This window comes from Kitasatospora sp. NPDC056783 (assembly GCF_042789895.1).
In the GTDB taxonomy this organism is placed as follows: Bacteria; Actinomycetota; Actinomycetes; order Streptomycetales; family Streptomycetaceae; genus Kitasatospora.
Map to the genome: position 1 here is coordinate 1 of NZ_JBHUAF010000002.1, position 111701 is coordinate 111701.

107 protein-coding genes and 6 pseudogenes are annotated in these 111701 nt (G+C 72.8%); 56 read left to right on the plus strand and 57 right to left on the minus strand.

Annotation, left to right across the window (positions count from 1 at the left end; genetic code table 11):
- Positions 1-611 (plus strand): hypothetical protein (locus ACFRMQ_RS00635; RefSeq protein ID WP_380725334.1); only part of this gene is annotated, 611 nt, incomplete at its 5' end.
- 117 nt (positions 612-728) lie between these two features.
- Here the strand turns inward: ACFRMQ_RS00635 and ACFRMQ_RS00640 are convergent.
- Positions 729-4280, minus strand: coding sequence for a S8 family serine peptidase (locus ACFRMQ_RS00640; RefSeq protein ID WP_380725336.1), 3552 nt, complete (start codon positions 4278-4280; stop codon positions 729-731).
- A 246-nt stretch (positions 4281-4526) separates the two neighbouring features.
- On the opposite strand from ACFRMQ_RS00640, the gene ACFRMQ_RS00645 reads away from it, so the two are divergent.
- The 3 genes from ACFRMQ_RS00645 to lspA all read left to right on the plus strand — a co-directional run bounded on the left by ACFRMQ_RS00645 (position 4527) and on the right by lspA (position 6628).
- Positions 4527-5060, plus strand: a complete 534-nt coding sequence (locus ACFRMQ_RS00645; protein WP_380725338.1) for a SigE family RNA polymerase sigma factor — start codon at positions 4527-4529, stop codon at positions 5058-5060.
- The gene (locus tag ACFRMQ_RS00650) at positions 5057-5869 is read left to right on the plus strand and encodes a hypothetical protein (protein WP_380725340.1); all 813 of its coding nucleotides are present in this window, start codon (positions 5057-5059) and stop codon (positions 5867-5869) included. The genes ACFRMQ_RS00645 and ACFRMQ_RS00650 overlap by 4 nt, the downstream gene beginning before the upstream one ends.
- Before the next feature lie 228 nt (positions 5870-6097).
- On the plus strand, positions 6098-6628 hold the full coding sequence (lspA, locus tag ACFRMQ_RS00655) for a signal peptidase II (RefSeq protein ID WP_380725342.1): 531 nt from the start codon (positions 6098-6100) through the stop codon (positions 6626-6628).
- Positions 6629-6746: 118 nt separating this feature from the next.
- On the opposite strand, the gene ACFRMQ_RS00660 is transcribed toward lspA, so the two are convergent.
- The gene (locus ACFRMQ_RS00660; RefSeq protein ID WP_380725344.1) at positions 6747-7958 is read right to left on the minus strand and encodes an MFS transporter; all 1212 of its coding nucleotides are present in this window, start codon (positions 7956-7958) and stop codon (positions 6747-6749) included.
- Positions 7955-8293, minus strand: coding sequence for an ArsR/SmtB family transcription factor (locus ACFRMQ_RS00665; RefSeq protein ID WP_380725346.1), 339 nt, complete (start codon positions 8291-8293; stop codon positions 7955-7957). Before ACFRMQ_RS00665 ends, ACFRMQ_RS00660 begins: the two co-directional genes overlap by 4 nt.
- 421 nt (positions 8294-8714) lie before the next feature.
- Here ACFRMQ_RS00665 and ACFRMQ_RS00670 point away from each other — a divergent pair, with 421 nt between their 5' ends.
- Positions 8715-10505: a prolyl oligopeptidase family serine peptidase gene (locus ACFRMQ_RS00670; protein WP_380725348.1), complete on the plus strand. Its 1791-nt coding sequence runs from the start codon at positions 8715-8717 to the stop codon at positions 10503-10505.
- Here ACFRMQ_RS00670 and ACFRMQ_RS00675 read toward each other — a convergent pair.
- Positions 10483-11808: a helix-turn-helix transcriptional regulator gene (locus tag ACFRMQ_RS00675; RefSeq protein WP_380725350.1), complete on the minus strand. Its 1326-nt coding sequence runs from the start codon at positions 11806-11808 to the stop codon at positions 10483-10485. The genes ACFRMQ_RS00670 and ACFRMQ_RS00675 overlap by 23 nt on opposite strands.
- Before the next feature lie 663 nt (positions 11809-12471).
- On the opposite strand from ACFRMQ_RS00675, the gene queC reads away from it, so the two are divergent.
- The 13 genes from queC (at position 12472) to folE (ending at position 22033) form a co-directional block, all read left to right on the plus strand.
- Complete coding sequence (queC, locus tag ACFRMQ_RS00680; RefSeq protein ID WP_380725352.1) at positions 12472-13188, plus strand: 7-cyano-7-deazaguanine synthase QueC; 717 nt, start codon at positions 12472-12474, stop codon at positions 13186-13188.
- Positions 13185-13586: a 6-pyruvoyl tetrahydropterin synthase family protein gene (locus tag ACFRMQ_RS00685; protein ID WP_380725354.1), complete on the plus strand. Its 402-nt coding sequence runs from the start codon at positions 13185-13187 to the stop codon at positions 13584-13586. Before queC ends, ACFRMQ_RS00685 begins: the two co-directional genes overlap by 4 nt.
- Complete coding sequence (locus ACFRMQ_RS00690) at positions 13583-14296, plus strand: 7-carboxy-7-deazaguanine synthase QueE (RefSeq protein ID WP_380725356.1); 714 nt, start codon at positions 13583-13585, stop codon at positions 14294-14296. Before ACFRMQ_RS00685 ends, ACFRMQ_RS00690 begins: the two co-directional genes overlap by 4 nt.
- A gap of 160 nt (positions 14297-14456) precedes the next feature.
- Positions 14457-15239 (plus strand): RNA-directed DNA polymerase, encoded by a 783-nt coding sequence (locus tag ACFRMQ_RS00695; RefSeq protein WP_380725358.1) that lies wholly within the window; start codon positions 14457-14459, stop codon positions 15237-15239.
- Positions 15240-15250: 11 nt separating this feature from the next.
- The gene (locus ACFRMQ_RS00700) at positions 15251-15814 is read left to right on the plus strand and encodes a formylglycine-generating enzyme family protein (RefSeq protein ID WP_380725360.1); all 564 of its coding nucleotides are present in this window, start codon (positions 15251-15253) and stop codon (positions 15812-15814) included.
- A complete protein-coding gene (locus tag ACFRMQ_RS00705) occupies positions 15811-16254 on the plus strand; it encodes a hypothetical protein (RefSeq protein ID WP_380725362.1) in 444 nt (147 codons plus the stop codon). Before ACFRMQ_RS00700 ends, ACFRMQ_RS00705 begins: the two co-directional genes overlap by 4 nt.
- Positions 16254-17291, plus strand: a complete 1038-nt coding sequence (locus ACFRMQ_RS00710) for a glycosyltransferase family 2 protein (RefSeq protein WP_380725545.1) — start codon at positions 16254-16256, stop codon at positions 17289-17291. The genes ACFRMQ_RS00705 and ACFRMQ_RS00710 overlap by 1 nt, the downstream gene beginning before the upstream one ends.
- Positions 17288-18235 (plus strand): radical SAM protein, encoded by a 948-nt coding sequence (locus ACFRMQ_RS00715; protein ID WP_380725364.1) that lies wholly within the window; start codon positions 17288-17290, stop codon positions 18233-18235. The genes ACFRMQ_RS00710 and ACFRMQ_RS00715 overlap by 4 nt, the downstream gene beginning before the upstream one ends.
- Entirely contained in the window at positions 18232-18789 is a 558-nt protein-coding gene (locus ACFRMQ_RS00720; protein ID WP_380725366.1) for a phosphoribosyltransferase, read from the plus strand. Before ACFRMQ_RS00715 ends, ACFRMQ_RS00720 begins: the two co-directional genes overlap by 4 nt.
- Positions 18786-19919 (plus strand): glycosyltransferase family 4 protein, encoded by a 1134-nt coding sequence (locus ACFRMQ_RS00725; RefSeq protein WP_380725368.1) that lies wholly within the window; start codon positions 18786-18788, stop codon positions 19917-19919. Before ACFRMQ_RS00720 ends, ACFRMQ_RS00725 begins: the two co-directional genes overlap by 4 nt.
- Before the next feature lie 29 nt (positions 19920-19948).
- Positions 19949-20782: a 5'-3' exonuclease H3TH domain-containing protein gene (locus tag ACFRMQ_RS00730; protein WP_380725370.1), complete on the plus strand. Its 834-nt coding sequence runs from the start codon at positions 19949-19951 to the stop codon at positions 20780-20782.
- Positions 20779-21384 carry a PIG-L deacetylase family protein gene (locus ACFRMQ_RS00735; protein WP_380725372.1) on the plus strand — a complete coding sequence of 202 codons (606 nt, stop codon included), beginning with the start codon at positions 20779-20781 and terminating at the stop codon, positions 21382-21384. Before ACFRMQ_RS00730 ends, ACFRMQ_RS00735 begins: the two co-directional genes overlap by 4 nt.
- 52 nt (positions 21385-21436) lie before the next feature.
- The gene (gene folE / locus ACFRMQ_RS00740) at positions 21437-22033 is read left to right on the plus strand and encodes a GTP cyclohydrolase I (RefSeq protein WP_380725374.1); all 597 of its coding nucleotides are present in this window, start codon (positions 21437-21439) and stop codon (positions 22031-22033) included.
- Between the two features lie 189 nt (positions 22034-22222).
- Here folE and ACFRMQ_RS00745 read toward each other — a convergent pair whose 3' ends face one another.
- The 4 genes and pseudogenes from ACFRMQ_RS00745 to ACFRMQ_RS00760 form a co-directional block, all read right to left on the minus strand.
- A complete protein-coding gene (locus ACFRMQ_RS00745) occupies positions 22223-23143 on the minus strand; it encodes a transposase family protein (RefSeq protein WP_380725548.1) in 921 nt (306 codons plus the stop codon).
- Between the two features lie 254 nt (positions 23144-23397).
- A pseudogene (locus tag ACFRMQ_RS00750) lies at positions 23398-23952 on the minus strand (IS5 family transposase); the annotation flags it as partial.
- A 456-nt stretch (positions 23953-24408) separates the two neighbouring features.
- Positions 24409-25683 carry a PE-PGRS family protein gene (locus tag ACFRMQ_RS00755; protein WP_380725376.1) on the minus strand — a complete coding sequence of 425 codons (1275 nt, stop codon included), beginning with the start codon at positions 25681-25683 and terminating at the stop codon, positions 24409-24411.
- A complete protein-coding gene (locus ACFRMQ_RS00760) occupies positions 25676-27835 on the minus strand; it encodes an AAA family ATPase (RefSeq protein WP_380725378.1) in 2160 nt (719 codons plus the stop codon). The genes ACFRMQ_RS00755 and ACFRMQ_RS00760 overlap by 8 nt, the downstream gene beginning before the upstream one ends.
- Positions 27836-28090: 255 nt before the next feature.
- Here ACFRMQ_RS00760 and ACFRMQ_RS00765 point away from each other — a divergent pair, with 255 nt between their 5' ends.
- The 10 genes from ACFRMQ_RS00765 to ACFRMQ_RS00810 all read left to right on the plus strand — a co-directional run bounded on the left by ACFRMQ_RS00765 (position 28091) and on the right by ACFRMQ_RS00810 (position 39838).
- The gene (locus ACFRMQ_RS00765) at positions 28091-28711 is read left to right on the plus strand and encodes a PadR family transcriptional regulator (protein WP_380725380.1); all 621 of its coding nucleotides are present in this window, start codon (positions 28091-28093) and stop codon (positions 28709-28711) included.
- The gene (locus ACFRMQ_RS00770; RefSeq protein WP_380725382.1) at positions 28708-30471 is read left to right on the plus strand and encodes a sulfatase; all 1764 of its coding nucleotides are present in this window, start codon (positions 28708-28710) and stop codon (positions 30469-30471) included. The genes ACFRMQ_RS00765 and ACFRMQ_RS00770 overlap by 4 nt, the downstream gene beginning before the upstream one ends.
- A gap of 315 nt (positions 30472-30786) precedes the next feature.
- Complete coding sequence (locus tag ACFRMQ_RS00775) at positions 30787-32025, plus strand: MFS transporter (protein ID WP_380725384.1); 1239 nt, start codon at positions 30787-30789, stop codon at positions 32023-32025.
- A 26-nt stretch (positions 32026-32051) separates the two neighbouring features.
- Positions 32052-33074, plus strand: coding sequence for an alpha/beta hydrolase family esterase (locus ACFRMQ_RS00780; protein WP_380725386.1), 1023 nt, complete (start codon positions 32052-32054; stop codon positions 33072-33074).
- Between the two features lie 359 nt (positions 33075-33433).
- On the plus strand, positions 33434-34939 hold the full coding sequence (locus ACFRMQ_RS00785) for a flavin-containing monooxygenase (protein WP_380725388.1): 1506 nt from the start codon (positions 33434-33436) through the stop codon (positions 34937-34939).
- A 4-nt stretch (positions 34940-34943) separates the two neighbouring features.
- On the plus strand, positions 34944-35831 hold the full coding sequence (locus tag ACFRMQ_RS00790) for a class I SAM-dependent methyltransferase (RefSeq protein WP_380725390.1): 888 nt from the start codon (positions 34944-34946) through the stop codon (positions 35829-35831).
- Positions 35828-36910 carry a hypothetical protein gene (locus ACFRMQ_RS00795; RefSeq protein WP_380725392.1) on the plus strand — a complete coding sequence of 361 codons (1083 nt, stop codon included), beginning with the start codon at positions 35828-35830 and terminating at the stop codon, positions 36908-36910. Before ACFRMQ_RS00790 ends, ACFRMQ_RS00795 begins: the two co-directional genes overlap by 4 nt.
- A gap of 6 nt (positions 36911-36916) precedes the next feature.
- A complete protein-coding gene (locus ACFRMQ_RS00800) occupies positions 36917-37615 on the plus strand; it encodes a DUF6875 domain-containing protein (protein ID WP_380725394.1) in 699 nt (232 codons plus the stop codon).
- A 16-nt stretch (positions 37616-37631) separates the two neighbouring features.
- Positions 37632-38624: a hypothetical protein gene (locus tag ACFRMQ_RS00805; RefSeq protein WP_380725396.1), complete on the plus strand. Its 993-nt coding sequence runs from the start codon at positions 37632-37634 to the stop codon at positions 38622-38624.
- Positions 38624-39838 carry a macrolide family glycosyltransferase gene (locus ACFRMQ_RS00810; RefSeq protein ID WP_380725398.1) on the plus strand — a complete coding sequence of 405 codons (1215 nt, stop codon included), beginning with the start codon at positions 38624-38626 and terminating at the stop codon, positions 39836-39838. Before ACFRMQ_RS00805 ends, ACFRMQ_RS00810 begins: the two co-directional genes overlap by 1 nt.
- Before the next feature lie 179 nt (positions 39839-40017).
- Here ACFRMQ_RS00810 and ACFRMQ_RS00815 read toward each other — a convergent pair whose 3' ends face one another.
- A complete protein-coding gene (locus ACFRMQ_RS00815; protein WP_380725400.1) occupies positions 40018-41007 on the minus strand; it encodes an alpha/beta fold hydrolase in 990 nt (329 codons plus the stop codon).
- A 164-nt stretch (positions 41008-41171) separates the two neighbouring features.
- On the opposite strand from ACFRMQ_RS00815, the gene ACFRMQ_RS00820 reads away from it, so the two are divergent.
- A complete protein-coding gene (locus ACFRMQ_RS00820) occupies positions 41172-41783 on the plus strand; it encodes a helix-turn-helix domain-containing protein (protein ID WP_380725550.1) in 612 nt (203 codons plus the stop codon).
- Between the two features lie 70 nt (positions 41784-41853).
- Here the strand turns inward: ACFRMQ_RS00820 and ACFRMQ_RS00825 are convergent, their stop codons facing one another.
- Entirely contained in the window at positions 41854-42351 is a 498-nt protein-coding gene (locus ACFRMQ_RS00825; RefSeq protein WP_380725402.1) for a beta-class carbonic anhydrase, read from the minus strand.
- Between the two features lie 488 nt (positions 42352-42839).
- On the opposite strand from ACFRMQ_RS00825, the pseudogene ACFRMQ_RS00830 reads away from it, so the two are divergent.
- Positions 42840-42917 (plus strand): annotated as a pseudogene (locus ACFRMQ_RS00830) (hypothetical protein); the annotation flags it as partial.
- Positions 42918-42968: 51 nt separating this feature from the next.
- Here ACFRMQ_RS00830 and ACFRMQ_RS00835 read toward each other — a convergent pair.
- The 11 genes and pseudogenes from ACFRMQ_RS00835 to ACFRMQ_RS00885 all read right to left on the minus strand — a co-directional run.
- Positions 42969-43079 (minus strand): annotated as a pseudogene (locus ACFRMQ_RS00835) (DNA-binding response regulator); the annotation flags it as partial.
- 152 nt (positions 43080-43231) lie between these two features.
- Positions 43232-43642: a hypothetical protein gene (locus ACFRMQ_RS00840; RefSeq protein WP_380725404.1), complete on the minus strand. Its 411-nt coding sequence runs from the start codon at positions 43640-43642 to the stop codon at positions 43232-43234.
- Between the two features lie 209 nt (positions 43643-43851).
- Positions 43852-44607, minus strand: coding sequence for a S1 family peptidase (locus tag ACFRMQ_RS00845; protein WP_380725406.1), 756 nt, complete (start codon positions 44605-44607; stop codon positions 43852-43854).
- Positions 44608-44960: 353 nt separating this feature from the next.
- Positions 44961-46763: a hypothetical protein gene (locus ACFRMQ_RS00850; protein WP_380725408.1), complete on the minus strand. Its 1803-nt coding sequence runs from the start codon at positions 46761-46763 to the stop codon at positions 44961-44963.
- The gene (locus tag ACFRMQ_RS00855; protein ID WP_380725410.1) at positions 46760-47824 is read right to left on the minus strand and encodes an ATP-binding protein; all 1065 of its coding nucleotides are present in this window, start codon (positions 47822-47824) and stop codon (positions 46760-46762) included. Before ACFRMQ_RS00855 ends, ACFRMQ_RS00850 begins: the two co-directional genes overlap by 4 nt.
- Before the next feature lie 119 nt (positions 47825-47943).
- Entirely contained in the window at positions 47944-51093 is a 3150-nt protein-coding gene (locus ACFRMQ_RS00860) for a lantibiotic dehydratase (RefSeq protein ID WP_380725412.1), read from the minus strand.
- Positions 51090-52433 carry a lanthionine synthetase C family protein gene (locus tag ACFRMQ_RS00865; protein WP_380725414.1) on the minus strand — a complete coding sequence of 448 codons (1344 nt, stop codon included), beginning with the start codon at positions 52431-52433 and terminating at the stop codon, positions 51090-51092. The genes ACFRMQ_RS00860 and ACFRMQ_RS00865 overlap by 4 nt, the downstream gene beginning before the upstream one ends.
- Positions 52433-52828 carry a hypothetical protein gene (locus ACFRMQ_RS00870; protein ID WP_380725416.1) on the minus strand — a complete coding sequence of 132 codons (396 nt, stop codon included), beginning with the start codon at positions 52826-52828 and terminating at the stop codon, positions 52433-52435. Before ACFRMQ_RS00870 ends, ACFRMQ_RS00865 begins: the two co-directional genes overlap by 1 nt.
- Before the next feature lie 53 nt (positions 52829-52881).
- Positions 52882-54432 (minus strand): radical SAM protein, encoded by a 1551-nt coding sequence (locus tag ACFRMQ_RS00875; RefSeq protein ID WP_380725420.1) that lies wholly within the window; start codon positions 54430-54432, stop codon positions 52882-52884.
- 5 nt (positions 54433-54437) lie between these two features.
- Complete coding sequence (locus tag ACFRMQ_RS00880; protein WP_380725422.1) at positions 54438-54665, minus strand: hypothetical protein; 228 nt, start codon at positions 54663-54665, stop codon at positions 54438-54440.
- Positions 54666-54807: 142 nt separating this feature from the next.
- The gene (locus ACFRMQ_RS00885; RefSeq protein WP_380725424.1) at positions 54808-56100 is read right to left on the minus strand and encodes an MFS transporter; all 1293 of its coding nucleotides are present in this window, start codon (positions 56098-56100) and stop codon (positions 54808-54810) included.
- 100 nt (positions 56101-56200) lie between these two features.
- On the opposite strand from ACFRMQ_RS00885, the gene ACFRMQ_RS00890 reads away from it, so the two are divergent.
- Positions 56201-57226 (plus strand): DUF5937 family protein, encoded by a 1026-nt coding sequence (locus ACFRMQ_RS00890; protein WP_380725426.1) that lies wholly within the window; start codon positions 56201-56203, stop codon positions 57224-57226.
- A 101-nt stretch (positions 57227-57327) separates the two neighbouring features.
- Here the strand turns inward: ACFRMQ_RS00890 and ACFRMQ_RS00895 are convergent, their stop codons facing one another.
- Positions 57328-57594: a hypothetical protein gene (locus ACFRMQ_RS00895; protein WP_380725428.1), complete on the minus strand. Its 267-nt coding sequence runs from the start codon at positions 57592-57594 to the stop codon at positions 57328-57330.
- Between the two features lie 179 nt (positions 57595-57773).
- Here ACFRMQ_RS00895 and ACFRMQ_RS00900 point away from each other — a divergent pair, with 179 nt between their 5' ends.
- The gene (locus ACFRMQ_RS00900) at positions 57774-58538 is read left to right on the plus strand and encodes a maleylpyruvate isomerase family mycothiol-dependent enzyme (protein ID WP_380725431.1); all 765 of its coding nucleotides are present in this window, start codon (positions 57774-57776) and stop codon (positions 58536-58538) included.
- Between the two features lie 14 nt (positions 58539-58552).
- Here the strand turns inward: ACFRMQ_RS00900 and ACFRMQ_RS00905 are convergent.
- The 5 genes and pseudogenes from ACFRMQ_RS00905 to ACFRMQ_RS00925 all read right to left on the minus strand — a co-directional run.
- A pseudogene (locus ACFRMQ_RS00905) lies at positions 58553-58711 on the minus strand (IS5/IS1182 family transposase); the annotation flags it as partial.
- A 98-nt stretch (positions 58712-58809) separates the two neighbouring features.
- Complete coding sequence (locus ACFRMQ_RS00910; protein ID WP_380725433.1) at positions 58810-60084, minus strand: trypsin-like serine protease; 1275 nt, start codon at positions 60082-60084, stop codon at positions 58810-58812.
- A 283-nt stretch (positions 60085-60367) separates the two neighbouring features.
- Positions 60368-60544, minus strand: coding sequence for a hypothetical protein (locus tag ACFRMQ_RS00915; protein WP_380725435.1), 177 nt, complete (start codon positions 60542-60544; stop codon positions 60368-60370).
- 87 nt (positions 60545-60631) lie between these two features.
- Positions 60632-61207, minus strand: a complete 576-nt coding sequence (locus ACFRMQ_RS00920) for a hypothetical protein (RefSeq protein WP_380725437.1) — start codon at positions 61205-61207, stop codon at positions 60632-60634.
- Between the two features lie 264 nt (positions 61208-61471).
- Positions 61472-62524, minus strand: coding sequence for an alcohol dehydrogenase catalytic domain-containing protein (locus ACFRMQ_RS00925; protein ID WP_380725439.1), 1053 nt, complete (start codon positions 62522-62524; stop codon positions 61472-61474).
- Between the two features lie 319 nt (positions 62525-62843).
- On the opposite strand from ACFRMQ_RS00925, the gene ACFRMQ_RS00930 reads away from it, so the two are divergent.
- The 3 genes from ACFRMQ_RS00930 to ACFRMQ_RS00940 all read left to right on the plus strand — a co-directional run bounded on the left by ACFRMQ_RS00930 (position 62844) and on the right by ACFRMQ_RS00940 (position 65568).
- The gene (locus tag ACFRMQ_RS00930; RefSeq protein ID WP_380725441.1) at positions 62844-63857 is read left to right on the plus strand and encodes a hypothetical protein; all 1014 of its coding nucleotides are present in this window, start codon (positions 62844-62846) and stop codon (positions 63855-63857) included.
- A 221-nt stretch (positions 63858-64078) separates the two neighbouring features.
- Positions 64079-64234 (plus strand): hypothetical protein, encoded by a 156-nt coding sequence (locus ACFRMQ_RS00935; RefSeq protein WP_380725443.1) that lies wholly within the window; start codon positions 64079-64081, stop codon positions 64232-64234.
- A 14-nt stretch (positions 64235-64248) separates the two neighbouring features.
- On the plus strand, positions 64249-65568 hold the full coding sequence (locus ACFRMQ_RS00940) for a hypothetical protein (protein WP_380725445.1): 1320 nt from the start codon (positions 64249-64251) through the stop codon (positions 65566-65568).
- Between the two features lie 20 nt (positions 65569-65588).
- Here ACFRMQ_RS00940 and ACFRMQ_RS00945 read toward each other — a convergent pair whose 3' ends face one another.
- Positions 65589-66194 carry a hypothetical protein gene (locus ACFRMQ_RS00945; protein WP_380725447.1) on the minus strand — a complete coding sequence of 202 codons (606 nt, stop codon included), beginning with the start codon at positions 66192-66194 and terminating at the stop codon, positions 65589-65591.
- A gap of 398 nt (positions 66195-66592) precedes the next feature.
- Here ACFRMQ_RS00945 and ACFRMQ_RS00950 point away from each other — a divergent pair, with 398 nt between their 5' ends.
- From ACFRMQ_RS00950 to ACFRMQ_RS00975, 6 genes are all read left to right on the plus strand, one after another.
- A complete protein-coding gene (locus ACFRMQ_RS00950) occupies positions 66593-67555 on the plus strand; it encodes a hypothetical protein (protein WP_380725449.1) in 963 nt (320 codons plus the stop codon).
- A 60-nt stretch (positions 67556-67615) separates the two neighbouring features.
- Entirely contained in the window at positions 67616-68353 is a 738-nt protein-coding gene (locus ACFRMQ_RS00955; protein WP_380725451.1) for a class I SAM-dependent methyltransferase, read from the plus strand.
- A gap of 60 nt (positions 68354-68413) precedes the next feature.
- Entirely contained in the window at positions 68414-69619 is a 1206-nt protein-coding gene (locus tag ACFRMQ_RS00960; protein WP_380725453.1) for a GNAT family N-acetyltransferase, read from the plus strand.
- 42 nt (positions 69620-69661) lie between these two features.
- Positions 69662-70030 carry a hypothetical protein gene (locus tag ACFRMQ_RS00965; protein WP_380725455.1) on the plus strand — a complete coding sequence of 123 codons (369 nt, stop codon included), beginning with the start codon at positions 69662-69664 and terminating at the stop codon, positions 70028-70030.
- Positions 70027-70548 (plus strand): pyridoxamine 5'-phosphate oxidase family protein, encoded by a 522-nt coding sequence (locus tag ACFRMQ_RS00970; RefSeq protein WP_380725457.1) that lies wholly within the window; start codon positions 70027-70029, stop codon positions 70546-70548. The genes ACFRMQ_RS00965 and ACFRMQ_RS00970 overlap by 4 nt, the downstream gene beginning before the upstream one ends.
- 63 nt (positions 70549-70611) lie before the next feature.
- Positions 70612-70968: a cyclic-phosphate processing receiver domain-containing protein gene (locus tag ACFRMQ_RS00975; RefSeq protein WP_380725459.1), complete on the plus strand. Its 357-nt coding sequence runs from the start codon at positions 70612-70614 to the stop codon at positions 70966-70968.
- Positions 70969-71059: 91 nt separating this feature from the next.
- Here ACFRMQ_RS00975 and ACFRMQ_RS00980 read toward each other — a convergent pair whose 3' ends face one another.
- The 3 genes from ACFRMQ_RS00980 to ACFRMQ_RS00990 are packed head-to-tail and all read right to left on the minus strand — an operon-like array spanning position 71060 to position 74639.
- A complete protein-coding gene (locus ACFRMQ_RS00980; protein WP_380725461.1) occupies positions 71060-73426 on the minus strand; it encodes an ABC transporter permease in 2367 nt (788 codons plus the stop codon).
- On the minus strand, positions 73423-74109 hold the full coding sequence (locus tag ACFRMQ_RS00985) for an ABC transporter ATP-binding protein (RefSeq protein ID WP_380725463.1): 687 nt from the start codon (positions 74107-74109) through the stop codon (positions 73423-73425). Before ACFRMQ_RS00985 ends, ACFRMQ_RS00980 begins: the two co-directional genes overlap by 4 nt.
- Positions 74106-74639, minus strand: a complete 534-nt coding sequence (locus ACFRMQ_RS00990; protein WP_380725465.1) for a PadR family transcriptional regulator — start codon at positions 74637-74639, stop codon at positions 74106-74108. Before ACFRMQ_RS00990 ends, ACFRMQ_RS00985 begins: the two co-directional genes overlap by 4 nt.
- 301 nt (positions 74640-74940) lie before the next feature.
- On the opposite strand from ACFRMQ_RS00990, the gene ACFRMQ_RS00995 reads away from it, so the two are divergent.
- Complete coding sequence (locus ACFRMQ_RS00995) at positions 74941-76194, plus strand: hypothetical protein (protein ID WP_380725467.1); 1254 nt, start codon at positions 74941-74943, stop codon at positions 76192-76194.
- A gap of 308 nt (positions 76195-76502) precedes the next feature.
- Here the strand turns inward: ACFRMQ_RS00995 and ACFRMQ_RS01000 are convergent, their stop codons facing one another.
- Positions 76503-77063, minus strand: coding sequence for a GNAT family N-acetyltransferase (locus ACFRMQ_RS01000; RefSeq protein ID WP_380725469.1), 561 nt, complete (start codon positions 77061-77063; stop codon positions 76503-76505).
- 98 nt (positions 77064-77161) lie between these two features.
- On the opposite strand from ACFRMQ_RS01000, the gene ACFRMQ_RS01005 reads away from it, so the two are divergent.
- Positions 77162-77896 (plus strand): ArsR/SmtB family transcription factor, encoded by a 735-nt coding sequence (locus ACFRMQ_RS01005; RefSeq protein WP_380725471.1) that lies wholly within the window; start codon positions 77162-77164, stop codon positions 77894-77896.
- A gap of 216 nt (positions 77897-78112) precedes the next feature.
- Here the strand turns inward: ACFRMQ_RS01005 and ACFRMQ_RS01010 are convergent, their stop codons facing one another.
- Positions 78113-79321: a prealbumin-like fold domain-containing protein gene (locus tag ACFRMQ_RS01010; protein WP_380725473.1), complete on the minus strand. Its 1209-nt coding sequence runs from the start codon at positions 79319-79321 to the stop codon at positions 78113-78115.
- A 216-nt stretch (positions 79322-79537) separates the two neighbouring features.
- Here ACFRMQ_RS01010 and ACFRMQ_RS01015 point away from each other — a divergent pair, with 216 nt between their 5' ends.
- Positions 79538-79702 carry a hypothetical protein gene (locus ACFRMQ_RS01015; protein ID WP_380725475.1) on the plus strand — a complete coding sequence of 55 codons (165 nt, stop codon included), beginning with the start codon at positions 79538-79540 and terminating at the stop codon, positions 79700-79702.
- Positions 79703-79911: 209 nt separating this feature from the next.
- Here ACFRMQ_RS01015 and ACFRMQ_RS01020 read toward each other — a convergent pair whose 3' ends face one another.
- Both ACFRMQ_RS01020 and ACFRMQ_RS01025 read right to left on the minus strand, forming a co-directional pair.
- Positions 79912-81414, minus strand: coding sequence for a DEAD/DEAH box helicase (locus ACFRMQ_RS01020; protein WP_380725477.1), 1503 nt, complete (start codon positions 81412-81414; stop codon positions 79912-79914).
- A 371-nt stretch (positions 81415-81785) separates the two neighbouring features.
- A complete protein-coding gene (locus ACFRMQ_RS01025) occupies positions 81786-81989 on the minus strand; it encodes a cold-shock protein (RefSeq protein WP_045694210.1) in 204 nt (67 codons plus the stop codon).
- 478 nt (positions 81990-82467) lie between these two features.
- Here ACFRMQ_RS01025 and ACFRMQ_RS01030 point away from each other — a divergent pair, with 478 nt between their 5' ends.
- Positions 82468-82695 (plus strand): hypothetical protein, encoded by a 228-nt coding sequence (locus ACFRMQ_RS01030; RefSeq protein WP_380725479.1) that lies wholly within the window; start codon positions 82468-82470, stop codon positions 82693-82695.
- Positions 82696-83180: 485 nt separating this feature from the next.
- A complete protein-coding gene (locus tag ACFRMQ_RS01035) occupies positions 83181-84359 on the plus strand; it encodes a serine hydrolase domain-containing protein (RefSeq protein WP_380725552.1) in 1179 nt (392 codons plus the stop codon).
- A gap of 114 nt (positions 84360-84473) precedes the next feature.
- On the opposite strand, the gene ACFRMQ_RS01040 is transcribed toward ACFRMQ_RS01035, so the two are convergent.
- Together ACFRMQ_RS01040 and ACFRMQ_RS01045 are read right to left on the minus strand one after the other, a co-directional pair.
- On the minus strand, positions 84474-84890 hold the full coding sequence (locus tag ACFRMQ_RS01040) for a hypothetical protein (protein WP_380725481.1): 417 nt from the start codon (positions 84888-84890) through the stop codon (positions 84474-84476).
- A 174-nt stretch (positions 84891-85064) separates the two neighbouring features.
- Entirely contained in the window at positions 85065-85829 is a 765-nt protein-coding gene (locus ACFRMQ_RS01045; protein ID WP_380725483.1) for a sirohydrochlorin chelatase, read from the minus strand.
- Between the two features lie 310 nt (positions 85830-86139).
- Between ACFRMQ_RS01045 and ACFRMQ_RS01050 the strand changes: the two genes are divergently transcribed.
- Positions 86140-86544: a hypothetical protein gene (locus ACFRMQ_RS01050; RefSeq protein ID WP_380725485.1), complete on the plus strand. Its 405-nt coding sequence runs from the start codon at positions 86140-86142 to the stop codon at positions 86542-86544.
- A 95-nt stretch (positions 86545-86639) separates the two neighbouring features.
- On the opposite strand, the gene ACFRMQ_RS01055 is transcribed toward ACFRMQ_RS01050, so the two are convergent.
- Entirely contained in the window at positions 86640-87614 is a 975-nt protein-coding gene (locus ACFRMQ_RS01055; protein ID WP_380725487.1) for a hypothetical protein, read from the minus strand.
- 99 nt (positions 87615-87713) lie between these two features.
- The gene (locus ACFRMQ_RS01060) at positions 87714-88190 is read right to left on the minus strand and encodes a GNAT family N-acetyltransferase (protein ID WP_380725489.1); all 477 of its coding nucleotides are present in this window, start codon (positions 88188-88190) and stop codon (positions 87714-87716) included.
- Between the two features lie 326 nt (positions 88191-88516).
- Between ACFRMQ_RS01060 and ACFRMQ_RS01065 the strand changes: the two genes are divergently transcribed.
- From ACFRMQ_RS01065 to ACFRMQ_RS01075, 3 genes are read left to right on the plus strand one after another with little or no spacing between them, the layout of a single operon-like run.
- Positions 88517-89272: a (5-formylfuran-3-yl)methyl phosphate synthase gene (locus tag ACFRMQ_RS01065; protein WP_380725554.1), complete on the plus strand. Its 756-nt coding sequence runs from the start codon at positions 88517-88519 to the stop codon at positions 89270-89272.
- An 8-nt stretch (positions 89273-89280) separates the two neighbouring features.
- Positions 89281-90684, plus strand: a complete 1404-nt coding sequence (locus tag ACFRMQ_RS01070) for an aldehyde dehydrogenase family protein (RefSeq protein ID WP_380725491.1) — start codon at positions 89281-89283, stop codon at positions 90682-90684.
- A 29-nt stretch (positions 90685-90713) separates the two neighbouring features.
- The gene (locus tag ACFRMQ_RS01075; RefSeq protein WP_380725556.1) at positions 90714-91844 is read left to right on the plus strand and encodes an NAD(P)-dependent alcohol dehydrogenase; all 1131 of its coding nucleotides are present in this window, start codon (positions 90714-90716) and stop codon (positions 91842-91844) included.
- A gap of 34 nt (positions 91845-91878) precedes the next feature.
- On the opposite strand, the gene ACFRMQ_RS01080 is transcribed toward ACFRMQ_RS01075, so the two are convergent.
- From ACFRMQ_RS01080 to ACFRMQ_RS01150, 15 genes and pseudogenes are all read right to left on the minus strand, one after another.
- Positions 91879-92784: a class I SAM-dependent methyltransferase gene (locus ACFRMQ_RS01080; RefSeq protein ID WP_380725493.1), complete on the minus strand. Its 906-nt coding sequence runs from the start codon at positions 92782-92784 to the stop codon at positions 91879-91881.
- Positions 92785-93047: 263 nt separating this feature from the next.
- Complete coding sequence (locus ACFRMQ_RS01085) at positions 93048-93245, minus strand: hypothetical protein (RefSeq protein ID WP_380725495.1); 198 nt, start codon at positions 93243-93245, stop codon at positions 93048-93050.
- 73 nt (positions 93246-93318) lie between these two features.
- Positions 93319-93984: a recombinase family protein gene (locus ACFRMQ_RS01090; RefSeq protein ID WP_380725497.1), complete on the minus strand. Its 666-nt coding sequence runs from the start codon at positions 93982-93984 to the stop codon at positions 93319-93321.
- A 14-nt stretch (positions 93985-93998) separates the two neighbouring features.
- On the minus strand, positions 93999-94391 hold the full coding sequence (locus ACFRMQ_RS01095) for a hypothetical protein (RefSeq protein ID WP_380725499.1): 393 nt from the start codon (positions 94389-94391) through the stop codon (positions 93999-94001).
- Entirely contained in the window at positions 94388-94948 is a 561-nt protein-coding gene (locus tag ACFRMQ_RS01100; RefSeq protein WP_380725501.1) for a phosphotransferase, read from the minus strand. Before ACFRMQ_RS01100 ends, ACFRMQ_RS01095 begins: the two co-directional genes overlap by 4 nt.
- Before the next feature lie 75 nt (positions 94949-95023).
- Positions 95024-96034 (minus strand): GNAT family N-acetyltransferase, encoded by a 1011-nt coding sequence (locus ACFRMQ_RS01105; RefSeq protein WP_380725503.1) that lies wholly within the window; start codon positions 96032-96034, stop codon positions 95024-95026.
- 467 nt (positions 96035-96501) lie between these two features.
- Positions 96502-97305 (minus strand): annotated as a pseudogene (locus tag ACFRMQ_RS01110) (Tn3 family transposase); the annotation flags it as partial.
- Between the two features lie 80 nt (positions 97306-97385).
- Positions 97386-97502, minus strand: a pseudogene (locus tag ACFRMQ_RS01115) (ABC transporter); the annotation flags it as partial.
- A gap of 525 nt (positions 97503-98027) precedes the next feature.
- Positions 98028-98390: an ArsR/SmtB family transcription factor gene (locus ACFRMQ_RS01120; protein WP_380725505.1), complete on the minus strand. Its 363-nt coding sequence runs from the start codon at positions 98388-98390 to the stop codon at positions 98028-98030.
- 761 nt (positions 98391-99151) lie between these two features.
- Complete coding sequence (locus ACFRMQ_RS01125) at positions 99152-99634, minus strand: ATP-binding protein (protein WP_380725507.1); 483 nt, start codon at positions 99632-99634, stop codon at positions 99152-99154.
- A 94-nt stretch (positions 99635-99728) separates the two neighbouring features.
- The gene (locus ACFRMQ_RS01130; RefSeq protein WP_380725509.1) at positions 99729-100085 is read right to left on the minus strand and encodes an ArsR/SmtB family transcription factor; all 357 of its coding nucleotides are present in this window, start codon (positions 100083-100085) and stop codon (positions 99729-99731) included.
- 2 nt (positions 100086-100087) lie between these two features.
- Positions 100088-100279 (minus strand): hypothetical protein, encoded by a 192-nt coding sequence (locus ACFRMQ_RS01135; RefSeq protein ID WP_380725511.1) that lies wholly within the window; start codon positions 100277-100279, stop codon positions 100088-100090.
- A gap of 367 nt (positions 100280-100646) precedes the next feature.
- Positions 100647-101585, minus strand: a complete 939-nt coding sequence (locus tag ACFRMQ_RS01140) for an ABC transporter ATP-binding protein (protein WP_380725513.1) — start codon at positions 101583-101585, stop codon at positions 100647-100649.
- Between the two features lie 109 nt (positions 101586-101694).
- Positions 101695-102099 (minus strand): hypothetical protein, encoded by a 405-nt coding sequence (locus ACFRMQ_RS01145; protein ID WP_380725515.1) that lies wholly within the window; start codon positions 102097-102099, stop codon positions 101695-101697.
- Positions 102100-102204: 105 nt separating this feature from the next.
- Positions 102205-102648: an arsenate reductase ArsC gene (locus ACFRMQ_RS01150; protein WP_380725517.1), complete on the minus strand. Its 444-nt coding sequence runs from the start codon at positions 102646-102648 to the stop codon at positions 102205-102207.
- Positions 102649-103053: 405 nt separating this feature from the next.
- Between ACFRMQ_RS01150 and ACFRMQ_RS01155 the strand changes: the two genes are divergently transcribed.
- From ACFRMQ_RS01155 to ACFRMQ_RS01170, 4 genes are all read left to right on the plus strand, one after another.
- Entirely contained in the window at positions 103054-103653 is a 600-nt protein-coding gene (locus ACFRMQ_RS01155) for a class I SAM-dependent methyltransferase (RefSeq protein WP_380725519.1), read from the plus strand.
- A 198-nt stretch (positions 103654-103851) separates the two neighbouring features.
- Positions 103852-104178 carry an ArsR/SmtB family transcription factor gene (locus tag ACFRMQ_RS01160; RefSeq protein ID WP_380725521.1) on the plus strand — a complete coding sequence of 109 codons (327 nt, stop codon included), beginning with the start codon at positions 103852-103854 and terminating at the stop codon, positions 104176-104178.
- On the plus strand, positions 104175-105284 hold the full coding sequence (arsB, locus tag ACFRMQ_RS01165; RefSeq protein WP_380725523.1) for an ACR3 family arsenite efflux transporter: 1110 nt from the start codon (positions 104175-104177) through the stop codon (positions 105282-105284). Before ACFRMQ_RS01160 ends, arsB begins: the two co-directional genes overlap by 4 nt.
- 5 nt (positions 105285-105289) lie before the next feature.
- Entirely contained in the window at positions 105290-105415 is a 126-nt protein-coding gene (locus tag ACFRMQ_RS01170) for a hypothetical protein (RefSeq protein ID WP_380725525.1), read from the plus strand.
- 70 nt (positions 105416-105485) lie between these two features.
- On the opposite strand, the gene ACFRMQ_RS01175 is transcribed toward ACFRMQ_RS01170, so the two are convergent.
- Together ACFRMQ_RS01175 and ACFRMQ_RS01180 are read right to left on the minus strand one after the other, a co-directional pair.
- Positions 105486-105989: a GNAT family N-acetyltransferase gene (locus tag ACFRMQ_RS01175; RefSeq protein ID WP_380725527.1), complete on the minus strand. Its 504-nt coding sequence runs from the start codon at positions 105987-105989 to the stop codon at positions 105486-105488.
- Positions 105990-106023: 34 nt separating this feature from the next.
- A complete protein-coding gene (locus ACFRMQ_RS01180; protein ID WP_380725529.1) occupies positions 106024-106386 on the minus strand; it encodes an ArsR/SmtB family transcription factor in 363 nt (120 codons plus the stop codon).
- 178 nt (positions 106387-106564) lie between these two features.
- Between ACFRMQ_RS01180 and ACFRMQ_RS01185 the strand changes: the two genes are divergently transcribed.
- A complete protein-coding gene (locus ACFRMQ_RS01185) occupies positions 106565-107965 on the plus strand; it encodes an NAD(P)-binding domain-containing protein (RefSeq protein WP_380725531.1) in 1401 nt (466 codons plus the stop codon).
- A 156-nt stretch (positions 107966-108121) separates the two neighbouring features.
- Positions 108122-109924: an amidohydrolase gene (locus ACFRMQ_RS01190; protein ID WP_380725533.1), complete on the plus strand. Its 1803-nt coding sequence runs from the start codon at positions 108122-108124 to the stop codon at positions 109922-109924.
- A 129-nt stretch (positions 109925-110053) separates the two neighbouring features.
- Here ACFRMQ_RS01190 and ACFRMQ_RS01195 read toward each other — a convergent pair whose 3' ends face one another.
- On the minus strand, positions 110054-110791 hold the full coding sequence (locus ACFRMQ_RS01195; protein WP_380725535.1) for a peptidase inhibitor family I36 protein: 738 nt from the start codon (positions 110789-110791) through the stop codon (positions 110054-110056).
- Positions 110792-111701: the final 910 nt, after the last annotated feature.

The following is a 111701-nucleotide window of genomic DNA, read 5'->3' on the forward strand; positions in this document are numbered from 1 at the left end:
GTGCCGCACCGCCCCTGCCTACTTCGATGGGTTTGAACTTGTTCTTCACGAGTGGAAACAGTCACGATGGCGACGGAGGGAAGCCCCTTCCGGGGGAAGTCCTCAAAGGCCTCGGAAGGCCGGTCGCCGATCTCGCATCGGCTGACGAAACCTGGATGTGGAACATCGACAGGGGAGCCACCGACGGAACTCCGATGATGGTCGAGATCGCGTACACCAGGTCTTCCCTTCCGATGGCCTCGGTGGAGACCATCCGACCCGCTCCCGGGAAGGACGCACCACCACCGCGTATGCACCATGAGGCGTCTGTCGCCCGATTCGTCGCCCAGTGCCTGCGGGCGATGGGTGATCACAACGGACTGCGCATGCCACGACTCATGGAGAACGTGCTGCAGGACGTCACGGCCACGCCCGCAACGGACACCGAACTCGTCATCCAGGGTGAGCGCCTGATCGGTCGAGCGCTGACCTATCAGGGCCACACGTCCGTCATGGTGCCCGCCGGCGATGTCCTGGTCGTCTACTCTGTGGCGCCCGCCGCTGGGGGCGTACCCGAACTGAGGTGGACCACGACACCCCCGAGCGCTCGGCGCAGCCCGAGCAGCACCTGACCGCCGCATCGCCGGCAGCTGGGGCAGCCCATCGCACGCGGGCAGCCACGCGGGCGGGCTGCTCAAGACGGCACAGCACGGCGACGGCGCCGTCGCTCGCGGGCCACCGGCGGGCCGTCAGGGGGCCAGGCGGTAGGCGCGCAGCACGGTCTGCTCGACGGTGGCGCCGTCGGCGGCGTGGGCGGCGGCCTTGAGGGAGACGAAGCCGGCGGCGCCCGGCGGCGGGTCGACGGTGACGCGGTAGCCGCCGTCGGCGGGGGCTACCGGGGCGTCGTGCCAGGTGGCGCCGTCGTCGAAGGAGACCCGCACGCTCAGGTGCGCGGTGGCCGAGGCCGGAGCGCCGCTCTGGCGTTCTGCGGCGGCGAGCAGGGTGTGCTGCCGGCTCGGCACCCGGTTGTCCGGGTCGACGGGGGCGGTGAAGCGGACGGTGTCGACCGGCAGTGCCGTGCTGCGGGTGTGGCCGTCGGGGCCGGGGGCGACGGCGGCGGAGCGGAAGGTCCAGGCCGCCTCGACGGTGCCGGACAGAATCGCCCAGGGTTCGGAGCGCACGGCCTTGGCCCTCAGCCGGTAGGCGGCGTCGCCGGCCGGCACGGCGAAGCGGGCCTGTTCGCGGTCGCTGCCGCCGGCGCGCTGCCCGTCGCGTTCCAGTTCGAGGTGGACGGTGTCCTCCAGTCGCAGCGGCCACGGGGAGCCGAAGTGGCCGGCGGAGGCGTCGCTGAACAGCTGCGGGGCCACGGTGAGGTAGCCGTCGCTGGTGCGGGCCAGGGTGGCACCGGTTTTGCCCGGGGCCAGGCCCGGGCCGATGACGGCGGCGTTCCAGCGTTCCGCGCAGGTCGCGCCCGCGGCGCAGCGAACCGTGCCGGCTTGGCTGGTGGCGCCGGGGATCATCTCGCCTCCGGGGCCGGCGCTCTGGCCGAAGGTCGTCTCGCGGTACTGGTCCTTCACGGTGAAGTACTCGGTGCGGGTGGCCGGCAGCGCGAAGGTGGGCTGGCCGATGCTGAAGAGGCCGAGGCCGCCGGCGGACGCGAAGCTGCTGAAGTCGCCCGCCGTTCCCGGCCCTTGGGCGAAGTAGCGGGTGTTGAGCGTGGCGAGTTCGCCGGGCTCGACGGTCAGGGCCGGCTCGGGCAGTCCGCCGGTGGTGCGCACCAGCAGGTCGTAGCGGTCGGGCAGTCGGCCGTTGTGCGTGGCCGGGCCCTCCTGGATGCTCTGGGTGACGAAGTCGAGCCGGCCGGCGGTGGACCGGGCGCCGGGGACGACGTACAGGTTGCCGGGGCGGGTCAGGGAGGCGAGGGAGTCCGTGCAGTCGCTGTTGTCGGCGCTCCCGGTGGGGCGGTAGCAGTAGCCCGCGGCGAGTGACCAGCCGGTGGTGGCGCGGCCGGGGACGGTGACGGTCAGCTGCCGGCCCGCGCGGGCGTCGACGGCGAGCCGGGTGTCGGCGCGCAGGTCCAGTTCGGGTTGCAGGAACAGGGTCGCGGTGCGGGGCGCGGTGCCCGAGGCGGGGGTGACCAGTTCTCCGCCGAGGTTGTAGCGGCCCTCGGGGACGTGTGCGGTGGCGGTGCCGCCGGTGAACTCCAGTTGGTGGGCCTCGTGGGTGTCCACGTCGACGAGTCGGATCGTCGACCGGGTGTTCCAGCTGCCCGGCCCGAGCGGCGCCCCGTTGCGGTCGACGGCCGTCACGGTGACGTCGTGGCGCACGGCCTCGCGGGTGAGCGCGTAGGCGGTGGTGAGGGCGGCCCCGCCGGGGCCGGTGGCGCGCACCCGTGCGGTCAGTGACGCCCCCGAGGGGACGCGGGCCGGGTCGACGGTCACGGTGGCCGACGCCGCGGCGCCCGCGGGCGCGGTCAGGCGGGCGGGGGCGACGGTGAACGCGCCAGGTGCCGCGCCGGGTGCCGCGGTGCTCTCGGCGGTCAGGTCCAGCGTGACGGGGGCCTCGCCGTCGTTGTGGTACTCGACGGTACGGGTGAGCGGATCGCCTCCGGGTGGGCCCTCCAGGCGGATGCCGGTGCCCTCGGCGGTGGCGTACACCTGCTGGGTGGTGGCCCGGGCGAGGTCGACGCGTCCGGCGCCCTGCTCGTACGCGCCCTGCTCTGCGGCCGGCGTCGCGGAGGAGGTGAGCGCGGCCTTGAGCTGGGGGCCCTTCCACCGCGGGTGCTGCTGGGCGAGCAGGGCGGCGGCGCCGGCCACGTGCGGGGCCGCCATGGAGGTGCCGGAGATGGCCGTGTACCGGTCACCGACCGGCTCCTGACCGTCGGTTCCGGAGGCCCGGGCGGCGACGATGGCGACGCCGGGCGCGGTGAGGTCCGGTTTGACGGCCCGGTCGCCGACGCGCGGGCCCCGGCTGGAGGTCGGGGCGAGCGCGCCGTCCCGGTCGACGGAGCCCACCGTCAGGGCGGCGTCGGCCGATCCGGGGGTGCCGACGGTGCCGGGGCGGCCGCTGTTTCCGGCGGCGGCGACGAACAGGGTGCCGTAGCGGGCGGAGAGCGTGTCGACGGCCTGGGCCATCGGGTCGGTGCCGTCGGTCGGGGGGCCGGTGAGGCTCAGGTTGACGATCGGTGCGCGGGCCGCGGCCCATTCCATGCCCTGGAGCACCCAGGACTCCTGGCCGTTGCCCTCGTCGTCCAGCACCCTGCCGACCAGTAGTTCGGCGTCGGGGGCGACGCCCTTGAACCGGCCGTCGGAGGCGGCCCCGGTGCCGGCGACGATCGAGGCGACATGGGTGCCGTGCCCGTCCGGGTCGGCGGTCACCGGCGCTCCGGCGGGTGCGGTGGAGTCGGCGGGCGCGGTGGAGTCGGCGGGCGCGGTGGAGTCGGCGGGCGCGGTGAAGTCGGAGGTCTCGCCGAGGGAGCCGGCCACGTCGGGGTGGCCCCGGTCGATGCCGCTGTCGAGCACCGCGACCTTGACGCCCTTGCCGGTCCAGCCGGACTTCCAGGCCTGCGGGGCGCCGATCTGGGCGGTCGAGCGGTCGAGCGCCGCGGTGACCTTGCCGTCCAACCACACCTTGTCCACGCCGCCCGCCGATCCTGCGGCGAGCCCGGCGTCCGGGCGCGCGACCAGCTGCCACAGCTCGCCCGCCCGCGCCTTCGGGGCGCGCAGGGCCGCGCCGTGCACGCTCTCCAGCGCCCGGACGGAGGTGGCGCCGGCGGGCGGCGCGGCCGCGGCGAAGGCCGGAGCCAATCCCGGTGCCAGGCCCGGGGCGCCGGCGTGCTCCGAGCCCAGGATCAGCGGCAGGTCGGTGGTGTGCGCGTCGTCGTAGCCCTGGGCGATCAGCCCGGCGACGTCGAACAGCCGGGGGTCCAGCCGTCCGGAGTCCAGCGGTCCGGCCGCGTCCGAGGGGACGAGGTTCAGTGAGCCGGGTGCGCCGGAGCGCCGGACGAAGGTCACGTCCTCGCGCCCCGGGCCGGGCCGCACGCCGACCAGTGCCACGGCGCCGTCGGTGTCGACCCGGGCGGAGACCGTGTCGCCGGTGACCAGGGTGACCTGGACCGGGCGACCCGGCGCGGGCCCGTCAGTCGCCGCGTCGGGTGCCGGGGTGGGGGCGGGGTCGGCAGCGGCCCAGCCGGCGGGGGCGGCCAGGGAGGCGACCAGCGCCGCGCCCAGTACGGCGGCCGGCCACCGCCGGGCCGTCCATGGGCCTCGCCCACGGACATCGTTCCTGTGGGTTGCTCGCACGAGTGTCCTCTCGATCGGGCGGCACCATGAATCCCTGGGCCGCTCACCGGTTCTGTCAAGGAATCGACGGAGCGAAGGGCAACGGAGGATGTCATCCGATGATCAGAAATCCAATGGGCCTTCCCACCCTCCACGACCGGCGGCGCCTCCCGCCCCGTCCGGCCCTCGAACTTTTTTCGCCACCCGTGACATCCCGGCACCGGGTGCGCTCCGTCGAGTGGGCAGAGACGAACGGAGGCACGCCCTGTGCGTAGCGCAGACCTGGAGGAGTTCCGCGGCTTCGCCGAGGACCGGTTGCCGCACCTGCGGCGGACCGCGTACCTGATGTGCGGCGACTGGCACCACGCCGAGGACATCACGCAGACCGCATTGACCAAGCTGTACGCGGCCTGGGGAAGACGGCACCGGATCGCCAACCTGGAGGCCTACGCCCACCGCGTACTGACCCGCACCTGCATCGACCACACCCGGCGGCGCTGGCGGCGGGAGGACCCGACACCCGTGCTGCCCGACCGGCCCGGCCCGGGCACCGACCCCTCGCTCGGCCTCCAGGTCCGTACCGCGCTCGCCGCCCTGCCGGCGCGTCAGCGGGCGGTGGTGGTCCTGCGGTTCTGGGCCGACCTGGACATCGCGGACACCGCCAAGGCCCTCGGCTGCACCGCCGGGACCGTCAAGAGCCACACCTCCCGCGCGCTCACCAAACTGCGCGCCCTGCTCGGCGACACCGACCCGTTCGACGAACTCGCCGCCCACCCCACTGCCCTGAAGGAACTGCTGTGACCCACGACCACGCCCTCGACCCGCAGGACGACCTGCGCACCCTCCTCGCCACCGGGCTCGGCACCGAACCCCCGCTGCGCACCGGCACGGTGGACGCGGCGGTCGCGGCCGGTCGCCGCCGCCACGGCACCCGTCTGGCCGTCCGCGTCGGCGCCGCGACGGCCGCCACCGCCGCCCTGGCCGCCCTGGTGGCCACCGTGCCCACCACCGACGCACCCGCCACGGACACCCCGGTGGCAGCCGCAGACCCGCTGGCCGGCCCGCTCGCGCTCACCGGTGCGGCGGGCGCGAGCGCCGAACCGCTGCGCCCGGACTCCTTCGGCCCCGGCAGCGGCGGCGCCACCGACTGGACCAGCGAGCACCTGGCGACCACCCTGGCCGGCCTGCTCCCGGCCGGGCCCACGACCGTGCGCGCCGGCGACATCCCGGGCCGCAGCTTCCGGGTCGCCTGGCAGTCCCCGGCCGGCCCGGTGGACTTCGTCGGCGGCGCCGACCGCACCGCCGACGCGCCGAAGGTGCCGTTCTGCGCCGCCATCGCCCTGCCCGTCGTCACCCCCCACCCCGGGGTGCCCAGTCCGCAGGAGGCCGCCCCGCGCAGCAGCTGCCACCTGGTCGACCTGCCCTCCGGCGCGCACGGCGAGGCCATGACGCTGACCGACCCGCAGAGCGACCGCACCTCCCAGTACGTCCGCCTCCAGCGCGCCGACGGCCGTACGGTGACCCTCCAGCAGTGGACCGACCACCCGGACGCCGCCCTGGCCGAGGCCGCCCTCCTGGCGATCGCCGACGACGCCGCCTGGCGGTTCTGACCCCCTGCGCCGCCCCGGAGGAGGAGTCCGGGGCGGCGCGGACCGGTAACGGCCGGGGTGTGCACCCGTGCCGACGGTGTGCGTCCGTTCTGACGACGTGCACCCGTTCCCGGGAGCACACATGCGCGAGTCATCGGCACCTACAATGCGGCCATGACTCGCTTACTGCGCCCATGGGTTGCGCGAGGAGCTTCCTCTCCCGCTGACACACCTCGACGGCTGGGGACCATGGCAACCGTGGCACTCGCGCTGCTGGCCGCGGATTTCCTCACCAAACAGATGGCGCTGACGGATTTCTCGGGGTCCGATCCGACCGAGACGCTCGGCGGGCTTCTGAAGTTCACGCTGGTCTTCAATTCGGGTGGAGCGTTCTCCTTCGGCGAGGGGAACACCTGGTTCTTCACCGTGGTGAAGGCGACGGTCATCGTCCTCCTGCTGGTGGTGTCGCCCCGGATCCGCACCCGCTTCTGGGCGGTCGCCTTCGGGCTGGTCATCGCCGGGGCAGCCGGAAACCTCGTCGACCGGCTGTTCCGGGCCCCCTCCCCGGGGCAGGGCCTCGTCGTGGACTGGATCCAGCTCCCGCACTGGCCGGTCTTCAACCTCGCCGACTGCGCCGTGGTGTGCGGCAGTGCCCTGGTGATGTGGGCCTCGACCCGCGGCATCCGCCTGGACGGCACGATCGCCTCCGAGACACCGACCGAGCCGGACGGGACGGAGTCGGGCGGGGCGGAGCAGGCCGTGGCAGGGAGGGGCCGGTAGGACTCCGCGCCCGCGCCCGACCGTACCGATGCCGGACGGCCGGGCGCGGACGCGGCGCCACGGGGGCACGACGCGGACACGGAGACACCGGACCCGAAGGCACCGGGGCAGCAGGCTCCTACGGGCTGAGGAGCGGCCCCTTCGGCGGCTGCGACGGGCCCGTGGCCTCACACGCCGGGTCGGTCACACCACCCCGGGCGCGCAACGCGACGGTGCCGATCCATCCGGTGAGCAGCAGTGCCAGGGACGCGGGCAGCAGTGCCCAGGCCAGCAGTTCGCGCGGATCGGCGCCGTGGGCGAGCAGGCTGCTGCCCGCGGCGGCCCCGGCGGCGGAACCGAGGTACATGGCGGCCATCTGGAACGCGACGATCGGCATCGCCTCCTCTGGCCGGTCCCCGGTGAGGGCCTGTTGCAGCGTGGGGACGCTCGCCCATCCCGCCGCGCCCCACAGGGCCGCCGCGGCGAGCCACACCGCCGGAGCGGTGAAGGCCCAGAACGCGGCGAAGGCTCCCAGCAGCACGGCGGGCAGGGCGATGAGCAGCGCGCGGGGCCCGAACGCGTCCAACGCCCTGCCGACCAGGGCGGAGCCGGCGACTCCACCGATGCCCCAGGCCCACACCAGCGCGAAGCCCCAGTCCCGGAGCCCGCGGGCCTCGGCCATCGGCAGCAGGTAGGTGTAGAGCCCGAGGCTGGCCGCGCCGAGGAGGAACGCGGCGGCGATCCCGACGAGTGACCGCGACGAACGCAGCACCGCGAAGGCGGGGCCGCACGGCGCGGGCAGCGGCGGGATCGTGCGCACCCTGGCCGCCAGCGCGGCCATGCCGAGGAGGCCGACGGCGACGACCAGGCCCATGGTCCACCGCCAGTTCAGCCGGTCGCCGATGAGCATTCCGATCGGTACTCCGGCGACCGTCCCGGTGGACAGGCCGAAGGTCACCATGGCCATGGCGCGGCCGCGTTCGCCGTCGGCGGCCATCGCGGCGGCGGTCGCGGTGGCCACCGCGGTGAGCACGCCCGCGCCGGCTCCGGCCACCACCCGAGAGGCGAGGAACACTTCGAGGCCCGGAGAGAGCGCGGTCACGAGGTTGCCGAGGTTGAACACGCCCAGCGCGATCAGCAGCGCCCCGGCGGTACTCCCCCGGATCAGCGTTCCGGACAGCAGCGGCCCCGCCAGGGCGTACGCCGCCGTGAAGGCCGTGACCCCCAGGCCGACCGCCGCGACGGTGGTGGCGAGCGAGTCGGCGATCGAGGGCAGAACTCCGGCGAGGACGTAGGCGTCGACGCCCAGCGCGACCGCGGCCGCGACCAGTGGCCACAGGCGGCGGATCACGCGTCCTCCCGCGCGGGAGGGGCTTCCCGGTACCCGGCGAGGACCGTGTCGACCAGTCCGGGGAACCGCCTGTCCAGGTCGTCACGGCGCAGCCGGATCATGCACTTGCGCCCTTCGGCGCGGACGAAGACGACCCCGGTCTCGCGCAGGAGGCTGGTGTGGTGGGTGAGCGTGGAGCGCGGCAGGTCCGGCCCCAGTTCGATGCTGTCCACCTCGCCGCGCTCGGCGAGCATCCGCACCATCGACAGCCGCAGCGGCTCGCTCAGCGCGAACAGCACGCGGGGGATGGCGATCTCGTCGGCTTCGGGGTGCTCGTACACGCGTGACGGTGCCATGGGTACCACCTTCGCATCGTGCGGTTATTTTCGCACGATCATAGTGCGGGAATTCTCGCACGATCAAGCGCATCCGCCGATGCCCCCCCAGCGGCGGCAGCACCCCGAGCGGACGGGCGACGCCAGGAGAGGGGCCTCGGTGTACATCTCGGATGTCGCCTGGAACGTCGTGGCGCACAACAATCCGTCCCACGAGCTGTACCCCTGGGTCGACGAGCGCAACATCACGAGGTGGGCGTTCCTCCACCCCGGAGCCCGTGAGCAGTCGGTCACCGCTGCCGCCTGCGGACACTGGGCGGCAGCGCCGGAACCCCCAGAAGACATCTATGCCCCACTGAATCAGGGCCGAGCGATCGGACGTCAAGTACGGACCAGCCTGCGGCAGTGGCGCTTACCTGCCTAATTCGGCAGGATCCCTTCCATGAGGTCTCAGAGCAGCGGGCTTTCGCCCGCTTGGGTCGCGCGGAAGGTCGTCGCCTACGATGAACTCCAGGCTGTGGCAGGCTCGCTGTGGTGGCTGCAGGCCGACCCCGACCACGGTGGCGTCCGGCGCGTGATGCGTACGGACCGCTCCGGCGCGACCGTCGCGGTGACACCGTCCGACGCCTCGGTAGGAAGTCAGCTCCATGCCTACGGCGGCGGCAGCTTCACCGTGGTGAACGACGGGGTGTGGTTCGTCGGCGAAGACGGCTCTCTCTTCTTTCAGCCTCCCGATCGCGCACCGGACAGGGTCGTGCCCGTCCACGGCTCCGAGCAGTTCGGGGACCTCGCTTCCGGCCCGGATGGTGTTGTCCTGGCGGTTCGCGGCGATGACGCGACGGACGAGATCGTCGCGGTGTCCCCTTCGGGGAGCGTTCAAGTACTGCTCCGCTCTTCCGGCTTTCTCGCCTGCCCTCGACTCTTCAGTGGCACCCTGGCGTACTCGGAATGGAGCCGGGACCAGATGCCCTGGGACAGCTGCCGGCTCCTGTTGGCCGACTCCCGCTCCGGCCGCTTCGGGCCGGGGCGCGTCGTGGCGGGCGGCCTCTCGGAGTCCGTGGTCCAGCCCTCGTGGGGATCAGACGGCTCGTTGTACTTCATGTCCGACCGAACGGGCTGGTGGAACCTGTATCAGCTTCGGGACGGCACGACGAAGGCCGTCGTATCGATCGAAGCGGACTGCGCGCCGGCGCCGTGGGAAGGGGGTTACCAGTCGTACGGCTTCACCCCCAATGGCACTGTCGTGCTGACTGTCCTGGACGGTTTCTCCACCGGACTCGTGGCTGTCGATCCCGCAGGTGTCCGGCGTCGGCTCGGCCCAAACCTCACTTCCGTCAAGCCCTACATCGCCGTCGATGACGACCGGCTCGCCGTGATCGGGGCCACCCCGTCGTCTGCCCCGGAACTGTGGTCGCTCGACCTGACGGCAGGAGCGGATGCCCCCGCCCTCCACGTGGGCACGGTGCCCATGCCGGCTCTGTCCTGGACGCCTAGCCCGCCGGAAGTCCAGGCCACGCCGACCCCGGACGGAGACGTTCGCTTCCTGCTGCACCGGCCACCGGGGGCGGCAGCACCGGTTCCGCTCGTGGTGCGCGTACACCCCGGCCCGACGGACGACGTGCCTCTGCGGCTGGACTGGACGACCCAGTTCTTCGTCAGCCACGGCTTTGCCGTCGCCGAGGTCCTCCATCGGGGAAGCACCGGCCGGGGTCGCGCGTTCCGCCAAGTGCTGCACGGTCATTGGGGCGAATACGACGTCGAGGACTGCGCCGCGGTGGCCGAGCACCTGCGATCGACCGGGGTGGCGCTGACCGGAGCGATCTTCATCACCGGCGCGAGTGCCGGCGGGTACACGGCGCTGCAGGCGGTGAGTCGTCCCGGACCGTTCGCCGGAGCGACGGCCACCTCGGCGATCATCGATCCGGCGCACTGGGAGCTGTCCGTACCGCCGTTCCAGCGCTCCCATGCGGCGGTGCTGCGTGGGCCTGCCGGCGCGGTCACGCCGGACCGGATCCGCTGCCCCGTGCTGGTGATCCACGGGGCTGCCGACACGATCACGTCCGCCAAGGACGCCATGCGGTTCGCTCAGGAACTGGCTGCCCTCGGCGATGACCACACCAGCCTGCTACTGGACGACGGCGACCACTACCTGTCGTCGCCTGCCGCACGAGAGAAAGCCCTGCGGGCCGAACTCGACTTCTACCACCGCATCATGAGCCGCCCCGCAGAGTGAGGGCCATGCCCGACGCTTCCGGCAGCACTGCTCGGGCGAACTCACACAACTCCCGGGCCGGGGCGTGGGCGGCATGGACGGTCAGGTCCGCCAGGACGCCGGCCACCCGTTCGATGCACCTGCCCGACCCGGTCCTGGCGGCGTAGGCTACGGCGTCCCGGCCGGCCGCGCACGCCCGGTCGAGGTCCCCGGTGCGCAACCAGGTGGCGGCGAGCAGGGCGGCGTCGATAGCACGCCTGCGGACCCTGTCCTCACCCACACCGTTGAGGGCCTCGACGAGTTGGTTCCTCGCGGCCGGGGCACGACCGAGGTCATGGAGGCAGTGGGCGGCTTCGTCCGCGAGGTAGGCGTGGTTGAAGTAGCGAATCCAGGCGGGCTCGTCCTGTTCGTCGACGGTGTCGAGCAGCTTCTCGGCCTGGATGATCAGCTCGGTCGCCTCAGCCTCCCTGCGCATCCTGGCGTTCGCGCGAGCGACGACGGCGGTGATGGCTGCCCGGGTCGCCGGGCTTACGGCGGTCCCGGCCGCGGTCTGTGCCGAGGCTGCCCAACGCAGGGCTGTCTCCGGCTCGCCGCAGTGCAGGGCGAGGTGCCCGAGGTTCACCGCCACGAGGTAGGCACTGTACGCCTGGTCGTTGGTCACGGCCGTCAGGGTGAGGGCGCGTTGGTAGTAGGCCTGGGCCCGGTCGGGGTCGCCAGTGTCGATCGCCTGGTATCCGGCGAGTTCGCAGAATCCGGCGGTGAGCCTCGCGCGTCGGTGGGCGACCGGTTCGTCCGTGGCCGGACGGTGTAGCAGGGCTTCGAGTTCGTTGTCGATGTAGGAACTGACCTGCCGCCGGTACTGCCTTGCTCCGTGTGTGTGGTCGAGTTGACGGAACAGGTCGAGCATCCCCTCGGTGGCGCCGAGCTCGGTTTCTGTTACTGGCAGCGATGTCGCGACACCGCCAACCCGGGCGTTGGCGGACAACCAGTCGGTGACCAGAGCTCCCGCCTGCGCCAACGGAGACTCCACAGGCTCCGCCATCTGCGCGCTTTCACAGCGCTGGCGCGACGCCTCCGGTTCGCCGTCGCATTCACTCTCCGACGGGCCGCCGGCAACCGAGCGTCCGGGTAACAGGGAGCGCAACTCGGTCGCTGACACCTTCAGCAATCCGGCGAGCTTCGGCATCTGCCACGGTTGCGGTGTCGCCGTGCCCGTCTCCCAGCGGTGGACCGTCGTTCGGTCGACGTCCATCAGATTGGCCAGTTGCTCCTGGGTGTAGCCGACGGCCCTGCGCTGCACGGCGAGCGGTCCCCATCGCGCCATCGCGTTCTCCCCAAAAGTTCTTGGCCCACCAACTGCGCAGGTCATCGGCACCTTTTCAACATCACTGCCGCGTGCTGCAACAAGTCTGCACTGTTGCAGGGGGCTTGGCAGCTGATTCCGTATGAGCCCCCAAGGATTGTGTGCCTCTGGTCGCGATCCCCTCCGCGTGCCGCAGCGCCGAACGCCGCGCGGCGCCGCGCGCGCTCCGCGCCAAGGGGAAGCGCCCCCTCCCCAGGCCCGGTAGCGCTCCGGACAAGGAAGCCGATGACCACGAACCTCTCACCGCCCAGCCATCCCGTGCACGTGCCGACCGCGAACTCACGCCAACCACAGCCCGGCACGGCCGACCGCGTCCGGGAGACAGAGGTCGGCGACCTTGTGGAGGCCTCGATGTGGACCTTATGGCTGCTGGGCAGCGCCCTCGCGATGACCCTCTTGGGGGTGCTCCTCAACCAGCAGCTGGGTCACCACGAGGTCGCACATGGGTCGTCCCCGACCTCCGTGGCCAGTACAGCGGCTCCGCCTCGGATCGTCAGGGGCGAGATGCTCGCGTCCACACCGGTTTGAGTCCGTCCGAGCGCTGGAGGCCAATCCGCCGGCCCGTCACGGACGACGACCGGACTCACTCCGACCTCCGACAGCGGAGGACTACAAGGAAGACGTATGGAGATGACTGAACACGCTCCCCCGCAGCACGCGGTGGTGATCGCCTCCGGTGGGCTGGACAGCACCACCGTCGCCTACTGGCTCGCCGATAACGGAAGTCGGCTCACGCTGCTCTCCTTCGACTACGGGCAGCGGCACCGGAAGGAGCTCGACTTCGCCCAGCAGGCCGCCGGCCGCCTGAACGCCCGCCACGAGATGGTGGACCTGAGCGGTCTCGGCCGCCTGCTGTCGGGCTCGGCACTGACGGACCCGGCTGTCGAAGTGCCCGACGGCCACTACACCGCCGAGAGCATGCGCAGCACTGTGGTGCCGAACCGGAACGCGATCATGCTCTCGGTCGCTGTCGGTGCGGCGGTCGCCGCGGGGGCGGACGCGGTGGCGTTCGGTGCCCACGCCGGCGACCACGCCGTCTACCCGGACTGCCGCACCGAGTTCTTCGACGTGTTCGGCGAGGTGGCTCGGGTCGGCAACGAGGGGTTCATCGCCGAGGGTTTCCGGCTGCTGGCGCCGTTCATCGACCAGACGAAGGCGGACATCGTGAGGGTCGCCGACCAGGTCGGTGTGCCGTTCGCGGACACCTGGTCGTGCTACCGCGGGGGCGAGCTGCACTGCGGGACATGCGGGACGTGCACCGAACGGATCGAGGCGTTCGTGCTCGCCGAGGTCGAGGACCCGACCGAGTACGCCGTCGCGCAGACCGGGGTGGCCCGATGAGCGGGGTCGTCGTTTCCGGCCGGCACCGGATCGGGAAGACGTTCCGGTTCGAGGCGGCCCACTTCCTGCCCGGCCTCCCGGACGGGCATCAGTGCGCGCGCATGCACGGCCACTCCTACGCGGTGGTGTTCGTCCTCACCGCCGACCGGCTGGTGCCGCCCGGGTTCGTCACGGACTTCGGCGAGCTCGCCCCGGTGAAGAAGCTGATCGACAGCACGCTCGACCACCGGGTGCTGAACGACGTCCTGCCGGCCGCGCCGACGTCGGAGAACCTCGCCGCCTGGCTGGCCGCCTGGTTCGTGGAACACATGGAGCCGTCGCTGCCGGGCCGACTGGCGTCGGTGCGGGTTTCGGAAACGGCGAGCAGCTGGGCCGAGTTCGTGCTGGAGGAACGGTGAGCCTGTCCGGGGGTGAGGTCGCCGGTGGCAGGGGTCTGCTGGTGGCGGAGTGCTTCGGGCCGACGTTCCAGGGCGAGGGCCCGAGCGTCGGGCAGCAGTCCCTGTTCGTCCGGCTGTCGCGGTGCAACCTCCGCTGTCCGGGGTGCGACACCCCGGAGACGTGGGACTGGTCCCGGTTCGACCCGCGGGAGGTGTCCACGCGGCATGGCGTCGAGGATCTGGCGGCGTGGGTGATGGCGCGCTCGCCGCGGCTGGTGGTGGTCACCGGTGGTGAGCCGCTGCTCCAGCAGCCCCAGCTCGTCGACCTGGTGCAGTTGCTGTCGGGCCGCCGGGTTGAGGTGGAGACGAACGGCACCGTCGTCCCGATGCCGGAGCTGGTCGAGTCGGTCGCGGGGTTCAACGTGTCGCCGAAGCTGGAGGCTTTCGCCGCGCCCGGAGACCGGCGGATCGTCTCGGAGGCACTGGAGGCCTTGGCGGCCTGCGGGAAGGCCCGGTTCAAGTTCGTCGTGCACGAGGCCGGCCAGCTCGACGAAGTCGCCTCTCTGGTAGAGGAGTTCTCGCTTTCCGAGGTGTGGGTCATGCCGGAGGGGGCGAACAGCGCGGTGGTCCTGCGCAGGATGCGGGAGCTAGCGGACAAGGTACTGGAGCGGGGCTGGAACCTGACGCCGCGGCTGCACACGCTGCTCTGGGAGGCCGAACGTGGCCGGTGAGAACAGCGAAGCGCCTGAACGGCGCGGTCGTTCCAGCTCCCCGAGGCCGCGCGTGTTGGGTAGCGGCCAAGTATGCGGTGCAGTGGGGAGCGGGATCCTGCATGCCGTCCAGGCACGACCTACTATAGCCAACTCCCGTCCTGTGCGCGCACATTCGCTGATGTCCTTCCTTGTCGAGCCCCGGCACCTGAAGGCCGCCGCACGGGCCTGCATGCGCCGCGCGGGGTCGCCGGGCGCCGACGGGATGAGCTGGGCCCAGTTCCGGCAGGGCATGGACGGCCGGCTGGAGGCCCTGGCCGAGGAACTTCGGACGGGTTCCTGGCGACCCGGCCCCCTGCGCGAGGTGGCGATCACCACCTACACCGGCAAGGCGATGCCCTCGGTGATCCCGACGGTGGCGGACCGGGTCGTCCAGCGGGCGATGCGGTCTGCGATCGAGCCGGTGTTGGAACAGCGGGCGTTCGCCGACTGGGTCTCGGGCTACCGGGCCGGGCGGAACCGGGTCACCGCTCTGCGCGACTCCGACCGGCACCTACGGGAGGGGTTCCGGTGGGTGGCGGACGTGGACGTGCGGCGGGTGTCGGAGGGGTCGTGCGCGGCCGAGGTCACCGACTGGCTGGCCGAGCACGTGGCGGACGGCTCGTTCCTGCGCCTGTTCGAACGGGTGCTGGAGCCGTTGCCGTGTCCGCTCGTCCCGGGCACGGCGCTCGCGCCGCTGCTGATCAACCTACGGCTGTCGCGGGCGGACGCGAGGCTCGCGGGGCTGCGCACGGTGCGGTTCGCGGACAACTACTGCGTCTTCTGTGGCGGCGCCGAGCAGGCCGGAGAGGCCCTCGAAGCCATCACCGGGGCGCTGGCGCGCTGTGGGCTGCGGCCCAACCTCGCCAAGTCCAAGGTCTGGGCCGGCGTGAACGCCGAAGACCTGTTCCTACTCGCCGGATGACGGGGGCAGCGATGACGATGAACCTCGTCGGCCACAGGCTCGCCTGGGTGCCGGTGCCGGGCGGTGTCTGCCTGTTCGGCGACCGGAAGAAGCCGGTGAAGGTGGTCGACCTGGAGTGGACGGCGACCCCGGTCACCCCGACCCAGCTCGGCCTCGCTCCGGACCACCGGCCGCTGGTCGGGGTAGCCCAGGCGCAGGCGGCCCGGATCGCGGCAGACCTGGGCGGCCGGCTGCCGCTGTCGAAGGAGTGGGAGTGGGCGGCCTCCGGGCCCGAGCGCCGACGGTACCCGTGGGGAGACGAGGAACCGGCCGAGGGACGAGCCAACCTCCGCGACCTCTGCGGACGGCTCACCCCGGTCAGCTCCCACCCCCTGGGCCGGACGCCGGCCGGGCTGTGGGACATGGCGGGCAACTGCTGGGAGTGGACCGCCTCGAAGACGATCGGCGGCGGCTTCGTGATCCGGGGCGGTTCCTACAACTCCCTTCTGCTGTATGCCCGGTGCACGTTCCTCAACGCTGCTCCGGCCGAGCTCGGCTCGCCGGGCATCGGCTTCCGGGTGGTGAGGGCGGCGTGATCGGCGACCTGGTGATCGCGGGCTGCTCCCGTCGCAAGGCGCCGGACGTCGGCCTCCTGCCCGCCCTGGAGCGGTACGCCGGAGGCATCGCGCCGCAGTTGCACAGCCGCTTCGCCGATCACCCGCACGCGCGCAGCCGGATCCGCTTCCTGTCCGCGGCCTTCGGCCTGGTGCGTGCGGACGACCTGATCGCCTCGTACGACCAGCGCCTCGACTCCGACCGGGTCGAGGGGCTGCGCCTGATCGTGAACGGGCAGCTGCGGCGCGACTTCGCCGCCAACGGCGTTCCACAGCGGGTGCTGCTGGTCCTCGAACCCGACTACCTGGTCCTGCTCGCCGACCTCCTGGCCCTGCCGGAGCGACCGGTCCTGCACTGGATCCCCGACCCCCGCGGCTGGCCCCAGGCCGCCGCCGTGCTCGACGAATGGAGGTGGCCGTGATGCACATCAGCCTCGCGGACGCGCTCAAGACCCAGGCCAACGCCCACCGGTACTTCACCACCGGGTTCACCGAGCGCACCGGCCTGAACTGGCACCAGCCCACCCCTGCGCAAGCCGCCGCCGGCCGGACGATGTCGGTCGTGATCCCGGCCCGCAACACCGCCTACGCCCTGCCGACGGTGCTGAACGCGCTCGGCGCGCAGCAGCACGCGGCCGATGTGGAGGTGATCCTCGTGGACGATGCCTCCACGGACGCGACGTTCGAGATCGCCCGCCGCCACCCGGTGGTCACCACCGCGGTGCGCCTGGCCGGGCGGCGCGGCTCGGCGGCGGCGCGCAACGCCGGTGCCCGAATCGCCCAGGCGCCGACCGTCCTGTTCGTCGACGCGGACATGGTGCTGCCGCCGCACGTGTTCGCCGATGTCGCCGTGCGCGCCGCGGCCGACACCGTGCTGACCGGGTTCCGGCACAACGTCACCTACCAGGCGTCTCCCTGCGGCGAGCCGCTGCTGCCCAAGGCGCCGCCGCTCCTCGGTGCCGACCACCGCGTCACCTGGAAACCCCCGGTGGGCAAGGTCCTGCCCTACTCCGGCCTCACACTCAGCGACGCGGTGGACGGGCGCCCGCTGGATGCCACCAACGACTTCCAGACCCTCGGGTACGGCCGGTCCTACTACGACTGGGACCTGCCGCGGATGGTCGTCACCGCGCTGCTGGCCGTTCCGCGCGAGCAACTGGTCGACGTCGGCGGCTTCGACGAGGAGTTCGGGGCGCTGGGCTGGGGCATGGAGGACACCCACCTCGGCGCGGCCCTGATCGCCTCCGGCTGCCTCGTGGTCCCGCTGCGTCAGGCCGTGGGCTTCCACCTCGACCCGCCGGACGCCGCCGCCCAGTGGCAGGCCAAGCTCGCCTCCTGGCCCGCGACGCTCGCCCGCTACCGCCACCTGCTCACGCTGCCCGCGCCCGCCGGGCTTGGTCGCGCCTTCGCCACCGCCGCTGACAAGCACATGACCGACGCCGAGGTGATCACCCGATGATCCGCGCTTTCGCCGCCGCCACCGTCGGCGGCACCACCGTCGTGCACGACCCCGCGGTCGGCACCAACCACCTGCCACCCCAGCCGCTGCCCGCCGGCTGCGTCGCCTTGGACGACCAGCAGGTGGCCGCCTGGCCCGAGGCGGATCCCTCGACGCTCGCGCTCGAATACCCGCTGAGCATGTGCTGGTCCCCGATCGTGCGCTGCAACCTGGACTGCCCGCAGTGCCTCGACGACAAGAGCGTGCGCGAGTCCACCGCGGCGGAGCGGCGCGTCCTCGCCGGCCACATCGCCGCCTCGGGGGTGCTGGGCGTGGACATCTCGGGCGGCGAGCCGCTGCTGCTGCGCGACCTGCCCGAGCTCGCCCGCGCGGTCCGCCGCCAGGGCACCAGCGTGGTCAGCTGCACCACCAACGGCTGGCACCTCACCCGCCGTGCCGAGGAGCTCGCCGACGCTCTCGACGCGATCCGCGTCTCTCTCGACGGCGCCACCGAGGCCACCCACGACCGCTGGCGCGGCCAGGACAGCTACCGGCGCGCCCGCGCTGGAATCCGCGCCGCCGTCGACGCAGGCCTGTTCGTGCAGCTCCAAATGGTCCTCATGCAGTCGAACCAGCACGAGGCCCAGGAACTGCTGGACCGTGCCGCCCAACTCGGCGCCGGCGGGGTGACCTTCCTCCAGATGCTCCCCATCGGCGACGGCGCCGCGCTCGCCGCCGAGCAGATGCTCACCGACGAGCAGGCCCAAGAGATCGTCGGCCCACTCGCCGTCCCCGACGGCGTCCGGGTCCGGCTGCGCACCCGAGCCAGCGCGGGCGGCTTCACCGTCCTGCGCGCCGACGGCTACGCCTGGCGCAACACCCGGGGTGCCACCGGCATCTCCGCATTCGTCCCCGTCACCGGCCCGGCCGACCTGCGCCCGCCCATTTCCGGGAGTTCCTCGTGACCAGCTCCTCGCACACCGGCAGGCGGGTCTTCGCCCAGCGCGTCCCGTACGCGCCGACGCACTACCAGTGCTTCGACGCGGCCCGGATGATCGCCGAGTCCGTCATCGGGATCGACCCGGACGTGACCTGTGTGATCGGCATCGCCTCCGGCGGGATCAAACCGGCCCGCCTCATGGCCGACTACCTCAAAGTGCCCTTCCACACCGTCGCCGCCAAGCACAACACGAGCGACGCCCCGTTCCAGCAGGCCACCGGCGACGTCGAGGTCCAGCTCGCCAACTCCCTGCCCGGACGCCTGTCCGGGACAGTGCTCCTCGTGGACGACATCGCCGGCACCGGAGCGACGTTCACCGCCGTCAGCAATGCGCTGAACGACCGGCTCGACTACTCCGCCGAGATCATGACGGCGGCACTCTTCCGCAACCGCGGGTGCACGCAGACCCCCGACCGGTGGGCCTGGACCGTCGACGACTGGGTCGTCTTCCCCTGGGAGACACCGCACAGCGGCCAGACCCAACCCGTATCCGCCCTGAAGTGGGTGAGCGCCCGGTGATCACTCAGCCCTCCTCCCGCGGCGTCCTGCTGGTCCTCGTCTCCTGGACCCCTGACGCCCCGGCCGGCATCGAACGCGCGACGGCCGCGCTGGCCCTCGGCCTCTCCCGAAACGGCCACCGGCCCATCATCGCCACCGCCGCACCTCAGCCCGAAGGCCCCGGCCTCCCCGGCGTCACCATCGCCCGATTGCGCCTCGACGACGTGCAGTTCCCGTGCGATGACGACGTGCTGCGCCGCGCCGTCACCTACCAGGACACCAGGCTGACCCGCCAGATCCGGGACCTGATCACCGAACACCGCATCGACACCGTCCTGTTCACCGACGCACTGTGGGGCCTCGGCCGCCTGCGCGGCGACATCCCCGGTCACGTCCGCCGGGCGCTCGCCGCCCACGTCAAGCCGCACACCCTCGACGCCGGGCCGGCCCTCGCCCGCGCCACCCACGTCCTCGTGCCCTCCGCCGTCGTGCGCGACGAGCTGGCCGGCTGGGGCCCGCGCAACCTCCGCGTCGTCCCCAACCCACTCATGCCCGACCCCGCCGTGGCCCCACCAGCACCGGAGCTCCGCGAGCAGCTGCGCCGCAGCGGCCCGGTGCGCGTCCTCGCGCGGCTCGGGCCGGAGAAGGGCGTACTCGACCTGCTGGAGGCCGCCTCCGGCTGGGACCGGCCCCTCGAAGTAGCCCTCGCCGAAGCGGGGTTCGAGGACAGTACGGGGTCCCAGTCCGCGCTCCTCCACGCCTGCAGGAAGGCAGCCACCCGAACCCCGAACGTCCGTCTGCGCGGGACGCTGGCCTGGGACGAGGTTCTTCCCTGGCTCGCCGGCGCGGCGGTGGTCATTGTGCCCAGCCACAAGGAGACCTTCGGCCTGGTCGCACTGGAGGCCATGAGCGTCGGCACCCCGGTCGTCGCCTACCGGGTCGGCAACCTGCCCGCCCTGATCAGCCCGACCGGCGACGCTGACCACCTCCTCGTCGACCACGACGACGGCCCGACCGCTCTCCACAAGGCGGCACAAACCCTGCTGGAAGATGACATACTGTACGCCGCGACTACACAGACCGTGTATCGGAGAGCGGCCGAGTTCGAGCCGCGCCGAATCGCTGACTTCTTCCTGGAGGCGGTGTCGTGATGCCCGAAAACCCTGCAACCCCAGCTCCGTTGCTGCTCGTCGACGGATTCAACCTTCTGTGGGCCGGCACCTTCGGCTTCCCCGCCCCGATCTTCTCCCGCGACAAGACCCGCGAACTGACCGGCCTGTTCGCCTTCTTCGCCCTGCTGCGCGCCACGGTCCGCGACGACCTCGACGTCGCACAGCCCGAGGTCCTGGTCGTCTTCGACGGCGAGCACGGCACGGCCGAGCGCGTCGCCGCCGACCAGGAGTACAAGGCGAACCGGGAGGCGACACCGGAGGCCCTCAAGCCGCTGCAGTTCCTCGCCCCGGTGAAGGACGGCCTGGACGCGCACGGGATCCGGTGGGTCGAGATCGGCAACGCCGAGGCCGACGACGTCATCGCCACCCTCGCCACCCGGGCCGCCGCCTCCCGGCCGGTCCTGGTCATGTCGCGGGACATGGACTTCTACCAGCTCCTCGACGACCGCGTGCGCATCCTCAACCGCTCCCGGAAGTCCTCCCAGCGGATCATCACCGCCGACGAGGTCCACACCCGCTACGGCGTCACCCCCACCCAGTGGCCGGCCTTCCGTGCCCTGACCGGTGACAAGTCCGACAACATCCCCGGGGTCCGCGGCGTCGGCCCGAAGGTCGCCGCCGCCCTGCTGCGCGATGGCATGCCACTGCGCGACCTGCCCAGCTCCGGTCGGCTTACCGGTGCCAAGGGCGCCGCGATCACCACCGCCTGGGCCGACGTGCTGCGCTGGGAAGCGATGATCACGCTGCGCCGCGACCTGGACGTTCCCATCGTCCTCTGCGGCGAGGCCAGCCCCCAGCTGCCGAAGCCCGCCGACGTCATCGAGAAGCTGGGGCTGTGGTGAGCAGTGCCGTGCCCGGCTCGCTCCTGGCCGCCTTCGCACACCCCGACGACGCCGAACTGTGGGCCGGCGCCACCCTCGCCCTCCACGCCCGGTGCGCCGCCGTCACCATCGTCGTCCCGCACCGCGACGAACTCCGCGACGCCGAGGCCTGCAAAGGCGCCACCGTCCTCGGCGCCGAACTACGCCAAGTGCCCCGGCTCGACCACGCCACCATGCAGCAAGTGCTGCTGGAGGCAGTCATCACCCACCCGCTCAACGACGTCCACCCTGAGCACCGGGCCGTCGCCGCGGCCGTGCTCGCGGCCGTCCCCGAGCCGCGGATCGCCACCGGCCGGCCGAGCCGCCTCTACACCTGCGACACCTACAACTCGCTCACCCTCGACGGCCCGGTGCGCGCCGACGTGATCGTGGACGCCACCGCGACCTTCGACACCAAGATGGCCGCGCTGCGCGAGCACGCGAGTCAGCCGATCGAGCAGCACTTCGGTCCCATGGCCGAGACCCTCGGCCGGCTCTGGGGCGCCCGCATCGGCACCCGGTACGCGGAAGCGTTCACCACCGTGCCGATCCTCGGTTGCGTGCCCAGCGCCACCCACCTCTGAACTGCCGCACTCCTGCGGCCCACTCTCGTCAACTCACCGCCAAGGGATGACCATGACGTCCATACCCGTACAAGCCCAGCGCCGACACCTGGTCGACCGCCTGCGCGTCCAGGAGCTGACCCGCGAGCTGCTGCTCGCCCTCGGCGAAGACCCCGACCGCGACGGCCTCCAGGACACACCCCGCCGCTTCGCCGACTGGTGGGGCGAGTTCCTCGACCACGACCCCGGCCGACTCGACACCAGCTTCGCCCAGGAGGGCCGGTACGGTGACTTCGTCCTGCTGACCGGCATCGAGGCGTGGAGCGTCTGCGAGCACCACCTGCTCCCCTTCCGCCTCGACGTCTCCATCGCCTACGTACCGGACACCGCCGTCCTCGGCCTGTCCAAGCTGGTACGGCACCTGGAGGCCCACACCCACGCCCTCCAGCTCCAGGAACGCATCACGCACGACGTCGCCCACGACCTCGCCAAGGCCGCCGCCACCGACGACGTCGCCGTCTTCACCACCGGCGAGCACCTGTGCATGAGCATGCGCGGCGTCAAGGCCACCGCGGTGCGCACCACCACAACATGCCGCCTCGGCCGCACCGAGAGTGACCCCGACCTGGCCACCCGCATCGAACGGCTCGCGCTCCCCGTCCGCCCCTGACAACGTCCCACCCCCCTACTGCACCAAGAACCAACCCCCGCCTGCCCACTCCTTCACCCAAGCGGCCCGCTGGTACAGAAGCGCCGACACCGCTGCACTGACCCTGCTCCTGGTGTTCGGCTACCTCTGACGCTTACGACCTGGTGCGTGATAGCGGCGGCGATGTGACGGCCTGAGCGGGGCCGTTGGTCAGACGGCGGCGGTGCGGTCGGAGACGAGGCCGGCGACGGCGAGGTAGGTTGCCGGGAGGGTGTCGCGGCGGTGGGTCCAGCGGGCCAGGCCCTTCCAGCGCTTGTGGTCGGCGAGGGCGTGCTCAACGGGAATGCGCTGAAACGAGTGCTCATGGCGAGCCTGTTCTCGAGCCTCGTGGACTTCAGGCGCGGCAATCTTGTTCGGCTTCTTGGGCGGTGTGACGGCCTTGCCGGGATGGTCCCTTCGGAGACCCAAGTAGCCGTCGTCGAGAAGAACTTGGACTCTGGGGAACTGGCGGAAGAGATCGTCGATGCCTTCGCCCCTTATCGCGGTGGTGTCGTGTATGCGTCCGGGGCGGAGGTTCCCGGCCCAAAGGGTGCGGCCCTTCGCGTCGGCGACGACGGTGGCCTTCATCGTGTTCTGCTTCTTCTTGCCGGAAACGTAGGCCCGACGCCCCCCGCGGTGCGGGGTCGGGCGGCGGACCTGGACCTCGGTGGCATCCAGTCGCAGCACGACGCCCTCGGCCTGCGCGTAGGCGAAGACGTCCGCGAGAGTCCGCAGCCGTATCCCGGGCCGGTCGGGCACCGCGAAGCCGCGGGTGGCGAGCAGGCCTCTGACCTCGCCGACAGCCCGGCTGATCGTGGAGCGGTCGACACCGAACAGCAGGGCCAGGACCGAGTGCGGCAGGTCGTGGCGCAGGTGGATGAGCGTAGCGGTCACCCGGTCGACGAACACGAGCCGGTGCCGGGCACCCGCTCCGACGGCCCGTCGACGCACTCCACCACGGGCGACATGCCGCCGCCCCTCAACCTCGGCCTGCCAGGGAGACGCGAGCTCGGCGATGAGCTCCGCCAGGTGCCGGCGCGAGATTCCGGTCAGCACCCGGTGGCCGAGGAGGGCACGGTTCACCGTGATCATCACGTCGTCAGATCATGCCGCCTATTACATTGCTGGTCACATCGCCGCCGCTATCACTCACCAGGTCGTAAATGCCGCTGGACCGACGGATGTGCCGCCACGCCCCTCCGAGGGGTAGCAACTTGAACGTGTCGGCCAGGTCATCGGCCCGCGGCCCCCACCCCCCTCATCGCCCCTTGGAGGGGCACCAACCAGTACTCCAGCAGGCCAGCCCGCACGAGGATGGCCCTCGTCGCCCCTTCGAGGGGTAGAAACACCCATGCCTTCGTCACCGTGGGCACGGCGTGGACGACCTTGTCCAGCAGGCTGATTCCGATCGCGTTGTCGTGGACGCTGGCCGCGACCACGACAGCGGCGATGATCAGGCCGAGCACGTCGGTGGCGATACCCCGCTTGCGGCCCGGACTCTTCTTTCCCGGGTCCAGTCCGGTCGTCTCCTTGGGCGCGTTCGTCGAGGCCCGTACCGTCTGGGAGTCCAGGACCAGGGCGGTGGGATCCTCGTGCCGCTTCCGGCTCTCGCGGACCTGCCAGCGCAACAGGTCGTGGATGGTTTCGGTGGTCCCGTCGTCGCGCCACGTGCCGAAGTAGTAGTAGACGGCGCTGGGCGGCGGGAGATCATGTGGCAGGTAGCGCCACTGGCAGCCGGTGCGGGCCTGGTAAAGGATCGCGTTGAGAATCTCCCGCATGTCGTACCGCCCCTGGTGCCCGCTGACCGATTGGTGGCGTCCCTTCCAGGCCGTGATGACCGGCCGGATCAGCTCCCACGCCTCATCCGACAGGTCGCTCGGGTAGGCCCTGCGCTCGCCCATGCCCACAGCAGACCGCATCTCCGCCAGACGTCAACCCTTCTGGATGGAAGCCGACTTCGGAACAACGGACAAACGCTCAGACCCTCACAGAACTCCCTCTGAGGAGTAACAGCCGCAAGGACAAGGTCTGCACGCTGATCCCTGCCTACCGTCGTCACACCTCCAAGGGGTACCAACCAGACCCACTCGACGCCGCCACAGGTGCTCAGCAGGCCTGTGGTCGCCATCTGGCTGGTACCTTCGGGAATCCTGCTGACCTTCTGCTGACCCCGGGTGGTCGATCATGCCCCTGAGCTGGGCAGAAACGCCAGGCTCGTGATAGCTGGGCGTTCATGCCTCCTGCTCGACCGGGGACGACGGCCTGCCGCGGCGACTTGACCGGGACGGTGACCCGCCGTCCGTCGCTTCCGCCGACGACGGAACAGCGCCGCTCCTCCTCCGTGTACAGACCCCTTGCTACAGGGTGCCGGCGGCGAAGTCGGCGATCAGGGTGCGCAGGGGCTCGGCGGCCTGGCGTGGCGGCAGGCGGGTGTCGAGGCCGAGGACGTCGATGACACCGAGGAGGCCGCGGGGGCCCTGGATGCGCAGGGTGCGGTGGGACGAGCCGTCGTGGGCGGGGTGGACGATCACGGCGGTCGGGGCCGCCGGGGTGGTGTATCCGGCGATGTAGGTCAGGAGTTGGTGGCGGTCGGGGGCGCCGACGTCGGCGCTCTGGAGGGCTTTGTGTTTCGCGTCGATGGTGAGGAAGCGGGTCTCGGGGGTGTTGTCGAAGGCGAGAAGGGTGTCGGGCCGGAAGGAGGGGTCGCTGCGGCCGAGTCCGCCGAAGGTCTGGATGCGGCCCTCTTCGGGCCGGGCGAGGCGTCCGTCCACGGTGTGGGCGGCGTCGGCGGCCATCCGCCGGACGACCAATTCCCAGAGCCGGTCGAGGTGCAGCAGCACGCTCCCGGCGTGGGTGCCGCGGTGGGCCAGCAGGTCGCTCACGCCGCCACCGCCGAGGACCAGCGCCGACCAGACGTGCGCCGCCCGGTAGTGCTCGTTCAGCCGGGTGTAGCGCGCCCGGCGCAGCAGTCTGGTCACGGTGGCTCCGAGGTGTGGGCGGGGGAACCGCGCGGCGGCGGTCTCCAGCTCGCCGGCCAGCGCCGGCCTGCCAGCCGCGAGCGGGACGGCCGCGGCCAGGGCGGCGCCGCAGATCTGGTTCTCCCAGATCGCCAGGTCCCGCTCGAAGGTCCGTACGTGCAGGCGGTCGACCGCGCCGTAGCGGCGGACGATCTGCCGGTGGATGTCCAGCCGTCCGCGAAGGGTCGGCTCGACTCGCTCGGTCTGCTGGTAGCCGCGGTTGAGTCCGCGGCGCAGGAGGGTCTGGCACTCCGCCAGGAGGGCGGGCAGCACGACGTCGGCGTAGCCGGTGCTGCTGGTGCGCCAGCGGCGGAGTGTCGGTTCGTGCGGCACCGGCACGCCGTTGGCGTAGCAGAGCCAGGTGATGAGCTGCTCGCCGGCGATGGGGAGTTTGGGACGCAGGGTGAGCCGGACGCCGTCGAGGAGCAGTACGCCGGTGACCGAGTGGGTACGCAGCCGCCATCCGTGTCGGGTGCGTTGGAGGGTGAGTCTGCCTTTGCCCTGGAGGTGTTTCAGCAGGCGGACGTCCTTGTCGGTGAGCTGGTCCTCCCGCAGGAGGGCGGTGCCGTGTTCCTCGACCTTCACCTCGGGCGGGTCGGTGCGCCGTTCAGTCATCGAGGTTGTCGTCAGGGTCGGCACCGGTGAACTCGGTCGCCAGCAGTTGGGGCAGGTCTGCGGGGCTGCTCCAGGCGATCCGGCCGGTGGCGGGGTCGACGAGGGTGCCGAGGATCTCCTGCAGCAGTTCGGGGCGGCCCAGGCAGTGGTCGTCCACCAGCGGGACGATGTCGTGGCGGAAGGCGGTGGCGAGTTCCTCGGCCGTGGCCAGCGGGCGGTCGTCGCGCAGGAGTGCGGCTTGGCCGATCACCTGGTCCGGGCCGAAGGCGCGGTACAGACGGGCGTTGAGGCTCTGCAGGAATTCGGCGAGGTCGAGGCCGCCGACTTCGCCGTCGACGGCTTCGAGGTCGGGCGGCACGTCGATGGTGGCGAACCGGCGTCGGATCGCGGCGTCGAGGTGGCCGATGCTGCGGTCGGCGGTGTTCATGGTGCCGATGATGCGGACGTTCTTGGGGACGGCCTGTTGTTTCCCGCTGATCGGCAGGGTGAGGGGGATTCCCCGCTTGTCGAGTTCCAGCAGGGTGATCAGTTCGCCGAGGATCCGGGGGAGGTCGCCGCGGTTGATCTCGTCGATGACCAGGAGGAAGGTCTCCTCGGGCGCGGCCGCCGCCGCTTCGCACACCCGCCGGAACAGCCCCGTCCGGAGTTCGAGTCGCAGTCCGGCGCCCTTGGGGTCCGGGTCGGGTTTGAACCCTTCGACGAAGTCCTCGTAACCGTACGAGGCGTGGAAGGTCACCATGGTCAACCGGCCGGGCTCGCCCTTGTCGGACACGGTCAGGAGTTCGGCGAGCGCGGCGGCGCGCTCGGCCGGGTCCGCGTCGATCAGGTCGGCCCGCCCGGCCAGGGCCAGGGCCGTGCTGAGGGCGAGCCGGGTCTTGCCGGTGCCGGGCGGGCCCTGGAGGATCACCTGGCCCTTGTGTTCCAGCGCGTCGACGATCTGGCGCACCGCGGCGGGCGCCTCGGCGATCGGTGTGCAGGCGGGCCTGTCGGTGGTCGGTCGTTGCGGGCCGGCCGGTTCCCGGCCGGGGGTGCGGGCCGCGCGGATCTGGCGCAGCAGCCGGTCGGGGACCTTGGCGAAGGTCTGCTGCCACGCCTGGACGGGGGCGTCGAGGTGCTGGGCGTAGGAGGTGTCCCAGTCGACGGCCACCAGATGACGGAACATCGGGCGGGAGTGGTCGTAGGTGTAGCCACCGGTGACGGTGCCGAGGGCGAGTACCTCGGACTTGCCGTTGTTGGCGATGATCTGCTCGCCGGCCTCCAGGTCCCGGAAGCCGAGCAGGTGCCGGGCCAGACGGAGGTTCCCGCCGCGCGGGTCGGGCCGGGTCCGGTCCAGGGTGTACTTCAGTTCGCGGTCGCTCTCGTACTGCCCGAGGTCTCCGACCTCGTCCCAGGCCACGCAGATGTGGCCGTTCTCGCGGCAGTCGTCCCAGAAACGGGCACCGTCGCCGGGGGCGATCTTCCACACGTCCCCGTCGACGATCCGGGGGTCGTATTCGGCGTAGAGGAAGTGCATGACCTCGTGCGGGTGCCAGCCCTCGAAGAGCCGGCTGCGGCGGATCAGGTCGTACAGGACACGGTTGGCCCGCCAGGTCCGGACGCTGGAGGCCTTGAGGAGTTCGGGCGCGCCGAGCAGAGCGGCGAAGTGCCGTACGTGCGAGGCGGAGAAGATCGGCAGGTAGTCGTCCGGGAAGTAGATCGACAACGCCTTGGTCACCAGGGCCGGTCCGAAGGCCAGCACCTCCAGGTCGTCGATGCCCCGGTAGTCGCGGGCGCCGGCCAGCCGGAGTGCCTCGTCGAACTCCGATCGGATGACACCCCACGCCCCGTGGTGGTCGAGGTGCCGCAGTCGCGACGGGTAGCGCCATTGGCCGCTGTTGTGCCGGTAGATGATGTGCTTGGCGGCGCTGCCGCCCCGAATGCTGCCGAGCGCGTCGGTCCCGTACTCCAGCAGCCGGCAGAAGGTCCCCTGGCTGCCGTTGAGGCCCAGGGCGTACTGCACCAGGGGCAGGTCCGGCCACCGGGCGAGGGGGAACTCCTCGCGCACGCGCTCCTGTTGCGCGCGCACCTCGGGGAGCAGCTCCCGGATCGGCTCCCGTTCGAACTCGCGTGCTCTGCGTGCGAGCTCCGCGTTCTCCCCCACCCCTGTGTTCATGTCCTCATGATCCCAAATCGCCGACGAACGCGGGCCCGAACCGTGTCGAAGGGCGCCGCACCTCGGCGCCTCGTGGGGCTGGCGCACCCGGCGTACCGCGACGGGCGGCCCCCGTTTCGAGCTGCCGGGCGGAACCGACGCCCCCCGATCCCGCCCGGTACTGCGGCTGCGTGAACTCCCGTGAACAGCTGATGGCGGGACCGCCGAAGGCGTTGTCCTTCCCCATCGGCTAGAGCACTCTGCACATAGGACACCATGCACATAGGGGAGATGGAGTTGCGCTTCGAGTACGTGTTGCTCGCGCTGCTGGCCGGCCGCCCGCTCAGCGGGTACGACCTGCGCAAGTGGGTGGAGACCGAGGGCCAGTTCCTGCGGTCGCGGGCCCACCACAGCCAGATCTACCGGCTGTTGGGGCGGATGGTCGTGGACGGCTGGGTCGACTACCAGGTGGACCCCCGCGAGGGCCGCCCGGACGCGAAGGTCTACCGGCTGACCCCGGTCGGGCGGGAGGCGCTGCTGGACTGGGTGCGTTCCCCGTACGACCCGCCGAGCCGCTTCCAGGACGCGGACTTCCTGGCCCGCTTCGCCTTCGCGGCGCCGCTGGACCGTCAGGCGGCGATCCGGCTGCTGCGCACCGAGCTGGACTTCCGGCGCGCCCAGATCGCCCGCAACCGCGGCCGGGACCGGAGCCTGCGCTTCACCGACCCGCTGCCCGAACTCGACCAGCAGCTGGCCCGTGACGTCGCCGAGGAACTGCACCGCTTCGGCGCCGCCTCGGTGGACCGCTGGGTCGACTGGCTGGAAGGAATGCTGACCAGGCTGGAGGAGCGGCAGGCCCAGGACACGGCCGCCGCGACGGAGGGAGACGCCCGATGAAGGCGATCATGGTGATGTTCGACAGCCTCAACCGGCACCTGCTGCCGCCGTACGGGGGTGACTGGACCCACGCCCCCAACTTCCGGCGCCTCGCGGAGCGTTCGGTCACCTTCGACAACGCGTGGGCCGGCTCGCTGCCCTGCATGCCGGCCCGCCGCGAGATCCACACGGGCCGCCACAACTTCCTGCACCGCGGCTGGGGGCCGCTGGAGCCGTTCGACGACTCCATGCCCGAGCTGCTCAAGCAGCACGGCGTCCACACCCACCTGGCCAGCGACCACCCCCACTACTGGGAGGACGGCGGCGCCACCTACCACGGCCGGTACACCACCTGGGAGTTCTTCCGCGGCCAGGAGGGCGACCCGTGGAAGGGACAGGTGGCCGACCCGGAGATCCCCGAGGACCTGAAGCGGCTGCGGTTCGCGACCCACCGCCAGGACTGGATCAACCGGCGGTACCTGCCCACCGAGGCCGAGCACCCCCAGACGCTCACCTTCGACGCGGGCGTCGAGTTCGTCCGCACCAACCGGGACGCCGACCGCTGGTTCGTGCAGATCGAGACCTTCGACCCGCACGAACCCTTCTTCTCCCACCAGCGCTACAAGGACCTCTACCCGCACGACTACGACGGCCCGCACTTCGACTGGCCCGACTACAAACGGGTGGTGGAGAGCGACGACCAGGTCGCCCACGCCCGCAACGAGTACGCGGCGCTGCTGTCCATGTGCGACCACTCGCTCGGCCGGGTGCTCGACCTGATGGACGAACTCGCCCTGTGGGACGACACCCTGCTGATCGTCAACACCGACCACGGCCTGCTGCTCGGCGAGAAGGGCTGGTGGGGCAAGAACATCCAGCCCTGGTACAACGAACTCGTCCACCTCCCGCTGTTCGTCTGGGACCCGCGCGCCGGCCGCGCCGGCGAGCGCCGCGGCGCCCTGGTGCAGACCATCGACCTCGCGCCCACCCTGCTGGACTTCTTCGGTGTGGAGCGGCCCGCGGACATGCAGGGCCACCCGCTGCCCGTCGCCGCCGACACCCCGGTCCGCGAGGCCGGCCTGTTCGGCGCCCACGGCGGCCACGTCAACGTCACCGACGGCCGCTGGGTCTACCTGCGGGCACCCGTGAACCCGGACAACCAGCCCCTGCTGGAGCACACCCTGATGCCCACCCGCATGCGCGGCCGGTTCACCCCCGCCGAACTGAAGGACCTCGAACTGGCCGAGCCCTTCAGCTTCACCAAGGGCGTCCGGACGCTGCGCACCCCGGGCCGCTCCCTGCTCAACCCGTACCAGCACGGCACCCTCCTGTTCGACCTGGAGACCGACCCCGACCAGCTCTCCCCCGTCGTCGACGACGCGGCCGAGCTGCGGATGGCCGGGCTGCTGGTCGACCTGATGCGCGCCAACGACGCGCCGCCGAGCCAGTACGAACGCCTCGGGCTCCCCGCCGAGGGACCGGTCTCGGACGAACACCTGCTGGTCCGCGCCCAGCGCGACCAGGCGCGCGACGCCACCCGGCCGTTCCCCCGTGCCCAGGACTTCCCCGCCGGCCGGCTCTCGGTGCGCACGCCCGTCCTCGCGCTGATCGCCGACCCCGTCGCGGTCGAGGTCCTGCGCAAGCACCTGCCCGGCATCGTCGACTCGGAGTTCCTCCAGTTCCTCGGCGGACTCCCGCTGCTCGACCTGGCCGCCGTCGTGGGCGGGCAGCTCGACGCCCCGGCGCTGCACGCCGTCGCCCGCGAACTGGCCGAGCTCTGACCCCTGCTGCCCGAAATCCGGCCTCCGCCGCCAACCGCCGGACGGGGACGTGGCATGACCGGTGGCGGGGCGGCCACCCCGCCACCGGTCGTCGCTCCCCGGCGCGCCGTCCCTTCACATGAACCACGTGACCCGCGGGAGTGACCTGTGCCCGAGCATACCGACCTGAGACCGACCGCCCCGACCGACGCCGAACCGGAACCGCCATCCCCCGTCCGGGGACAGGAACAAGGACAGGAACAAGGGCAGGGACGGGGACACGAAGGGGGAAACGGACGGGGACGCTGGCGCCAACTCTCCCTCCTCGGCGGCGCAATGCTCGTCGACGGCTCCGAAGCCGGCCTGATCAGCGGCCTGTTCCCGGTGATCCGGCAGTCCCTCGGCCTCACCCTCGGCTCCCTGGGCGTCCTCACCGCCACCGGCAAGCTCGTCGCCGTCGTCGCCGGACCGCTGTGGGCCTGGGCCGCGCACCGCTGGTCCCGCAAGAACGTCCTCGTCCTGGCCACCGGATTCTGGGGCGTCTGGGGAATCGCCGCCGGCTTCGCCCGGGACTTCACCCAACTGCTGCTGCTCACCACGATCCTGGCCGCCGGATACGCCGCCGCCCAGCCCCTGGTACCGAGCATCCTCGGCGACCTGTTCCCGGGCCCCTCCCGCGGCCGCGCCACCGGCGCCCTCTACGGCGGACTCGCCCTGGCGGGGTCCGCCCTCGGCCCGCTCATCGGCCAACTCTCGGGCTTCGAGGACGGCTGGCGCTGGGGCTTCTGGACCATCGGCACCCTCAACGTCCTCTTCGGCCTGCTCCTCCTGCTGTTCTTCCGCGACCCGGGCCGCGGCGCCGCCGAACCGCAGCTCGCCGGGCGCACCGGCACACCCGCGGCCGCCCTGCCCACGCTCGACCGCGCCGCGCTGCTCTCCCTGCTGCGTATCCGCACCTTCGCCGTCCTGGTCGCCTCCCGGCTGCTGTCCGGACACCTCCTCCTCGGCTCCTTCGCGGTCGTCTACCTCGTCGACGTCTTCGGATTCACCACCGCGAAGGCCGCCGTCGTCCTGCTGCCACTGGGCCTGGGCTACGTCCTGGGCACCGCCCTCGGGGGCTTCCTCTCCGACTGGGCCGACCGCCGCAGCCCCCGCCACGGCCTGCCGGCCGCCCTCCAGGGCGCCCAGATCGCCTTCGCCGTCCTCGCCTACCTGGGCACCCAGATCGACTACGGCAGCATCGGCCCCCACGCCCTGTTCTTCCTGCTCATGGGCACCACCCAGGGCGTCAACCCCGGCATCAACCGCCCCATGGTGCTGGCCGTCGTCCCGCCGGAACTGCGCGACGCCGCCTTCACCGTCTACGTCTCCGTCGCCGAGGCCCTCGCCTGGGCCGCCTTCACCCTCGGCGCGGGCCTGGCCGGCGAAGCCTTCGGGCTCCGCCCGGTCTTCCTCACCGTCCTCGTCGGCCTCATGCTCGCCAACAGCCTGCTCCTCACCCTGCTGCACCGCCCCTGGTCCGACGACGTCCGCCGCCTCCAGCGGGAACTCGACCGCCGCGCCGCCCTCCGCTGAGCCCCCTCCGCCCCGAAGGAGACCGCGTGAAACCCGGCCCCGCCCGCCTGCTGGCCCTGCTGCTCACCGCCACCGGCCTGCTCCTGCCCGCCCCGACCGCGTCCGCGTCGTCCGCCGCGACCACCGCGTCCGCCTTCCCCGGGCCCGGCGGCTACCTCCACCGGAGCTACGACTCCGCCGGCGACGCCTACGACTACAGCCTCTACGTCCCCTCCGGCTACGACCCCGGGACGCCGTCACCGCTGGTCGTCGTGCTTCACGGCTGCAACACCACCGCCGACCAGCGCGCGCAGTCCAGCGCTTTCAACGAGGTCGCCGAGCAGCAGCACGCCCTCGTCCTCTACCCCGACGGGGACGCCTACGACCGCCTCCTCAACGGCCGCTGCTGGCGCGCCACCACCGACCCGCAGGGCGAGACCCGCGACCACGGCGACGCCGCCGCCATCGCTGGCATGACCCGCGCCGTGGCGGGCACCTGGAACGTCGACACCAGCCGCACCTACGCCCTGGGCATGTCCGCCGGCGGCTTCGAGACCTCCATGCTCGGAGCGGACTACCCCGACCTCTACGCCGCGATCGGCGTCTACTCCGGCGCCGCCTACGGCCACGGAGTCACGGGCTGCGCCGGCGTCTACCTGCCGACCGCCGACACGGCGGACCTGGCGCAGCGGGCGTTCGCGCAGATGGGCCCGCGCCGGCGCCCCGTCCCGGTGATCCTCTTCCACGGCGACGCCGACCCGTTCGTCCCCTACCAGTGCGGCCTCCAGGCCCTGGAACAGTGGCGTCTCACCGACAACCTGGCCCGCTCCGCGCAGGGGCTTCCGACCGTTCCCGCCCAGCCCACGCGGGTCACCGACGCCACCGTCCCCGGCGGCCGCGGCTACACCGTCGCCGAGTACGGCGGCCTGCTGGAGTTCTGGACCGTCCACGGCATGGGCCACAAGTGGTCCGGCGGCTCCACCGACCCGGAGGTCGCGCGGTTCGGCGACCCGACCGGCCCGAGCGCCTCCGCCGCCGCCTGGCAGTTCTTCTCCCGGCACCGGCTGTAGGGCGGCGGACGGGCGGGGCCGGCCCCGCGGTTGCCCGGCGGGGTCCCTCTCCGAGCAGTCGCGCCACCCAGCACTCCCTGTTCCGCTCGATCAGTGCGGGGACGACGTCGACTCCGTCGAGCTGGTAGCGGTGCGGGAGCGGGCCGTGGCGCGACAGCCACACCGTCTCACGAGGCCCACGCGATTCGCGCTCGTACCTTCCGGCGCCGGGAAAGCGATTTCCACTCGAATGGATGCGCAATGGGTCGCACTCGAACCCATGGGGTGCTACGAATGGCTTCGAATAGCGGAAACCCCAGTCCGGCGGGGCCGGAGAATTCGCCGAGCAAAGGACCTCCCAGCCGAGCAAAGGACCTCCCATGGACGACGGGAATCGGGCACCCATACCCCGGTTGCGTGTCTGCGTCATCGGGGCCGGGGTCAGCGGAATCGTCGCGGCGAAGACCTTCCACGAAGAAGGGCACGAGGTCACCGTCTTCGAGCGCTCGGACCAGCTCGGCGGCGTGTGGAACCCCCGCCGGGCCTACGCCGGGCTGACCACGCAGACCCCGGGCGATCAGTACGCGTTCTCCGACTTCCCGACCCCGGCCGACCACCCCGACTGGCCGTCGGCACGCCACGTGCAGGCGTACCTGCGCGCGTACGCCGAGCGCTTCGGGGTGGCGCCGCTCATCTGCTACCGCTCCACCGTGGTGCGCGCGCGGCCGCGCGGGGCGGGCGCGCCGTCCTGGTCGGTGACGGTCGACGCGCCGACGGGGCGCTCCACCCGGGAGTTCGACTTCCTCCTGGTGTGCAACGGCATCTTCAGCGCGCCGCACGTTCCCGACCTGCCCGGCACGCGGCGGTTCACCACCGCGGGCGGAACGGTGCTGCACACCTCGGACTGCGGCTCGGCGGAGCTGTTCCGGGGACGGCGCGTGGTCGTGGTCGGGTTCGGGAAGTCGGCCATGGACATCGCCGCCACCGCGGCGCCGCGGGCGCGGGAGGTGCACCTGGTCGTGCGCCGGGCCGTCTGGACGGTGCCGCGGTTCTTCGGCGGGCTGGTGCACATCCGCCACGTCTGCACCTCACGGCTGTGGGAGTCGCTCATGCCGTCGCGCTCACCCGGCCCGGCGCGCCTGGAGGCCGGCCGGCGGCGCCTGCTGGCGCTCCTGTGGCGGGCCGTGGAACTGCTGCTGTCCTGCCAGTTCCGCCTGCGCGCCAGCGGACTGCGCCCGGCGCACCGGTTCGGGGACCAGGTGGCCTCCGGTTTCCAGGTGGCGCCCGCGGCACTCTTCCGCCTGGTCCGGGCCGGCCGGATCCAGGTGCACCGGGCGGGCGCCGAAGGGTTCACCGCCGAAGGGGCGGTGCTCTCCGACGGCCGGGTGCTGGCGGCCGACGTGGTCGTCCTCGGCACCGGCTACCGCCAGGAGCTCCCGTTCCTGGACCCGGCCCTGGCCGCCCGGATCGTCGACCCCGAGGGCCGCTACCGGCTCTACCGCTGCCTGGTGAGCCCCGAGGTGCCCGGGCTCGGGTTCGTCGGCTACAACTCCAGCCTGTTCACCCCCACCACCTCGGAACTCGGCGCGCGCTGGCTGGCCGCCCACGCCACCGGACGCATCGCGCTGCCGAGCCCACCGGAGATGCACCGGGCGATCGACGCCGAACTCCTGACCGGAAAAGCCGTTCGGCCCCTTTCCGGCCGTTTCTCCGGAACCCACGTGGTGCCCTACACCTATTCCTACCTGGACGGCCTCCAGAAGGACCTGAGAAAAACCAGGAATCCGCGCGGGATGAACGCGGTGCGGCGCTACCTCAAACCGTTCTCGCCGCACGACTACGCACTCGATACCATTCGGCGCGGTCCGACTCACGGAAAGCCCTGACATCATGCCGGCAGGCACCTCGAAGTGGTTCCACGGGACACCGCTCAAAGAAGAACTCTCGGAATTCACGCCGCCGGACCCGACGCCCTGGGGCTCGATGGGCGTCGAGGACATCCTGGCCCGCCAGTACCGCCAGGACGGCGGCTCCGCCGCCCCCGCCGGGCCCGCCGTCGACGCGGCCGAGCAGGCGGTCGACTGGCTGCACCGCCACCTGCGGTTGCCGCCCGGCGCGGCCGTGCTCGACATCGGCTGCGGCCCCGGCATCCACAGCCACCGCCTCGCGGAACTCGGATACCGGGTGACCGCGACCGACATCAACCCCGCCTTCCTCGACTTCGCCCGCCGCCGCGCCTCGGCCGCCGGACTCGACTGCCAGTACCTGCCGCTCCCGATGGCCGCGATGACGTTCGACCGCGACTTCGACCTCGTGCTCGCGGTCCAGGGGCCCTCACTCCAACTGCGGGAACCCGAACTGGCCCCGTTCATGGCACAGATGGCCCGAACCCTGCGCCCGGGCGGACACCTGCTGTGCGAACTCAGCCGCGCCCCCGCCGACCTCGACCGGCGCGACCCGGACATCACCGTCACCCAGGACCCCTCCACCCACCTGATGGGACGGCCGGTCCGGGCCGCCGTGCTGCGCCGGCTCCTCTTCCCCGCGGAACGCGAACGCGTGCACCACCGCCTCTTCCTCCACGAGGAGGGCGAGGTCACGGAGTTCTGGTCCCGCTTCCCCCTCCACGCCCCCGCACGCCTGGCCACCGCCGCCGAGGAAGCGGGCCTGAGGGTCCTGGCGACCTTCGGCCCCGCCCTCGGCGAACCGCCCTCCGACCGGCAACTGACCTGCCACCTGTGGGCCGTGCGGGACGCACGAGGGGACACACCGGCATGACCTCGCGCACCGCCCCGGCCGACCGGCTCTCCGACCTGGTGGCCGACCTCACCCAGGACCTGCACCCCGACCTCGTGCCACCGGCCCGGCTGGCCCGGGCCCTCCACACGGCGCGCCACTTCCCGCGCGACGTCAGCGGCTTCGTCGGCCTGGAATGCCGGCTCGGCCCGGACACAGCCCCCGTCGACTTCATGTTCTGCGTGGGCAAGGCCCCTCACGAACGCGCCGCCCTGGCACACCTGGCCGAACGCACACACCGCGCCACCGGCCCGCCCCACCCCGGATGGGGCCGGCTGGCCGACTTCGCCACCGCCTGGACGGACCCGGCCGGCCCGCTGCACGGACACATCCGGGACGTCTGGCTGGAGTTCGACCTCGACCCCACCGACCTCGACCCCACCGACACCGCCCCCCCGACCCCGCCACCGCCGAACGTCTTCCTCGACATCGACCCCGGCACCGCGCGCTCCGGCGCGGCGAACGCGCCGCTCGACGAGGCCACGGCCCTGCTCACCGGCACCGCGCCGGACCCGGCGCACCGGGCCTTCCTCGCCCACTGCCTGCGCTCGACCCCCACCGCCGCCTCCGGCGTCGTCCTCGGCGTCCTGCTGCCCCGCGACGCGGACCACCGGCGGCTGTGCGTCCAAGGACTGACCAGCCGCCAACTGCTCGACCACCTGGACACCACCGCCTGGCCCGGCCACCACCGGGACCTGCTACCCGTCCTGCACCCCATGGCCCCGACCGTCGACTGCCTGACCCTCGACCTGGACATCGCGGCCCGCACGCAGGACCGCCTCGGGATCGAGTACATGTTCCGCTCCCGGCTGCGGCCCGGCACCCCACCACCCTGGGAACGAGCCCTGAACCGCCTGACCGCGCTCGGACTCTGCCGCCCCCAGGACGCCGACGCCCTCCGGCAATTCGGCACGGCCCGACCCCGCCCCGCCCCCGGCACACCACCCGGCGAAGCCCGTCCCCGCACCTGGCGGCGGCTCAACCACCTCAAAGTCGTCCATACACCCGACCGGCCACCCGAGGCGAAGTGCTACCTCTTCGCCCGACGCACGAAAGGGTGACCAGCCGTGCGACAGCTCACCCCCACCGGGCTCCTCACCCCGTCCACCGCCCGCTGCGCCCAGGAAGTCCTCGACTGGGCCCGGGACTACATCTCCCAGCCCCACCCGCAACTGGGCCGCAGCGGCCCCATCTGCCCCTTCGTGCCGCCCGCGGTCAAGGCCGAGGCCCTCCACATCGCCGTGCACGGCGAAGTCGACGACACGGTCGACGCCGCCCGGCTCAACGACCTCCTGCGCCGCTACATCCCCGTCTTCCGGCGCACACCACCGCTGACCGGACCGGAGAAGTCACTGAAGACCATCGTCACCGCCTTCCCGAACCTCTCCGCACAGCGCGCCACCGTCCTCGACGACGTCCACGCCGACCTGAAGACCCACTTCGTACGCCAGGGCATGATGCTCGGCCAGTTCCACCCGCTCTGCCGGGCACCGGCCGCCCGCAACCCCGCGTTCGGCAACAAGGTCTCGCCCGTGCCGCTGTTCGCGCTGCGCCACATCGCGGTGCACGACATCCTCTTCCTGAGCTCCCGGCCCGACTGGTTCGCCGTGTACCGCTCGCTCTTCGGCAGCCCCTACGAGGAACGCGGCGCGGCCGGCGGCAACGAGTACCAGGACGCCTACCACCGGGCCCTGGACCGCTTCGGGCCGACAACCGCCGCGACCACCCCCGCGCGCCGGACCCGCCGGACCGAACAGAGCACCTGAACCGAGAGGCACCCCCGTGAAAATCCTCGACGTCACCCTGCGCGACGGCGGATTCGTCAACGACTTCAGACTCGGCCTCGACGACGCCCGAGCGGTGGTCGCCCTGCTCGACCCGGCCGGACTGGACGGCATCGAGATCGGCTACCTCACCGGCCTCCCGCCGAACCACGGCGCGTACCCGCACGCCGGCCCCTGCTACGCCCTGACGCCCGAGCACGTGGCGGACCTGGCCGCCGCCACGACCACCCCGCTGGTGGGGATGCTGCACCCCGGAGGCACGGAGCCGCTCGACCTACCCGCCCTGGCGGGCGCAGGGCTGTCCCTGGTGCGGATCCCGGTCACCCCGAACGGCGACGGCCGGTGGCACGACGTCGCCGACCGGCTCACCCGCGCCGCCATGCCGTTCACCGTCAACCTCACGCTCGCCAGCTGGGCCGACCCGGAGGCGGTCGAAGCGTGCGCCAAGACGGCGGAGAGCGCCGGAGCGCGGATGTTCTACGTCGCCGACACCAACAGCGCCTTCCTCCCGGACCAGGTCGAGGAGATCTTCCACCGTCTGAGCGGGACCGTCGGACTGCCCCTGGGCTTCCACGCCCACGACTGCAAGCGGCTCGCCCTGGCCAACGTGCTCGCCGCCCGGCGCGGCGGGGCCCAGTGGGCCGACGCCTCACTGGCTGGCCTCGGCCGAGGAGCGGGCAACGCCGCCACCGAGGTCCTGCACGAGATCACCGGGCGCGACGCCGAGGCACGGCACCGGCTGCTGCTCGCCCTCCCCGAGGTCACCCGGGCGTTCGAGGCCTATGACGCCCGGCAACTGTGGCAGCAGCTCTGCGCGTTCCTGGACCTCTGGCCGCCGGCCATCGAGCTGTTCGACAAAGCCGAGCTGCGCACCGGCGTGGACAAGTACGAGCGGGCCGGCACCCGGCTGCTGGGCCGCGAACTCGCCCACCCGCCGACCGAGGCCGACCTGACGGCGATGACCGGACTGCACCCGGACGGCGCCGGCTGATGCCCGCCGCCGCGCGCACCCGCGCGTCCGGCCGGCACGTCTGGGCGGTGACCCACCCGACACCCGGCCACGTCTACTCGAGCCTGGGCCTCGTCGCGGAACTCGTCCGCCGCGGACACCGGGTGACCGCGGCCGTCACCGAGCGGTTCGGCGCCGCGGCCCGCTCCGCCGGCGCCGCCGTCACCGGATACCGCTCCCCGCTCGAGGAACTGATCGCATCGGGCAGGCTGCCGACGGACGGCGACACGCACGACCCCTTCCTCACCGAGGCGCGGGCGGTACTGCCCCAGCTCGCCGCGACCCTCGACCGCGACCGCCCCGACCTGCTGCTCTACAAGAACGGCTGCTGGCAGGCACCGCTGCTCGCCCACACCCGCAGGGTGCCCGCCATCCAGTTCACGACCACCCGCGTGCCCCGCCCCGACCTGCACCCGGCGGGCCCCCGGTTCCACACACAGCTCCGTACCCTCCTGTCCGACCACGGCGTGACCACCACGGCGCAAGACTTCCTCGACCGGCCCGAGACCTGCCTGGTGATGCTCCCGCCCTCGTTCCAGCCGCACCGCCACGAACTCGGCGGGCACCACCGGTTCGTCGGACCCTGCTTCGGCGACCGCTCGTTCCAGGGGAGTTGGCAGTCGCGCGACGGCAAAAACGTCCTCCTCATCGCCCTCGGTGGCGTCTTCACCGACCGCCCCGACTTCTACCGCCGGTGCCTCGAAGCGTTCGGCGACGGCGAGTGGGACGTGGTCATGGCCACCGGCGACCGGACCGACCCGCGACACCTGGGAGCGGTGCCACCCAACGTCCACCTCCACCGCACCGTGCCGCAACTGCGCGTGCTCGCCCACGCCGTGGCGTTCGTCTCCCACTGCGGCGGCAACAGCACCATGGAGGCGCTCCACCACGGCGTCCCCCTGGTCGCCGTCCCCCAGGCCGTGGACCAGTTCGAGAACGCCGCACGGATCGCGGAACTCGGACTCGGGATCGACCTCTCGGGAGCGGACGCCGACCCCGGCCGCCTGCGCGAGGCCGCCGGCCGACGACCCCGAGGGCGCCGCGGTGCCCTCTTCCGGCACCAGGACTTCTTCCGGCACGCTCACCCGGTTCCCCGATTCCCTCGGCCCCGGGGGCCGACTGTCTCCGCGCGTGGCCGCGTGTCCCTGCGCGTGGTCGCGGGGGGTGCGACCGAGCGCCGTTCGACCTCAACGTAAGGGCCCACGGGAGGGGTCCTGCGCCGCCGCCGTCCGTCCGGTGGTGAGGGAGGTGGCCATTCGGATCACGGAGCTCCGTTCCTCGTCCCGGTGCCGGGATCGCCGGCCGGCCCCCACAGCGACGCCCGGCGCTTCGAGCCCTCCGTGTCGCGACGAAGTCCGGCCGGCCCGCCCGCGGTTCAGCCCGGGAGGGAGGCGAGCCAGGAGGTCAGCAGGCGGTTCACCTCCTCGGGGCGCTCCTGCTGGATCCAGTGCCCGCAGCCGTCCAGGACGTGGCTGGAGGTCAGGCCCGGGAGGGTGGCCGGGAAGGCGGCGATCGCGTCGGCCATCCAGGTCGTGGAGGCGTCCAGGGCGCCGCCGATGAACAGGGACGGCTGCTCGATCGGGGCGCCGCCGTACCGGGCGAGGTCCTCCCAGTCGCGGTCCATGCTGCGGTAGCGGTTGAGGGCGCCGGTCATGCCGGTGCGCTCGAACTCCCCGGCGTACACGTCGAGGTCCTCCTCGGTCAGCCAGGCGGGCAGCTTGCCGGCGGGGAAGCGGTCACGCAGCCGGCCCCCGGCGCGGGCCACGAAGTGGGGGTCGGGCTCGCCCTGGGTGGGCATGGTGTCGGCGGACATGGCGGCGTAGAAGCCCGCGAGCCAGCCCCGCAGGTCGGGCTCCATCTCGGCCTCGGCCCGGCCGGGCTCCTGGAAGTACGAGACGTAGAACTCCTGGTCGCCGCCCATCCGCGCGAAGACCTCGGTCGGGCGGGGGCCGCCGGGCGGCGCGTAGGGGACGCTCAGCAGTCCGACGGCGCGGAAGACCTCGGGGTGGAGCAGGGCGGAGGCCGCCGCGATGTTGGAGCCCCAGTCGTGCCCGACGACCACCGCCCGCTCCTCGCCCAGGGCGCGCACCAGGGCGACGTTGTCCGCCACCAGGTCGAGCATCCGGTAGGCGTCCGTCGCGGCCGGCTTGGAGGAGCGGCCGTAGCCGCGCACGTCGAGCGCCACGGCCCGGTACCCGGCCGCCGCGAGGGCCGGGAGCTGGCGGCGCCAGGAGTACCAGGACTCGGGGAAGCCGTGGACGAGCAGGACCAGCGGTCCGGTGCCCTGCTCGACGAGGTGCAGGCGCCCGGCCGGTGCCTCGATGGTGCGGTGGCGCGGGTCGGCGGACGGCGCGGGCTGGTGCATGGTTTCTCCTCGGTTCACGGGCGGTCGCGGTTGCCCACCGATCCTGCGGCGCGGCGGCCGCCCGACGCGAACGCCCTTGTCATTCTGGCAAACTGGCAGGACAGGGCGGTGGAGGCGGCATGACCGGAGGCGACATGACCGGAGAGAGCGGGGCGACCGTGACGGTGACGGACGACGGCGTGGCCGACACGCTGGCGGCCCTGGGCCCTCGACTGCGGGCCGCGCGCGAGCGGCGCGGCGTCACGCTCACCGACGTCAGCCGTGCGACCGGCGTCTCGCTCAGCACGCTGTCGCGGATCGAGACCGGTCGGCGCAATCCGACCCTGGAGGTGCTGCTGCGGCTCGCGACGGCGTACGACACCTCCCTGGACGAGCTGGCCGGCACCGCACCCGCCGCCGCGGCCGAACCCCCGCGCGTCCCGGTTCCGCGGCGTCGAGGCGAGGACAAGGTGGTGCTGCCCTTGACCCGGTACGTGGGGGGCCTGCACGCCCACAAGCACGTCCTGCCTGCCGTCGACGCGCCGCCGGAACGGCCGCGGCAGGTCTCCCACGACGGATACGAATGGCTGTGCGTCCTGTACGGGCGGCTGTGGCTGGCGCTCGGCGAGCAGGACCTCGTCCTGAACGCCGGGGAGGTGGCCGAGTTCGACACCCGCACCGCCCACGGAGTCGCGAACGCCGGACCCGGCGGACCGGTCGAGTACCTGATCATGTTCGGGCCGCAGGGAGAGCGCCTACGACCGCGCACTCCGGCCCCCGGCGGCGGGGCCCGGTAGGACGCGACCGCTGGTCCCTGGCGTCCCTGGTGCGGCGGCCGTGGGAGGCCGCACCAGGGACGCCGCGGGGTCAGAGCACGACCTCCTTGAGGAGGCCGGTCGCGACGTCGAAGACGAAGCCGCGCAGGGAGTCCGTGTGCGGGACGAAGGGGCTGGTGCGGATCCGGGCGGCCGACTGGCGGACGTCCGTCTCCAGGTCGGTGAAGGCCTCGGCGGCCCACGGGGGCTTGATGCCGGTCTCCTCCCGGATCGACTCGCGGAAGGCGTCGTCGGCGAAGGTGAGCATGCCGCAGTCGGTGTGGTGGACGAGGACGATCTCCCGCGTGCCGAGCAGCCGCTGGCTGATCGCCAGCGAGCGGATGGCGTCATCGGTCGCCACCCCGCCCGCGTTGCGGATCACGTGCGAGTCGCCCTCGGCGAGGCCGAGCGCGCCGTACACGTTGAGCCGGGCGTCCATGCAGGCCAGGACGGCCGTGTGGCGGGCCGGCGGGAGCGGGAGCGGCCCGTCGAAGGCCTCGGCGTACTCGGTGTTGTTGCGCAGGTAGTGGTCGGTGGCGGTGTCGGTCATGGTGGACGGCTGTCCCTTCGGTGCGGTCGGATCGTGGCCGGCCGGGACGCGCGGGGCGCCCTCCGTCCCCGCGCACGCGCGGGAGCGTGCCGCGCACGCCGAGGGGCGGGCGGGCACAGGACGGGCGGTGCGGGGCCGGAGGTACGGAGCCGCGAAGTGGCCGCGTCCCGGCGGATGCCGTCCGGAGCTCGGCGCGCGCGGGAGCGCCGGTTGAGCGACGGCGGTCCCGCGCGGCAGCAGCAGCGGACGACGGCCGCCACGGCGGCGGCGTTCGACATGGAAGCGAACGGCGCGGCCAGGCGGATCGGGCGATCAGACGATGACCGGACAGCCGGTGGAGTGGATGCGGCCGAAGTCGATGTGACGACGGCGGACGAGCACGGTCATACGGGCACCGTACTGCCCGGCGCGGCCGCCCCGCTCGGAAATCACCCATTCTCCACCCCGCCGGGTGACCGTGTTCGCGGGCCGCCGGCGGTGAGGGCCACGGCGTGGTGGTGGCGGGCCCGTCCTGCGCGGACAACAGCGTCACCCGCGACCTGACCACGGGCCGGCTGCCCGCGAAGGACCTGACCTGCGGCGGTCAGCGGCCCGCCCCCGAGGGCCGACCGCGGGGCCTACGGGGTCACCAGGCCCGCCTCGTAGGCGATGATCACCAACTGGACCCGGTCGCGGGCGTCGAGCTTGGCCAGCAGCCGGGTGATGTAGGTCTTGGCGGTGGCGACGGGCCTGATGCATCGAGCGGCCGATCAGCCGGGCGATGACAACCAGCAGTATCGTGCCCTGGGCGTCGGAGGTGTCGGTGCGGGGGACCGCGCCGGTGTGCGGTCCGCCGAGCGGCCGCCCGGCCGCTGGCCGGAAGCGTCGGGCTGTACTTCGCTCAGACGTCTGTGGCGTTCGGGAAGACCTCGATCGCCGGCTTCTTCTTCGAGATGAGGACATCACGGTAGTGGTGGTCGAAGGACAGGATCGCCGGACGCTGGAGCCTCCAGGCGAGAACGGCGTTGACGGCGTCAGCCAGGCCGAGGGCATGGCCCTGGTACTGGCGCAGTAGCCAGTCGTCGGCATCGGCGGCCAGGTCCGACGGGCCGTCGAACAGTGCCCAGTCCACGATCGGCTCGGAGGGGATCGGCAAAACGCCGGCCGCGTGTTCGATCGCCAGCTCCTCCGGGGTGCGGCCGAGCACCGCGGCCAGGTCCCGCAGGATCTGTGCCTCCGACCCGGAGACGGTGACGCTGGCCGTGATCGGCCGCTCTGGCGGCTCAGGAGCCGGTTCCGACTGAGGTGTCATCAGTTCATTCCATCTGTGGGGTGGTCCTGCAGGGTCGACGGTATCGGGCCGCGAGCGGTCGCAGGGCCGATCCCGGTCAGCCACCATTGCGGGCGGAAAGGGGCCGGTCCAGCCGAAGACGCGACCGCAGGGCCCGCTTTCGGTCAGCGGGAGCAGGTCCAGCGCGCCCTGGCCGGCCAGCCAGCCGGCCAGGGCAGCACCGGTACCGGTCAGGGCAGCAGTTGCCCGGGGACGTCGGTGGCCCGGGTGAACACCGAGACCGGGTGCTGGGTGTCGCAGTACTTGTTGCCGGTGGAGACCACGCCGATCACCACATCGCCGACCACCAGCGGCCCGCCCGAGTCCCCCTTGCAGACGCTGTCCGCCGTACCGGCCCGCGGCAGGCCGCAGACCTTGAGCAGCGGGGAGTCCCCGGGCTCGGTGTACGGGTCGCAGGAGGCCGGCGGAGCCAGCGTCAGCCGCGCCTGCTTGAGGTGGGTGCCGGGACCGTCCGAGCCGGTGCGCCCGAACCCCAGCAACGTGGCCGTGCGGCCGTACCGGTAGAGCGCCTCGTCCCCCTGGCGCGCCACCCGCACCGGTGTCTGCGGCAGCGGGCGGTCCAGGGTGAGGACGGCGGAGTCGTGCTCCAGGCTCGCGGTGTAGCGCGGGTCGACCCGGTAGCCCTTCACCCGGCGGACCTGGCCGCCGGAGCCGGTCAGGTCGGTCCGGCCGGCGATCACCCGCAGGGAGCCCGGGTCGGTCGCCTCGGCCACGCAGTGGCCCGCGGTGAGCACCTTGGTCGGAGCGATCAGCGCGCCGGTGCACCACTGCTCGCCCGCGGCGGTCTCCAGGGCCACCACGAACGGGTGGGCCTTGGTCGTGGTGGCCGATCCGCCGTGGACGGCGGCGGCCGGGGTGGCCCCGGCGGCCAGCAGGCCGGCGACCGCCAGCAGGACGGCGATCGGGCGTCGGTTCGAGAGGCGCATGGCAGGGCTTCCTTCGTCGGTCGGGTGGGACGCGGCGGACGTTCGCCGCGATGGCCGCGATGCGCGGCCCGGCGGCCCGGATCGGTGCCGGTCGCCGCCGGACCGAAGACTGCCCCGCGATCCGTCCCGCCCGCCAGCACTGCCCGGCGATCCGGGACGCTGGAACGGCCTCACCCCCTCTGACCTGCGCGTTCGCCGCGCCATGGAACGCCGGGCCGGGACAACGGACCCGGCCGACTCGCCGTCACGCGCCGCCACCGCCCGGCCGCCAGACCGCCAGACCGCCAGACCGCCACCGAACAAGCATCCGTCGCACGGACCGGGACGAACGAGCGGACGGAAGCCCAGCGCCCTCAGGTCATCCGGAAGACCGGTCCGCGCGGGGTGAACGGCAGTGCCGCGCCGCGCGGGACGAGGAAGGCGTGCTCGCGGCGCAGCCGCAGGACGTCGCACTCGCCGTCGGTGATGACCAGGACGGGTGCGCCGGGCGGGAAGTCCCCGGCCCGCTCCAGCAGGTCGACGCCCGGCTGGAGGACGGTGCCGCCGCGTCCGTGCACCCGCAGGCGTCCGGCGATCTCCTCGATCGGGAGGTAGCCGGCGTCGTGCGGGGCGGTGTCGCAGTGCACCACCCGGGCGGCCGGGACGTCCCGGGCGGCGGCGTAGGAGGCGATCGCGCCGAGCGCCTTGCCGAGCAGGGTCCGGTCCATCGAGCCCGAGGTGTCCAGGACGACGCCGAAGGTGCAGCGCGGCACCTCCTCCTCGGGGTGGTGGCGCCCGGCCCGGGGGATGTCAGGGGTGGCGGACTGCCGGCGGGCCGGGCGGGCGTAGCTGCGCACCGGTTCCGGCCTCGGTACGAATTCGTCGAACCAGCGGGCCAGTCGGGCGTCCCAGGGCAGTGGCGGGTGGGCGAGCGCGCGGATCTCCTCGACCAGTCCGGCCGGGAGCAGGCCGCGTTCGCGCCGGTGGAGTTCGAAGCCCTGCTGGAGGCCGCGCCGGTAGAAGTCGTCGAGGTCGACGTAGTCCCGGGGCGGCCCGAGCGGTTCGCCGAGGACGTCCGGGCGGTTCTTGCCGGCCAGGGTGGCGAGGCGGCGGATCCGGCGCTGGTCGCGGGCGATCCGGTCGTACACCTCCTCGGCGGACAGGCCCTTGAGCTGCGGGTCGTGCAGCAGTCCATCGGGCATGTCGCCGACGCCCATCTCCAGCAGCCAGCCGTTGATGACGTAGTCGGCGGCGACGTTGAACAGGAACGGGTCGCGTCCGCCGCGGCGTTCTCCGTGCCGCAGGGCGGCGTGCAGGATCTCGTGGCCGAGGATGAACCGCCACTCCTCGTCGGAGTACTGGCGCAGCGGGTTGACGTAGATCTCGGCGGCCTCGGCGTTGACGGCGGCGACGGCGATGTCGTGGGCGCGGGCGAGTTCGGCGTCGGCGACGACGGTGAGGCCGGCCGCGACGGCGCCGAGCAGGGGGTAGGAGGAGACGAACCAGTTGAGGGCCCGGTTCCAGGCCCGCTCGGGGAGGCGTTCGCCGGTCTCGGCGTCGATCCGGCCGCCGGCGCGGTCCATCGCGGCGGACATGGCGCGGGTGAGCGCGGCGGCGAAGGCCGTCGGCCAGTCCTCGGGGGCTTGGCCGTGGCCGCGCCATTCGACGAGCAGTTGGTCGCGTGCGGCGGTGCCGGCGGTGCCCGCCGTTCCGGCGGCGTCGGTGGGTGGCGGGCCGTCGCGGCGCCAGCGGGCGGCCAGTTCCTCCTCGTCGCCGCCCGGGTACTGCTGCGGGAGGGCGACCGGGGCGCGGCCGACGGGGAAGGTGGCGAGGAAGCGGTTGACCACCGCGCAGCGGGCGGCGGCCAGGTGGGCGTCGGGCTGGGTGCGGCGGCCGCGGGCGCCCGGGAGGTGGCCGAAGCCGAGGTGCAGGAGGCAGTGTGCCAGCACCCAGGCCCACTCCTCGGGTTCGGCCCGGCGGCGCGGGTTGACGTGCAGGGTGCCGTTGGAGTCCACCACCGCCCAGCCGTTCGGCGGGGCGGTGACGCAGTCCTCGCTGCGGCAGACGTCGGCGTGCAGGGCGGCGAGGGCCTGGTTGCCGCGGAGCCGGGCCAGGCCCTCGGCGAAGGCCTCGGCGCCGGGGTCGGGTTTCTTGCGGTCGGCGGGGGCGCGGCTCACCGGCGGGCCTCGACCAGGCGGGGCATGTCCCGGGCGGCCTCGATCAGGAACCAGGAGGGCAGCAGCGGGTTGCCGTCCGGGCCGTCGGCGATCACCGTCTGGGCGACCTCCACCGATATCTCGGCCAGCTGCACCAGCAGCGACTTGGCCCGGAAGGCGGTCTGCCGCTGCGTGCCGGAGGCGTGTTCCTTGCGGGCGGGCAGTTCCTTGACGAGCCGGCTGCGGAAGGCGTCGGCCAGGTAGTAGAGCAGGTCGCGGTCCTCCAGCCGGTGCGGCCAGCGGGCGTCGCCCTTGAGGATCGCCTCCAGGCCGTAGGAGTTTCGGACGATCTTGGCGTAGCCGCAGAAGGCGATCGCGTGCTGCGCGGTGAGCAGCCCGTGGGCGACGACCTTGAGGGTCTCCTCGTCCAGGGCGGGGCCGAAGGAGTGCAGCGCGTCCGAGAGCATGTGCCAGGCGCGCGGGGTGGAGAACGGTTCCTCGGTCTTGGGCGGGGCGGACCACAGGTGGTCGGGCCGGTCGGTGAGGTGGTCGACGATCCAGGGGTGGATGCCGGTGCCGGCCGCCCAGCGCAGCCAGTCCTCGGCGCTGGCCCGCAGATGGACGTGGATCATGCGGTTGACGAGTGCGGAGGCCATCGGGCGGGCGAGCGCGCCGTCGGTGGCGCGGTTGCCGGCGCCGATCACGATCGAGCCGGGCGGCAGCTCGTACGAGCCGATCCGGCGGTCCAGGATCAGCGAGTAGAAGGCCTTCTGGACGTCCGGCGAGGCCGCGTTGAGTTCGTCGAGGAAGAGGCAGTACGGCTCGTCGCGGGCGATCTGCTCGGGCGGGCAGAACCGGGAGCGGCCCTCGGGGGTGAGCTGCGGGACGCCGATCAGGTCCTCGGGGGCGAGCTGGGTGCCGACCAGGCTCACGCACTCCAGCCCGAGCGACTCGGCGAACGCCCTGACCAGGGAGGACTTCCCGATCCCGGGGGCGCCCCAGAGGAACACCGGACGGACGGTGGCCAGGCCGAGCAGCAGCTCGGGGATCTGGGCGGGCGAGACGCTGACTGCTCCCTGCACGGGGCTCCTTCGCGGCGACGGTGCGTGACCGGCCCAGTGTGCGCCGCGCGTTGGCGGGGCGCACCCGCTTTTCCGGCGGCCCGGGCCGTGGCGGTGGCCCCAGGAAACCCACCGGGGTGTCAGCGGGCCGTCGCGGCCAGGCTCTGGCGCGTCCGGAAGAGCAGTTCCAGGATGGTGTATTCCGTCGCGCGGTCCGGGCCGAGCAGGCGGTTGCAGTGCAGGTGGACGTAGCTGTCGCAGAGGTCGGGCAGCGGCTTGCCGAGCAGCCGGTGGCGGTCCAGGTCGGCGAGCCGGGCGGCGACGTCCCGCGCGGCGCGGCGGCGTTCGGCGAGGACGGCGTCGATGCCGGGCGGGGCCGGGCCACGCAGCAGTTCGCAGAACTCCGCTTTGCGGGTGCGGTACTGGGCGCTGGCGGGGCGCAGTCGGTGGGTCCAACGGTCGTGGATCCGGCGGTAGAAGCGCAGCCGGTCCGGTTCGTCGAGGCCGAGGCCTGCCAGCAGGTCGTCGATGCTGAGCAGGGCGAGCGCCGTGTCGTCGAGCGGCAGTTGTCCGGTGCGGCCGAGCGACAGCAGGTCGAGGACGGCGAGGCTGTCGGCGGTGTAGAGCCGCTCGGTGGCGTCCATGGCGGGGAGCCCGCCGTAGCGTTCGATCTCGCGGTCGTAGACGTCGAAGCCGAACCGGGAGAGGTGTCCGTCGGCCAGGAGGGTTCCGGCCCAGTCGCCGAGTGCGGGGATGAGCCGGCCGGGGTCGCCGCGCAGGCGCAGCCGCAGGTGGGGGTCGGGGTCCGCGTAGCGCAGGAAGATGCGGCGGTCCGTGTGGTGCGCCAGGGCGCGGACGAGGTCCCTGACGCCGTCGGCGAGCAGGGAGTTCTCGTCCTGCCGGTCGCCGTAGAGCTTGACGTAGGTCCAGTCGCTGCCGGGGTGGCGCAGTCGCTCCGTGCGGCCGATCGGGGCGTGGGCGGGCCGGGGCCGCTGTGCGGCAGGGGCGGCGGCGTGGCGGGTCATGGAGACGACGAGTTCCACGATGTGGGGCCCGTCGGGCCCGGTGGCCCAGGCGTCGTCGAGGCCGGGGAGTGCTTCTTGGAGGACGACGGCGCCGCCGGGCCGCAGGTGGTTCACGGCGCGGCGCAGTTCCTCCGTGTGGGAGCGTGCGGCGAGGTCGAGGAGGAGTCGGTGGTCGGCGGCCTCGTCGCTGCTCGTCAGGTAGGTGTGGCGGGGCACCCGCCAGTGGCGGCGCCAGGCGTCGAGCCCGGCCGGGAACCCGTCCGGGTGCCTGGTGAGCTCCTGTCCTCGGGCGTGGTCGAGGCGCCACTGGGCCGGGCGCAGGACGAGCGGGCCGTGGGTGACGCGGGGCAGGTAGGGGAAGCGGCGGGCCGGTCCCCAGTCGAAGCCGGTGAGCAGGGCGGTGCCGTCGCGGCTCAGGTCGGCGAGGAAGCGGCAGACGGCCGGCGCCCGGCTGTGGTTGAGCATGTGTCCGGCGCAGACGGCGATCTCCCGGACGGTGCCGGCGCCGTCGTCCCAGATCAGGGCGAACCTGCCGTCGGTGACCCGGACGGCGACTTCGTCGAGGGGGATCCAGCGGGTCGGCCCGGGCTCGGCGCTGGTGCGGATGCCGATCTCGTGGTCGCGGACGGCGGGGCGCACGACGACGTTGGCCGAGCGGGTCTTCTCGGGCAGGTAGACCAGTTCGGCCTGGACGCGCGCGGGGTCCAGGGCCTGTTCGGCATCGGCGATCCCGGCGAGGGCGGGTACGGCTTCGGGCAGTACCCCCGCGAAGCGGCCGAGGTTGCGTCCGGCGGCTCCGGCGCCGGTGTTGGCGCCGACCACGAGCCGGAAGTCGCCGGCGTCGATGGCGGTGGGCGACGGGGCGGCGACCATGGCGTAGAGGTCGAGCGAGGCGGGCAGCCGGTGGGGGTCGGGGTCCGCGAGGGCGATCCGGTCGATGGTGTCCTGGTCGAGGTCGATGCCGGTCAGGTGGTCGTGGAGCGCCTCGGTGGCGAGCCGGAGCAGCGTGTCGGCCCGTGTGGTGTCCAGGGGTGCGCCCGCCGCCGTCGGGGAGGGTGTGCCGAGGCCGGCGACGGGGTCGAGGAGTTCGAGGACGGGCACGTCGCGGTCGGTGCCGTACCGGGCCTCGAACGCTCGCCGGTAGGCGGCGATGTGCGGCGGCCCGTCCGGGAAGGGGGTGAGACGCAGGAGCAGTTCGGCCGCCGCCACGGCCGCGTCGGCGACCTCGCGGGATATCCGCCCGGCCGCGAGGGGCAGCGCCGCGTCGACTTGGAGGGGTGTTGCCGTGTCGAGGCCGGTGACCCGGCGGGCGTGGTCGGCGAGTGCGGGGAACGTGGCGGCGCCGGTGTCGGGGGGCTGTTTCTCCCAGTCCCGGACCGCCGCGAGCAGCGCGTCGAGGTCGGCGTGGGCCGCGGCGGCCTCGGGGATGCGGGCGAGGTGGTCGAGCACGTGTGCGGCGGGGTCGAGGCAGGTCAGCGGCGGGTGGAGGTCCGTCAGGAGGAAGGCGTGCCGCCACAGGCGGTACAGCAGGTCGTCGACCTTGTCGGGGGTCGCTCCGGGGACGGTTCGCAGGAGGTCGGCGGCGAGGTCCGCGTGGGCGACGGGGGTACGGGCGAGGGTGAGGGCCCGGGTGACCGCGCCGGTGGCCCGGAGGGTGACGTTCTCGCCGCCGGTGGCGGTGCGGGGCGCTTCGACGCCGCTCAGGGTGACCCGGCCGGCGCGGTGCAGTACGGCCGGGTTGGCGATGACCCGGGTCTCCCGGCGGATCTCGGGGACGGATTCGAGGGCGGTGACGAAGTGCAGGAGGGCGTGCATGTCGAGGCGGGCGTGGGCGTCGGGCGGCCGGTCGGCGAGGCGGACGTCGGTGACCGGCGCCCAGTGCCCGAGGGCGGCGCCGGCGCTGAGCCCGAACGGGGTGGGCCGGGTGCTGAGGCGGATGAGGTAGCGCAGGAGGCTCGATTCGAGGTGCCGCCGGTCGCGCTCGGTGCTCGCCGGCCGCCGCAGGGCGGCCGCCAGGGACAGCGAGGAGACGACGATGGCCCGCCGGGCGGCGTCGTTGTCCCGCACGCGCGCGGTGGCGGACGCGGACTCGGGGGTGGCGGACGCGGACCCTGGGGCGTCGGCCGCGACGGGTTCGGCCGCGGGGTAGTCCGTCACGGGCAGGACGGGGGTGCGGATCATGACGAAGTCGAGCGCGCGGTACAGCCGCGGCGCGGCGGCGGACCGTCGCGGAGCACCGGGCGAGCGGGAGGCGTCGGCGGTCATGACAGGAGGAAGAACCGGTCCCAGGCGGGTGGCTCGGGCGTGGCGGCGGCCAGCAGGGCGAGGGCGACCCCGGGGGTGCCTTCCAACAGGCCGACCCGGTCCGCTCGGGTGCCGTCGGGTTCGATGCTGCGGTAGCCGAAGGGCGATCGGGGCTGGTACTCGTCGAGCAGCTGGTCGACGAGCCGGCGCGCGCCCGCGATGATCTCCGGGTCCCCGGTGTCGGCGGCGAACCGGAGGGTGACCTGGAGGAGGCCGGCGACGCCGTGGCAGAAGCCGGGCGAGGCGATGCGCCGCTGGGCGACCGGTCGTCTCAGGACGGCCCGGACGGCGGCCGTGGCCGCATCGGTGAGGCCGGTGTCGGCCAGGGCGGTGCCGGCCAGCCACAGGGCGCGGGCGACACCGGGGCTGCCGTAGCACCAGGCGTCGCGGGCGGGTGAGGGCGCGGGCGCCCGCTCACCGAGCGCGACGACCGCCGGGTACCCGCCGCCCCGGGGATCGTCGACGTGCCGTGCGGCGAGCCAGGACGCGGCCCGGCGGATCGCCTCGGTGTGTCCCGGGACGGCCGGGCCGTCGGCGTGGGCGAGGGCGAGCAGGGCGAGTGGTCCGGTGATCCCGTGGGCCAGGCCGCAGTTGGCGACCGCGGACGGGTACCGCTCCCGCATGCCCTCGTCGGCGATGAGGTGGTGGGGGGTGTGCCAGGCGGGCATCCCGTCGTCGTCCCGGCACAGGTCGACGAGCCTGCCGAGCAGGGTGTTCAGGGCGCGGTCCCGGTTCGGGCCGGCTGGCCGGGAGTGGAGGTAGGCGGCCACCCCGGTCCAGCCGGAGACGAGGTCGAAGGCGGCGACGGCGAGGCCCGGTCCGCCGACGGCGCGGGGGCCTCGGGGCCCGTGGTCGTCCGGTCGGGCCACCTGGTCGTACAGGCTGTCGTCGATGTCGTCGAGCAGCCCCCGGTACCGTCCCCGGCCGTTGGCCAGGTAGGCGGTGGTGAACGCCGTTCCGGCGAGCCCGGCGAAGAGTCCCGGGCCCGTCACGGGGTGCCGTGCGGTGCTGTCGACGGCGTGGGCGAGGTGGCGGTGGGCTGCGAGGTCCCAGCCCTCGCCCGGCAGGCAGCGGTCGAGGTGCCCGAATGCCAGGGCCACGCCGCAGGTGCCCTGCGCGGTGCTGTACGGCGTCCAGCGCGGGCGCCCGTGGCGCGGGGCCGCGGCGCCGGCTCCCTCGGCGACGGCGGGATCGCGCAGTCGCGACAGCACGGCCAGGGCCGTGGCACGGACCGTGTCCGCGGTCCGCGCGTCGCCGATGACCGGCTGCCAGGTGGTCGTCCCGTGGGCTGCTACGGCCATCAGCCTTCCCGGGGGTTGCGCTCCACGCGGCGGATGACCTGCTCTCCGGCGGCCCTGCGGGTGATCCCGTCGCCACGGACCTGGCTGACTTCCAGGATGTAGTGGTCCTCGAAGAGCCGGACCTCACCGCATCCGGCCCCGGTCGCGCCGACGTCGCACTCCGAGGTGCACGACCCGCAGGTCTCACAGGTCTCGGTCTCGTTGTCGGTGCAGCCGCTCTCGCAGGTGCTGGCGCAGCTGTTGGTGCATTCGTCACCGCAGGTGCTGGCGCAGCTGTCCGTGCCGTCCGGCAGTTCCCGGGTGAACCTGTCGACGGCCTTCGTGACCACCTTGACGCGGATGTCCAGATCGAACTGGTCGTCGGTGATCTCGGCTCCTATGATCCGGTCGTTCATGGCGCGACCTTCCAACGCCTCTTGCCGGGTTGTGGCCCCTCGATTCCACTATCTCAGCGCCGGCGGGGGCCGCAACCGGGGGCGCCGGCGGCCGATCCGGCGGGGATGTCGTCGCGGAACTGGTCCGCCTCCGTGAACTCGAACCCGTCCGCGGGCTCGCCGAGTCCCTCGGTGATCATCCGGGGAAGGTTCCGGCGCCAGAACAGGCTCTCGGCGTCGAGGTACACCTGGTGGCCGTCCAGGTGCCGCTTCGGGCAACCGCCCCAGCAGACGGGCAGGAACGAGCACCTGGAGCAGCTCGGCACGCGCGTCGGGTCGAACTCCGCCCACCACGACCGGTCGGGGAAGCTCTCCGGCTCCGGCTCCGGCTCTGGTTTCGGCTCCGCCCCGGCCTGCGCCGGCGGGAGCACCGCCAGCGGGAGCGCCTTCCCCGGAAGCGCCGCCGGCGGGAGCGTCCCCGTGGGAAGCGCCCGCAACCGGCCCACGGCGCGGTGCCGCTCGCCCACCTGAAGACCGCAGCGGTACTCCAGCCCGTCGGCCCCGACGACGGCCGAGCCCTCCGCGAGGGCTCCGCACACGGACGTCTTCGGGTGCGGGAATCCGCCCACGATGTCCTGGGTGTCCCGGGCACCCGGCGGAAGCATGTTCCTGGCCGTCTCCTCCAGCGCGGAGAACTCCTCGGTGTCCAGCTCGTGGGGGCGCAGGAAAGCCGAACGGTCCGAGTACCCGGACACCCTGGCCACGGCCAGGACGCAGCGGAAGGGGCCGTCGAACCAGCCGCGGGCCGTCGCGAACCGGATGAACGGCGCGAGGTCGTCGGCGTTGCCGTGGTCGGCGTTGAACCGGACGTCCACCCGGGTGTGCCGCACGAGCACGTCCACCAGGTCGGCGGCCCGCTCGAAGGAGGAGTGGTCGTCCTCCCGGCGGTACCCCTGCCGGTACCGCCGCCTCCGGTCGTGGTTGTCCTTCATCCCGTCGAACGTGATCTGCACCTCGCGGATCCGGTGGCGCCCGACGAAGGACGCGGGATCCTCGGGCCACCGGGTGCCGTTCGAGACCACGGAGGCGTGGTAGGCGATCCCCCTCTCGCGGCAGTACTCCTGGAGCGCGATCGACCCCCTCTCCAGCGCGTCGAGGTTCATCAGCGGTTCGCCGCCGTACCAGTCCACGTGCAGGGACTTCCTGTGGTCGCCCAGCCGCTGCGCCGCGAGGGCGACGAGCATGTCCGTGTCGTCGACACGGAGCGCGTCGGAGGAACGCGACTCGTAGCAGTAGTAGCAGCCGAGGTTGCAGTCCATGGTGGTGGTCACCAGCAGGACGGCCGGGGCGCTGCCCCGGGCCGTCCAGTACCGCTCCCGCACCTCCGCGACCTCGTCGAACTCCGGGTCCACCAGGAACCCGTTCCGGCGCAGCCGCGCGGTGAGCCGTTCACCGAAGGAGTCCGGGGCGACCAGCCGGCGGTTCCCGCTCAGCAGCGCCGTGGCCTCCTCGGCCTGCGGTCCGTCGAACCTCATGACGCTGCCGGTACTGGTGTTGAAGAGGGCGTAGCCCTCGGTCACTGGCACGCGCAGGGTGTACCGGGAGGTGGCGAGAGGGGCGGTCATGCCGTCTACTCGGTTTCCAGGACGGCGATGCACGTCGAGCGGCCGCCGCACAGCCGCGCGGGGCTGAGGGTCCTCCCGCCGGAGGTCTCCTCCGCGATGTCGCTCAGCTGCGAGTCGACGATCGTGGCCGTGACGATCTCGTACGGCTGCCCCGAGGGCACGCGGACCTGTGGGTCGGCGTCCTCCGAGGCGATGAGGCGGACCTTGGCGCGTGGTGCATGGTCCTTCGGCATGCTGCTCTCCTTCCTGGGCGCGGGCCGGTCACCGTCGCCGGCCGTCTGTGGACGGAAGCGGTTCCCGCTCCGGTGCCGGCCTAACCGCCCGTGCCCGCTGCCGGAGTGATGACGGCGCGGGAGCGATCGCCCGGACGCCGGTTCATCGCGGAGCGCCAGTGCCCGGCAGTTCGCGCCGGGTGCGCAGCGGTGAGAAGAAGACCGGTATCCAGACCGTGGCGAGCCCGGCGGCCCCGGCCCACAACGCGGTTCGGACGGAGACGAGTTCGCCCAGCAGGCCGGCCAGGGCCGCGCCGATCGCGAGTGAGCCCGTCAGCAGGACGCGCATGGTGGCGTTCATCCGGCCGAGCAGGTGGTCGGGGGTGACGCTCTGCCGGAAGCTGACCTGGATCACGTTGTCGACGCCGATCTTGTACGTGGTGATCAGCCAGGCTCCGGTGGCGAGCCAGAGGGCCGGTCCTCGGGCGGCCAGGGCCAGCAGGGCGCCGAACGGTGCGACGGCCAGACCCACCGACCACAGCAGCCGGCCGGCGCCGAACCGGCGGGCCAGCCACCGGGCCGACATCGAACCGATGAGCACGCCGAGACCGCCGACGGCGAAGAACAGGCCGATGACGCCGCCGGAGAGGCCGAGTTCACGGGCGAACAGCACCGGCACCATGGTCTGGCACAGCTGGATGGACAGGTTCGTCAGTGCTCCGGCGAGCGCGACGGCCCGCAGGGTCGGGTCACCGAGCACGAAGCGCAGTCCCTCGCGTATCTCGCGGCCGAGACCCGCGTGGCGCCGGCGCTGCGGGCGCGGCTCCGGCCGGCGGATGCGCAGCAGGAGGAGCGCCGACCACAGGTAGCCGGCCGCGTCGACCACGATCGCCGCCGGGGCGGAGAGCAGGGCCGTCAGGAAGCCGCCCGCGCTGCGCCCGCCGATCTGGGTGAGGGCGTCCACCGTCACCAGGTGGGCGTTGGCCTGGGTGAGCCGGTGGCGCCCGACCAGGTCGGGCAGTTGGCTCAGCGTCGCCACGTCGAAGAAGACCGTGGCCACACCCGTCAACAGGACCACCAGGTAGAGCTGTTGGATCGTCAGGCGGTCGAGCGCCCAGGCCGCCGGTACCGACCCGAGGAGGGCCGCCCGGACCAGGTCGGCGGCGATCATCACGGGCCGCTTGCGGATCCGGTCCACCCAGGCCCCGGCCGGCAGGCCGATCAGCAGGAAGGCGAGGGTGCTCAGCGTCGCCAGCAGGCCGACCTGTCCGGGCGAGCTGTGCAGGGCCAGGACGGCAGTCAGCGGTATCGCGAGGGCGCTCACCGCGGTGCCGAGCTTGCTCACCGCGGCGGCGCCGACGAGCAGGCGGAAGCCCGGGTCCCGCAGGACCGGAGGAGACGGATCGGGGGTGGGCGCGGCCGTGTCCGGCCGCTGGGGAAGATCGGTGCTGGTCATGGGGTGAGGTTCCCGCCGCACCGGCCGGCGGGCGAGGAATTTAGGCTGTACTGAATCCCGGGCCGCCGGCCGCGGGGTCCTCCGCCGTCGAGGGGGCATCGTGCTGGATCTGGCGTTCTCCGTCCGCGACTTGGCCCGCACCCGGTTCGCCCTGTCGCCGCTGTGGGAGGTGGTGGCCAGTGTCAGGGTGCTGAAGCATCCAGCCGGGAACCCGCTGCACCGCCCGTGGAGCGGCGAGGCCGGACGACGGCTGGCCGCCTCGGGGCTGGACTGGCGTCTGCTCGCCGATCTGGTCCCGGATCCGCCCGGGTCGATCCCGATCTTCCTCGCGCCGCCGCCGGCGGGCCAGGCCGCCGATCTGGAAAGCGAGTTGGCCGTCCTGCGCGCCACGCCGGCCGAGCGGGTCCGGTCGGGCCTCGGCGCTCCGCGCGCGCCGCGTTCCGAGCGCGTCGACCGGCTGCGCGGCGATCCGCGCCGCGGCCTCGCCGAACTCGCCGACCTCATCGCGTCGTACTGGGAGATCGCGCTGGCGCCGTACTGGCCCCGCATGCGCTCGCTGCTGGAGGGGGACGTGCTGCACCGTGCCAGGCTGTTCGCCGAGCACGGGGCGGACCAACTGCTGGGCGACCTGGGGTCCGTCGTGACCTGGGACGACGACACCCTGCGCGTCGGGCACCACTACGTCCACGGCAGCCGGCAGCTCGGCGGGCGCGGTCTCCTCCTGGTGCCGTCGGTGTTCGTCTGGCCCCGGGTCTTCTCCGTCGTCAGCCCGGACTGGCAGCCCACCCTGCGCTATCCGCCGCGCGGGGTGGCCGCGCTCTGGGAACGGCAGGTCACCGTCCCGCAGGCCCTGGCGGCGGTCGTCGGCCGCTCCAGGGCCCGGCTGCTGGCCGACCTCGACACGCCCGCCTCGACGACCGAGCTGGCCCGCCGCACCGGGATCACGGCCGGCGGGGTCTCCCAGCACCTGACCGCCCTGCGCGCCGCCGGCCTGGTCGACGCCCACCGCAGCGGCCGGTACGTCCTGTACGTGCGCACCGAGGCGGCGGAGGTCCTGCTCGCCGCGGCGGACGGACGGCGTGACGGTGCGCAAGCGCCGCCTTCGCCCCGGAGTTCTCCTCGTTGAGGACCGGCGGGAGCGTCCGGTTCACGGGGTGACCCGCCAGGGTCTCGGCCGTCACGACGAGGACGTCTTCACCGGCCTCCGCCTGCCGGGCCCGGGCCGTCTCACGATCCGTCCCATATCCCCAGGCGCTTGAGCCGACGCTGCCGGAGCCGCTCCGAGGCCGCGGTGAGGCCGAGGACCAGCCACGTGGCCAGTCCGCCGATCACGACGAACAGGGGGCTGTCGCTCTCGTCGCCCGACACCAGCCACAGGAAGAGCGTGAGGGGCGCGGCCACCCAGAGACCGGCCTGGACCGGGTGCCGGCCCGCCCACTTCTGGAACCTGGTCGGACGCCGTTGCCCGCCCAGGACCTTGTCGAGAGCCCACATTCCATCAGCCAGAGACCGCCGCCATGTCGCCATGGCAGAAGGATAGGGCCGCCGCGCGGCGGCCTCACCGCCGGAACGGCCGGGACGGCCGCCCCACCACCCGACGCCTCAAGTGATCCATCTGCGGGCGGTCTTAATCGAGTGCGAGGGTCCCGCTCCGGGTGATACAAGATCTTTTCGTGACTGAGCACCTTTACTTCCCCACCCTGCTGCGGATGCTCGACGAGCGGTCCGCCGCGTTCCGCGCCGCCGTCGCCGAGGCCCCCAGCCTCGACGCCGACGTCCCGTCCTGCCCGGGCTGGACGCTGTACGACCTGGCGAACCACCTCAGCGAGGGGGACCGCTTCTGGGCCCACATCGTGCTGAACACCGCGCCGGGCGACGAGCGGCCGAGCAAGGACGGTCTGGCGGCGCCCAGGGAGCGCGAGGCCCTCATAGCCTGGCTGGCCGACTCGACGGAGCAGCTGATCAGCGCTCTGCGCGAGGCCGGCCCGGACCGGGGCTGCTGGGCCTGGTGGGAGCCGCTGGCCTCGCCCCACACGGTGGCCGCCGTGGCCCGCCGCCGCGTCCCGGAGTCGCTGATCCACACCTACGACGCCCAGTTGGCCTCCGGTACCCCGCAGGAGCTGCCGACGACCGAGGCGGTCGACACCATCGAGGAGTTCCTCGCCACCGTCTGCACCGTCACGGTCCCGTGGCCGCACGAGCCCGCCACCATGGACTACCACGCGGCCGAGGCCGGCACCTGGCGCCAGACGGTGGACGCCGCCGGTTCCCGCTTCACCCGCCTCACCGCGGCGGAGGCCGCCGAGAGCAAGCCCACCGCCGCCATCTACGGCACGGCGAGCGAGATGGCCCTGCTCATGTACATGCGCATCCCGGCCGACTCGGTGCGGATGAAGGGCGACGCCGACCTGCTCCAGCGGCTGCAGAACTGGGGCTGAGACTGGCAGAGGGATCACCTGAGGCGCCGGGTGGTGGGGCGGCCGTCCCGGCGGTAGCGGTTCGTCGAGCGTCGGATGAGCATGCGGAGCGTGACGGGAGTGGCGGCGAGGCCGAGGTGGAAGTCCACGGCCTCGCCGCTCCTCCCGGTACGGCGACGGAGTCTTCCGTAGCCGTAACCGTTCGCCCCCGACGACCAGGCCGTTCCGCACCACGACCCAGGTGCCCGGCGCCGACCCGGTCACGGCCGCGCGCGGGACCGGGCGGGAAGGATCACAGGGCCGAGAACCCGAACGCGGACGCCACCGGGTCGAGCGGGGTGTAGTAGCCGGTCGAGAAGCACACCGTCGGGGTCGACGTGGCGCCGCACGCGACCTTGGTGTCGGTGTTCCCGGCGATGATGACGCCGGCCGGGGCCATGGAGTCGCCCTGCGGATTGGCCACGACCGGTCCCCCGCTGTCGCCCTGGGCGACGGCGACGCCCCCGCCCCGGGACCTCACCTCGGTCGCGGCGGTGCGCCCGGAGGGAGAGTGGACGCCGACCCGGGTGACCTCCAGCTCACAGTGGAAGCCCGACGTGGCACCGCTGAAGCAGGCTGACTGGCCCGGGTCCAGCCGCGCCGACCCGTACAGCGGGCGGGAGTCGCCGCTGTTCCAGGAGCCGCTGTAGAAGCGGGCCGCGGTGTCCTGACCGGTCGTGACGACGGCGACGTCCAGGCCGCTGTCGTAGGCGGTGACCTCCCCGACGACGCGCTGACCGTTGTAGACGTTGCCGCTGGTCTGGCAATGGGCGGCGGTCAGCAGGACGCGCTTGCCGTTCACCCGGCCGGGCAAGCCGGTGGAGCAGCGGGAGTCGTCGGCGAGCGTGAGGTCCGCTCCGGCGTACCAGGGCGCGGCGTCGCCGGTACGGCTGCCCTTGGTGGGTGTCTCGGGGGATCCGGCCCGCGCGTGGACGGGGACGCCGGCGAGGTGCCCGGCCCTGGTCTCGTAGTCGCGGGCCGGGGTGTCGGCGGGGGCGATGCGCCGGGTGGACGCGGGCCGGTAGGTGAGCAGGAGGCCGCTGCCGTCGTTGGCGGGCGAGAGCGACGACCACTCCGCGGGGTCGTTGCCGACCGCCGCGACGAACCTGCCGATGGCCCGGTCCATCTCGGGGCGCGAGTAGGCGGCCGGGTGGTAGCGGACGTCGTAGTCGGGGGCGGGGCGGGCGGGCTCGTGGCGGGCCTGCTCGCGGGTGCGGGCGCGCCAGGCGTCGACGGCCTCGGTGATCCGGGCGGGGACGGGGCCCTTCCAGTAGAGGTCGAGGCAGTGCTCGTCGCCGTGGAACACGATCGAGGCGAAGCCGTCTCCGGGCACCTGTCCGGTGTCCACCAGGCGGTGGACTTCCTCGGCGATCGGCCGCAGGTGCTTCTCGTGGTACTCCCGGCTCAACAGGATCGCCGGGGCCATGCGGGCCTCGTCGGTGCCGCCCTGGGCGTTGCGGGCGACGGCGACGGACGCGGCGCCCAGGACCAGGACCGCTGCCGCGTACAGGAGTTTCGACCCTCGCATGGGGACACCATAGGGTCACCGCGGTCGTCACCCGGAGTTGTCGGATCGTATGCGCCGCCGGCAGCGGCGAGGGCATCGCCGCTGGTGGACTGGCCCTTCGCAGGCTCCGCCGGGGACTGTGGCCTCAGGGATGTCCAGGTGCCCGCCGCCCCGGCTTCCTCCGAGACGGCCTGGGCCGCCGCCTGCGGGACGAGTCGCGCGAGCTGGGCCGATTCATGGCGTTCTGATCCCGGCGGACCGGGTGCCGCGACGCGCCACCCAGCCGGCGTTGGGCCGCTCCTGATCAGCCCTCACGGACCAGTGCCTCGGCCGGCCGGATCCGCCCCGGCAATCCGCTCCCGTGATCGTCGGTGAGCCACCGCCGGTTGACGAAGGCGGTTCCGTACACGGTGAAGTCGGTGAAGTCGGTGAATCCGTCGATGCCCTCGCGGTCCAGGAGGGTGAACTGACACATGGTCACGCCGAGATCGGCCGGTATCGACGGCCCCTCCCCCTCCGGCACCTCGGGTCGTAGTAGGGGGGGCGGGCGCTCCCGGGAGCGGGGGGCTCAGCCGAAGGCGACGTCGGCGGTGAGGGTGGAGTTGGCGATGGGCGGCGCGCCGAGGAGGACGTCGACGCAGTTGTCGAGGATCGGCTGGTCGCTGTCGATGTTCAGGAGCGAGGTCAGGGCCTCCCCGGAGAGGCGGGGGGAGGTGTTGGTGACGGTGCCGGTCAGGGTGCCGGCGCCGTCGACCTGGGTGAGGGCGAGGCCGGTGACGGTGCTGCTGCTGTGGCTGCCGTCGGCGAGGTTCCAGAGGAAGGCGGCCGAGGCGCCGGGCGTCAGCGTGGCGGGGAGCAGGGGGTTGCAGCTGAGGGAACCGAAGTGGAGCGTCGTGGTGACCGTGCCGCCCGTGATGGCCGTGCCACCGCTCCGCGAGTCCGTGCACCCGCTGACGGTGCCGGTGATGGCGACGGTGGTGGCCTGGGCGGTGGCGGACAAGGGTGGGCTGAAGGCGACGGCCGCGTTCGTCAGGCAGTCGAGGGTCTCCGGTGTCGCGGCCCGGACCGTGGCGGCGGGAACGGCCGACGCGCACAGGGCGGCGAGAACGGTCAGGGCGGTGGTGGCGGTGCGGCGTACGAGCACGGGTGGTACCCCTCTTCCGGAGCTGCGGCCACGGGGCCGCTCGTCGTGGCGGTGCCCCGGATCCTCCCCGGCCGCGCGACCGCCGCAGCGGCGACCGCCCGCCTCGCCACCCGATCGGCCCCGTGCTCTCCTGCCCCGGCCACCGCGCCGCCGCCGGCGGTGAGCCCCCACTCGCCCGCGGTCCCCGCCGCGTCGGCCCCGCGCACGCCGCCGGCCGGCGCGGGCGCCTCGTCATGGCGCCCGCACCGCACGGTCGGGGGCCGCTCAGCCGACCCGCAGCAGGACCTTCGCGCCGATGCCGGCACGCAGCGAACGGAGCGCGTCGACGATGCCGTCCAACGACGACTCCCGCACCCAGCCGGTGGTGTCGTACATCCCGTCGGCCATGGCCGCGATGACGGCGTCGAACTCCTCGGGCCGGTACCCGACCGCACCGACGATCTCCGTCTCGGCCATCATCAGCCCCGTGGGCTGGAACCGCATCGGCTGCTCGTGCAGCGCGGTCACCACCAGCCGGCCGCCGGGGACGAGGGACGCCAGGGCGGAGTCGACCGCCGCTCCCGCGCCCGCGGCGTCCACCGCGACGTCCACACCCCGGCCGTCGGTGAGCGCGGCGACGGCGCCGGCGAGGTCCTCGTTCACCGGGTCGACGACCCGCGCGCCCAGGCCCGCCATGATCGCCCGGCGGTCCGCGCTCGGCTCCGACACCAGCACGCGCTCGACACCCCGGGCCCTGAGCGCGAACCAGGCGCCGATCCCGATCGGTCCGGCCCCCGCGACCAGCGCCGCGCCGCCCGCCTCGACGCCGCTGCGCGCGACGGCGTGCCAGCCCACCGCCATCGGCTCGACGAGGGCGCCCAGCCGCAGGTCCACGCCCTCCGGCAGCACGTGCAGCAGCGACGCGTCGAACGTGGAGAACTCGGCCAGGCCGCCGCCCTCCGTGTTCGATCCGAGCGACCCCATCAGCCGGCAGGAGAAGGGCAGCCCCCTGCGGCACGCCGCGCACTCGCCGCAGGAGACCGCCAGCGGGTAGACCGCGCCGCGGTCGCCGACCTTCACGTCCGTCACGCCCTCGCCGACCTCGACGACGGTGCCGGAGAACTCGTGGCCGAGGATCTGCGGCAGGGTGGCACCGGTCAGCGGGTGCGGCTCGTCCAGGCCGAACGGCAGCGACTCCGGGTGGAAGAAGAAGTGGAGGTCGGAGCCGCAGATGCCGGCGAACGCGTTGCGCAGCTTCACCTGCCCGGGACCGGGGCCGGGCTCCGGCACCTCCTCGATGCGGAGGTCTTCCTTGCCATGGAACCGTGCTGCCTTCATGCTTCGCCTTTCCAGAATTTTCCGGGACTTTCCGGGACTTTCCGAGCCGCCCGGGATCGCCGGCTGTCGACCGCTCCGGCCTCGGGGCCGGACGGCGGCGCGCCGGAACGCCGGCCACCGAAGCGCCGCGTCCCGCGCCGCGCGGTCGCGCTGTCCGTCCCATCGTCGTGGGCCCCGCAGGCCGCGGACCACCGCCGGACGCGGCGGATTCCGCAGGCCCCGCCCGCCATTCGCGCGCCCGCGCACCCGCCTCCTCGGCGCACGGCCCCGCCTCCGGTGGACGCGGCGGTAGGGTCGCGGCGTACGTGAGGGAGCGAAGATGCACGAACTCATCGGCCGGATCGACGCACTGGACCCACGAGCGGCCGAGGCCCTCAAGGTGGTCTCCTACTTCGACACGCTGATCACCGAGGACGTCGGCCTGGACGGACTCCTCCGCGGAGCCGCCGCCCTGTCCGGCACCGTCGCCGGTGCCGAACGACACGGCCGCACCAGCCGGCGCGACCCGGACGGCCGGCTCCTGGACGGCACCACCGGCCGGGAGCCCCGCTCCCCCGTCCACCCCTGCACGGGCGGCAGCGTCTGGCTGGAACGGGACGGGGCCGCGCACGCCGACGACGCGATCGTCGTCGAGCGCCTCGCCTTCGCGGTCGAACTCCTCGAACGGCGCCGCGCCCCGGACAGCGCCCTGGAGACCGGCATCGACGCGGCCCGCACGCTCGACGACCGCACGACCGCCCTGGCCCGGCTACGCCTCGCCCCGGACGCCCGGATCAGGCTGATCGCGACCGCCGTCGACGACCGGGTCCCCGGCAGACCCACCGCGGTCCTGCCGACCCGCTACGGGATCCTGCGCGCGACCCTGGACACGACGGGAACCCCGCAGCTCACGGGCCAGGCAGGCCTGGGCCCGTGGGTACGGGCCGACCGGGCGCCCGCGTCGTGGGACGGCGCCGTGATCGCCCTGCGGCTGACCGCGCCGTCCACCCCCACCATCGACGCGACGGACCTCGGCGCCATGCTCGTGCTCGCCCAGGCCCACGACCCCCACGCCCCGCACGACGACGTCCGGGCCCTGCTGCGCCTCGACGCCCGCTCGGCCACGGTCCTGCGCGTGCTCGTGGAGTCGGACAGCGTCCGCGCCGCCGCGGCGGAACTCGGCATGCACCACTCCACCCTCCAGGCCCGGCACGAGGCGCTGACGCGCGACCTCGGCTACGACCCGCGCACGACCACCGGCCGGATGCGCTACATCGCGGCCGCCCTCCTCCAGCGCCTCACCGACCCGGTCCCGCAACCGCCGTCGGCCCCGGGAGCGGTCCGGCCGGGCTGAGCCCGCGTCCGCTCCACCGCCAGGCGGCGCCGCACCCGGAGGTCGTCCTCCAGCGGACCTGACGGGACGCCACGCAGCAGGCCACCGCGACCAGCCTCCTCGCTGGTCAGGGGCACTCTGCGTGATCGGCCCCGGGGACGCGCAGCGCGTTTGCGGCCTCTGTCCGACGCTTCTAGCGTGGACATATGGACACATACACCGTAGTTACGGGCGTTCGTCCCGTGGACAGCGAAACCGTTGCGGAGATCGAGACGATCTTCACCGAGCTGCACATCGCCCCGACGGCCTGTCACGGCATCAACGAGCCGTGCGACCGCGACAACCAGTGTTGTACCGGCCTCCACTGCGACCTCGAAAAGAACACCTGCGTGAAGTGAGGCTCCCCCGTGGGGTGACAGCGGCCGATCTGGGCGAGGGCGGAGTCCTGCTGGACACGGCACGGCCCGTCGCGGCCTTCGTCAGCCCCACCGCCCTGGGGTACCTCTTCGGCCGTCCACCGGCCGTCGACCACCGGGAGCAGTACACCCGGTGTCTCGACGACTGGCGGGCGGCCGGGCTCGTGACGAACGACGACACCGACGACCGGGCGCCGACAGACGGGCGCGGACTTGAGGACCTGCGAGCGCGCGCGGACGAGGTGACCCTCCAGCGCCCGGTCCTGACGGTGGCCATGGCGAAGTCCTGCGGGTTCTGCACCCAGCTGTCCGCCGACCTCGCGGCGAACACCGCTGTGCTGCGCGCACTGGACGCGAGCGTCCTGCTGGTCGAGGACGGACACGAAACCGTCCTGGGCACCCCGCCCGACCACCGGACGCGGGCGTGGCTGGGTGAACTCGGCCGTGCGGCGGGAAGGCGGGCCGGCACACCGTCGGCACTGCTGCGCACCCCGGGGCACCCGGCGCAGAGCCGACTGGGATTCATCGAGGTCAGTGCCGCGTTCACCGAACTCGGCGGCACCGACCCGGATGCCACGGTGACGGAGGCGCCGACCACGTGCTCGGTGAACGTCGCCGCGAAGCCGGTGGACGCGCTGGTGACCGCGCGGGCCGGCGGACGCAGGGTGGGAATCGCCGTGCGCGGCACCGAGGCACTGGAGGCGGTCCGGGACGCGACGGGCGGCGGCGACGTTCCCGGGTACACGCCGGTGACGCTGACGGTGGAGCGGCCCGGCTCGATGTTCCTGCTCTTCCGCGGTGGCGAGCTCCTCTCCCGGGCCCGCAGTGTGGACGCCCTGCGCACGGCGCTGGAGATCGTTCTGGCGGGATACGAGCCTCCCGGGCCGAACGTACTGAGGCTGCTGGCCGGGGCCGCGGTCCACGAGGACGGCGGGGCCCTCCTGTTCCCCCGCAACTGGGTGACCGACCTGGTCACCCACGGGACCCGTCTGGCACGCGGCGGCTGGCGGATCTGCCCGGAGCCGTTCAGCACGGTGCTCCCCGACCCCGTCGGCGGACTGGTGCTGCGATCCCGTCCACCCGGCGGCACCGCCGTGGAGTCCCCGGTCGCCGGTGTCCTGACACAGAGGCTCGAACGGCCGGGCCCGCTGTCCCGGAGCCGGCTCCTGGCGCAGATCACGAACTGGATCGCCCGTCCGACCACCGCCGAGGCCGTGGACACGCTGGCGGCGTCCCTGCGCGCGCTGCCCGTGCACGCGGGCACCTGGGGTCAGGCCATCGCCCATCTCACCGGCACGGCGCGGCAGGAACGTTGAGGATCCGGCCCTGCGATCCGTCAGGATTCGGGGGCCGCCCGGTTGCCCTTGTCCTTGTCCGTGCCCTTCCTCGTCCTCGCTCGCGCCGGGGCTCGCAGAGGAGCCTGCGCGACGACGGGAGTCGGCTCATCCCAGCGGGTCAGGCCCGGCTCGGTCGGGTGCGGGGCGGGGCAGCTCTCCGAGGGGAGGCGCGACTTGCGCGCCAGAAGGCACCCGCACAGACCGCACACGGACTTGTCCCGGAGCCCGATGCCGGCCACCGTCTGGAGCAGAGCGGTGCCTTTGCCCTGGGGGCCGGGCCGCAGGTAGGGGCAGTGCGCGCAGGCGGCGAGGCGTCGGCGCCTGGTCTCCTCGTCCACCTCCACGAACCCGGTACGGCTCCAGCGGGCCAGCGCCTGCGCTCCGTGCGCGATCAGCGCCGCCGCCGACAGGTCACTGCCGGTGGCGTCCGGGGGACACCTGAGGAGCTGCTGTAGTCGGGTGGGGTCGCGGCAGGTCAACAGGGCGCGGGCGTACTCCTCGTCCGCCAGCGCCGCCGCCCACACGCCTTCGGGGACCGGGCCGTCCAGCCCGAGGATCCGGCCCAGTTCACGGCATCCCTGCGGCATGCCCGCATCGTTCGTCATCGGCTTCCCCTCGACAGCCCGGGGGCTGCGGTCGGCACGGAACGGACCACGGCCCCCGGCCCCCGGCCCCCGGGGCCAGGCCTTTCCCAGGTTCGGAGTTCAGGACGCCACGGCTCTCACCCGGCCGTGGGGTGGGCCGGTTCGATCACCTTCCACACCAGGGTGTCCGGGGATCCGACAGCGGCATGCGCGGCTGCGGGGCGGATCACCCGCAAGGTCGCCACACGATGACCCGCCCGGACCCACCGGGTGCGGTCCGAGTACGAACCGAGAACGGCCGTCGGCCGGACGGGTGGCGGGCAGGGGGTGGACGAAGCATGGGCGCGGGGCAGTAGGGTGCGGCGCTGACGGGTTGACGGAGTGTCGGCCGACGAACAGAGAGGCACGAGGAACTCGGCGTGACGTACGGAGATCAGAGCCCTTTTCCCCGGAGCCCCTACCAGCAGGATTCCCACCAGTGGCCGCGACCGGCCGGAGTTCCGCTGTGGCAGCGGTTCCGGGGCGAGGAGTGGCCCACCCTGCGGGAGTTGCTGGCGCCCGCGCGGCGGGTGGCACGCTGGTGGGCCCTGGTGCCGCTGCTGTTCTGCCTGTGGCCGTTCCTGGTGTTCCTGGCGCTCTATCCGATGGCCAGGTCGGCACGGCGGCTGGCGCGACGGGTGTTCATCGTGCCCGGGCCCCGGGGGATCACCGACGAGATGGTGCTGCGGGTGCAGAGGACACGGGGGTGGCTGGCGCTCGGGGCGGCGCTCGTGGTGCTGCTCGTGTACGGGACGGCGGACGACTGGGACCAGCTCGACGACCAGTTCGAGACCCGGCTGACGGTCACGCCGTTGCTGGTGCTGGTGACCGCGCCGGTGGTGGTCGGGGTGCTGTTCCGGCTCGCCGGGCCGGCCGCGCGCCCGGCCATGCGGGCGCAGGTGCGGCCGGCGGTCCTGATGGCGTCTCAGTACCTGGGCGCGTGCGCGGCGGTGCCGGTGCTGCTGTGGCTCGCCGGTCAGGCGCAGGGGTCGGTCCAGGGACTGTTCCTCGGGCCGCTGTTCAACCTGCTGGTCCTGGCGTTGCCGATCTGGGTGCTGATGTTCGTGGCCTTCGCCTCGCCGACGGTGGTCCGCACGGCCTTCACCATGGACCGGGTGCACCCGGTGTTCCCGCCCATCCTGACCGGCGTCCTGGTCTGGGAACTCGCCGTGATCGGGCTGGTGTTCGGCGGCCTGCCGCCCGGCCCGCCGGCCGTCCAGCTGGCCGCCGTGGTCGGCGGGCCCGCGACGGTGACCGCGGTGGCGTGGTGGGAGGTGCACCGGCTCCGGACCCGCTTCGGGGTCTCCCTGCGCGGGCGGGCGACGGCCGGGAGCGGACGGTAGCGGGACCGGCGGCGGTCACGGGCGGGGCACGCCCGGGGAATCGGGCGGACAATCGAAGGCATGCGCGGAGCGGACCGGTTCGACACTCTCGGTGACATGTACGAGGAGATGTTCCTCCTGCCCTGGCGCAGACACCTGGAGTCGTTCAGCGTGTTCGCCGCGCTCGGAGCGGTCGCCGGCCGCAGCGTCCTGGACATCGGGTGCGGCACGGGCCTGTACAGCCGGGAGCTCAAGCGGCGCGGCGCGGCGCGGGTGGTCGGGTACGACGTCTCCGGCGGCATGCTCGACATCGCGCGGCGGGCCGAACGCGCCGAGCCGCTGGGCATCGAGTACACCGAGCGCGGCGACCTCGTCGAGGACGGCGTCTTCGACGCGTGCCTGGCCGTGTACGTCCTGCCGTACGCGGAGGACTACGGAGCACTGCTCTCGCTGTGCGCCCTGGCATCACGGGCCCTGCGCCCGGGAGGCCGGTTCGTCACCCTGCCGGTGAACCCGGACTTCCACGGCGACCGCGCCTACTACGAGCGCTACGGCCTGCGCCTGGTGGAGACCGAGTCGCGCCACGACGCCTCACGGGTGACGCTGGAACTGTGCTTCGGCCGCTACGACGAACGGATCACCGCACGGTACTGGAGCCGGGCCACCCTGGAACGGGCGCTGCGGGAGGCGGGCTTCGCCTCGATCTCCTGGCCCGCCTTCCGGGTCTCCGGGGAAGGGACCGCCCGCCACGGCGAGGACTTCTGGCGGCCGTACCTCGCCTGCCCCCACGCGGCGATCATCAGCTGCGTCAGAACCTGATCCCGGAGAACCCGACCCCCGGACCCCCGACCCCCGGAGCCCGATCCCAGAGACACCACCATGGCGACCACACCACGGCTCCACCGCCGCCCCGGGCCGATCGAGGCGGGATTCCCCTCCTCCCCCACGGAGGTCGACCCCGCGCGGTGGGACCGGCTGGTCGGCCCGGACAACTTCTACAACAGCAGCGCCTGGGTGCGCGCGCTGGAGCTCGCCCACGGCGACACCGGCGCGCTCACCGCCGCCTCCGGCGGCCGGCTGTTGGGCGTCCTGCCCGTCTGGCCCGGCGAGAACGACGAACCCGGGCTGTTCCACCTGCCCACGCTGCTCCCGGACCTGGCATCCGCCCGGTCCGCGCGATGGCTGTGGCTGGGAGCCCGGCGCTCGACCTACAACGAACTGGTCCGCACCCGCGGCGAGGACCGCGACCGCGCCCTGGAAGTCCTGTTGGAAGGGGCGCTGCGGCTGGCCCGCGACCGCGGCCTCGACGGCGTGGTCCTGCCCTACCTGGCCGTCGGCGACGCCCGGGAGATCACCCGGAGTCACCCCCGGGCCGTCGTCCTGCTGCACGACGCGGACGCCAACGTCGCCGTCCCGGCCGGCGGCTACGCCGAGCAGTTGGCGCGGATGAGCCAGCCCGACCGCACCCACCGCCGGGCCGAACGCCGCGCCTGCGAGCACGGCGGCACGACCGTGGAATGGCGGCCCCTGGCCCACGGGGACGTCGCCCGGCAGGCCGCGGCCCTGGTGACGCAGACCCGTGCCCGGCACGGCGGCACCGCCGACCCCGCCTGGATGCTCCGCTCCTTCGCGGCCCAGGCCACGACGGGCGTGCTGGACCGGGCCGTCGGCTGCTTCGCGGTCCGTGACGGCCGCCCCGTCGCCGTGAACGTCTGCTACACCCACCACGACCGGCTCTACGGCCGCTACTTCGGCTTCGACTACCGCGCCGCCCAGCCCCGGAGCGAGTACTTCGTGCTCTGCTACCAGGCCCCCGTCGACTACGCGGCCGCCGGCGGCTTCCACCGCTACCGCCTGGCCGTCTCCGCCTGGCAGATCAAGATCCGGCAGGGCGCCGTGCTCTCCCCGCTCGCCGCCGTCGTCCTGCCCCTGCGCGGGCGGTTCTGCGACCGGCGGACGGCGGCCCGGCACAACGCCCGCACCGCCCGGCTCTGGACCGGCCGGTGCGCCGCCCGCCCCTGGGCCCTGGCACCCGAGTGGAACGACTGGGCCCAGGACCGCCCCGACGCCCCCGCCTCCGGCTGACCGCCGCCGACATCGGAAGCCGACACCGGAAGGAGACCCGCCGTGCTGCACCTGGTCTACCTGATCCAGCCCACGCCGGACGCGGAGACGGACCCCCACGCCTTCTGGGAATGGGTCCGCGCCCGCGAGTCCTGGTACTACGACGGACTCGACACCGTCCTGCGCACCCGGTGGGCGATACGCACCGTCGGCGCCCACGTCCACACCATCGAACACACCGTCAGCTTCGCCGACGAAGCCGGCTGGGGCCGCTACCGCCGCCAGGTCGCCGACCGCGGCCGCGACCCGGCCTGGGAACGCCGCCGCACCGAACAGACCCGCTGGTGGACCCTGCTGGACGCCACCCTGCTCAGCGACCCCCCGGTCCCCCTCGGCTTCGACCGCGCTCCCGCGCCGGGACGCACCCCGTGACCGGCTCCGACGAACTCCTGCGCCGCAGCGGGCACCTGCTCGCCCACGCCCGGTTCATGACCCTGGCCACCACCGACGGCAGCGAACCGTGGGCCTCCACCGTCAACTTCGTGCCGCTGCGCGCCCCCGGCACCCCCTTGCGACTGCTCTACTACTCGCTGCGCACCGCCCTGCACTCCCGCAACATCGACCGCCACCCCCGCGTCGCGGGCTCGCTCTACCTGACCGGCCTGCCCGGACTCGGTCTGGACGGAGCCCAGTTCACCGGCACCTGTCGCGCGACCGACGACCAGGGCGTGGCCGAACACCACCGGCTCTACTACGAGTTGAACTTCCCCGATCCCGCGGTGCGGAGCGAATGGCTCCTGCCCGCGTCCGACTTCCGGGGTCCGGGCCCCCGCCGCTTCTACACCGTCGAGGTCGACCGCTGGTGGCTGCTGGACATCGACCGCTGGCTCGTCGACAAGCACGACCAGCGCGTCGAGGTCCCCCTCCACGACCTCACCGAGCCGGGCTGAGCCCAGGCGGTGCGGCGGGAATATCCCGTGGTCGCGCCACGCGCCCACGGCGACAATGACCCGATGATGAGAGCCGACACCGTGCCGACGCCCGTCGTCCTCGGCATCGACGACCTCCGGCCGCTTCCCCGGGCCACGCGGATCGCCCGCACGAGCCACGAGGGCATCCGGCTGCTGGAGGAGTACCGCGAGGGCTTCGTCGACGAGCTGTGGCTCGACCACGACCTCGGCGGCGACGACACCGTCATGCCGGTGGTGGCCCTCCTGGAGAAGGCCGCCTTCGACGGGCGGCCCTTCCGGATCGGCACGGTCTTCGTCCACAGCGCCAACCCCGTCGGTGCCGCGACCGTCGTCCGGTCACTCGCCCGGTGGGGCTACCGTGTCCGGCGGACGACGGCCCAGGGCCGGGCCGACGAGTGAGCCGGTGACCAGTGAGCCAGTGACCGGTGCGAGGCCGTCGCGTCCGACACCCCTCCCCCGTGAGGTGCGTCGGACGCGAACCGGCGCACCGTCACTCGTGGCGCAGGGTCTCCGGGCGCATCAGCCGCAGGAGCCGCGGCAGCCCGAGGACGGTCGTCAGGAGGACCGCGCCCCCCGCGATCGCCGTCAGAGCCAGCAACGAGCCCCAGTCCGCGCTCAACGGGACGCCCGCCGAGTACTGCAGCACCGTGCCGGTCAGCAGGCCGCCGACGGCCGCCAGCACCAGGCCCAGCGCCATCGGGACCAGTGTCTGCCACAGCACCGACAGGCCCAGGACGCGGCGCCGGGTGCCGACGGCGTTCAGGACGCCGAGGACGCGGCGCTGTTCGCGGAACCGTTCCAGCTGGCCGACCAGGAGGCTGAGGGAGACCAGGAGGAGGGTGACGGCCGATCCGGCGGTCAGCAGGCGCTTGACCGCGAGGTAGGTGGAGTCGGGTGCGGGGTCGAACGGGAACTCTGTGCGGGCCTGCGGGTCGATCGCCATCACGGCGGTGATCAGCCGTTCCTCCGGGTCCGCCAGGCCGTCGGCGAGCGAGACCAGGACGGTCGCCGGCTGTCCGCGCAGCGCCTCGGCCGGCACGGCGGCGGGGGTGAGGAGCAGCAGGCCGGACCCGATCCGCCCATTGGGGTCGGCGTCCGCGACGGCCGGGACGGTCGCGGTCACGGCGGGCAGCGGGAAGGGGACCGGCTCGCCGGTGCCCCGGAAGTAGGCGGCGCGGACGGTCGTCCCGGGCTGGACCGGTTCGGTGTCCGGCCGGACCGGTTCGGCGTCCGGCTGCCCGGCCGGGCCCTGGACCGCGAAGGCGTCGCCGTCCGCGCAGTCGGGCAGGGTCGCGAAGCCGCGCAGCACCGCGCAGGAGGCGATCCGGACCGCGGGCAGCTGCCAGGACTTGGCCGTGTCGCTCTCCACGTAGAACTGGGTGTAGGCGGCGGTGGCCTGGACGCCGGCGCTGTGCGCCAGGCGGTCGGCGAGGGCGTCGGCGGTGGGCCCGCCGCCGGGGAAGGTCACCGACTGCCGGTAGGGCCCGGTGGCGGGCAGCGGCCGGGCGCGGTCCTCGTACTGGGTGCTGATGCTGAGGAAGAGGGTCTGCAGGGCGATGGCTCCGGCGATCGCCACCACGACGCCGCTGACCGCCGCGGCGGCGGGTCCGGGGCTCATCCGCAGGCGGCGGGTGGCCAGTTGCCAGGAGAGGCCGCCGCCGGCCCGCCGGGTGACCGCCTCGACCAGCCACGGCAGCAGGGTGCAGAGGCCGATCAGCACCAGCAGCACGCCGACCGCGACGAGGAGCGAGCCGTGCGTGCCCTGCGCCGGGTCGACGAGCGCGAGGGCGAACACCGTCACGGCCAGGCCGGCCAGCGGCAGCATCAGTCGCCAGCCGATCCGGCGCCGCCCGGGGGCGGAGCGGCGGACCGTGCCGAGCGGGTCGAGGGCGGCCCGGCGCATCGTGAGCGCGGTGACGCCGATGCCCAGGAGCGGCACGACGACGGCGATCGCGGCGGCGACGGCGGGCTGGGGCGCGACGTCCTCGGGGTAGAAGCTGAACCCGGCGAGGCGGATGCGCCCGATGAGCTGCCGGCCGAGCAGGAAGAGCCCCGCCCCCGCGGCCAGGCCCAGCACCGCGCCCACCAGGGATTCCCCGGCGGCGATCCGGGCGGTCGTACGGAGGTCCGCGCCGCCCAGGCGCAGGGCGGCGAGCCGGCGGTCGCGCCGTTCGCCGCCGAAGCGCGCGGCGGCGGCGAGGAAGACGCCGACCGGGGCCAGCATCACCGTCAGGCCGACGGCGTTGAGCAGGATCAGCTTCGGGTCCATGGGTTTGGGCGGGGAGAAGTGGCCGTACTCGGTGATGCGCAGGGCGCCGGTGTCCACCGAGAGGTGGTCGCCGCCGAGCACGTAGCCGGCCTGGCCGGGCCCGAGCAACCCGGCCGGGCCGATGGTGCCGGTGACGGGGTAGGGCAGGCGGTCGCGCAGCAGGTGGTTGGCGGGGTCCTCGAGCAGATCCGCCAGGGCCGGGGAGACGGCCATCTCGCCGGGCTTCGGGTAGGCGGAGAGTCCGGGCGGGAGTGCGGCATCCGGGCCCTCGGGCTGGACGATGCGGCCGCGCACGGGCGTGCCGTGGAAGGTGGTGTCGGCGGCGGCGACGAGGACGGTCCGGTCGCCGGGGGCGGGCAGGTCCTCGTCCCGGAAGGTGTCGTTCTGCGTGTACAGGCGCTGGTCACGGTGGTGCACGATGCCGGGGAAGGAGGCGGTGAAGAGCAGCAGGGCCACGCCCAGGCCGACGCCGCAGGCGGTGAGCAGCAGGCGGCCCCAGCCGTCCCGTCCGCTGGTGAGGGCCAGCCGGGCGCCGAGGGCGAGGTGATCCAGGAAGGGCGAGCGCACTCGCGGGTCGGCGGCGCTCATCGGGCGGTGGCCAGGTCGCGGGTGCGGCCGTCGCGGACGACGATCTCGCGGTCGGCGTAGGCGGCGACCCGTACCTCGTGGGTGACCAGGACGACGGCGGCGCCGCTCTCGCGGGCGGCGAGGGTGAGCAGCTTCATGACGCGTTCGCCGTTGAGGGAGTCGAGGGCGCCGGTGGGCTCGTCGGCGAAGACCGCCTTGGGGCCGGTGATCAGGGCTCGGGCGGCTCCCACCCGCTGGCCCTGGCCGCCGGAGACCTCGCCGGGGAGTTTGGCGGCGAGGTCGGCCACTTCCAGGCGTTCGAGCCATTCGGCGGCCCGGGCCTCGGCGGCTTTGCGGCGCAGCCCGTTCAGGCGCAGCGGCAGGGCGACGTTCTCCAGGCAGGAGAGCTCGGGGACGAGCTGGCCGAACTGGAAGAGGAAGCCGAACTCGGTGCGTCGCAGGGCGCTGAGTTCGGCGTCGGTGGCGGCGGTGAGGTCGCGGCCCTGGTAGGTGATGGTGCCCCGGTCGGGGCGGGTGATGCCGGCGAGGCAGTGGAGGAGGGTGGACTTGCCGGAGCCGGAGGGGCCCATGACGGCGACGAGTTCGCCGGCGGCGACGGTGAGCGAGGCGCCGTCGAGGGCGGGGGTGGGGCCGAAGGCCTTGTGGAGGTCCTGGGCGTGGAGGAGGGGCTGGGCGGTGGTCAACGCGGGGTCTCCGTCAGGCGGGTGGTGAGGTCGTCGAGGCGGGCGGCGGTGAGTTCCAGCCAGCGCAGGTCGGCTTCGAGGTGGAACAGGGCGTGGTCGCAGATCAGTTCGTCGGCGAGGTCGCCGGCGAGTTTGCGGCGGGTCAGTTCGCGCATGGTCCGCAGGTGTTCGGCCCGCTGGGCGTCGAGGACGTCGGCGGCCGGGCGGCCGGTGAGGATGGCGAGGACGACCTTGTGGTAGAGGGTGCTCTGCAGGTAGGGCTGGGGGTCCTCGGGCCGGCCGAGCCAGTCGGCGAGGTCGGTGACGCCCGCGTCGGTGATGGCGTACCGCTTGCGTTCCGGGCCGCCCTCCGACTCCGTGCCCTCCACGACGACCAGGCCGTTCTTCAGCAGCCGGGAGAGCGTCGCGTACACCTGCCCGTAGTGCAGGGCGCGATCGCGGCCGAAGTGCTCGTCGTAGAGGCGTTTGATGTCGTATCCGTGCCGGGGCTGGGCTTCCAGGAGCCCGAGGAGCATCTGTCCGAGTGCCATGATCAAGGACTATACACACCATGTATAAACACGATGTATAGCTGGGCGCGAGGCTGCGGAGCCCGCCCGGCCCCCCTGCGAAGGCCCGACCGGCGCGCCGGCACCCACCCGGTACCCGTGGGCGGCAGAAACCCACAGCCTGGAGCCGTTCCGGAAGCGGTGACGCTCCACCACACCGCCGCGACCGGCCGGTCGGCGTAGCGCGAGGAGCCGACTCTCCGGGTCCTGTCGAAACTGGGTGCGAGCCGGACCGCGAGCCGCGGCCGGCCCCTCCGAATTCCCCTCAAGGAAGGCGTACACCGTGCGTGGGAAAGAACACGACCGAGCGGAGACGGCCGCTGCCGGATCACCGCGCCGCCCCGGGCGGCACCTGATCGGCACCGCGAGCGTGCTGGCACTGGGCTGGAGCACCCTGTGCGGCCCCCTGCCCGCCACCGCGGCGGCGCCGGGCCCGGCGGCCGGGCCGACGGTGGCCGAAGCGGCCGGGCCGGTGACCAGGGCGAGCGGCTCCGCGCTGTTCACGGAACCGGGGGATCAGCTCTTCACCGTCCCGACCGGGGTCACGCAGCTGACCATCTCGGTGTGGGGGCCGGGCGGCCCCGGCGGCGCGGGCGGCGGCGGGGGCGGCGGAGCCGGCGGGGGAGGCGGCGAAGCGGAGAGCAGCGGTGACACGGGCGGTTCCGGCGGCGGTGGCGGAGGAGCCGGTGGCGGGGGCGGCGGGGGCCAGGGCGGCCAGGCCGGTTCCTTCGTCACCTGCACCGTGGGCCTGCCGCCCTTCGGCAGCGTCGAGGCTCTGGACATCACCGTCGGCCGGGCGCAGCCGACGACCGCCGGCGGTGCGAGCGGGGCGGCCGGTGCGGGCGGCGTCGGCAACAACGCCAACGGCGGTAACGGCCATGACGGCGCGAGCGGCCGGCAGAACCTCCCCATCCCTGCCTACAACAGCGGCAGCACCACCAGCGTGCTGGGCCTGGGCACGGGCGCTCTCCTGAACGTGAGCGCGCCCGCCGGGGGCGGCGGGCACTCCGGCAGCTACGGTGACGGCGGCAGCGGCGGGGACGGCGCGGGCGGTCCTCTGGAGAACATCGGTGACGGCGGACCCGGTGGCAGTGCCGGCCGCGGTGGTTCCGGGGCTCCGGCCGCTCCCAGCAGCCCGAATCTGCCCGGCTGCCTCAGCCAGTTCGTCGACGCGGAACAGGTCGTCAACGGTGCGGCCGGTGGCGACGGCAGCTCGGGGACCTCCGGCGGAACCGGTGAGGACGGCGACGCTTCCCGTTCCGGCTACCCCGGGCAGAACGGCGGCATCGGCGGCTCACCGGGCCAGCTCGGACTGCCCGGTGAGGGCGGGGCGGCCACTTCCTCGGGCAGCTACGCGTTCGGTGCCGGCGGCCGGGGCGGTGGCGGCGGGTTCGGCGGCCGGGGCGGCGACGGCGGCCAGGGCGGCACCCCCGGCATCAACGGCGGCACCCCCGGGAACGGAACCTCGGGCTTCGACGGCGAGAAGGGCACTGACGGGTCCGCCGGCGGGAACGGGGCCGTCCTCATCCAGTGGTGACCCCACCATCGCCCTGACCACCCTTCCCCCACAGCCGGTGACCCCGCCGGGCCACCTGAAGACCGGGCCCGCACACCAGGAGGGGGTGGTGGTCTGCGCCGCACAGCGCAGACCACCATCCCCGCGCCACGCGGTGGACGGCGCAGCGCAGCCCCACCCACCGCGAACCGCTCATCCGACCAGAGCCGGACGCCTGCCCGGCCCGGCGGGCGACGCCGGGGCTTGAGTGCGAGCAGCTCCCCGAGGTGGGCCACGAACCGGGTCTCGGCCGGCCCTGAGTTCACCGCGCCCCCGGCGGCATGAGGGACTCAGAGCTCCTTGGTCATGAAGACGCGACTGGTGCCGGCCGGCACGCACGGTACTTCCCCCATGCGGCGCCAGCCGTTGCGCTCATAGAACCCGGGCGCCTGGAAGCTGATGGTGTACAGGACGGCAGCCCGGCAGCCCCGCGCCCGCCCCTCCTCCTCGGCCCGACGCAGGATCTCGCTGCCCAGACCCGAGCCACGCAGCTCGGGCGGCAGGTGGAAGAGGTCGATGAACAACAGGCCGAGGGAGGTCCGGCCGGTCAGGCCGCCGAGGACGCGGCGGGTGCCCGGGGCGCGGACCAGGACGGCCAGGGGACGACGGTCGTCGATGCCGGTGATGTCGATGTTGAAACGGTCCAGGGCTTTCGAGATCACCTCCGTGTCGACGGGGCGGGGCGCATCGGTGAGGACGAGTTCCAGCGCGGGCTCGCTCGGCGGATCCGGTGCGTGCGAGGGCGTGCGGGCCATGGCGAGAGCGGAGTCCGCGACCGGGGCCGGCGGACTGGCGGCGTGGGCACCGGGAACCGTGCGGCGCCGCAGGTACTGCTTCATGAGTCGCACCATCGGGTGTTCGTGCTCCTTCGGAGGGCGGTACGGGACGGGGAGCGTAGAACGCCGTCGGTTCGGTTCCGGCCGAACCGACGCTCCGGAATACTTGCGACATGGCGGCTCACAGAGCGGGCAGGTCGGACAAGGCACACGACGATGTCGGCGTTGACCTCGCCGCGGTGGCGCGGTTGCTCGCGGAGGACACCCGCGCCGACATCTGCCTGGCCCTGCTGGACGGTCGGGCCTGGACGGCGCGCGAGCTGGCCCGGCACGCCGGGGTGGCACCCTCGACGGCCACCGAGCACCTGAACCTGCTGGTGAACGGCGGCCTCCTGACCGAGGAACGGAACGGCCGCCACCGCTATCTGCGGCTCGCAGGCCCCAAGGCGGCGGCACTGATCGAGAGCCTGGCCGAACTCGCCCCGCGCCGCCCCACCCGCCCCTCGTCACTGGGCGCCACCGGCCGGGCCCGCGCCCTGGCCCGCGCCAGGCTCTGCTACGACCACCTCGCCGGCACCCTCGGCCTGGCCGTCACGGACGCCATGGTCGCGGACGGCCTGATCACCTGGGAACCGGAACCACGGCTCACCCCGGCAGGAGCGGCCCGCCTCGCCGAGCACGGCATCGCACTACCCGCCGCCCGGCGCCCGCCGGTGCGCTCGTGCCTGGACTGGACCGAGCGCCGCCCCCATCTCGGCGGCGCCGTCGGAGCCGCGCTCTGCTCCCACGCGCTGGACGCGGGCTGGGTCACCAGAATCGGCACGGGCCGCGCTCTGGTACTGACAGAACCCGGCCACCAGGCATTCCGTGACCGTTTCCACGTCCCCGAGGACCGGCTCCCCAGCTGAAGCGATCCAAAGCGGGACAGCCCACAGCCAGCATAGTCACGTAAAGTCACGACGCTGAGGCATGGTCGTGCGTGACGGCCTCAAGGGCTTGCCCGACGCGATGCCGACGCCCATCGGCAATGGTTGCGACCGCGCATGAATGCGCGGAGCGCGAGGGCCGGCGGTGTCTTGCTGTGGCCTGGCGCTCCGCGAGTGGATGTGTGGTGTGGGTCGCGGTCAGCTGTCGTCGCCGTCGGCGGGGGGCTCGGGCGTGTCGTCGTCATCGGGGTGGCCGTGGTCATCGGGGTCGCCGTGGTCACCGGGGTCACCGGGGTGACCGTGGTCGCCGGGGTGGCCGTGGCCGCCGGGGTGGCCGGGGTGACACTGGCATTGCGGCTTCGCGGTGTCGTCGGCGGTGATGCTGACGCCGCCGGCGGCGTTGCCGGCGGTCAGGACGAGTGGGCCGAAGACACGGTCGTCGGGGAGGAGGTAGCCGGCCGGGGCCCGGGTCTCTTCCCAGTAGTAGGTGCCGACGGGAACGTTGCGGGTGCAGGTGCCGTCCGTGCCGGTCACGCAGGGCTCGCCGATGCTGGTGTCGGGATTGGTGCCAGTGGTCTGGAGTCCGGGAATGCCGTTGGTCTCCTTCCAGAGCTGGAAGGTGGCACCCGCGAGGGGGGCTTGGGTGTCGGCGTCCTGCTTGAGGACCGTCACGTCGCCGGTGACGACGGCGCAGGGCACCCAGGTGAGGGTGGCCTCGCCGTTGCCCTGACGGGCTCCGGTGACGAACACGGCGTTCGCGGGGCCGCTGCTGGATCCTCCGCCGCCGCCTGCGCCGCTGTTGAAGGCGGTGGGGGACGCGGCCCCGCCGCCGCCCCCGGTGGCTCCCGCGCCTCCGCCGCCGCCGGCGCCACCGTGGGGGTCGAGGATGCTGTTCCCGCCGGCGCCTCCGACCGGTCCGACGGCCGGGCTGCCATTCTGGCCGTTGGGGTCGGTGTGGGGTGCGTTGATGCCGCCCTGCCCACCCTCGCCGCCGGGCCTGCCGGGCTTGCCTTCGTCGTCTCCCGGGAGCCCCTGGCCCGGCTCGCCCGCTTGGCCGGCGTCCCCGCCGCCGATGGCGGTGGAGAAGAACGACGCGCCGCCTCCGCCGCCTCCGCCTGCCACGACCAGAAGTGTCGTGCCGACCGTGGTCCGGCCCCCGCCTCCGCCGGCGGCGATGCCGGCGATCTGGCCGTCCGCGATGTAGGCGCCGCCCCGGCCGCCCCCGTTGTAGCCGCCCTGGGTGTGCTCCGGATCGCTGTAGTCCCCGGGGTGCCCGGCGCCGCCCACGTTCACCGTGAGGACTTCTCCCGGTGTCACGTCGAACACCGCCGACACCTCCGCCCCCCGGCCACTCGGGACGCCGTACTGGCCGTCCCCTCCGGCGGCTCCGAACGCGTCGACACTCACCGCGCACACGCCTTGCGGGACCGTGACCTGTTCAGGCGCCCCCGTGAAGGCGAAGGTGGAGCTCTGCGAAACCCGCCGCGCAGCGGGGTCCGTGCCCGCCAGCGCGGGAGCCGGGAACACGGCCATTGTGGTCAGCCCGGCGACCAACGCCCGTCCCGCGAATGAAAGGTAATTTCCCATAAGGGAAGAGTCGGACACGGGGGCAGGCGGCGCGCGATGGGCATCCACCAGGTAGCCGAACAGTGCACTCGGCAGGGGCGAGCCCCCGGACCGTCCAGCCCCCGCCACACCGACGGCACCTGGGCCACCCCCGGAACCTTCGGCCTCACCACCATCCCCGGCAACCGCACCGGAACCCTCGCCTCCCGCACCGGCGAGTGACTCTCGGCAAGGAGGCTGCCCACCGCACCCGCGACGCGGATCACCATGGGGAAGAAGACCGGTCGCTCGGATCCGAGGTCAGCCGTGGCTGACCGGCCGTCGCCTCGGGTCCTACTGTCCTACGCCGGAGATCCGTCGTCAGATCGTGCACGAGTGACTCTTCGGACGTTCCGGTGCGTCGTCGTGGTCCCGCGTCGGAGCCGTTGTCGCTACGCGGCGGGTGCGGCGCGCCTGGCCGGTCGGCGGCGGGCGGCGGAGCCCTGACCGTCGCGGCCGGAGGCGGCCCGGGTGTCGCCGGCGGTGCGGGCGGGGCGACCGTGGCGGCCGCGGCTCGTGGACGCGCCGCGGCGGGGCCGCTGGACGACGGGGTCGGGGATCACGGCGGGAATGCCGGTGGGCACGCGGGCGCCGGTGATGCGGGCCAGGTCCTCGTCGCCGGAGCTGACCCTGGTGGTGACGGGGGTGATGCCGGCGCTGGTCATCACGCGGGCCGTCGCGCGGCGCTGGTTGGGCAGGACGAGGGTGACGACGGTGCCGGACTCCCCGGCCCGGGCCGTGCGCCCGCCCCGGTGCAGGTAGTCCTTGTGGTCGCCCGGCGGGTCCACGTTGACGACGAGGTCGAGTCCGTCGACGTGGATGCCGCGGGCGGCGACGTTGGTCGCGATCAGCGCGGTCACCTCGCCGGTGCGGAACTGCTCCAGGGTGCGGGTGCGCTCGGGCTGGGACTTGTCGCCGTGCAGGGCCGCGGCCTTCACCCCGTTCGCGAGCAGGTCCTCGACCAGGCGGTCCGCGCCGTGCTTGGTGTCGATGAACATGATCACCCTGCCGTCGCGGGACGCGATGTGGGCGATCGTGGCATTCTTGTCGGATTTCTGCACGTGCAGCACATGGTGCTCCATGGTGCTGACCGCTCCCGCGGACGGGTCCACCGAGTGGGTGACCGGGTCCTTGAGGAAGCGCCGCACCAGGCGGTCGACGTTGCGGTCCAGGGTGGCGGAGAACAGCATCGTCTGGCCGCCTTCGGCGACCTGCTCGAGGAGTTCGGTGACCTGCGGCAGGAAGCCCATGTCGGTCATCTGGTCGGCCTCGTCGAGCACCGTGACGGCGACCCGGTCCAGTCGGCAGTCGCCGCGCCGGATCAGGTCCTTGAGCCGGCCCGGGGTGGCCACCACGACCTCCGCCCCGCGGTTGAGCATCCATGCCTGGCGGCTCATCGACGTCCCGCCCACCACGGTCGCCATCCGCAGTTGCACGGCGCGGGCGTAGGGGGTGAGGGCCTCGGTGACCTGCTGCGCGAGCTCACGGGTGGGGACCAGCACCACGGCCAGCGGGCAGCGCGGCTCGGCCCTCTGCCCGGCGGTGCGGGCCAGCACGGCGAGGCCGAACGCGATGGTCTTGCCGGAACCGGTCCGGCCCCGTCCGAGGACGTCGCGGCCGACCAGCGAGTTCGGCAGCGTCGCGGCCTGGATCGGGAACGGCACGGTGACGCCCTCGCGGGCCAGCACCGACAGCAGCGCCTTCGGCATCTCCAGTTCCCCGAAGGACTCGACGGCCGGCAGTGCCGGGGTGGTGCTCACCGGCATCGCGAACTCGCCCTTCGTGGAGGGACCCCGAGGGGTGCTCCGGCCGGAGGGACGCCGACCGTTGGCGGGCCGGCCGCCGCTGGAACGGACGTCGGCGCCGTGGTGGGAGGGACGACTGGAGCGGGCCATACGGAGGACCTTCCTCGGGGCGGCACGTCACAAGGAAGGCCCCGCGGCGCGGGACGCCGGGCGGAGACCGCGAGGGAACGGGCCAAAGGTTTGGCGGGCGGAGCGTGGACGGTGGAACCGTGCGGCACGTCACCTACGGTCGGCGCTCACCGCGGAGGGCGGGAGCGGAGAACCTCGAACCGTGAGCTGTCACGGCGGGGCGGCGGTCCGGACGCGGCGCGATGCGTCCCGCGTGGGGATGGCCGCCGGTGGCGGAGCCGGGGGGCCTGAACGGCCGGGGGACGCGCCGTGGCGCGATGCCAGAGGGGCCCGCATCGGGCATGTGCGCGATGCGGGCCCCTCGCTACCAGGCGGGTGCCGTGGCAGAAGAACTACAGCGGGCGAATGTTCTCGGCCTGCGGGCCCTTCTGGCCCTGCGTGACGTCGAACTCGACCTTCTGGCCCTCGAGCAGCTCACGGAAGCCGTTGGCGTTGATGTTCGAGTAGTGGGCGAAGACGTCCGGGCCGCCACCCTCCTGCTCGATGAAGCCGAAGCCCTTCTCCGAGTTGAACCACTTCACAGTGCCATTAGCCATTAAAAATCTCCTTCAAGGGACTGTCCGAAGCACGCACAGCGCGAGCTTCGAGTCACCGCATGGAGCGCCCACCGGGGAAAGAGCCGGGGAACAAAAAATGCGCCTGCCACACAATGAGCAGGCGCACACAAAGTTCATGGGAACCACTACTGCAACTAGGTCGACTGTAGCAGGCCACCACCCGCTGCGGCGGGATGCTTCACCACCGGTTTCTCGGGCACCGCCCCGTCGAACCGCCACTCCGAGCCGAGGGGGCCGTGAACACGCCTGGCGAGCAAGCCTCTTGAGCATGCGACCGGCCCCGCTCCACCCCGACGACTCCCGGGGATTCCTGCGGCGCGGCGCGCCCCGCCCACCCCCGCCCACCCTCGCCGACCGCGAGGACGCGGTGCACACGGTGTGCGACATTCCGGTCAGTCTCGGATTCGCACACCCCGGAAAGTCCCACACCCGCACGTCCGGGCGCATACTGGCCGGAATGACGAATTTTGCAGCAGGTCGCCGCCCTCTGCCCACCAGCCCCTTCAAACCCCGCATGAAGGCACCACCCAAGCACTTCGACGTCGGTGACCGGGTCACCCATGACACGTACGGCCTCGGCCGGGTCATCGACGTCGAAGGGGACGGCGACACTGCCGTCCTCGTCGACTTCGGACCACGACAGGAACGCATCCCCCACCCGTACACCGCGATGTTCAAGCTCTGACCCCGGACGCCTCCGGTGCTCGGCCGATCGGGCCGCGCAGCTCACGGACGGGGCTCGCCGCGCAGGACGATGAGACATCCTGCCGGTGCGGCGAGTTCCGCATCCTCCGCCTTTGCCCGGCAGGGCGGTTGAAGGCCCCGGCCGGGTTGGCGGTTCCCAGCGGTCGTCGCAACACGTGGTCGACTGTCTGGGCCGCGATGAGTTCATGCAGACGCTCGACCGGGGTTTCCCGGCCGAGCGTCTTGCGTGGGCGGCCGTCTCGGCGCCCTGGTCCCAGGTCCGCGACCGGGCCAAGTGGCCGGACTCGGCCCGGACGGTGCCGTATGACGGCCGCAGCACTGTCCGCCCCCAGTGGCCTGGTGACCTGTGGTTTCCACGCCGAACGGGGCCAACGCCGTCGGGTCGCCCCGCGTGCGGGGCGGTGGTGCCGCTGTTTGACTGAGGACGGATGACCCCCGCCCCAAGAGGGAGCACACCCCATGCCCATGGCCGCTGGGAGAAGCCCGGCCACTCTCGCCGCCGTGGCCACCACACTCCTGACCGCACTCCTGACAGCGCTCCTGCCGGTCACGGCCTGCCCGTCGGCCGCCGCCGTGCCGGCCGAAGGCGCCGGCCGGCGGGAGCACACGCCGACGCGGGCCGCGATGGAGCGGGCGGTACGGGACGGTGCGCCCGGGGTCCTGGTCACGGTGGCCGACGGCGAAAGCCGATGGGTGGGAACGGCAGGGGTCGCGGACCGGAGGACGGGACGCCCGCCCCGTCCGGCGGACCACTTCCGGGTGGGCAGCATCACCAAGACGTTCACAGCCGTCCTCGTGCTCCAGCTGGAGGCGGAGGGGCGGCTCAGCGTCGACGACACCGTGGAGAAGTGGCTGCCGGGAATGGTGCGGGGCCACGGCCACGACGGCCGCCGCATCACCGTCCGGCAGCTGCTGAACCACACCAGCGGTGTGTACAACTACCTCAACGACCCCGCCCTGCACCAGATCGGGCCGATCTGGCTCAAGCACCTGCACGACACCTGGACACCCGAGGAGCTCCTGGCCGTCGCGATGTCCAAGCCACCCGCCGCCAGCCCCGGCGAGAGGTTCGTGTACTCCAACACCAACTACCTTCTGGCCGCGATGATCGTGGAGCGGATCACCGGCGGTTCCTACGAGCACGAGCTGCGCCGTCGCATCATCGACCCCCTCCACCTGCGGGGCACCAGCTCGCCGGGAACCCGCGAGTCGCTGCCCCGGCCGTCCGGGCGGGCCTACTCCACCGCCCAGGTCCAGCTGCCCCCGCCAGGCGTCGACGTCACGGAGTTCAACCCCTCGGCGCTCCGCGCCAGCGGTGAACTCATCAGCACGGCCGACGACCTCAACCGCTTCTACCGCGCCCTGCTCGCCGGCCGGCTGCTGCCCCAGGCGCAGCTGCGGGAGATGACCACCACCGTGCCTGCCGGCATCGACGAGCAGGGCCTCGGACTCGTCCGCATGACCACCTCCTGCGGGATCGAGCTCTGGGGACACCGCGGCGGCGGCTACGGATTCGAGGCCCTCACGGTCTCCACCCGCGGCACCCGCCACCGGATGACCCTCTACTTCAACACCGACGGCCTCGCGCTCCAGGGCACGGCGGCCCGGGACCTCGCCGACGCGGAGTTCTGTCAGCGCCCATGACCCGGGTCGGACCCGTGCGCGTAGCGGTCACAAGCGCCCGGGCAGGGAGGCACGGCGTTCCTGAGGGGCGATGGCAGCTTGAGGTGGGACAGCGGTTCCTGGCCGGTCAGCCGGTCAGCCGCTCGTGGCGCGGGCGTGCCGCAGGATCAGGAGAGCGGCCGTGCCGGCGGCGACGACCAGTGCGAGGAGCGCGGCGCCGGTCGGGATGTCGGGGGCGGTGACCGGCTGGGCGCGGAGTGCCTGCCAGGTGAGGACGAGCACCAGGCCGAGGTAGGTCAGCGCGGCGATCCACATCAGCGCGGCTCGGTGGCCGGGAGCGGCCCGGCGCGGCCGGCGGACGAGGAGGAAGCCGATCAGTGGCAGTACCTGGAGGGCGTGCAGACCGACGAAGTGCGGAATCCGCAGATCGCCGCCGAGCGTGCTCCAGTTCGTGACCGGCAGGCCCGGGCCGCCGTCGGCGAGCCCGACGGTGTGCGCACCGATGACGGGCATGCCATGGCCCTGGGCGGCGGCCTCGCGCGCCCGTGTCATACCGATTCCCTTTCGTACGGCCTCTCCGGCGCCGCGCACGCCCGCGCGCACGCCGAGCACGAAGACGAGGTCCTGGACCGCGCGGACGTGGGGATGCGGCAGGTCGGTGCCGGGGACGCGGTGAACCCGTACCCGTCCCGCCGGTGCGACCGGCGGGGCGGAGCGTGTCGCTGGTCAGGCCGTCCCGTCGCCCGCTTGGTGGAAGCGTTCCAGGACGAGCTCGACCAACTCGGGTGCGTCGCCCAGCGGTTGGGAGACGCCGACCACGCCGGCCGCGGTCGACGCCTCGACGGTCACGCGGAACAGCAGGCCGGCGGCGAAGCAGTAGGACGCGACCGCGATCCGCCGGGCCCCGGCGCGGCGCAGTCGTTCCACCGCCTCGCCGGGGGTCGGCGCGGTGGCCGACGCGAAGGCGGCCCGGCACGGCAGGCCGAGTGCGGTGCCCAGCGCGGACGCCATGGCGGTCACCGCCGAGCACGCGGCGGCGTCGACGCTGCCCGCCGCCGCCAGCACCACCGCGTCGAACTCGACGTCGAGCTCCGCGAGGCGGCGCCGCAGCGCCGCGACCAACCGCTTGTCAGGCACCCCGGTGGGACCGCCCACCACCGGCGCCACGATCGGCGCCCGGGCCGGCGGGTCCGCCAGCGCCTTGGGCAGGTCGACCCGGGCGTGGAAGGCGGAGGTCAGCAGCAGGGGTACGACGACCACTTGCTCGTGTCCGGCGTCGGAGAGCGTGCCCAGCGCTTGACGGGCCGTGGGGCCGGTGTGGCGAAGGTAGGCGACCTCGACCCGCCCTCCCAGGGAGGATCCGACCGCGCGGGCGAGCGCCCGGGTGGACTCCTGCGCCTCGGGGGCGAGGCTGCCGTGCGCCAGCAGGAGCAGTGCGCTCGGAGCCGCCGGCTCGGCGACTGGTCGGGGCGTCTGGATCGCGTCGGTCACTGTCGTACCACCCTCGTCATGCGGCGCGAATGCCGGAAAGTGACGACCAAACTACCGTCGGCGTCCGATCCTTTCGGTGGCGCCGCGCAGAGCACGGCCGCTCGCACCGGCGGTGGAAGCGGACGAAGCCCCCGGGGCGTTGCCGAGGCCCCGTTCCCGCCGTCGGGCCCTGACCTCCGGACGTCCCCTTCCTCGCGCCCCGCATCCGGGTGGACCCGTACCGGGCCCGCCCACGGTCGGCGCGAGTCCGACGGATGCCGCCGTAGCCTGCGGTCACTCCCTCTGTCCGGCACTTCGAAGGCGGCCCACCATGCAAGCGTCCACACTCCTCCCCACCATCACCGTCTTCTCGCTGGTGACCGTGGAGTTCGGCGGGCACGCATTGCTGCGGCTGATCACCGTCCAGCACGGCACCCTCACCGCCCTGCGCGAGCGGTTCTTCCGCGCCGGGCACGCCCACGCCGGCGTGCTGCTGGTCCTGTCCCTGGCCTACTTCCTCTACCTGCCCCGTGCGGAATTCTCCTCCGGGACGGAGTGGCTCTTCGGCATCCTCCTGCTGGCCGGAGTGCTCGCCCAGTCCGGCGGCTTCTTCCTGCACCTCGCCCTCGGCACCGAAGGCCGGTCCTCCCCCGGCACCCACCTCACCCGGGCCGGCGCCGTCCTCATCGCCGCGGCACTCATCGCCCTGGGAGTCGGCCTCGCCCAGCACCTCTGACCGGGCCTCCGCTCCCGTGCCCGGCCCGCTCCGTGTTCCCGCGCAAGCCGAACACCCGCTTCGCGTCCCTCAGCCACGATGAACGCGTCGCCCCCTCAGTCACGCGGCGCGAAGGCGCCGAGGAGAATCCGTTCGACCAGCTCTTCGTGGCCGATGCCCGCGGCCGCGGCCATCAGGGGGAGGGTGGCCGTGCGGCGCAACGCGGGCAGGGTGTTGAGTTCGAGCCAGTGGAAGCGTCCGTCCGGGGTGACGACGAAGTCGCTTCGTGAGTGGCTTGCGCAGCCGAGCGCGGTGTGTGCCCTCCGGGCGGCTTCCCCGAGCTTGAGTGCCGTGTCGCCCGGGAGGTCGGCCGGGCAGCTGAAGGAGTGCAGCTCCGGACTGTTCTTCGCCGTGTGGTCGTAGAAGTCCCCGGTGGCGAGGACCTCTGCGGCGGGAAGGGCCACCGGGTCGCCGTTCGTCTCCAGGACGCCGACCGTCACCGCCTTGCCCTCGACGAACGGTTCGACGAACAGGCTGTGGCCGGCGGAGCGAAAGCCTCCGAGCGTCCGTACGAGCTGGGTCCTGTCGCGGGCTACGGCCATGCCGATCGAGCTGCCCTCGTCGCGTGCTTTGACGATGACCGGGAAGTTCAGCCGCGCGAGGACGTCTGTGGCGGCTGTGGCGGCGGCCTGCGTGTCCGGAACGAAGACGTCGACCAGGACGGGCACGCCCGCCGCGCCGGCCACGATCTTGGCAGTGGGCTTGTGCATGGCGAGGGCACTGGCCCGGATGCCGGAGCCCGTGTAGGGGATGCCGATCGTCTCCAGGAAGCCCTGCAGCCTGCCGTCCTCCGCGTGTCGGCCCGCCAGCGCCAGGAAGGCCACGTCCACGGCGCGCACCCTGTCCGCGAACGCGGGATCAGCGGTGTCGATCACGTGGATCCGGTGTCCGAGGGTGGTCAGCGCCTGCGCCACGTCGGCGCCTGTCACCAGGGAGCGGCCGCGTTCGCGGCTCGTTCCTCCCGTGAGAACGCCGACGACGGTGTCAGCGGGCCGGTGGTCGTAGGCCTCGGACTTCGTGGACTGGGGCACCGTTGCTCCTTCATCCGGCCTTCGAGGCCGGAGTACCGGGGATCGCCCGAGTCGGACCCGGGCCTCGCTCGACGGCCGGTGGCGCCGCGCCCGGACTGGTCACCGCGGCCATCCTGCCGGGCCTGGCCTCAGCGTCATGTAGTCGTCGACGGGGTGGAACCCGAGGGCGTGGTAGAGCGGGGCTCCGGCTTCGGTGGCGCGCAGCTCGATCGAGCCGCAGCCGCGGTGCCGGAGTGCACCGACCAGGGCGGTGGTGACGGCGCGGGCGTGGCCCAGGCGCCGGTGGGCCGGGTCGGTGACCACGGTGTGGATGCGCGCCCACAGGCCGGTGGGGTGGGTCGGGCCTCGGTAGCAGCGGTAGACGATGCCGATGGAGCAGGACACCAGCGTGCCGCCGCCGGCGGGGGCGACGAAGGCGAGCAGGTTCGGGTCGGTGCCGAGCCGCTCGCGCATCTCGTCCCGGAAGGCGATCCCCCAGTCGTCGGTGGGCCGGGCGCCGTCGAATGCCGCGACGCGCAGGCGCAGCAGCTCGTCGGCGTCCTGGGGGCCGGCGGGGCGCACGGAGGGTCCGGTCATGCGTGGCTGCCTCTCGGATGCCTTTGTCCACGTGTGGATTTCCTGGGCGGCGAGGTCCGCGAGGTCGGCGATGACTGCATGATGCCCGCCTCGGCAAGCTTCGCTCAGACGCTGCCGTCCCCGCCACATACACCTCGGTCGGGTTGGTTCGAACTGGTGTTTGCGGCGCACTGGGGGGCGGCCACGCCGCGCCCGTGACCCGACCGGGCTCCGCGCGCCCCTATCGAGGACCGTGAACCGCCGGAATGATGAGCGGATCGCACGTGATCCAGACGACTCCGCACACCTGCCCCTGGCCGGTGGACACGCGGTGGAAGGAGCCCACGTTGTTACTGCTGATCTCCCCGGACGGCGTCGAGGAGGCCCTCGACTGTGCGAAGGCGGCGGAGCACCTCGACATCGTCGACGTCAAGAAGCCGGACGAGGGCTCGCTCGGCGCGAACTTCCCGTGGGTCATCAGGGCGATCCGTGACGCCGTCCCGGCGGACAAGCCGTTGTCCGCGACCGTGGGGGACGTGCCGTACAAGCCCGGCACGGTGGCGCAGGCGGCGCTCGGTGCGGCCGTCTCCGGAGCCACGTACATCAAGGTCGGACTCTACGGGTGCACGACGCCCGAGCAGGCCGTCGAGGTCATGCGAGGCGTCGTCCGGGCCGTGAAGGACTACCGGTCGGACGCGTTCGTCGTCGCCTCGGGCTACGCCGACGCCCACCGGATCGGCTGCGTCAACCCGCTCGCGCTGCCCGACATCGCCCGTCGCTCCGGCTCCGACGCGGCCATGCTCGACACCGCGATCAAGGACGGGACCCGCCTGTTCGACCACGTCCCGCCCGAGGTCTGCGCGCAGTTCGTCCGGCTCGCCCACGAAGCCGGACTGCTCGCCGCCCTCGCGGGCAGCGTCAAGGCGGCGGACCTCGGCACGCTGACCCGCATCGGCACGGACATCGTGGGGGTGCGCGGTGCCGTCTGCGAGGGCGGCGACCGCACCACCGGAAGGATCAGGCCGCACCTGGTGGCCGCCTTCCGGGCGGAGATGGACCGGCACGCCCGGGAACACACCGCCGACATCACCGCGACGAGTTGACCGCCGGCATGCCGAGCAGCCGGCCCCACCACCCGCCGGAGACCGAGGGCGAGCGCTTCGCCGTCATCGACCCGGCGACGGGCGAGGCGTTCGACGAGGCGCCCGACCAGCGACCGGACGCGTTGGACGCCGTCGTCGCCCGGGCCCACGAGGCCTGGCGCGGCTGGCGGGCCGACCCCGCCGCCCGCGCCACCGCGTTGCGCGCGGCAGCCGACACCGTGGAGGCGGCCGGAGCCGACCTCGCCCCGCTGCTCACCCGGGAACAGGGCAAACCCCTGGCCGAGTCGTACGCGGAGATCACCCGAACGGCGGCCCGCCTGCGCTACTTCGCCGAGTTGGACCCCGGGCCCCAGCCGATCGTGGACGGCCGACCGGTCCGCAGTGAGGTCCGCTGGCGACCGCTGGGTCCCGTCGCCGCGATCGTGCCGTGGAACTTCCCCCTGCAACTCGCGGCGGCGAAGTTCGCGCCCGCGCTCGCCGCCGGCAACACCGTGGTGCTCAAACCCTCCCCGTTCACCCCCCTCGCCACCCGGCTGCTGGGGTCCGTCCTGTCCACGGCCCTCCCCGAGGGCGTCCTGACGGTCGTCACCGGCCGCGAACCCCTCGGGGCCCGGCTCGCCTCCCATCCGGGAATCCGCCACGTGACGTTCACCGGTTCGGTTCCCACCGGACGGGCCGTCGCGGCGGGCGCGGCCTCCTCGCTCGCCCGGGTCACCCTGGAGCTCGGCGGCAACGACGCCGCCATCGTGCTGGACGACGTGGACGTGGAACGGATCGCGGAGCGGCTGTTCTGGGCGGCGTTCCGCAACTGCGGGCAGGTCTGCATGGCGGTCAAGCGCGTCTACGCCCCGGCCCGGCTCCACCCGCACGTGGTCGAGGCCCTCGCGCAGCGGGCGAAGGCCGCCGTCGTCGGCGCCGGACTCGACCCCGGCACCCAGCTGGGCCCGGTCAACAACGCCCCCCAACTGGCCAGGGTCGAACGCTACACGGCCCGGGCCCTGGCGGACGGCGCGCGGGCCGTGGCCGGCGGCCACCGACTGGACCGGCCGGGCTACTTCTTCGCCCCGACGATCCTGACCGACGTCCCCGCCGACAGTCCGGTGGTGACGGAGGAGCAGTTCGGCCCGGTCCTGCCGGTGCTGGCGTACCGGACCGTCGACGAGGCCGTCGAGGCGGCCAACAGCACCGGATTCGGGCTGGGCGGCTCGGTGTGGGGCACCGACCTCGACCGGGCCGAGGCGGTGGCGGACCGGCTGGAGTGCGGCACGGCGTGGATCAACCACCACGCCGAACTGTCCCTCGCCCAGCCCTTCGCGGGCATCAAGGACAGCGGTGTCGGCGTCGCGGGCGGGCCGTGGGGGCTCTACGGGAACCTCCGGCCGTTCGTCGTGCACCGGCCGGAGGAGACGTGACCGAGAGCGGCCTGACCAGAGGAGGCGTGATGAGGTTCGGCGCGGCGGTACTGCGCTCGTACGAGAGCAGGTTCGCCGTCGAGGAAGTGGTCCTGAACGGGGGGCCGGCCGACGGCGAGGTCCTGGTGAGGATCGCGGGCTGCGGCATGTGCCGCACCGATCTCGCGGTCCGGCACTCGGCCGGCCGCTCGCCGCTGCCCGCGGTGCTCGGCCACGAGGGGGCCGGGACCGTGGTGGAGACGGGCGGCCCGGACACCGGCCTGAGCGCCGGCGACCACGTCGTGCTGAGCTTCGACTCGTGCGGGCACTGCCGCAACTGCCTGGCCGCGGCCCCCGCCTACTGCGGCTCCTTCGCCGCGCTCAACCTCTTCGGAGGGCGCGAGGAGAACGCTGCGCGGTTCACCGACGCGGCCGGCGGCGAACTGGCCCCCCGGTGGTTCGGCCAGTCGTCGTTCGCCGAGTACGCGATGGTTCCGGCCCGCAACGCCGTCCGGGTCGACCGCTCGCTGCCCCTCGAACTGCTCGGACCGCTCGGCTGCGGCTTCCTGACCGGCGCCGGAGCGGTCCTCAACTCCTTCGGCGCCGGCCCCGGCGACACCGTCGTGGTCCTCGGCGCGGGAGCGGTGGGCCTGGCCGCGGTGATGGCGGCCACGGCCGCCGGGGCGGTGACCGTGGCCGTCGACCGCTTCGACGAACGGCTGGACCTCGCCGAGCGGTTCGGCGCGATCCCGCTGCGCGCCGGACCGGTCGGACCAGCCGGATCGGCCTCACGGCCCTCGCCGCCCGACCTCGCCGAACGGATCCGACGGCTGACCGACGGCGGCGCACAGTACGCGCTGGACACCACGGCCTCCGCCCGGCTGATCAACGACGCGCTCCGGGCCCTGCGCCCGACCGGCCACCTCGGGCTCGTGGCACGGCTCCACACCCCACTGGCGCTCGACCCGGGAACCCTGGACCGCGGCCGACGGATCTCCCACATCTGCGAGGGGGACGCGGTACCGGGGCTGTTGATCCCCCGGCTGACCCGGCTGTGGCAGGCCGGGCGGTTCCCCTTCGACCAGCTGATCCGCACCTACCCGCTCGCCGACATCAACGAGGCCGAACGCGACTGCGACGCGGGCAAGGTGGTCAAACCCGTCCTGATTCCGGAGGGGTGACGGCCGGCCACGACGGGCCGGCCACAACGGCCCGCTACACCGGACGCTTGTGCGCGAACACCCACCGGTTGCCCTCCAGCGCATCGTTCTGCTCGGGCAGCGGACCGCGCCCGTGCAGTCGGGTGAACTCGAAGGGGGTGTGGACCGATGTGCGCCAGCCCTTGCCCGTCAGGTCACCCACGGAGTCGGGCCGCGGTTCTCCGTCGAACAGGCCGAGCAGATCGATGCCGATCCGGCGTTTCGTCGAGGTGTAGAGCCGGCTCTCGCGGTACGCCAACAGGTCCTTCTCCAGCTTGACCTCGTACGCGAACGCACTGCCGCCCGTGCTCAACCTGTCAACCGTGTCGATGAGTTGCGTCTCGGCGGCGCTGGGCAGGTAGAAGAGCAGCCCCTCGGCCAGCCAGACACTCGGTGCGGCCGGGTCGAAACCGGCGTCGGTCAGCGCCCCGACCCAGTCGGCGCGCAGATCGGTGGCGACCGGTACGCGCGCGGCCTTCGGAGCGGCCGACAGCCCGCCGAGCACCTCGTGCTTGAAGGCCAGCACGCCTTCCCGGTCGATCTCGAAGACCACGCAGCCGGTGGGCCAGTCGAGCCGGAACGCCCTCGTGTCCAACCCGGCCCCGAACAGGACCACTTGGCGGGCACCGGAACGTACCGACTCAAGGAGGAAGTCGTCGAGGACCCTCGTCCGCAGACCGAAGTAGCGGGCGAAACGCCCCCACAGCGGGTCCGCTTCCCCGTCCGGGACCTGGTGCGGACGGACCGGCCAGCCCGCGGACGCCGGTGCGGCGAGCACGAAGTGCTCCGCGTAGACGTCCCGTGCCAGAGCGTCGTGCCGATGGGTCTCGATCGCGCGTGCCGCGGCGACCAGGAGCGCGGTCACGCCGACACCGCCTTCCACCCCTTCCACTCCGGTCTTCCCATCTGCCATGCCGACCATGTGTCCTCCCCTGGGGACGAGTTGGGAGCGCGAACGACGAGGAACGCGAATGCCGAATCCCGGAAGGGGCACCACTCCGGTTCCGGTCTCGCCCGCCCGGCCACCGCTCCTTCCCGACCTCCGCCACTGGTTCGACGAGCGGATACCGCCCGCCCCCCGGTCCGCCGGCCACGCGACCGCGGAGACCGTGACGGCCTCGGGAACGACCCTCCCCCGATGCGAGGGTCCACACACATAAAAACCTACGAAAAGTTAATAACTTGTCACACTGCGCTACTCGACTCGCCGCGCCAGCGCCTCGCTTCGCGGTCGATCGGGGGCTCCGGCGAGGCGGCCGGATCACGACCATCTGAATAGGTCGCCACAGGCTTCCGGGCCGCGTCCACCAGATCGAACCGTGTCAGCGGGTCCGCGGCACGCTGCCGCCGTTCCCGGCGGGGCAGGCGGTTCAGATCGGCCATCAACAGCAGGTTCTCGGGTGTGAGTAGTTGGCGTACAGAAAGTGCCGGTGAGATTGATCCTGCTGGAGTCGGTCTACTCCGCCGGCGCTTCGATCTGACGGGGCACGGTGCCAACGCGTAGCTCGCGCAGGTCTGGGATGTGGTTGTAGAGGGTGCCCGGGGAGACGCCCAGCAGCTTGGCGATCGAGGTGATCGAGCGGCCGGGGTCGGGCAGCAGGTCGCGGGCGGCGCGGATGACTTCCTCGGTGGCGACGCTGGGGCGTCCGCCGACCCGGCCGCGTTCGCGGGCGGCGGCCAGGCCCTCGTTGGTGCCGATGACGATGAGTTCGCGGATGAACTCCGCGAGGGCGGCGAAGACGTGGAAGACGAGCCGGCCGCCGGGGGTGGTGATGTCGAGGTTCTCGTGCAGAGAGGTGAAGCCGATGCCGCGGGTGCGGAGTTCGGCGACCATGTTGATGAGGTCCTGGAGGCGGCGGCCGTAGCGGTCGAGCGAGGGGACCACGAGGGTGTCGCCGGGGTCGAGGAAGGCGTGGCACGCCTTCAGCTCGGGGCGGAGCGCGTTCTTGCCGGACTTCTTGTCCGCAGAGATCTTCCGGCATCCGGCGGCGGTGAGTGCGTCGAGCTGTCGTTCGAGCTTCTGCCCGCTGGTCGAGACCCGGGCGTATCCGATCTTGATCTCGGTGCGGATGAGTGGTTCGGCGACGAGGAGGCCCGGCTCGGCCGGTTCGGGGGCGGTCATGGACCCGGGTCATGTCAGAAAACGGTGGTCCCGGGTTGTTGAATGCCCTTGGTTTTTGAAGGCCGTGATGCGGGGAGCCGGTCGATCATGGCCTGCGCGATGTCGGCCGGCCGTGGCAGGCCGGGCGGGGCCGGGACAGCGATCAGGTGGGCCAGGAGTAGGGGCTCGCCGCGGGTCTCCTCGTCCACGGGCTGGAGCTTGAGCAGGGCGGCACTGCCGTCCGGCCGACGGACGGGGAGGGCCAGCGCGACGACTCCGTGTGCGGCGGAGCCGTCCAGGCGCAGGTCCCAGCGGTGGAAGAAGTCCTCGGCCAGGTCCGGGAGAGCGTCGGTCCAGGTCCGCCAGGCTTCACCGGCCAGCGAGGTAGTCAATGCGGCGGGCACCCGGATGGGGTGGCGGGCGGTCACCGCGTCACCTGCTCGTGGCTGGCGAGGACCTCGCGGATGACGTGGCGGGCGCTGGCCGCGCGCTGAGGGTTGGAGTCCTTGTAGTAGGGGAGCGCGACCAATGCGATTGACAGGGCCCACCCGCGGCCACGGTCCCAGGCGTCGTCGTCGGCCCCGAGGGCGGTGCGGAACTCCTCGCGCGCGTGTGCGGGCAGCAGGTTCCACGCGGGGATGAGATCGACGCTAGGGTCTCCCACCCCCGTGAGCCCGAAGTCGATGACCCCGGCCAGCCTGCCCTGTGCGGCAAGGATGTTGAACGATGCGAGGTCGCCGTGGAACCACTGTGCCGGCCCCTCGTACGCCGGTACGTGCAGGGCCTGTTCCCACGCGGCCGTCGCTGCGGGTACGTCGATCAGTCCGCCCAGGTCGGCCAGCGCGGCACGCACCTCCTCGTCCTGCGTGGTGAGGGGCAGACCCCGGCGCGCGGCCGGGGCACCGGTGGTGTCGACACCGCGCAGGGCGGTGATGAAGCCGGCGAGGTCCCGGGCGAGCCCGAGGGGATCGGCGAGCCGGTACATGGCGTTGTCCGTCCCTGCGGACCGGACCGGTGCGAGCCGCAGGTCGGCCCAGTGGGGGAACTGGGCGACCAGCAGTCAGCGCACGTGAGGTTCATCGATGTCCGCCTCGTCGGCGTGCATCTTGCCGACGGCAGGTGTCGTGCGCTGCTTCTCGAAGTGGGTGCTGCCGTCCGGCAGATCCCGCAGCGCGGTCCAGCCGAGCCGACGGTAGAAGCTGGGAGCGCGGCTGGAGGTATCGGTGGTCAGCCAGACGGTCGCATGGCGCTCGAACAGGAACGCCTCCGCGCGCTGCATGAGCATGCGCCCCAGACCGCGCCCCTCGAACTGCGGGCGGATGAAGCATGCGAAGACGCTGCCGGCCTCGGTGTCCGCCATCGCGAACCCGGCGGCCTGCCCTTCGACCTCGGCGATCCACAGACACGGGGACGCAGCCAACGCCTCCTTCACCGACTCCTTCGTGATCCCGAGCTCGGTGAGCTGCTCGTGCGAGAGATGGTTCTCGCGCACGCTGGTGCGGATGTCGAAGACCGCATCGATGTCGGCCTCGCCGGCGATCCTCACCGCCAGCCCCTTCACCAGAGGACGCTCGTAGCGGTCGTAGACGGTTCCACTCTGCTCACGGATCCGGCGGACCAGGGTGAAGCCCGCCCGCAGGGCGACCCGTGCGGACGCCTCGTTCTCCGGCTCCGCCTTCATCACCGCGCAGATCGCACCCTGGTCGGCCGCATACCGGCACGCCAGGTCGACCGCGCGGGTCGCCAGTCCCCGTCCGCGCCAGGCCGGGTAAAGCCCGTAGGCCACGTTCACCTGACCAAGCTCCAGACCCTCGCCCTCGAACCGCAGGTCAACCGTGCCGGCCAGGGTCTCTTCGGCACCGAACCGGATACCGAAGGCCCGCAGCGGCCCGTCAGCCTCCCACTGCTGAGCGCAGTGCACGAGGTACGCCTCGACGCTCTCCCGGGTTCCGGGGCCGCCATTCAGCCAGCGCACCAGCTGTGTGTCCTCCCCGGCCAGGTGCGCCGACGCATCGTCGAGACGCAGGAGGGAGAGGGCGACGGTGCCGTCGGACAGGATGTGATTACGCATCCCGCGATTGTCGCAGCCGACACACATCCGGACAATCCGATATTTCGGATATCTCGTTCTGGTAGGTGCCGACACACTGGGGAGAAAAGTGTGAACGGTGTGATGGTGGAACACCTCTGCATGGCCGACGCCACCGTCATCTACCCGCGATGGAAGCGATGCGACGCGGTCAGCGGGTTCGATCTTGCAGACGGTCAGGCCGCCACCGACGCCCCTTCCGCAGGGCCGACACCATCTCCTGCGCCAGGCGATTCCTGCCCCGACGGGTACGCAGGCTGCCCATCAGGGCACCCCCCGGAATGCCGGGCCCATGCCGTGGGCAAAGGAGCATCGTGCTTCCCGCCACCACGCCCGATCAGCGCAGACTCCACGGCAGCCCTTCAGGTCGGCAGGTCGAGCAGGCCGGACGGGAACAGGGCCGCTGCCCTCTGGCTCTCCTTGCCTGCCAGTCATGGGTCACACGAGCCCTAATCCCCATCACCGTCTTGTTCGTCAGGTGCGTTCGGGTCCCGGAGCGGTCGCAGGCCCTGGCCGGGGCCGTTGGCCTTGATGTTGAACAGGTAGCGGCCCAGGAAGTTGATGTGCCGGTCTTTGAGCGGGGAGAGGCGGGCGACGTCCTCGTCCTTGATGTCGTGGCCCTCGGCGCGGAGCTGGGCGACGGCGGCATCGAGGTAGCGGGTGTTCCACAGAACGACGGCGCGGAATCCGAGCATCTTGTACAGGCCGAAGGCCATGTCCGAGTACGAGGCGTTGTCGGTTGCGACCATCTCCGGCTTCACCCCGCCCTCGAGGTTGAGCAGGATGTCCAGGGTGTAGAGGCTGTCGCGCGGGGTGCCGCGTACGACCATCGCGCCGATCCCGGCGGCCTGGTCGTTGACGGCGTTGAGCCAGGTCACGCCGCGTTTGTAGCCGTATTATTTGGGCGAGGGGCCGCTGTTGATGCTCTTGACGGGGACGACGAAGCGCAGGCCGTCGACGGAGGCGAGCAGCCCGCCGCCCCACATCTGGGCCAGCTCGATGCGGGACTGGGCGGTGATGAGCGCGGCGTTCGCCGCGGCGATGGTGTCGGCTCGCAGGTAGTTCTGGTCGACGTGGGACAGCCGCGAGCGAGTCAGCTACTTGTTCTCCGGGTCGATGACCGGAGTCAGGCCGATGTTGCAGCTCTCCGCCACCAGCAGCGCGACCAGGGAGACGAGCAGGCCCTCCATCCGGGTGCGCCGCTCGGAGACGTGCCCGAAGGCGTCAAGGAAGCCGGTCCAGGAGTGGACCTCTTGATCACGACCAAAGACGCTCCCTAGCCGGCCAAGATCAATCTCACCGGGATTTCCTGTACGCCGACTACTCACACCCGGTTCTCCTGGCCGGTGAGGAAGCCGTCCATCGCGGAGAACTGGCCGGTGACGCCGATCGCGGCCCGGACCGCGTCCGGCTCCCGGACCACGTCGTGGCCGGTGACCCGCATCCTGCCCACCCGCACCGGCGAGGAGGCCGACGAGCGGGTGCCCGCGTCACCATGACGGGCACCCGCTCCTCAACACCCCCGGTCCTGCCCAGACCGGGCTCCCGCCCCGATGCTGCCGCACTCCCGCCTGCGCGCGCCAGCCACACTCCCCGAAAGGGTGAGAGGTGCCAACCCGTTCGACACCCCTGTCCGAGGGCGCGCGCCTCGAAGCGGTCGCGGGCGGTGGCCGTCGGCTCCGGCAGGTCCACCCCCTCCAGACGGAGCCGCTTGCCGGACGGACCCGGGTTCGACCTCGGTCGTCCGCCGAGCGGTGGTGTGACGGTCACCCGCGTCCTGTGGCCGGAGGTGGCTGGTCGTCGCCGTCGACGGGGCGACCTGGTACGGCTGGGCGCTGCGGGTCACAGGTCGTTGCCGGCGTAGGAGAGGTTGAAGCTCTTGTTGGTGAGGGGAAGTCGGGCACGATCGTGTCCGCGAGGGCGACGGGCAGGGCGGGCCGGTTGAAGCAGGACGGGTCGACGATCTTGACGCGGCTCAGGTGGTCGTCCGCAGGTCGTCCAGCAGTTCGGCCTGGCTGGTGATGACGTCGCTGAGGATGCCGCGGGCGACCGTGAGGAGTTCGGCGACCTCGGGGGTGGTGAGGCGGTAGTAGACCGTGGAGCCCTCGCGGCGGGAGGAGACGAGCCGGGCACGGCGCAGCACGGCGAGTTGCTGGGACAGGTGTGCCGCCTCCACGCCGACCTCGGGGAGCATCTCGGCGACGGCGCACTCTCGCTGGCTCAGCAGTTCCAGGACCCGGATCCGCACGGGGTGGCCGAGCGTCTTGAAGAACTCGGCCTTCAGCTGGTACAGCGGGACGCTGACCACCGGAGGCGGGGCGGGGGCTTCGGCGTTCACGTCGTCACCGTCTCCATCAGCACTCGGAAAGCGGACCTCTACCTGCTTCGACTTTAGCAATTGCGTAGTTCATGTGATCGACAAGGGCACTCCGGCCGGCCTTCGCGGGTGGGGCCGTGGCGGTCAGCGCGCGACAGCGGGGCGGTCACGGTGCCGGTCCCACCCGGGGCCGGGAATTCGCTCGCCGCCGCCCTCCCGTCGGAGACACCACACCGCAAGGGCGGCGGCGAGCACGAGGACAGCCCAGCCGACCAGCAGGGGGAACGGAAGCCCGGGCCATCGGCAGTGGTGCCGCACACCTGGCGCGGTGCGGCACGACCCGTCCGGCGCCAGGTACGGAGCGGACGACACCACGGCACTGCGGCCCGGTGAGATACGCGCTCCTGCTCCCTTCGCTGTCCTCGCAGTTGCGAATCTTAGCAAATGATAAAGTCATAGCTCAGGAGGCCCCCGGAAGCGCCTCCTTCGGTGGGGCCGCCCTGGAACCGACGCCGGGGCGGCCCCGCCTCTGCGGCAGAGGCCACCCGGCGGCGGCGCACCGGGTCCCGGCGCCGCACCGGGTCCCGCCGAGCGCGGCTACCCGGCGCGGTGCCCGCCCATGCCTCGTCCATCGAGCCGGCCCAGCCGCGCTCGCGGATCAGCACAGCCTCGGCGAGGCGTTCGCGCGAGGCGGTCAGGTCGACGACATCGGCGGTCGTAGGCGTGCCGCGGTCGTCGTAGGGGTGATCTCGAAGCGCGAGGGTGTCCTTCCGGGGCCTGGGTCAGGGTGCGGGCTCGGCGGACAGGGGCAGTTGGACGCCCACGGTCTTACCCGCGCTCAGGGTGGAGGGGACGATGGCGAGACGGCCACCGAAGTCGTCGACGAGTTCGGCGATCACCCTCAGCCCCCCACCGGCCGCCACCGTCGGCACGCGGGGGTGCCGGTCGGCCACCAGGACTTCGAGGTAGCTGTCACCGAGGCTCAGGGTCAGCCCGAGCTCCGGTGAGCGCTCGGCGGCGTGGCGGACGCAGTTGGTCACCAGCTCGGTGACGATGAGCAGGGTCGCGTCCAGGACGGCCGCGCCGCGCGGCAGGCCCCACGTGGTGAAGCGGATCTGCGCGGTTCGCCGGGCCAGCGGAATCGTGGGCGGGAGCGCGGGGAGGGACAGAGCGAGGTGTCGCCCGGCGGCTACGGGCGGGTCCTCGTGAGCCGGCGGGACCCGTTCCCAGTCCCGCCGGTGTCGGCGTCCCCAACGGCGGCTCACCGCCGAAGCTTCCGGGGTGCGGTCATCGGTCGGCTCCGTCTCCTGCCGTGGCCTCGGCCGGGACGCCGCGGCAGGAGGGCCGGCTGTACAGCGCTCACGCGGTCTCCTCCCGGATGTCCTGCACGGCGGCCTCGCGCAGCTCGGCGAGCAGCGCCCCCTGGTCGGTGATCATCTCGGTGAGGATGCGGCGCGCGGCGCGCAGCAGCTCCGCGACGTCCGGCGTGCTCAGCGCGTAGACCACCGTGTTGCCCTCACGGGTGGCGGTGACCAGGCTGCTGCGGCGCAGGACGCCGAGCTGCTGAGAGAGGCTGGAGGGCTCGATCTCGATCGAGGCGAGCAGCTCGCGCACCGGGCGCGGACCGTCCTGGAGCAGTTCCAGCACGCGGATGCGCGCCGGGTGGCCGAGCGTGCGGAAGAACTCCGCCTTGGCCTGGTAGAGCGGGACGGCCATGCTCAGCCTTCTTCCCGTTCCTCGGCGGTGTGCTCGACCTCGATGCCGTGGTGGGCGGCGATCCGCAGGAGTTGCGCGACGCGACCGGCGTACGCCTGCGCGCCGTCCTCGTCGCCGGCCGCCCGAGCGCCGGCCCGCTGCCGCCGCGCCTCGGCGAGCTGCTCGCGGAGCTCCTGGTCGAAAACGTCACTCATGTGCCCCTCCTCGCCAGGGACATCGCCCCTGGGCCACACTCCTGCCGAATACAGGGCAGCATCATCTATGAACTTGAAGAATTCTTCAACTTTAGATCATCGCGGATCGACATCCGCGAGCCACCGTTCGGCCCGGTCGAGCGGACGCCGGTCGAGACCGGCACGTCCGTGCCCTTCGCCCAGCGGAACCGGCGGGCCGCACCCGCCGGCCACCCGGGCCTGCCGGCACGCCTGACTGTGAACCGGATCCGCGGCCTGCTCGTCCCCGCGCCGCCAGGCTCTCCACCGCCTTGATCGCGGGCGGACTCAGGCAGGCATCCCCGGTTCGGCGAGACCGCTCTCGTAGGCGATGATGACCGCAGCCGTCTCAGACATGGGTGCCGCTTCCTCCGTCGCCGGTGAGCTTGAGGAAGGCGTCCTCCAGCGATCCCGTACGGGTGCTCAGCTCTTCGAGCGGGAGATCACCCGCCGCCGCCAGCCGACTGACCTCGGCCGCCGTCATGCCGTCGACCTCCAGGCTGCCGTCGTGCGCGAGGTGCGCCGAGGCGCCCCTCCGCTCCAGTTCCCGGTGCAGGCGCAGGGGTTCGGAGATCCGCACCCGCACAGAGGTCCGTGCGTGGCGTCGGATGAACTCCGACGTGCCGGTCCGGGCGAGCAGCCGGCCGCGGCCGAGGACGACCAGGTCGTCCGCGACCGTGGACATCTCGGTCATCAGGTGGCTGGAGACGAGGACGGTCCGGCCTTCGGAGGCCATCGAGCGCAGCAGGTCGCGCAGCCACCGGATGCCCTCCGCGTCCAGGCCGTTGACCGGCTCGTCGAGCACCAGGACGGGCGGGTCGCCGAGCAGGGCCGCGGCCAGGCCGAGCCGCTGTCCCATGCCGAGGGAGAACGTGCCGGTCCGCCGCCGGACCGCTCCGGTCAGGCCGACCGTCTCCAGGACCTCGGCGACCCGTCGCCGGTCGATCCGGCTGCTCCGCGCGATCCAGCGCAGATGGTCGGCGGCGGTCAGACTTCGGTGCGGGAGCGCCGTCTCCAGCAGGGCGCCGATCTGCCGGGCGGGGTACGCCAGTTCGCGATAGGGGCGACCGGCGATGCGGGCGGATCCGGCGTCGGGGCGGGTGAGGCCGAGCAGCATGCGCATCGTCGTGGACTTCCCGGCTCCGTTGGGGCCCAGGAATCCGGTGACGGCGCCCGGCCGCACCGTGAAGGTGAGGCCCGCCACGACGGTGTTCTCCCCGTACCGCTTGGTCAGGTTCTGGACTTCGACCGCCTGACGAGTCTCGTCGGGCGGGTCCGTCGGCCGCATCGGTCCGGGGTCGGGATTCCGCGACGGGCCGCGCGGGCCGAACCCATACCCGCGGATGAGTCCGGCGGCCGTGAACAGGCCGGGTCCGGGACCCACGAACGGGTCGGGCTCAGTACGGCAGCGTCGCCACGATCCGGAAGCCACCGCTCGGCCGCGGCCCCGCGCTGAGGGTTCCCCCGTGCGCGGCGACGGGAGCCGCGGACAGCCCCGGTCGCCCCGTCCTGGTGACGGCCACCAGGTACAGGGCGTAGGCGGCGGCGAGGAAGAGAGTCGGCCCGACCCCGGCGGCCGGCGCCGCGCAGGCGCCGGTGAACACGACCACGAACACCGGGACCGGCCACAGCCGCCGTACGGCCAGCGGCAGCGCGGTGCCCAGGGACAGCAGCCACACGGCGGTGGCACCCACCTCGCCGCCGTCGGCCGGACGCAGCACCGACACCTGCGGAAGGAGCGCGAACCCGAGCGCGGCCGGCGCGTCCACCCTGATCAGGCGCCGACGAGGAGCATCACCCATGCGCCGAAGGTAGGGGCCGGTTCGAGGCGCGTCCAGTTCGGGTGTGGATCGGGGCCGGCGTGCGCCGCGATCGTGCCGGCCGGGCCGGAACCGACGACGAGCACGTCACCGACGCCGCTCCTGCGGTCGGCGCGACGGCTGCCTGGCGTCGATCTCGGCGATCAGGTTCTCGACCAGGGTCCTGATCTCGTCGCGGATCGGGCGGACGGCCTCGACGCCCTGGCCGGCCGGGTCGTCGAGCTTCCAGTCGAGGTACTTCTTGCCGGGGAAGTACGGGCAGGCGTCGCCGCAGCCCATGGTGATGACGTAGTCGGACGCCTGGACGGCCTCGGTCGTGAGGATCTTCGGCTTCCGGTCCGAGATGTCGATGCCCAGCTCGGCCATGGCGGCGACGGCGGACGGGTTGACCCGGTCACCCGGCATGGAGCCGGCGGAGCGGACCTCGACGCGGTCGCCCGCGAGGTGGGCCAGGAAACCGGCGGCCATCTGGGAGCGGCCGGCGTTGTGGACGCAAACGAACAGCACGGAGGCTACGGGGGCGGTGGTCATCTCGCTCTTCCTCGGAGACGGGGCGCGGCACGACACGATCGGGCGGGCACGGTCGATCCAGCGGTACGTCCTTGCGGCAGTCGTCGTGTCCGCGGACCGACCGCGCTGCGGGAACTCGGAGGCCTGTGCGGAGCGGCCACCGACACCGCCAAACGTATCACTAGAAAATGATGTCAGTCGATAGTGATGTGAATGCGGTAATGGACACTCCGCCCACGGGGCCGTGGGCTCGCGGGACCGGGGAGGGACTCCCCCGAATCCCCGGACGCGCGGTGAGCCGTCGGGACCGCCCGCGCGGTGAGCCGTCGGGACCGCCCGCGCGGGGGCCCTCACCAGCGCCGATGACGTCACCCTAGGATTCAAGGCATGGACCGGACCACGCTGCCACAGGGAGAACCCACACCGATGACGACGCGACGGACCCGCTGGCAGGAAGCGGGAAACAGCGGAGGCTTCGGCAAGCGGTTCGCCGAGCTGATCGCCGCCGGCGAGGACATCGACGGCGAGGCCAGGCTCGCCGACACGCTCCTGCCGCGCGGCGCCCGGGTGCTCGACGCCGGCGCCGGCATGGGCCGGGTGGCCGCCGCGCTCCTGAAGCGGGGGCACGACGTGGTCGCGATCGAGCCCGACGAGGCCCTGGTCCGGCAGGCCCGGGAGGCCTACCCCGGGCTGCCGATCGAGGAACGCGACATCCTCGACCTCGGCCCCGGCGACGGCCCGTTCGACCTGGTCGTCTGCGTGGGCAACGTCATCGTCTTCCTCGCCGAGGGCACCGAGCGCGCGGCGCTGCGCGCGATGCGCGACGTGCTCGGTGAGAACGGCCGGATCCTCGTCGGGTTCCACCTCCAGGACCCGCCGCCGCACGCCCGGACCTACCCGGCGACGGAGTTCGAGGCGGACGTGGCCGCCGCCGGACTGCGCGTAGACCTGCGGGCCGGCACCTATGAACTGCATCCCGCGAACGACGCCTACGGCGTCTGGGTCCTCAGCCGGGCCCAGGACTGACCCACGCGCCGGGGCCGGCGGCCGGGCCGTGGGCCCCGGAGCCGATCCGCTGCGGCCGACGGCACCGACGGCACCGTCGTCGAGGGAGTGCGCGGACGGCGAGCGCCCCTCGGCGGCAGCGACGCGCAGGCGCTTCGACCGGGGCGGATTCGGTGGCGGGCTTGGAGCCGCCGCCGGCATCGACTAACGTATCACCGCATGGTGATGTCAGCGGTTGGTGATGTGAATGACACGGTGGACGTGCTGAAGGCCGTGGCCGACCCACTGAGGATGCGGATACTCACCCTGCTCGCCCGCGAGGCCCTCTGCACCAGCCACCTGGTCGAGGAGACCGGCGCCCGGCAGACCAACCTGTCCAACCACCTCAGGATCCTCCGCGAGGCCGGACTGGTCGACACCGAGCCCTGCGGCCGCTTCACCTACTACAAGCTCCGCGCGGACGCCCTGGACGGCCTCGCCGGCCTCCTCGGCGACCTCGCCGCCACCGCCCGCGCCAACGCCGACTCGAAGAGGTCCTGCCCGTGACCGCCACCAGGACCACCGCTCCCCCGGACCACCCCGAGGCCGGACCGGTCGGCAGGCTCTCCTTCCTGGACCGCTTCCTCGCGGTCTGGATCCTGCTCGCCATGGGCCTCGGACTCGGCCTCGGCCGCCTCATCCCCGGCCTGAACGACGCCCTCGCCGAGGTCGAGGTCGGCGGTGTCTCGCTGCCGATCGGCCTCGGTCTGCTGGTCATGATGTACCCGGTGCTCGCCAAGGTGCGCTACGACCGCCTGCACACCGTCACCGGCGACCGCAAGCTCATGGCCTCCTCCCTGGTGATCAACTGGGTGCTCGGCCCCGCCGTCATGTTCGCCCTGGCCTGGCTCCTGCTGCCCGACCTCCCCGAGTACCGCACCGGCCTGATCATCGTGGGCCTGGCCCGCTGCATCGCCATGGTCATCATCTGGAACGACCTCGCCTGCGGCGACCGCGAGGCCGCCGCCGTCCTGGTGGCACTCAACTCGGTGTTCCAGGTCGTCATGTTCGGCGTGCTCGGCTGGTTCTACCTCGATGTCCTGCCCGGCTGGCTCGGCCTCGAACAGGACGGACTGCACTTCTCCGTCGCCAAGATCGTCGTCAACGTCCTGGTCTTCCTCGGCATCCCGCTGCTGGCCGGCTTCCTCACCCGCCGCCTCGGCGAGAAGAAGGTCGGCCGCGAGACCTACGAGCACACGTTCCTGCCGAAGATCGGCCCCTGGGCCCTGTACGGGCTGCTGTTCACGATCGTGATCCTCTTCGCCCTCCAGGGGAAGACGATCACTTCCCAGCCGCTGGACGTGGCCCGCATCGCCCTGCCGCTGCTGGCCTACTTCGCGATCATGTGGTTCGGCACCTTCGCCCTCGGCAAGGCCCTCGGCCTCGCCTACGACCGCACCGCCACCCTCGCCTTCACCGCCGCCGGCAACAACTTCGAACTCGCCATCGCGGTCGCCATCGCCACCTTCGGCGTCGCCTCCGGCCAGGCCCTGTCCGGCGTCGTCGGCCCCCTCATCGAGGTGCCCGTCCTCATCGCCCTCGTCTACGTCTCCCTGGCCTGGCGCAAGCGCTTCTCCCCCGCCGCCGTCACCACCGCGGCGAAGGAGTCCTGACTCCCGTGCACTGTCTGGAGTGCCGTTCCGCAGACACGACCAGCACCGCCGCCGGGGTCCGCCGCGGCTGCGGCGCCGGCGTCCGCGCCGCCCGCCAGGCCGTTGCCGAGATCGGCGACCTGTTGCGCTGACCCGCCGTCACGGGCGGTGCCGGGTTTCGGACAACGCAGGAATGCTCCGACGAGCAGCTGCCGCCCGGGGTCAGACGACGACGGGGCTGCGGTGCTCGATCAGCACGGTGTCCCGCCAGGTGCCGTGGTGGCGGGCGATGCGCTCACGGGTGCCGATCACCCGGAATCCGGCCCGGGCGTGGACGGCGAGGCTGGCCGCGTTCTCAGGAAACACCCCGGACTGGATCGTCCAGATCCCGGCCGCCTCCGTCGAGGCGATCAGCGCCTCCAGCAGCAGACGAGCCACGCCGCGTCCCCGGGCGCCCGGGTGAACGTAGACGGAGTGCTCGACCACCCCGGTGTACGCGCACCGGTCGGAGACGGCACTGACCGCCACCCAGCCGAGCACCCGGCCGACCCCGTCGAGGGCGACGAAGCGGTGGTCCGCCGACTTGGCCTGGTCGAAGCGCTCCCAGGTGGGCGCGCTGGTCTCGAAGGTGGCATTCCCACCGTCGATGCCGTCCTGGAAGATCGCGAGGACCTGCTCGGCGTGACCGGCGGTCATCGGCGCGATCGTGATGGTGGCGTCGGACATGGGGTGAGCGCTCCTGGGGATCGGGGCGACCGGGTCAGTGGCCGGCGCCGGCGAGCATGCCTGCCATGGCGGCGAGTACGGAGGGCTCGACGCGGTAGTAGACCCAGGTGCCGCGCCGCTCGGAGGTGAGCAGGCCCGCCTCGCGCAGCTTCTTGAGGTGGTGGGAGACGGTCGGCTGGGAGACGCCGACGTCCTGGATGTCGCACACGCACGCCTCCCCGCCGTCGTGGGAGGCGACCCGGGAGAACAGCCGCAGCCGCACCGGGTCACCCAGCGCCTTGAACATCGCCGCCATCCGCGCGGAGTCCTCTTCCGACAACGGCGCGGCGGTCAGCGGCGGGCAGCACGGCACGACGGTCTCGGGCTCCAGCACGGGCAGCACGTTCGAGTTCGACATACATCTATGTTGACATACATCAAATCACTGGAGATGCCGCCCGCCCCCGATCACCGCGACATCGACGGCCTCCACATCCTCTGATTCGACAAATGCCTATGTTGATATTCATCAAAGCAACTGCCACGCTGGAGCCGGAAGACTTCATCGACAAGTGTCGAAACAAAGGAGAACCCTCGTGAACGCCTCCACCGCCGAGCAGTTGCCCGTCGTCGTCATCGGCGCCGGACCGGTCGGTCTGGCCGCCGCCGCTCACCTGGTCGAGTACGGCGTCGAGCCCGTGGTGCTGGAGGCCGGCCCGTCGGCGGCCACGGCGGTACGCGCGTGGTCGCACGTGCGACTGTTCTCCCAGTGGGCTGAGGTCGTCGACCCCGCCGCCGAGAAGCTCCTCGCCCCGACCGCGTGGGTCCGGCCCGACGACACCGCGTACCCCTCGGGCAGCGACTGGGTCGCCGAGTACTTGCAGCCGCTCGCCGACGCCCTCGGCGACCGGGTCCGCTACGACGCCCGCGTCACCGGCGTGTCCCGGGCCGGCCGCGACCGGATCGTCGACGCCGACCGCGAGACGCGGCCCTTCACCGTTCACATCGACCACTCCGACGGCTCCGAGGAGCGCGTCCTCGCCCGCGCGGTGATCGACGCCTCCGGCACCTGGTCCACCCCCGGCCCGGCCGGCGGCAACGGCCTGCCCGCCCTCGGCGAGCGCGCCGCGAACGCGAAGATCTCCTACCGCGCCCCCGACCTGAGCGACCCCGAGACCCGCAGGCGGTACGCCGGCAAGCGCACCGCCGTCATCGGCGCCGGCGCCTCCGCGTTCACCGCGCTCGCCCTGCTCGCCGACCTCGCCGAGGACGAGCCCGGCACCCACGCCGAGTGGATCCTGCGCCGGGGCATCTCCGGCTCCACCTACGGCGGCGGCACCGCCGACCAGCTGCCCGAGCGCGGCGCGCTCGGCCTGCGCGCCAAGAAGGCCGTCGAGGAAGGCCACGCAAGCGCCCTGACCGGCTTCCGCACCACCGCCGTCGAGAGCGAGGGCGACCGGCTCGTCCTGGTCGACGAGGACGGCCGCCGCAGCCGGCCCGTCGACGAGATCATCGCGCTGACCGGCTTCCGCCCCGACCTCTCCTTCCTCGACGAGCTGCGCCTCGACCTCGACGAACGCCTCCAGGCCCCCGTCGCCCTCGCCGAACTGATCGACCCCAACCAGCACTCCTGCGGCACCGTCTACCCGCACGGCGCACGCGAGTTGGCGCACCCCGAGAAGGACCTCTACCTGGTCGGTATGAAGTCCTACGGCCGTGCCCCGACCTTCCTCTCCCGCACCGGCTACGAGCAGGTCCGCTCCATCGCCGCCCACCTCGCCGGCGACCACGAGGCCGCGGCCCGCGTCGAACTCACCCTCCCCGAGACCGGGGTCTGCGGCGGCGCCGGCCTCTTCGACGCCCCCGAAGCCCCCGACGCCGCCCAGGGCGGCGGCTGCTGCTCCGTCCCCGCCGCCCCCGAGGTCCTCACCCTCACCAGCGCCCCCCAGCTCATCACCCTCGCGACCGAGGCACCCGCCGAGACCAGCGGCTGCTGATCCACGCCCGTCGAAGTCGAGACCGCCGGCTCCGACGCACCCGCCGAAGCCGGCGGCCACTGCGCCACTCGGCCGCGTGAGCCGGATTCCCGATCAGTGGCCACGGGTAGACAGGCGAGCACGATGCGTAGCCAGTGACGACAGGAGGGAACCGGTATGAGCGGTCAGCCGGCCGGGACGACGGACGACGGCGACGCCCGGGTTGCGGCGCCGTACGAGGAAGCCGATGCCATCTTCCACGGCGGGGAGATCGTGACGGCCACCGCCGACTCCCGGGAGTCCGACCCCCGCCCCGAGGCGGTGGCGGTCAAGGACGGCGTCATCGTCCACGTCGGCGACCACCAGGAGGCCGTCGAGCGCTGGCAGGGGCCGCGCACACGGGTGCGCGACCTCGGCGGCCGCGCGCTGCTGCCCGGGTTCATCGACGCCCACGGCCACCTGGGCGGCATCGGGCTGCAGGCCACCCTCGCCAACCTGCTGGCCGACCCGGACGGCGACGTCACCGACCTCGCCTCGCTCCGGGAGAAGCTGCGCGCCTGGGCGAGGACACCGGTGGGCGCCGCGTCCAAGTGGATCATCGGGTTCGGCTACGACGACGCCATGCTCGCCGAAGGCCGCCACCCCACCCGCGAGGACCTCGACGAGGTGTCCACCACCCGGCCGGTGCTGGCCATCCACCAGTCCTTCCACCTCGGGGCGGTGAACAGCCTGGGCCTGCGGGAGTTGGGCTACACCAAGGCCACCGCCGACCCGGACGGCGGCGTCATCCGTCGCCGGACCGACCCCATCGATCGACCGTTCGGCGAGCCCAACGGCGTACTGGAGGAAACCGCCTTCAGCCCGGCCTCCGAGATGGCCACCGCCGGCCTGCCGTTGACCGCGCTGGCCGCCCTCTTCAGCAAGGGCATCGCCTCGGCCGCGAGCTTCGGCTTCACGACCGTCCAGGAGGGCGGCGCCACACTCAAGAACCTGAAGGCCCTGCGGGGCGCCGCCGCACTCGTGCCGTTCAAGATCGATGTCGTCGCCTACGCCCGGGCCGACGAGGCGACGGCCTCACCGGAGCCGGATCCGGTCGGCGCGAGCCAGGACTACAAGCGGGGCGTGCGGGCTGCCGGCGTGAAGATGTACCTGGACGGATCCCCGCAGGGCCGTACCGCCTGGCTCACCGAACCCTACGAGGAGCGGCCGGAGAACACGCCCGAGGGCTACCGCGGCTACCCCACCATCGAGGACCCCAAGGTCGTCCTCGACCAGGTACGCACCGCGTACGCCAAAGGCTGGCAGGTGCTCGCCCACGTCAACGGGGACGCCGCGATCGACCAGTTCGTCGAGGCGGTCGAGGCCGCCGCCGAGGAGGCCGGCCCCGGCGACCGGCGGACGGTGGCGATCCACGCCCAGACCGCCCGCGAGGATCAGATCGACGACTTCGCCCGCCTGGGCGTCATCCCGTCCTTCTTCTCGATGCACACCTTCTACTGGGGCGACTGGTACCGCAAGACCGTCCTCGGCGAGGAGCGGGCCGCCACCATCTCCCCCGCCCGCTGGGCCGTCGACCGGCAGATGGTCTACACCTCGCACCACGACGCGCCGGTGGCCCTGCCCGACTCGATCGCCATCCTCTCCAGCCAGGTCACCCGCCGCACCCGCACCGACCGGGTCGTCCTCGGGCCCGAGCAGCGCGTGTCGGCCCTGGACGCGGTCAAGTCCATCACCATCCACGCCGCCCACCAGTACTTCGAACAGGACCGCAAGGGCAGCATCGAGGTCGGGAAGCTCGCCGATCTGGTGATCCTCTCCGCGAACCCGCTGACGGTCCCTCCGGAGGAGATCAGGGACATCGAGGTCGCCGAGACCATCAAGAGGGGAACCACCATCCACTCCGCCGCCGGGGCGGCCACCGACGACACCGGGACCGGACTCGAAGTCCCGACCGACTACCAGTGGCACGGCTGCTGCTGACAGTCCCGCAGTCGCCGGCCCGCTCCTGCCCGCGCTCACGCACTGCGGCCGCCCCGGGACCCTGCCCCGGGGCGGCCGCACCACGCAGGCCACCGGCCTCGGCCGGGTGCTCCGCGGAGCGCCCGCCACTCAGCCCAGTTGCTGGGCGTTCAGGCTCGTCAGGTGCTCCTGAGCGGGGCTTTCCTTCGGGTAGAGGAGCTGGATGTCGATGGCGAGGTCGGTACCGGGGTCGATGGTGTGTCCGCCGCCCGCCGGGGAGCCGAGCAGGACACTGCCCTCGGTGCCGTCCCGCAGGATCTGACCCCAGAAGACATCGGTGAACCCCTTGTACAGGGAGGTCCCCTCGGGCAGGTCACCGAAACCGAGGGCCCACTTCACCACACGCGTCTCGGCGGCGCGCACGGTGACCCGGTAGGAGTAGATCCACTTCTGGGTCTCCCAGTCCTGCCACTTGCTCAGGAAGGACTGCTCGACGATCAGGTTCCCCAGGAAGGGAGCCGCCAGCGCCGACCGGGCCCGGTCGTTCCAGCTGCCGTTCGGGCTGTCGGCCATCGCGATCCGCGCCAGGTTCGCGATCGAGGACCTGCGGTCCACCGGCAGCGAGTGCCCCCGCTGGTCCGCGGCCGAGAAGAGCGCGTTGTCCTCCTCGGTGCGGTTGACGACGCTGCTCACCCCGTCACCGCTGTGGTCGAAGCCGTACACGGAGAAGTCGTTCACGGACGTGCCCACCGGAATGGCCAGGATCTTGTCCCCGACTCCCGGGGCCTGGCCGATGTTGAAGTTGGTGGCGCGGTAGAGGCAGAAGTTCCCCTCGGGGCACGCCTCTTCTCCCTGGCCGTAGATCAGCTGCGCCTTCTCGTCGCTCACCGTGTCTGCCTTCCTGTTGACGACTGATGGACCGGGACACCAGCAGCCGCAGGCTTGGTCAGGAGGCTGCCTGCGGCCGCGACCCCGGACCGCTCGCGGTGCTACGCTCGTGGACCATCATCCAGGAGCAGGTCTCGCTTGGGGTCGTTTCCGTGACATCGACGCAACGCGGCGTAACCGGCGCGGGATGGCGGGCCGTTGCCCTTCGGGGGCGGGCTGGTCAGCGGGCGAGGATGTGGCCGTCGTCGGGGCGGTGGTCGCGCGAGCGGCGCAGGTGCACCATCGAGTACGCGAGGGTGATGTGCCGTTCGGCGTCCACGATGTCGGCTTCCAGGAGGGCACACCGCGCGCCTCTGCCAACTCCGGTCAACGGATGGCAAGTTGATCGTAGAGGTCGGGGAGCACCGCCAGCAGGTCCTTCATCGCGGCCCGGAACGGCCTCCGATGACGGGCCCGAGCCGGATTCGGGCACGGCCGTCCACGGGATGGGCTCGGTGTCGGCGCCCGGCGCCGCGCCGGTGAGGTCGAGCACCGCCTGCCGCATCCCGGCCGCCTCCTGTGCCAGGTCGGCGCCCGACAGTGGCGCATCGCACAGGTCCTCCAGGCCACGGTGGATGACCAACGCGCCGTGCAGGGCGGCTTGTTGATCCGCTCGACCGGTCGGCCGCGGGTCGGCACGCCGGCCAGCACGCGCGCGGCCCGCTGTGCGGCGGCATCGACCGGCGGGCCCAGCACGGGGGCGGACCGTCCGCCTCGGGGCTCGCGGAAGACAGCGACAGGAGGATGACCGGCAACCGGCGATGAGCCCATGGTGGAGATAGTTCGCCGGGAACACGCCACGCCCCAAAACCTGATCAACCGTCAATTTCAGAGTAGCGCAGTGGAGTTGATCCGCATCGCCCGTGATGGC

Bases quoted from the DNA above. Each gene is read 5' to 3' on its own strand.
- lspA (WP_380725342.1), top strand. From the start codon at position 6,098: ATGGCAACCGTGGCACTCGCGCTGCTGGCCGCGGATTTCCTCACCAAA.
- ACFRMQ_RS00665 (WP_380725346.1), bottom strand. From the start codon at position 8,293: ATGGCACCGTCACGCGTGTACGAGCACCCCGAAGCCGACGAGATCGCC.
- ACFRMQ_RS00670 (WP_380725348.1), top strand. From the start codon at position 8,715: ATGAGGTCTCAGAGCAGCGGGCTTTCGCCCGCTTGGGTCGCGCGGAAG.
- ACFRMQ_RS00675 (WP_380725350.1), bottom strand. From the start codon at position 11,808: ATGGCGCGATGGGGACCGCTCGCCGTGCAGCGCAGGGCCGTCGGCTAC.
- queC (WP_380725352.1), top strand. From the start codon at position 12,472: ATGGAGATGACTGAACACGCTCCCCCGCAGCACGCGGTGGTGATCGCC.
- ACFRMQ_RS00685 (WP_380725354.1), top strand. From the start codon at position 13,185: ATGAGCGGGGTCGTCGTTTCCGGCCGGCACCGGATCGGGAAGACGTTC.
- ACFRMQ_RS00695 (WP_380725358.1), top strand. From the start codon at position 14,457: ATGTCCTTCCTTGTCGAGCCCCGGCACCTGAAGGCCGCCGCACGGGCC.
- ACFRMQ_RS00700 (WP_380725360.1), top strand. From the start codon at position 15,251: ATGACGATGAACCTCGTCGGCCACAGGCTCGCCTGGGTGCCGGTGCCG.
- ACFRMQ_RS00710 (WP_380725545.1), top strand. From the start codon at position 16,254: ATGCACATCAGCCTCGCGGACGCGCTCAAGACCCAGGCCAACGCCCAC.
- ACFRMQ_RS00715 (WP_380725364.1), top strand. From the start codon at position 17,288: ATGATCCGCGCTTTCGCCGCCGCCACCGTCGGCGGCACCACCGTCGTG.
- folE (WP_380725374.1), top strand. From the start codon at position 21,437: ATGACGTCCATACCCGTACAAGCCCAGCGCCGACACCTGGTCGACCGC.
- ACFRMQ_RS00745 (WP_380725548.1), bottom strand. From the start codon at position 23,143: ATGATCACGGTGAACCGTGCCCTCCTCGGCCACCGGGTGCTGACCGGA.
- ACFRMQ_RS00755 (WP_380725376.1), bottom strand. From the start codon at position 25,683: ATGACTGAACGGCGCACCGACCCGCCCGAGGTGAAGGTCGAGGAACAC.
- ACFRMQ_RS00760 (WP_380725378.1), bottom strand. From the start codon at position 27,835: ATGAACACAGGGGTGGGGGAGAACGCGGAGCTCGCACGCAGAGCACGC.
- ACFRMQ_RS00765 (WP_380725380.1), top strand. From the start codon at position 28,091: ATGCACATAGGGGAGATGGAGTTGCGCTTCGAGTACGTGTTGCTCGCG.
- ACFRMQ_RS00770 (WP_380725382.1), top strand. From the start codon at position 28,708: ATGAAGGCGATCATGGTGATGTTCGACAGCCTCAACCGGCACCTGCTG.
- ACFRMQ_RS00775 (WP_380725384.1), top strand. From the start codon at position 30,787: ATGCTCGTCGACGGCTCCGAAGCCGGCCTGATCAGCGGCCTGTTCCCG.
- ACFRMQ_RS00785 (WP_380725388.1), top strand. From the start codon at position 33,434: ATGGACGACGGGAATCGGGCACCCATACCCCGGTTGCGTGTCTGCGTC.
- ACFRMQ_RS00790 (WP_380725390.1), top strand. From the start codon at position 34,944: ATGCCGGCAGGCACCTCGAAGTGGTTCCACGGGACACCGCTCAAAGAA.
- ACFRMQ_RS00795 (WP_380725392.1), top strand. From the start codon at position 35,828: ATGACCTCGCGCACCGCCCCGGCCGACCGGCTCTCCGACCTGGTGGCC.
- ACFRMQ_RS00810 (WP_380725398.1), top strand. From the start codon at position 38,624: ATGCCCGCCGCCGCGCGCACCCGCGCGTCCGGCCGGCACGTCTGGGCG.
- ACFRMQ_RS00815 (WP_380725400.1), bottom strand. From the start codon at position 41,007: ATGCACCAGCCCGCGCCGTCCGCCGACCCGCGCCACCGCACCATCGAG.
- ACFRMQ_RS00825 (WP_380725402.1), bottom strand. From the start codon at position 42,351: ATGACCGACACCGCCACCGACCACTACCTGCGCAACAACACCGAGTAC.
- ACFRMQ_RS00840 (WP_380725404.1), bottom strand. From the start codon at position 43,642: ATGACACCTCAGTCGGAACCGGCTCCTGAGCCGCCAGAGCGGCCGATC.
- ACFRMQ_RS00845 (WP_380725406.1), bottom strand. From the start codon at position 44,607: ATGCGCCTCTCGAACCGACGCCCGATCGCCGTCCTGCTGGCGGTCGCC.
- ACFRMQ_RS00860 (WP_380725412.1), bottom strand. From the start codon at position 51,093: ATGACCGCCGACGCCTCCCGCTCGCCCGGTGCTCCGCGACGGTCCGCC.
- ACFRMQ_RS00865 (WP_380725414.1), bottom strand. From the start codon at position 52,433: ATGGCCGTAGCAGCCCACGGGACGACCACCTGGCAGCCGGTCATCGGC.
- ACFRMQ_RS00870 (WP_380725416.1), bottom strand. From the start codon at position 52,828: ATGAACGACCGGATCATAGGAGCCGAGATCACCGACGACCAGTTCGAT.
- ACFRMQ_RS00875 (WP_380725420.1), bottom strand. From the start codon at position 54,432: ATGACCGCCCCTCTCGCCACCTCCCGGTACACCCTGCGCGTGCCAGTG.
- ACFRMQ_RS00880 (WP_380725422.1), bottom strand. From the start codon at position 54,665: ATGCCGAAGGACCATGCACCACGCGCCAAGGTCCGCCTCATCGCCTCG.
- ACFRMQ_RS00885 (WP_380725424.1), bottom strand. From the start codon at position 56,100: ATGACCAGCACCGATCTTCCCCAGCGGCCGGACACGGCCGCGCCCACC.
- ACFRMQ_RS00895 (WP_380725428.1), bottom strand. From the start codon at position 57,594: ATGTGGGCTCTCGACAAGGTCCTGGGCGGGCAACGGCGTCCGACCAGG.
- ACFRMQ_RS00910 (WP_380725433.1), bottom strand. From the start codon at position 60,084: ATGCGAGGGTCGAAACTCCTGTACGCGGCAGCGGTCCTGGTCCTGGGC.
- ACFRMQ_RS00925 (WP_380725439.1), bottom strand. From the start codon at position 62,524: ATGAAGGCAGCACGGTTCCATGGCAAGGAAGACCTCCGCATCGAGGAG.
- ACFRMQ_RS00930 (WP_380725441.1), top strand. From the start codon at position 62,844: ATGCACGAACTCATCGGCCGGATCGACGCACTGGACCCACGAGCGGCC.
- ACFRMQ_RS00945 (WP_380725447.1), bottom strand. From the start codon at position 66,194: ATGACGAACGATGCGGGCATGCCGCAGGGATGCCGTGAACTGGGCCGG.
- ACFRMQ_RS00955 (WP_380725451.1), top strand. From the start codon at position 67,616: ATGCGCGGAGCGGACCGGTTCGACACTCTCGGTGACATGTACGAGGAG.
- ACFRMQ_RS00960 (WP_380725453.1), top strand. From the start codon at position 68,414: ATGGCGACCACACCACGGCTCCACCGCCGCCCCGGGCCGATCGAGGCG.
- ACFRMQ_RS00975 (WP_380725459.1), top strand. From the start codon at position 70,612: ATGATGAGAGCCGACACCGTGCCGACGCCCGTCGTCCTCGGCATCGAC.
- ACFRMQ_RS00980 (WP_380725461.1), bottom strand. From the start codon at position 73,426: ATGAGCGCCGCCGACCCGCGAGTGCGCTCGCCCTTCCTGGATCACCTC.
- ACFRMQ_RS00990 (WP_380725465.1), bottom strand. From the start codon at position 74,639: ATGGCACTCGGACAGATGCTCCTCGGGCTCCTGGAAGCCCAGCCCCGG.
- ACFRMQ_RS01000 (WP_380725469.1), bottom strand. From the start codon at position 77,063: ATGGTGCGACTCATGAAGCAGTACCTGCGGCGCCGCACGGTTCCCGGT.
- ACFRMQ_RS01005 (WP_380725471.1), top strand. From the start codon at position 77,162: ATGGCGGCTCACAGAGCGGGCAGGTCGGACAAGGCACACGACGATGTC.
- ACFRMQ_RS01015 (WP_380725475.1), top strand. From the start codon at position 79,538: ATGGGCATCCACCAGGTAGCCGAACAGTGCACTCGGCAGGGGCGAGCC.
- ACFRMQ_RS01020 (WP_380725477.1), bottom strand. From the start codon at position 81,414: ATGGCCCGCTCCAGTCGTCCCTCCCACCACGGCGCCGACGTCCGTTCC.
- ACFRMQ_RS01025 (WP_045694210.1), bottom strand. From the start codon at position 81,989: ATGGCTAATGGCACTGTGAAGTGGTTCAACTCGGAGAAGGGCTTCGGC.
- ACFRMQ_RS01030 (WP_380725479.1), top strand. From the start codon at position 82,468: ATGACGAATTTTGCAGCAGGTCGCCGCCCTCTGCCCACCAGCCCCTTC.
- ACFRMQ_RS01035 (WP_380725552.1), top strand. From the start codon at position 83,181: ATGGCCGCTGGGAGAAGCCCGGCCACTCTCGCCGCCGTGGCCACCACA.
- ACFRMQ_RS01040 (WP_380725481.1), bottom strand. From the start codon at position 84,890: ATGACACGGGCGCGCGAGGCCGCCGCCCAGGGCCATGGCATGCCCGTC.
- ACFRMQ_RS01050 (WP_380725485.1), top strand. From the start codon at position 86,140: ATGCAAGCGTCCACACTCCTCCCCACCATCACCGTCTTCTCGCTGGTG.
- ACFRMQ_RS01060 (WP_380725489.1), bottom strand. From the start codon at position 88,190: ATGACCGGACCCTCCGTGCGCCCCGCCGGCCCCCAGGACGCCGACGAG.
- ACFRMQ_RS01070 (WP_380725491.1), top strand. From the start codon at position 89,281: ATGCCGAGCAGCCGGCCCCACCACCCGCCGGAGACCGAGGGCGAGCGC.
- ACFRMQ_RS01075 (WP_380725556.1), top strand. From the start codon at position 90,714: ATGAGGTTCGGCGCGGCGGTACTGCGCTCGTACGAGAGCAGGTTCGCC.
- ACFRMQ_RS01080 (WP_380725493.1), bottom strand. From the start codon at position 92,784: ATGGTCGGCATGGCAGATGGGAAGACCGGAGTGGAAGGGGTGGAAGGC.
- ACFRMQ_RS01085 (WP_380725495.1), bottom strand. From the start codon at position 93,245: ATGGCCGATCTGAACCGCCTGCCCCGCCGGGAACGGCGGCAGCGTGCC.
- ACFRMQ_RS01090 (WP_380725497.1), bottom strand. From the start codon at position 93,984: ATGACCGCCCCCGAACCGGCCGAGCCGGGCCTCCTCGTCGCCGAACCA.
- ACFRMQ_RS01100 (WP_380725501.1), bottom strand. From the start codon at position 94,948: ATGTACCGGCTCGCCGATCCCCTCGGGCTCGCCCGGGACCTCGCCGGC.
- ACFRMQ_RS01105 (WP_380725503.1), bottom strand. From the start codon at position 96,034: ATGCGTAATCACATCCTGTCCGACGGCACCGTCGCCCTCTCCCTCCTG.
- ACFRMQ_RS01130 (WP_380725509.1), bottom strand. From the start codon at position 100,085: ATGGCCGTCCCGCTCTACCAGGCCAAGGCGGAGTTCTTCCGCACGCTC.
- ACFRMQ_RS01135 (WP_380725511.1), bottom strand. From the start codon at position 100,279: ATGAGTGACGTTTTCGACCAGGAGCTCCGCGAGCAGCTCGCCGAGGCG.
- ACFRMQ_RS01140 (WP_380725513.1), bottom strand. From the start codon at position 101,585: ATGCGGCCGACGGACCCGCCCGACGAGACTCGTCAGGCGGTCGAAGTC.
- ACFRMQ_RS01145 (WP_380725515.1), bottom strand. From the start codon at position 102,099: ATGGGTGATGCTCCTCGTCGGCGCCTGATCAGGGTGGACGCGCCGGCC.
- ACFRMQ_RS01150 (WP_380725517.1), bottom strand. From the start codon at position 102,648: ATGACCACCGCCCCCGTAGCCTCCGTGCTGTTCGTTTGCGTCCACAAC.
- ACFRMQ_RS01155 (WP_380725519.1), top strand. From the start codon at position 103,054: ATGACGACGCGACGGACCCGCTGGCAGGAAGCGGGAAACAGCGGAGGC.
- ACFRMQ_RS01160 (WP_380725521.1), top strand. From the start codon at position 103,852: ATGGTGATGTCAGCGGTTGGTGATGTGAATGACACGGTGGACGTGCTG.
- ACFRMQ_RS01175 (WP_380725527.1), bottom strand. From the start codon at position 105,989: ATGTCCGACGCCACCATCACGATCGCGCCGATGACCGCCGGTCACGCC.
- ACFRMQ_RS01180 (WP_380725529.1), bottom strand. From the start codon at position 106,386: ATGTCGAACTCGAACGTGCTGCCCGTGCTGGAGCCCGAGACCGTCGTG.
- ACFRMQ_RS01190 (WP_380725533.1), top strand. From the start codon at position 108,122: ATGAGCGGTCAGCCGGCCGGGACGACGGACGACGGCGACGCCCGGGTT.